Below are 113,371 nucleotides of genomic sequence, written 5' to 3'. Positions count from 1 at the left end.
GTTGTTGAGGATGACGCCGGTGTCCGGGCTGGTGCCGACGATCCATGGCGCGATGATCATCCAGACGCCGAGGGCACACATGGCCCAGCTCAGGCCGTACATCCGAGCCGGAGCGGTGGTGAATCCCAGGGCCAGCAGGCCGATCGCGATACCCATGATCAGGTTGTGGGTGGCGAGCGCCGGCTGGCTCGCCGTGTAGTGGAGGATCCACGGGGATGCCGCGCAGTACAGACCGAGCAGGAACACCGGTCCGTCCACGAGCGCTACATCACGACCGTCGAGCATACGGGCGTAGCGTGCCCGCATTTCGGAGACATCGGGGTGGCTCGCTATGTCGTGTCTGGGAGAGACGTTGGCCATGGCTGTCTCCTTTGACTTGCAGGCCTGACCGCGTCTGCTGCGGCACCGTAAACGCCGCATCCACCCATTCTGCCCTTATTCCGCTCTTATATACAGAGGCGGTACGGGATCGGTGGTATCCATCTCTGCATCGCTTCTGCGTCGGATTCGTGCTCCTGTGGGGCTCAAGCGTTCGCGTACGCATGTTCTTCCGCCTGTGTCTGCTGTTCGAGGCGACTCCTCAACCGGTGCAGCCCGCGCCGCGCGTGACTCTTCACCGTGCCCAGCGGCCAGCCCGTACGGGCGGCGATCTGGGGCTGCGTCAGGTCCTCGTAGAAGGCCAGGCACAGCACCCGCCGCTGGGCCGCCGGAAGCCCGGCCAGCTCGTGCCGGACCAGCACGCGGTCCAGCGCGTCCTCGGGCTGCCCGGTCCGGGCGTCCCCGGTGTCGAGGGCCGACCCGGCGGCGGTGACCAGGTCGCCGCGCCGGGACCGCGCGGTCAGCGCGTCCGCGATCCTGCGCCGGGTGATGCCGACGATCCAGGCGCCGATCGGACCGCGTTCCGGCCGGTATCCGTGCCGCCCGCGCCACACGCCGAGGAACACCTGCTGGGTGACGTCCTCCGCCTCGCCGTCGTCCCCCAGCGAACGCCTGGCCAGCGTGAACACCAGCCCGGACCAGCGCCGGTAGGCGGCGGTCAGACAGGCGTCCTCGCCCGCGACCAGACCGCGGGCGATCTCCTCGTCGGCGAACGACTCCTCGGCCGGGGCCCACGGCGACGTCGTGGCGACGGCGTACGGCGGTGGGTCCGCGGGGGCGGCCCGGCAGGGCGTCATGATCACGGCTCCTCACGTGGGACGCTGTCGCCATCGTGCGAGCGCGTGAGGCAATGCCTCAACTTGCGTCGATTCTGCGTCGTATAGTCGGTGTATGGGTGAGTACGCGCTGGTGAACGAGCCGGAGCGGTCCGGGCCGGGCCCCGCCGCCCCCACCGGCGACGCCGGGCTGACCACCGGTGCCCTGGCCCGCAGGCTCGGCGTCTCGCCCACGACCCTGCGCACCTGGGACCGCCGCTACGGCCTCGGACCCGCAGAGCGCGCCGACGGCCGGCACCGGCGCTGGACGCCCCGGGACGTGGCGAAGCTGGAGACGATGTGCCGGCTCACGTCCGCGGGAGTACCACCCGCCGAGGCGGCCCGCGCGGCGAAGGAGGGCACCGAGCCCGCCGCACGGACACCCGACGGACCGTCCGGGGCGGACAGATCCCCTAGGGGCGCCGGACCGGCCCCGCGTTCGCGGGCGGCGGGCGGCCTGCCGCTCGGTGACGTGCGCCAGGAGTGCCGGGGCCTGGCCCGCGCCGCCGTGCGCCTGGACGCCGCGGCCGTCGACGAGCAGCTCACCCGCGCCGTGGCCGAGTACGGCGTCACCGTCGCCTGGCAGGAGGTGATGGTGCCGACCCTGCACGCCGTGGGACGCAAATGGGCCTCGTCGGGGGACCGTTACGTCGAGGTGGAGCACCTCCTGTCGTGGCACGTCTCCACCGTGCTGCGCCGGCACACCCGGCCGCCGGGGACGACGGCGGACGCCACGGCTCCCGGGCCGGTGATCCTGGCCTGCGTACCCGGCGAGCAGCACACCCTGCCACTGGAGGCGCTCAACGCCGGACTGTGCGAACTCGGGCTGCCCACACGGATGTTCGGCGCCGCCGTGCCCGTCGAGGCACTCACGGCGGCGGTCCGGCGGCTGGGGCCGGCCGCCGTGGTCCTGTGGGCACAGGCGCGCTTGACGGCGAGCCCGCCCCTGGCCCAGCACGTGGCCGCCACGGAGTGGGGCGTGCGGGGCGCGCGGCGGCGGCCCGCCGTCCTGCTGGCCGGACCGGGCTGGTCCGGCCGACCGGCGAGGGGCATGCTGCGCCCGACGGCACTGCGCGACGCGATCGACACCCTGGCCGGGGCACGGAGGGCCGCGCCGCCGCACTGACCGGCCGTGCCGTGGGCGAGCCGGCCGTGCCCCAGGCGCCCGCGCGGCGTCGGCGTGCGCCCGCGCGGCCCCCTCAGTCGCGTTCGCGGGCCCGCCGGAACCGGGCCAGCCCGTCGGACAGGTCGACGATCGGGTCCGGGTAGTCGATCGCGGCGCGGTCCAGGCCCCACAGCTTCCACGGCTCGTGCACCACGGGGCCCTCGACGCCCTCCAGTTCGGGCACCCAGCGCCGGACGTACGCGCCGTCCGGGTCGTACCGCTTGCCCTGGGTGACGGGGTTGAGGACGCGGTTGGGGCGGGAGTCCGTGCCCGTGCCCGCCATCCACTGCCAGTTCAGCTGGTTGTTGGCCACGTCCCCGTCCACCAGCAGATCCAGGAAGTGCCGGGCGCCCACCCGCCAGTCGACGTAGAGCGTCTTGGTCAGGAAACTCGCGGCCAGCAGCCGGCCCCGGTTGTGCATCCAGCCCTCGTACCGGAGCTGGCGCATGGCCGCGTCCACGACCGGATAGCCCGTACGGCCCTCCCGCCATGCCTCGACGTCGTCCCGGGCCGTCCGCTCGGAGCGCCAACGGTCGCGTTTGGTGCGGTAGTCGGCGCCGGCCGCGCTCGGCCGCGCCGACAGCACCTGACGGTGGAAGTCGCGCCAGGCGAGCTGCCGGACGAAGGCATCGGCGCCCGGACCGCCCGCCTGGCGCGCCCGGTGGACGAGCTCGACGGGGGAGAGCGTCCCGAAGTGGAGGTGCGGCGAGAGGCGCGAGGTCGCGTCGCCGGCCAGGTCGTCGTGCCGGTCCTCGTAGTGCGCCACACCGCGGCGCAGCCAGGCGGTCATCCGCTTCCGGCCCACCGTCTCACCGCCGGGGACGAGCCCCTCGGACAGCCCCGAAAGCGCCGTGCGGGTGGGGAGTTCCTCGGACCCCACGCCGTCCGGCACCCGTACCGCGCGGGGTGCGCCGAGCGGCTTGCGCAGCGGCTGCCGCGACCACTGCCGGAAGTAGGGCGTGAACACCGCGAAGTGGTCGGAGGTGGCCGGGGTCACCGCGCCGGGAGCGACCGCCGTGGTCACCGTGTCGTGGACGTGCAGCCGGCGTCCCTCTGCCTCCAGGGACTGCCGCAGCCGTGCCTCCCGGCGGTGCGCGTACGCGCTGACGTCGGCCGCCATGTGCACCTCGTCGGCGTCCGCCTCGGCCGCCACCTTGCCCACCTCGTCCACGACGTCACCGGACCGTACGACCAGTCGCCCGCCGCGCTCGCGCAGTTCCGCGTCCAGGTCGTGCAGGCAGTCGGCGAGGAACGCCAGCCGGTTGGGGGCCGCGAAGCCGGCGTCGTCCACCGCCCGGTCGCGGACGAACAGCGGCACCACCAGCCGCCCCGGCCCGTCCAGGGCGGCCCGCAGCGGCGGGTGGTCGTGCAGGCGCAGGTCGGAGGTGAACAGGACGACCGAGACGTTCATGAGGCGGCTCCGGGTGGGACAGGTGCTGACGGTGAGCTGCTTCCGCCCCGGCGGGCCCGGCGGATGCGGCTGTCAACGACTGCGTGCGCCTTCCTTCCTCGGGGTGAGCGGGCCACGGGCCGCCGCCCGGGCGATGTTGCGGGCCATGCCGCCGAAGACGACGGCGTGGAAGGGGGAGACGCTCCACCAGTAGGCGTGGCCGAGCAGCCCGTGCGGATGGAACAGGGCACGCTGGCGGTACCGGCTGCCGCCGTTCCCGTCCCGTTCGGCGGACATCTCCAGCCAGGCCAGTCCCGGCAGCCGCATCTCGGCGCGCAGCCGCAGCAGATGCCCCGGCTCGATCTCCTCGACCCGCCAGAAGTCCAGCGAGTCGCCCACCCGCAGCCGCTGTGCGTCCCGGCGGCCGCGGCGCAGCCCGACCCCGCCGGTCAGCCGGTCGAGCCGGCCGCGCGCCGCCCAGGCGAGCGGGAAGGAGTACCAGCCGTTGTCGCCGCCGACCCCCTCGATCACCCGCCACAGGTCGCCGGCCGGTGCGTCGACCTTCGCCTCGCGCCGGTCGGTGTAGAGGCTGCCGCCCGCCCAGTCGGGGTCGGTGGGCAGCGGGTCGCTGGGCGCGCCGGGGACCGCGGCGGAGGTCCAGCGGGTGGTGACGCCGGCGTCGCGGACGCGTCGCAGGGCCAGCCGCACCGCCTCGTCGAAGCCGATGGGGTGCCCCGGCGGGTCGGGCACGTACCCGGCGATGTCGTGCTCGCGGCAGACGACCTCGTGGCGCAGCGACTCGGTCAGCGGGCGGGCGAGGGACGCGGGGACGGGCGTGACCAGGCCGACCCAGTGACTGGACAGCCGGGGCGTGAGGACCGGCACGGGGAGGATCACCCGACGGGGGAGCCCCGCCACCGCCGCGTAGCGGAGCATCATGTCCCGGTACGTGAGGATGTCCGGGCCCCCGATGTCGAAGGCCCGGCTGACGTCGGCGGGCATGCGGGCGCTGCCGACGAGCAGGCGCAGCACGTCCCGTACGGCGATGGGCTGGATGCGGGTGCGCACCCAGCTCGGGGTGACCATCACGGGCAGGCGCTCGGTGAGGTAGCGCAGCATCTCGAAGGAGGCCGAGCCCGAGCCGATGATCACGGCCGCGCGCAGGACGGTCGTGGGTACGCCCGAGTCGAGCAGGATGCGGCCGACCTCCGCGCGGGACCGCAGGTGGGGCGAGAGCTCGCGGTCGGGCACCCGCGCCGGGGCGAGACCGCCGAGGTAGACGATGCGGCGCAGGCCGGCGGCCCGGGCCCGGTCCCCGAGGATCCGTGCCGCGCGGCGGTCGGTCTCCTCGAACCGGCGGCCCGTGCCGAGGGCGTGCACCAGGTAGTAGGCGACCTCGACGCCCCGCAGCGCCTCGGCGACCGACACGGCATCGGTGACGTCGCCCTGCACCACCTCCACGTCGCCCGCCCACGGGTGGTCGCGGAGCTTGCCGGGGGAGCGCGCCAGACAGCGCACCCGGTACCCGGCGGCGAGCAGCTCGGGCACGAGCCGGCCCCCGATGTACCCGGTGGCGCCCGTCACCAGACACAGCGGGCCCGCCGCGCCGGTGGGGTCCGGCGCCATGTGCTCCCGCGCCATGGAGTCCCGTGCCCTGTGGTCCGGCTCGGTGGATTCTCGTGCCCTGTGGTCCGGCTGGGTCTGTTCCCGCGCCATGTGGTCCGGCTCCATGTGGTCCCGCTCCATGGGTCTTGGATCCTCCGTGTCGGGGTCCCCCATGGATCACTTCCACCCGGACGCCCCGCGCGGATGCGCACGCCGCCGACGACCGAAATTGAGCTGGACATGTCCGCGTCGATCCGGGGCAGGCGAAGAGGAGGAGGCGGGCCGGGCGGACCGGCCACGCGTCGACGCCGGAGGTGAATCACCGCTATGAGCGCGAGGGTGTTGGAACGGTTTCCGGCGGGGGCTCCGCGCGGATCATGGCCGGCGGAGGAGTACGCGGCCGCCCGGCGGGCGGAGGGGGAGCCCGCGACCGTGGTGATGGACCTGAACTCCGACGCGTTCCTCGTGGTGGTGCCCGCCGAGGAGGAGGCCGCCTAGCCAGGACCTGGCCAGGACTCGCCGCTCTGCCGCGTCGGGGTCAGCGCGGCCAGCTGGGCCCGGCGTACCTCGGCCGTCTGGCCCTGGATCAGCAGGAACATCGCCTCCCGGGCCAGCCGCTGGGCCGGGCTGCGCAGGTCCATGGCGCGCCCACCGCCGGCCACGACCGCCGCGGTGGTCGCCGCGCGCAGCAGGTCGTACGCCCGCGTCTTGAGGCTCAGACGTTCCTCGATGTGCTCGTGCGGGACGGGGTGGTCGGCGAGCGCGTAGGCCCGCCGCCGCACCTCGTCCAGGTCGGCGCGCAGCGCGGCCGCCGGCTCCGCGCCCTGCGGGGCGTTCTCCAGGACGCGCAGCGCCGCGTACGCCACCCCGAACACGGCCGGGGAGGTGTTGGTGCTGCGCGGGATGTCGATCCGGGCGAAGCTCTCGTGCGGGGTGCGCAGCACCACGGACTCCTCGGGCAGCCACAGGCCGTCCAGCTCCAGGGACACGGTCCGGGCGGCGGTGAGCGCGGCGAGCCGCATCGGCGGCGAGGGCCGCAGCCCCGGCCGTTCGCGCGCGTCGGCGAACGCGAACACCACGTCGCCCCGCTCGCAGACACCCGCGAGCAGCATCACGTCGTTCAGGCCCCAGCCGGTGTACCAGGGCACGGTTCCGTCGAAGCGCCAGCCGCCCCGCTCCGCCGTGGCCCGCACCGGCACACGGGGGAACCGACGGACATGGGCATAGGCGATGCCGGCCATCAGCTCGCCGGTCGCCAGCGGACGCAACAGGCGCCCCCGCACGGGGAGTTCGGACTTCGCGAGCAACTTCACCGGCGTGTGGTGCTGGGTCTGCACGAACCAGGTGGAGCAGCACGCCCCCGCCAGGATCTCCGCGATCTCCCGGGCCACTCCCTCGGGAGCACCCGCCCCGCCGTCCTCGCGCGGCGCGCTCACCCCGAGCAGCCCGGCGCGTCTGACGGCCTCGATGTGGCTCACGGGCACGCCCTCCTCGTCGACCTGAGCGGCCCGCGGGGCGAGCAGGTCGTCCGCGAGCCGTCGGGCACGGGAGACGAGCGGGTGTGCTGCGATGGTCATGCGGAGAATTCTTCCCGATCCGGTGCGGCGGGGAGCGTGGACGCGACGACCCGGTACCGCGCGCTCGACCGGGCCTGGAAATATATTTTCGTTCCTGAAAGGTTGGCCTTTACATCTGACTGTTCGTACTCCGAAGCCGTAAGGCTCCAGCATCACCAGCGAGGCATCGTGAACCACTCCACCCCCGAGCAGCCCGCCGACGTCGTGGCCCGGCTGCGCGCCACCTTCCGCACCGGCCGCACCCGGCCCGTCGAGTGGCGGACCGGCCAGCTGCGCCGCCTGCGCGAGATGCTCACGGCGGGCGGCCCCGACCTGGCGGCCGCGCTCCACGCGGACCTCGGCAAGAGCTCCGCCGAGGCGTACCGCACCGAGATCGACTTCACGATCCGGGAGATCGACCACACCCTCGACCACCTCGACCAGTGGCTGCGCCCCGAGTCCGCGCCCGTCCCGGCGCACCTCGGCGACGACGCGACGGCCTGGACGCAGTACGACCCGCTCGGCGTCGTCCTCGTCATCGCCCCGTGGAACTACCCGGCCCAGCTCCTGCTCGCCCCGATGGTCGGCGCGCTCGCCTCGGGCAACGCGGTGGTGGCCAAGCCGAGCGAGCTGGCCCCGGCCACCTCGGCGGCGCTGGCCCGGCTCGTCCCGGCGTACCTCGACATGGAGGCGGTCGCCGTCGTCGAGGGCGGTGTCCCGGAAACCACGGCCCTGCTGGCCGAGCGCTTCGACCACATCTTCTACACCGGCAACGGCACCGTCGGCCGCATCGTCATGCGCGCCGCCGCCGAGCACCTCACCCCCGTCACCCTCGAACTCGGCGGCAAGTCACCGGTGTTCGTCGACCGTGGCACCGACCTGGACGTGGTCGCCGACCGGCTGGCGCGCGGCAAGTTCCTCAATGCCGGCCAGACGTGTGTCGCCCCCGACTACGTGCTGACCGACCCGGAGACCGCCCCCGCCCTCGAACGCGCCCTCGTCCGGGCCGTCGAGGCCCTGTTCGGCACCGACCCTGCGGCGAACGCCGGGTACGGCCGGATCGTCAACGAACGGCACTTCGACCGGCTCAGCGGCCTGCTCGACTCGGGCCGGGTGGCCGTCGGCGGCGGCAGCGACCGGACGAGCAAGTACATCGCGCCCACCGTCCTCGCGGACGTGGACCCCGACGCGCCCGTCATGCGGGAGGAGATTTTCGGCCCCATCCTGCCCCTCGTCACCGTGCCGGACCTCGACGCGGCGATCGGTTTCATCAACGACCGCGACAAGCCCCTGGCCCTGTACGTCTTCTCCGAGTCCGACGACACCCGCCGCCGGATCGCCGCCGAGACCTCCTCCGGCGGCCTCGGCCACGGCCTCCCGCTCGCCCATCTCACGGTTTCCGATTTGCCGTTCGGCGGCGTGGGGGAGAGCGGCATGGGCAGCTACCACGGCCGCTACTCGATCGAGACGTTCAGCCACCGCAAGGCGGTGCTGGAAAAGCCGCTGGGCTGAGGCGCACGGCACGGTCCCGGCAGCAAAAACGTCACAGCGTAACGGAGTTGACCGGTTCCGTTACCCGCCGCCGTCCGGCGCAGTACGCTGCCGGGACCACACGGGGAGAGCACGACGCGGGGGACGCACATGAAGGACGCCTACCAGCTGTATCGGCATGCCGTCGACGACGTATGGAAGAAGTGGTGGGTGTCCTGGCCGCTCTCCCGGCGCGTCGAGCTGGGACAGGTCCTGGAGAACGCCGACGGCGACATCCGCAGCGCCGGCAGCCTCACCGACCACGGCGTCCCCTTCACCGCCCGCCCGGGCACCCCGCACAACGACTACACCTACGACGCGCGGGGCTCCGCGTCCGTGACCTTCAAGGCCGCCGGGGCCGCCGCGGACGGCTTCAGCGCCCTGGCAGCCGCCGACTTCGGCGCACGCGTCGGCTTCGAGAAGGGTGACACCGCCCTCGTCGTCTACCGCGGCCTGACCGAGAGCGGTGTCGAGAACACCCGCGCCCTGGCCGCGGCACTGGTCGGCCGCGGGTGGGACGACTGGGACGACACCCTGCTCGCCGTCACCGACGTGGTCACCGCCGCCTCGGGCGTCGTCCTGACCGCCACGGACGCCGCGAGCGAGGCCGAACTGCGCTTCCAGGCGGGCGCGGGGCCCGGCACGCCCACCCTCGCGGACGTCACGACCGCCGCGGCCGTGGCCTGGCGTCGCCACATCGGTCTGGAGTGGCTCGCGACCGACGTCACCCCCTTCTACCGGGTGGTCCGCCTCCGCAAGAACTGGTTCGGCAAGGTCAAGAAGGACTACGGCCCCCGTCAGCCCGGACGGGGCGCCGCGCAGGTGCCCGTACCACCGGTCCTGCTGGAAGAGGCGCAGGACGATCCCGAGGCCGTGCTGGAACCGGTGGAGCCGGACGAGCAGCCGCTGCCGCCCCACGACGCCACGCACTAGCGGTCCACGGGGGGCACCATGGCACACGACACGGCGAAGACGCCGACGGAAGCGGTCCTGCGGCTCGTCGGCGCGGCGAACGGCACGGACAGGACCACCGTCACCCTCTCGGTGGACGGCCGCGAGGTGGGGGCCGCACCTCTGGGAGTCCTGGAGCGGACCGAGGACCTCCTGACGGTCTTCGACCGCGGCGTGGGTGACATCTACCGGGAACACGCGGGCGACCAGCTGTACGGGGCGTTGCTCGGCACAGGACTGGACGAGCACTGGGCCGATCTGCGCAAGAGCGGCACGGCGCGCCGGCCCCTGCGCGTCCGGCTGGACGTCGAGCCCCTCGAACTGCGCTGCCTGCCCTGGGAGTTGCTGCGGCACCGCGGGCAGTGGCTGTGGCGTCGGCAGGAGCTCCTGTGGAGACGCGGCATCGACGACGACCCCTTCGGCGCCGGGGAGTTACGCGAACTCGGGCCGCTGCGCGTGCTCGTCGTGGTGTGCCAGCCGCCCGACGACGACCGGCTGCTGGCCGAACGGGAGATCGCCGCGATATCCGGGGCCCTGGAGTCCGCCCCGGGCCGCACCTACCTGGAGATCCTCGACGCGCCGCGTGACGCGGGCCAACTGTCCGAGCACATCGACGAGTTGCGCCCCCACATCGTGCATGTCATCGGCCACGGCATGCCCCGCCCGGGATCGGACAGTCCCGTCGTCGTCTTCCCCGGGGACACCCGCGACGGCCCCGACGAATGGCTGCTCGCCGCGGGGGACGTCGCCGATCTGACCGACTGGAAGCCCCCACTGGTGGTGCTCAACGCCTGCCACGCGGGCAAGGCCGACCCCGCCGACCTGATCGGCGGCATGGCCCAGGCCTTCCTGGACGCGGGAACCCGGGCCGTCGTCTCGATGCAGGACGACATCGAGTCCGACGCCGCGGTCGTCTTCGCGGAGAAGTTCTACGCGGAACTGAGCTGTGCCCGCGCCGTGGACGACGCGGTGGCCGCCGCCCGCTCCGAACTCGCCAGACGCCCGGCCAGACGCGGGTCCTGGGCGTTGCCGGTGCTGCTCACCCGGACCGCCCCCGGCCTGGTCCTGCCCGTCGATCACCTCCCGCCACCGGGCGGCTCGATCAAGGGCATCGACCAGTGCAAGCAGTACCAGGAGCTCCGCCGTTTCGTGGGACGCACCGACGAACGCCGGCGCGCCTGGTGGGCGCTGGACGACCCGGCGCTCGCCCCGAGCGGCACGGACCGGCCTGTCCTGGTGATCGGCGGCCACTCGCAGACCAACAGCGAGCACACGGGCAAGACCTGGCTCACCAACTGGTGCCTGGTCACCTGGTTCCTGCGCGGGCACCACATCGTCTCGGTCGACCTCAAGGAACCGCTGACCCACCCCGCCGGCGCAGCCGCCGCCGGACCGCCCACCCGGCACAAGGACTGGCTCTCGGTCCTTCGCCTGATCCGCCAGGAGGCCACCTCCCCGAGCCAGTTGTGCCGGCTGCCCGAGACCGCGTTCGGCACCTTCAACGCCGTACTCAACCGGCTGGCGGCCTCGGCCACCCCGGGCGACGGCGAGCCGGAACCGGCCGAGGACGCCTGGCTGGCCTTCGACGACGAGGTCGGGGATCCCTACGACAAACGCAAGACGCACATCATGGACGCGTTCCTCGACGCGCTCAGGACCGCCGCTGACGGACGGCCCATGGTGATCGCGCTCGACCATGCCGAGACCATCATGCGGGGCGACTTCGTCAACGTCCTGTACAAGGGGCTGGTCTCGCCCGTCGCCTACGGTCACGCCGCCCCGCTGCGGCTCATCGTGGTCGGCCGCGACGCCTGGCTGAACGAGGTGCTCCCGGAGGCCGACTCGCACATGCTGGGACGGGTGAGCGTCGGCGACTTCGAGAGCGACCAGTTCATGCGGCTCGCCCGCGCCTACGCGAGACGCCTCGGCGTTCCCACCGACGAGGGCACCGAGGGCCTGCTCGAAATGTACCGCGAGCAGCTGACCCCGTACTTCGGCGTCAGGACCTTCGAGTTACTCCGTGAACTCCTGCCGAAATGGCGCGAGGCGCGACCACAGGGAGCCGGCCGATGACGGACGTACTGGCGGACCTCACCCGTCGACTCGCCGCCGGCGAGAGCCTGGAGGACATCACCCGCTCGCTGCGCCCGCCGGACTGGACCCCCGTGCTGCGCGCCTGCGCCGTGGCACGCTCCTTCGACGCCGCCCTGTACGAGGACGTCCTGCGGCACACCGCCGCCGGGCCGGGGCGGGACGAGCCGCCCGCCCTGACGGAACTGGTCGGCGCCCGCGCGGTGGAGCCCGTGGTCGGGGTGCCGGGGACGTACACACTGTCGGAGACCGACCGCAGCGCGTACTTCCTCGACTGGATCAGTGACGGCGCCGACGGTGAGGCGGCCCCCGCCGGACTGCTGGCCCTCGACCGCGCGATCGGCGAGCGCCGCCGCGCGGACGGCGACCACGCCGAAGCGGTACGGCACCTCCTGCTGCCCGAACCCGACGAGGCCGTCGCCCTCTTCGAGGAGCGGTTCGCGGCGGCCGACGCCCGCCGCGACTTCGCCGCCTGCCAGGATCTCGTCGACATCCTCGGCGACGCCGACCGGCTGCCGTTCGTTCTCCCCGCGATCGCCGAACTCGGCATGGACCGGGCCGGATATGTGCGGGCCCGCGACCACTGGGCGGCCGACTACGCCCGCTCCGCCCAGTTCCTGCAGCCCGCGAGAGTGGCCGCCGACGCCGACCGGCTGCTCTCCGGGCGGCGCCGGGTCTGGCACGTGCACGCCCCCGGAGGCGCCGGCAAGACCATGCTGCTGCGCTGGCTGGTGGCCCGGTACTGCGTGCCCGCGCCCCGTGACGTCCCGTGCGCCCGCATCGACTTCGACGTCGTGAACCCGCACTCCGTAGGGCGTCATCCCTGGCTCCTGCTGCTGGAGATCGCCGAACAGTTCGGCCGCCGGCTGCCCGGACGGCTCTTCGAGTCCCTCGCCGGCTACGGCGTCTACCGGATCCTGCTGGACCGCCGGCCCTCCGAGACCGCGCGCGAGGTCGCGAGCGCCGTCGACCGCCTCGACAGCGCGGCGGTCGAGAACGAACTCCTCGCGGCCTTCGCCGAGCGTCTCAACCCGGCCCTGGCCGGCCGTCCGGCCGTCCTGGTCGTGGACACGACCGAGGAACTCCTGCTGCACGGCCACCCCGAGACCGAACGGCTCCTGCGGATGCTCGGCTCGCTCCTGCAGCGCTGCCGCGGACTCCGCCTGATCCTGGCCGGCCGCCACGACCTGCGCACCAGCATCCCCGAGGCGCTCAGCGCCTTCCCGAGCAGGGACGTCAAGCACGTCCAGGTGCGGCCGTTCAGCCCCGTACAGGCCCGCCAGTACCTGACCGGCATGCGTGGCATCACGGACCGGTGCCTGGTGCACGTCGCGACGGAGAAGGCACGCGGGCTCCCCTTCGCGCTGGCCCTGCTCGCCGACCTCATCGAGCACGACCCCGACATCACCGCCGAGCAACTCGCCTCCTGCGAGGAGCCGCTGGTGCGCTACCTCATCGAGCGGGTGGTGCAGCGCATCGACGACCCCGGGGTGCGCTGGCTGCTGCGGTACGGCGTGATCCCCAGGCGCCTGCGCAAGGAGGACGTACGCACCGTCATGCGCTCCTGGCTGGCCAAGGGCATCACCGACCGGTCCGAGGTGGACGATCCGCGCCTCGACGCCCACCATCTGCGGGGCAGGGAGGACGTCTTCCCGTTCACCGCCGCCGAGCCGACGGACGACGACCTGGAGCGGACCTGGCAGCGGCTCCTCGCCTACGCGTCCAGGTCCTCCTGGGTCTCCCGGCACGCGGGCGACGACGACACCGTCGTCTTCCACATCAACGTCCTGGCGCCGATGCGGCTGCTGATCTCCGGCCACGAGGTCTTCGAGGAGCTCCACCACGCCTTCGCCGCCCACTTCGACGCCCTGGCCGAATCGGATCCCGAGCAGTGGGGCGCGTACGTCAAGGAGGCCACCTACCACCGGTTCCAGGCGGGTGATCCGAACGCGGAGAGCCGGTGGCGGGAGGCATTCTCGGCGTCGTACGACGGGGACGATCCGGAGCTGATGCGGGAGCTGTGCGAGGAACTGCTCGGCGACGAGTACCTGGAGGGGGGCCGGCCCCGACCGCGGGCCGACGGGCAGCCCCTCATCGCCCGGCGCACGGTGGTCCTGGCCCACCTCGGCGCGGTGATGGCGGTCCTGCGCGGCCGGACGAACCACTCCTCGGGCGTCGCCCCGCTGTTCCTCCTCACCCTGGCCAACTCCTCGGATCCGGCCTGGAGCGAGATCGAGCGCCATCTGTCCCGCGTCGAGCGACTGGCCGCGGAGTCGGACGAGCCGATCGACCTGCGCGGGGCCGACACCCTGCTGCGGGCCCTGGTCCTCGTCGGGCGGCAGCAGCACGAGGAGGCGTCCGAGCTGATCCGCACCCTGTTGGAGAGCGAGCTCCCGGCTCCGATCCAAGAGGGCCTGCAGATGATCCTGGCCACCATCCAGACCCAGCTCAACGACCCCGAGGCCGAGACCACCTTCCGCAACGCGATGTCGCGCGCACGGGCCAGCGGCCGCGTCGCGGACGAGGCCGCGATCTCCCGGCAACTGGCGCACGTCCTGGAGGACCGGGGCCGGGTCGACGCGGCCATCGAGGTGCACCGGGAGGTGGCGGCGGCGGAGACCCTGGCGGGAGCGCACGCGGCGACCAAGAACCGTGCCCTGCTGAGCCTGGCCCGCGTGGAACTGCAGACCTACGCCCCGTACTCGGCCCTGCGCACACTGCGGGACATCGACCTGACCGCGCTGCCGCCCACCGACCAGGTCGAGGCGCTCCAGTACGAGGCGCAGGCCCACCAGTTCCTCTTCCGTTCCAAGCTGGCCCTCGACGCGCTCGACCGGGCGGACCGCGTCGCACTGGCGGACATCGGCGACGCCACCCGGTACCGGTGCCTGGCTTGGACGGCGCTGCAACGCGGGGTGTTCGAGGGCCAGTTGCTGTCGGTGGACGAGGCCGAGCGGTCCTTCGACCGAGCCGCCGCGCTCTGGTCCGACCTCGGCTACCCCGAGGGCCATCCGCAGTCACTGCTGCTGTACGCCCAGTACCTCGTGCAGGAAATGGGCGACCTGCGCAGGGCGGCGCAGACCCTCGAACTCGTGCGGGCCGTGGACACCTCGGGCGAACTCGCCGTGCGAACCGCGCTGTTGTGGCACACACTCGCCGAGCGGGGCTTCGAGGTGCCCGACGACTCGCTGCTCACCGTTCCGCGCGGCTCGCAGAAGGACCTGCTGGAGGGGGGAGTGGCCGCCGTGCTGGCCGATCCCGGCCGGGCCCCCGAACTGGCGGACGCCCTCTCCGCCGTGGAGGCGCCGACGGCACGCGTCGCCGCGCTCCTCGGACTGAGCCTGTGCCGCACCCCGGAGCGGCAGCCACGGCCCGAACTCGACCTGCTGCGACCGCTGTTCGAACCGCTGCTGCACACCGAGAGCCCCGATCTCGACCACTACGTGCGGTTGACCCGCCTGGCGGAGTTCGAGCGGGTGTCGGGGCGCCCCGAGGAGGCCGCCCGACTGGTGGCGCGGGCCTATCCGGCGCTGTGCGAGGCAGCCGGCGACGACCCGCTGCCCCGATGGCGCTGGGCCCGGGCCCAGATCCGCTGCGGCGGGGCGCCGGAGGGCGACCTCAGCCGGTCCCTGCGCCGCGACGTCGAGGCGGCACCGCCCCTGCTGCGCGCCGCCGCGACCTGGCTGACGGCCTCGACGGAACCGGACACGAAGGCCCGACGGACGCTGCTGCACAGCGCCGCCGAGCACCTCAGCGAGGTGCAGCGGCCCTCCTGCTGGGCGCAGTCCGTCCTGCGCGCCACCGGCGAGGAGAACCAGGACCTGTCCGTCCTGCGGGCCGCGCAGCGCATGTCGGAGGTGCTCGGCTACCCGGCGCGGGAGCCGGTCCCGCCCTCCTCGTTCCTGCCGGTCGTGGTCCGGCCCGAGCACGAGCACGTCTACCGCGTGCTCCCCGGGTGGGGGAGTCCCTCCCCCCTCGTGCACGCGGCCCACGCGCTGGCCGAGAACTGGCTGGGAGTCGCGTACGACAACGGGGTGCGGCTCTCGCGGGAGTCAACGGGCGGTCCGCCGGTCCGCTGCGCGCAGGTGCAGGCGGACGAGCCCTGGTCGCACGCGTTCCCCTGGGAACTCCAATTCCGGCACGAGCAGGGGGTGCCCGTGTACCGCACCCTGCCCCGGGCCGCGGAGACCGCCGACGTCCGGGCCGTACAGGCGGCCCTCAACACCCAGTCGGTCACCAAGGTGGTCACCGACGGCGTCTGGGGCTCGCTCTCCCAGGGGGCGCTCTTCGCCGCCGCGGGTGCCCTGCTCGGTCTGGGCCCGCTCGGCGTGGTCGACGCGGCGCTGGCGGCGGCCGTACTGATGCGGAACTACCGGCGCCGCGCCAGGGAACAGAGCGGGCCGAGCGCCGTGGTCGTCGCCTGCGATCCCCCCTCCGACAACCGCACGCTGGCGGCCTCCGCGTACGCCTCCACGCGCTCGGTCGTCGGCGCCTATACGGCGCACGGGGTGCCCGTCCGCGAGTTCCGGTCGCCCGGCAGCCTCCCGCGGCTGAAACAGCCTCCCGCCGTCCTCCACGTGAGCGCTCCGCTGCGCCTGCGCGGCGGCACGACTCCCTGCTTCGACCTGTCGTACGGGGAGCTCAGCCCCCGGGAGCGGCTGAGCCGCACGGTCACGGGAGCCGACCTGGATCCGGACGGACTCATCGCCTGGCTGCGGCAGTTCGACCCCGGCGCCCAGCCGCTGGTCGTCCTCGACCCGCCCCGCCCCGGATCGGCGGCCGACATCCCGCTGCAACTGATGCTGCGCAACCTGTTCGCGGCGTCGCTGTTCTCCTCCGGACACGCCCCCGCCGTGCTCGGAGTGGGACTGCTGGGCGGCGCCAGGAGCGCCCAGACGAGCCTGGTGGCGCGGGCCGTGCGGGCGGACGCGCCGCTGCTGCGGACGTACGAGGAGCTGCGCGGCCTCGCCCGGGCCGCGGACGGCCTCGCCTCCTGGGGCGAGGACCATCTGGAACACCTCTGCGTCTCGCTGTTCGCCAGCCCCGCGGCCCTGCGCGCCTACGAACCCGACCCGGAACCGGAGCCGACGAGCTCATGAGCGATGTCTCGACGACCGGGGGCCTGACCGTCGACCCCGGACATCCCGCACGCCGCGAGGCCGAGGTGCGGCATCTGCTCGCCGGGCTGGAGGCGGAGCTGGCCGACTGGGCCGAGGCCGCGAAGGCCCGGGGCCCGATGGAGAAGCACCGGTCGCAGATCGAGAGCGCGGTACGGGTCGTCTCCGCCGCCCTCGGCCGGCTCGGGGGGATGCCCGCGGCCGAGCGGCGGGACAGGGCTCCCGAACTCGTCCTCGACCTGCACCATCTGTGGGACTTCTTCCGCGGCAAGTGGGCCATGCGGCACATGCCCCGACAGCGGCGGTTCCTCGACGTGGCCGACGAGCTGGCCTGGGCCGTCTACGATCCGGTGCGGCGGGCGGCGGCCCCGCGCCCGGCCCTTCGCGAGCCCCCGCTCACCTTCCTCAACCGCCATCCCGTGCCCTTCGCCGCCGCACGCGGCAGCGACTTCGAGGAGCTGCTGCCGTCGGGGCGCCAGCGCACCATGGCCGGCCGCCGGGCCAGCCGGCACCTGCCGTTCCCCGTGATCGGCATCCCCTGGTCGGCGAGCCACCACCTGCCCTCGCTGCTCGCGGTCGCCCACGAGACCGGCCACCACATCGAGGACGACTTCGGCCTCACCGAACCCCTGCGCACGCGCCTGCGCGAGCACGCGCGGCTTGTGCCGGAGCGCCTGGCCGTGTGGGAGGGCTGGGTCGGCGAGGTGTTCGCGGACGTGTGCGCGACGCTGGCCTGCGGCGTGGCGTACGCATGGGCTCTGATCGACGTGCTCGCCGCCCATCCGGCGGCCGCCGGGGGCAGCGCGGAGTACCCGCCGCTCGCGCTGCGGGTGCTGGTCTGCCGGGCCGCGCTCCCCGACGGCGAGAGCGCCGGCCTGCCGGGCGCCGCGCACGACGCCGAGGCGCGGGCCGTGGTGGACGCCCTGACCGGCACCGGCTTCGAGGAACTGGGCGGCGCGACCCTGCCCGCACTGCTGGGCCTGCGGCGCCCGGCCGAACTGCACGACGCGAGCCGCAACCTGCTCGCCGGGACGGGATCCCGGCGCAACGACGTGCCCGGGGTGCTCGCGGCGGCGACCCTCGCCTTCGTCGCGGACCCGGACGCGTACGACCTGAAGAAGGGGTACGACCCCAAGAACGTCGGGGAGCGGGCCCTTTCCGAGGTGCTGGCCCTCGTACCGAAGGGACCGCGCGCCGCTGCGGCGTCCCCGCCCCAGCGCGCCGAACGCGACGCCCTGGCCGGTCACGACCTCTTCGACCTGTTCGACCGGCTGCGCACCGACGGCTGACCGGGCCGTGCGCCCGGGTGACTACAATCGGCCAGGCGGTCTACTGGACTGTAGACGAAGACGGGGTGAGGATCGTTCCGATGACCGACGCGAAGGACGAACGCCGGCCGGCCGGTGAGCTCGAAGCGAGCGTCATGGCCGCGCTCTGGGCCGCCGGTGCGCCCCAGACGCCCGGCCAGGTGCAGCTCAGCCTCGGTGCGGGCCTGGCGCGCACCACGGTGACCACGATCCTGTCCCGCCTGCACGAGAAGGGGATCGTGGACCGGCAGCGCCAGGGCCGCGGCTACGCCTACGTCCCCGTGCAGGACGCCCAGGGCCTCACCGCCCGCCGGATGCACACCGAGCTCGACCGGGACAGCGACCGGGAGACGGTGCTCGCCCGCTTCGTCGCCCAGCTCAGCCCCGACGACGAGCGCGTCCTGCGTGACCTGCTGGAACCGGGGGAGCGATGACGGCCCTGCTCCTTCTGCCGCTCCTGCTGCCGTGCGCCCTGCCGCCGCTGGCCCGGCGGGCCCTGGACCGGCTGGCGCCCGCCGCCGCGCTCTGGACGATCACCGCCGCGGCCGTGGTCCTCGCGGGCTGCTCGGTGACCGCGCTCGGCGCGTTCGTCCTCACCGGGCTGCTCAAGCTGCCGGTCTTCGCCGCCCTCGGCGAACTCGTCCACCCGCTGCGCACCGCCTCCGACCTCTTCGTCGCCCCGGCCGCCGCCACCTCCGTAGGAGCCCTCGCGGTGGGTGCCTGGACGCTCGTGCGCTCGGTGCTGCGGCAGAGCCGCGCCCTCCGCGTGGCGCGCACGGCGGCCGGGTGCGGTCCCGCCGCGGGCGACCTGTGCGTGGTCGACTCGCCGCACCCGGACGCGTACGCGCTGCCCGGGCGCCCGCACCGCATCGTCGTCACCACCGCGATGCTGCGCACCCTGGACGCCGACGAACGCGAGGTGCTGTTCGCGCACGAGCGGGCGCACAACGCGGGCGGCCACCACTACTTCCTCGCCGCCGCCGAACTCGCGGCCCACTGCCACCCCGCGCTGCGCCCGGTCCGCGAGAGCATCCGGCTCGCGGCCGAACGCGCCGCCGACGAGGTTGCCGCCGACGCCGTCGGCGACCGGCGCCTGGCCGCCCGCGCCATCGCCCGCGCGGCCCTCGCGGGCCAGGCCGCGCCCGCCGTACGGCCGGCGTTCCTCCCCGCCGCCACGACCGGCCCCGTTCCGCTGCGCGTCCGGGCCCTGCTGTCCGACCGGCGCGACTCGCCGCGCGCGGCCGCCTGGATCGCGGCCCTGGTGATCGCCTGCGCCAGCGTCTCGTGCGTCGCCTCGGCGACCGGGATGATCGACTTCCACCACCGCGTCGAGGTCGCGCAGGGCGACGAGCGAGCCTGAGCGGCCCTCCGGCCCCGGCCCCCTCCCACCCCTTCGAGGACGCTCCAAGAGGTGACTGGCGTCCACGAAGTTTTACGTATAACCTCACCCGTCAACCACACTCACCGAAAGGTCCCGATGAGACGCGTCGCCCTGGTCACCCTCGTCGTCGACGACTACGACGAGGCGCTCCGCTTCTACACCGAGGCCCTCGGATTCCGGCTCGTCGAGGACGCCCCCCGCCCCGACGGCTCGCGCTGGGTGGTCGTCGAGCCGGGCCCCGAAGGACAGGGAACCGGTCTGCTGCTCGCCCGGGCCAAGGGCGAGGACCAGCGTGCCCGGATCGGCGACCAGACCGGCGGGCGAGTCGGCTTCTTCCTGCACACCGACGACTTCGCCCGTGACCACGCCCGGATGACCGCCGCCGGCGTGACCTTCCTGGAGGAGCCGCGGCACGAGCCGTACGGCACCGTGGCCGTCTTCCAGGACCTGTACGGCAACCGCTGGGACCTGCTCCAGCCCGCCGGCTGAGCTTCCACCGCCGCTTCGAATCGCCCCGCTCAAGGAAAGACCCGCCATGACTGCTACGCGCGTAGACGCCGACGTGATCCGCCGCCTCCCCAAGGCCGTCCTGCACGACCACCTCGACGGCGGCCTGCGGCCCGCCACCGTCGTCGAGCTCGCCGCCGCGGTTGGCCACACGCTGCCCACCACCGACCCCGACGAGCTGGCCGCCTGGTACTTCGAGGCCGCCAACTCCGGTGACCTGGTCCGCTACATAGCCACCTTCGAGCACACCCTCGCCGTCATGCAGAACCGCGAGGGCCTGCTGCGCGTCGCCGAGGAGTACGTCCTGGATCTCGCCGCCGACGGCGTCGTCTACGCCGAGGTGCGCTACGCCCCCGAGCTGAACACCAAGGGCGGGCTGTCGCTGAGCGAGGTCGTGGAGACCGTCCAGGAGGGCCTCGCCGCCGGTATGGTCAAGGCGGCCGCCGCGGGCACCCCCGTCCGGGTCGGCACCCTGCTCTGCGGCATGCGGATGTTCGACCGGGTCCGCGAGGCCGCCGACCTGGCCGTCGCCTACCGCGACGCCGGTGTCGTCGGCTTCGACATCGCCGGCGCCGAGGACGGCTTCCCGCCCGCCGACCACCTGGCCGCCTTCGAGCACCTGCGCCGCGAGAGCGTGCCGTTCACCATCCACGCCGGCGAGGCCCACGGCCTGCCCAGCATCCACCAGGCCCTCCAGGTGTGCGGCGCCCAGCGCATCGGCCACGGCGTGCGTCTCACCGAGGACATCCCCGACCTCGCGGCCGGCAAGCTCGGCCGCCTGGCCGGCTGGGTGCGCGACCGCCGTGTCGCGCTGGAGATGTGCCCGACGTCCAACCTCCAGACCGGCTGCGCCACCTCGATCGCCGAGCACCCCATCACCGCCCTGAAGGACCTCGGCTTCCGGGTCACCGTCAACACCGACAACCGTCTGGTGTCCGGTACGACCATGACCCGGGAGATGTCCCTGCTGGTCGAGGAGGCGGGCTGGACGGTCGAGGACCTGCGCACGGTCACGGTGAACGCCCTCAAGAGCGCGTTCATCCCGTTCGACGAGCGCAATGCCCTCATCGAGGACGTGGTCCTGCCGGGTTACGCGGCCGCGCTCTGAAGCAGCCCCCGCAGATAGGCGGCCTGTCCGATGTGCTGAAGGTCGTCGGACAGGACGCTGACCAGCCGTACGCCCAGGGTGACCGGGGGGTCCCAGCGCTCGTCCACGACGCGTTCGAGGTCCTTGGCGGGCAGCTCGCGCAGCACCCCGAGGCTCTGCTCGTGCACGGCGTCGTAGTACCCGGTCAGCAGGTCGGCGGACTCGACCCGCACCTTGGCGACCTTCGCGGCGCTGTGGCCGTACCCCGTGTCATGGCGCGGCAGGTCGAGTCCGAAGCGCTTGTCCCAGCCCTGTGACAGCCACACCTGGTCGAGGTCGAAGGCCCCGGCCACGTGGTCGTCCTGGACCCGGGCGAGGTGCCAGACCAGCCAGGCGATGGAGTTGGCGGCGGGGGCCGGACGGGCGTGCAGGTCGTCCGGCCCGAGGCCGTCGAGGGTGGCATGGACTTCTTCTTGGATGCGGCCGTAGCCGTCGATGAGGATGTCCCTTGCATGCATGGGTCCACCATCGCGCATCGCGGGCCGTCATGCGTCCGGAATCCAGCTCCCGTGGAAGCCCAGCGGCACCCGGCCCGGCAGCTGGATCCGGGCCACCGGCTCGCCCGTGAAGTCCTGCGCCGCGAGGATCACCAGGTCCGACGCCCCGCGGTCCGGGTTGTGCACGTACGCGAGGGTGTACCCGTCGTCCTCGGCGGCCCGCCGGTCCGTGGGATCCCTCGGTACGAACACCGCCTCGCCCGCCGCCGCGTCCCTGGGCAGCCGGTGCACCAGGGTGGCGCCGCGCAGCAGGTCGTGCTTGATGAGCGCGTTGGAGAAGGCCCGGTCGGGCGGATCGCCGTCGGCCGTCAGGTACGCGAGCGTCATGTCGGCCGCCGCGGCCGAGTAGCCGTAGCGGTGCCGGCGGGAGACCAACGCCTCGTTCACCCGCGGGAATTCCTGCGGGCGGTCGTCCAGGACGCGCCGGCGTACGCGTCCGTGGCGCAGGTCGACGGTCCACCGTTCCAGCTTCGCCGTGCCCACCGCGCTCGGGCCGTCCGAGCCGAGGCCCGCGACATGGAAGGGGGCCGGGTAGGTCGTCAGGTCGACGACCACGGACGAGCCCTCGTCGTAGGCGTTGAGGGTGTGCGAGTAGAAGACGGGATCGACGGCGAACCAGCGCACCGGGCCGCCGGTGCGCGGCATGACGCCCACGCGCGTGGGGTGTTGCCGGTTCCAGACGTAGGGCACCGGGGTGCCGCGTTCGGCCGCCGCGGCGTCGAAGGTGACCGGGATGTCGAAGATCACCACATGCTTCTCGGTGAGCGCGAAGTCGTGCATCATCGGCGCGTCCGCCACCGGGATGCGCGTCGTGCGGGCGACGCGGCCCGACGGGTCCACGACCAGGTGCCGCACGTGGTCCCAGGCCGGGTGGTAGGAGATCGCGTGCAGTTCGCCGGCGCACACGTCGTACTTGGTGTGGGCGGCGAATGCGCCCTCCAGCGTGCCGTGGAAGTCGTGGGTGCCCACCGTGCCTAGTTCCTCGTCGAGTTCGTACGGCAGCGGCCCGCTCTCCTGGAGCGCGAGGACGCGTCCCCGGTACGGGATCACATGCGTGTTGCACGGGAAGTCGTCCGGCGGGACCGGACCCGGCCAGGGCTCGCCGAGCTTGCCGGCCACCTGCGAGGAGCGCACCCAGCGGTTGCGGTACCACTCCGCCCGGCCGTCGCGCAGCCGGACGCCGTGCACCATGCCCTCGCCGAGCATCCAGTGGTGGGCGCGCGGATCCTCCAGGCCCAGCACGTTGGGGCCGTTGCGCAGGAAGCGGCCGCTCAGCTCGCGGGGGACGCGGCCGACGACCGGGAGGTCGAAGGCCGTGAGTTCCTCGGTGACGGGCGTGAACGCCCCTTCCAGGAACGGATAATGACGGTTCGTCATGGGCCGTTCGAGGGCCACCGCCCGCTGGTCCGCCATGGCCGTCAGCGCGCCCGCCGCCGCGATCCCCGCCGCGCCGCGCAGCACGCTCCGCCGTGTGTGTTCCGCCATCTCGCCTGCTCCAGACCGTGGTTGCCGGGTGGGACGGTCACGAGTCTGCGGCGCCGGGAGGCCGAGGTCAGGAGGGGTGGGCCCCGTCCGGGGGTGTCGCCAGGCCCCCTGTTTCGAGCAGGGTGATCAGCGCGCGGGCCGCCGGGCTGGTGGCCGTCTGGGGCGGCAGCAGGGCGACCGTCTCGTACGCCGCCTCGCCCCCGCCCTTCAGTGGCAGCGCCGTCAGCGAGGGGCGCTTGTGCCGGAAGTGCCGGGGTACGACGGCGATCCCGAGGTTCTCGTCGACCAGGTCCAGGAGGCTGTGCACGTCGTTGACCTCCAGCGCGACCGTGCGGTGGATCCCGGCCGCGGCGAAGGCGGTGTCCGTGGTGCGGCGCGGGCCCCAGTCGGGATGGAAGTCGACGAAGACCTCGCGGCCGAGGTCGTCCGTCGCCACCGCCGCACCGGCCGTGGCGAGCCGGTGGCTGGGATGGCACAGGACGGTCATCGGCTCGCTCGTCAGCGACACCGAGCGCAGTTGGTCCGAGTCCGCCCGGGTCCGGTAGGCGAAGGCCAGGTCCAGCCGTCCCGCCGCGACCTCCTCGGCCAGCGCCCCCGAGCCCGCCTGCCGCAGCCGGATCTCCACGTCCGGGTGCCGCCGCCGGAACGCGGCCAGCAGTCCCGCCACATGCACCCCCGCGATGCACTGCTCGGTGCCCAGCGCCAGCGTCCCGCGCAGTACGCCCTGCACCGCGGCCACCGCCTCGTGCGCCGCCCGGACCTGTGCCAGGATCCGCTCGGCCTCGGCGAGGAGCGCCCGCCCGGCCTCGGTCAGCGTCACCCGGCGGGTGGTGCGCACGAACAGCGGCGCCCGCAGCTCCCGCTCAAGGGCCCGGATCGACGCCGACAAGCCGGACTGGGACACCAGCAGCCGTTCGGCAGCACGGGTGAAGTGCTGGTCCTCGGCGACCGCGACGAAGTGCTGGAGGTGGCGCAATTCCATGATTGAGAAGCCTAGCCGCACAATTCCATCGGATTCTTCTGTTGGACCGCTGTACCCGGCCCGGGGAAGAGTGGAACCGGTAGATCCTGTGTCCACCCCTCTGGAGTCGCGTTGTACACCGCACACCCCGACCGCTACGCCGACATGCCCTACCGGCGCACCGGACGCAGCGGCCTGAAGCTTCCCGCGCTGTCGCTCGGCCTGTGGCACAACTTCGGCCCCGACCGCCCGGTCGAGACCCAGCGCGCGATCCTGCGCCGCGCCTTCGACCTCGGCGTCACCCACTTCGACCTGGCCAACAACTACGGCCCGCCGCCCGGCGCCGCCGAGTCCGCCCTCGGCGAGGCGCTCAGGGCGGACTTCGCGCCGTACCGTGACGAGCTGGTCATCTCCACCAAGGCCGGGTACCTGATGTGGCCCGGCCCGTACGGCGAATGGGGCTCGCGCAAGTACGTGCTGTCCTCGCTCGACCAGAGCCTGAAGCGGATGGGCCTGGACTACGTCGACATCTTCTACTCGCACCGCCCCGACCCGGACACTCCGCTGGAGGAGACGATGGGCGCGCTGCACTCCGCGGTCCAGCAGGGCAAGGCGCTCTACGTCGGCCTCTCCAACTACTCGGCGGAGCAGACCCGCGACGCCGCCCGCATCCTCGGCGAGCTGGGCACCCCGCTGCTCATCCACCAGCCGCGCTACTCGATGCTCGACCGCCGCCCCGAGGGCGAGGGCCTGCTGGAGGCGCTCGACGAGCTCCAGGTCGGCTCCATCGCCTACTCCCCGCTGGAGCAGGGCCTGCTGACCGGCCGCTACCTGGACGGCATCCCGGAGGACTCGCGGGCGGCGAGCGACAGCCCGTTCCTGAACTCCGACGCCGTCACCGAGGACCTCGTCGCCCGGCTGCGTGCCCTCGACGAGATCGCCAAGTCCCGCGGTCAGACGCTGGCGCAGCTGGCCCTGGCCTGGGTGCTGCGCGGCGGCCGGGTCACCTCCGCCCTCGTCGGCGCGAGCAGCCCGCGGCAGATCGAGGACAGCGTCGCGGCCGCCCGCAACCTGGACTTCGACGCCGAGGAGCTGGCGCGGATCGACGCGATCGTCGAGCCGTAGACGGTCGACGCGATCGTCCGGCCGTGGCCGAGGGTCAGGGCCGTGAGGCGCTCGCTCGCTTCCCAGAGGCGGGCGGCCGCCTCCGGGTCGACCGCGTACGGCAGCACGCCGGGCAGGGCCGAGCCGGAGCGCCACTCGGCCTCGCCGCCGGCGGTCACCACCGGGCTGATGTCGCAGTTCTCGCAGGAGACGCCGCCCAGTCCGGCGAGCCGCGGGCTCGTCGCGCACCACACGCCGGTAGCCGCTCCCTGCTGGACGGTCGTGAACTGCCGGGCGGGGTCGCGGCCGGGGCGGCCCTGCTCGTCGAGGGCGCCGGCCGCCCGCAGGGCCTCCTCGGAGAGGTGCTGGGCCAGACCGGTGTCGATGATCATGCCGGGGTGCACGGAGAAGGCCCGCACACCCTCCGCCGCGCCCCGCCGGTCCAGCTCCACCGCGAACAACGCGTTGGCCGTCTCGGACCGGCCGTACGCGAGGAACGGTTCGTAGGGCCGCCGCTCGAAGCGGAGGTCGTCGAAGACGACCAGGGAGAACCGGATGCCCGGCGAGGACACCGGGACGACCCGCGCCCCGTCGGCCGCGTGCGGGAGGCCACCGTGGACCCCGGGACCGGGATGGCCCGGATCGGCGAGGGCGAGGACGTCGTGTGTGTCTCCGGGCACATCGACCTCAGCCGGGACAGCGGCGATCTGCTCCGCCGGGCGCTGCCCGAGCTCGTCCGCGTGCGCGCCGACGCGGCCGAGGCGCCCGTACTGCGCCGGCTGGTCGGGCAGCCGGCGGGCGAGATGACGGCGGGCCGGGCCGGCGCCCCGTTCGCGACCGACCAGCCGGCCCAGCTGATCTTCGTCCAGGTGCTGCGGCTCTGCCTCACGGAGGCCGACGGGCTGCCGCCCGGCTGGCTGCGCGCCCTCGCCGACGAACGGCTCGCCCCGGCCCTGCGCCTGATGCACGGCGACCCCGCCCACCCCTGGACGCTGGAGGAGTTGGCGCGCGCGGCGGCGATGTCCCGCACCACCTTCGCCGTGCGCTTCAAGGAGGCTGCCGGGGAGCCGCCCCTGACCTACCTGCTGAACTGGTGGATGACCCTGGCCGCCCGTGCCCTTCGGCAGGACGCGACCCCCGTCGCCACCCTCGCGTGCTCGGTCGGCTACACCTGCGAGAGCGCCTTCAGCAACGCCTTCAAACGCATGGTGGGGGTCGCGCCGAGGCGTTACCGCGACACCGTCAGGAGCTGAGCCGCTCCTCCACCCGCACGGTGACCGTGTCGCCCTCCGCCTTGCCGATGGCCTTGCGCACGTCCGCCTTCACGGGCAGCTTGTGCGTGCCGTCGCCCAGGGCCATGAAAGAGCTCCGGAAAGGATGCCCGTCGATCGTGCCGCGGATCTTCACGAGTCCGCGGGTGCCGAGGAATTCGACGGACTTCGGCCACACGACATACGTCCGGCCGCCTTTCTCGGGGCTCTTGAGCAGGACGGCGGTGAATTCCGCGGTCGCTTTTCCGGTGATCGGCAGGGCACCCGGTGTCGTGCCGGTGCTGTCCACGGTGAGGGTGGGGCGGAAGGCGAAACCGGGGAACCGTGCCTGTGTCGCCGCGATCACGGCCGCGATCCGCTCGTGGCCGCCGGGGAGACCGCCGACCCCGTCGACACCGCATTTCGGCCAGGGAAAGCGGTGAATATGCCAGGAGACTGGCCGGAAAGTCATGGTGACAGTGATTCAAGAGTGAAGATACTCAAACGCCAGGGGCACTTCACCGCATACGAGCCGCACGGAAAGCGAGGCCGGGTCGGCAAACGGGCAACGCGACGGGGGAGTGATCGTGCACGACGAATTCCTGTGCCATGTCACCGCGTACGGCACGTGCGGCGGACGGCGTATCGGCGTACCGCTCGGCACCTACCGCGCGCCCACCCTGGCGCTGGCGCTGTGGTGGCTGCGGGACCGGGCCCTGTGGATCGCCGAGCGGCTCGATCCGCTCCCCGAGAACCCGCGCTTCCCGCACGGCTCGCTCGTCCCGGTGGCGGACACCGTGACCGACGTGCCCGGAGTACTGCGCGCCTGGTGCTCCGACGCGTTCCAACAGGAGCTCGTGGCCGACGAGTTGGCCGGCGGACGGCTGGTGCGGATCGCCGCCCACGACGACACCACCGAGTACGAGCTTCTCGCCGAGTCCATCGACGCCCTGCGCATGCAGCGCACCATCCCGGCGCTCGTCGTCCCCGTCGCCTGACCCGCGACAGCGGCCGACCGAAGAGCCTGGGCCGGGGCCGCCGCGGCCCACGCCGACCGGGCGCACATGTGAGCGAATCGGTACAATTCTGGCCATGGCGGAGCGTCCGGTCGCCCCGACTGCACCCGAACTCGTGCTGGAGACCGACACGGGCTCCACGGTGATGTCCCCGGGCCGGGACTACCACGTCGGTCGCGACCCGTTGTGCGAGATCGTCCTCGACGATGCCCGGGTCTCCTGGCACCACGCGGTGCTGCGGACCGATGACGGTCACTGGACGCTGGAGGACGAGGACAGCACCAACGGCACCTACGCGGACGGCCGCCGCATCCACGCGCGCGGCGTCGGACCGGGCAGCGTGATCCGCTTCGGCAACCCCGCCGACGGTCCCCGCGCGATCCTGCTCGGCCGTGCCGCGCCCACCGCGGACCGCCCGTCGGCCGTCTCGATGCCTGCCCTGACCAGCACCTTTCGCCAGCCGGCCCATGTGCGGGAGCTGCCCGCCCGCACCCTGCGCCTGGGCCGGGCCCCCGACAACGACCTCGTCGTCGACGACCTGTCCGTCTCCCGCCGGCACGCCGAACTGCGCTCGCACGAGGACGGCACCTACGAGATCGTCGACCTCGGCAGCCACAACGGCACCTTCCTCAACGGCCGCCCCGTCACCCACGCCTCGATCGGCCCCGGCGACATCATCGGCATCGGCCACTCCTCGTTCTGCCTGGTCGGCGACGTGTTGCAGGAGTACGTCGACACCGGTGAGATCTCCCTCGACGTCCAGGACCTCACCGTCGCCGTCGACCGTGGCAGCAAGATCCTCCTCGACGACGTCTCCTTCCCGGTCGGGGAGAAGTGCCTGCTCGCGGTCGTCGGACCGAGCGGGGCGGGCAAGTCCACCCTGCTCAACGCCCTGACCGGGCAGCGCCCCGCCGACCGGGGCACGGTCCTGTACGACGGCCGCGACCTGTACCGCGACTACGCCGAACTGCGCCAGCGCATCGGCCTGGTCCCGCAGGACGACATCCTGCACGCCCAGCTGACCGTGCGCGCCGCCCTGTCCTACGCCGCCGAACTGCGCTTCCCGCAGGACACCGCGCGGGAGGAGCGCCAGGCGCGGGTCGACGAGGTGATCTTGGAGCTGGGCCTGGAACAGCGCGCCGGACAGGCCGTGCACAGCCTGTCGGGCGGCCAGCGCAAGCGGGTCAGCGTGGCCCTGGAACTGCTCACCAAGCCGTCACTGCTCTTCCTCGACGAACCGACCTCCGGACTCGACCCCGGCATGGACCGGTCCGTGATGCAGATGCTGCGCGGCCTCGCGGACGACGGCCGCACGGTCATCGTCGTCACCCACAGCGTCCTCAGCCTCGACGTGTGCGACCGGCTCCTGGTGCTCGCGCCGGGCGGCAAGGTCGCGTACTACGGGCAGCCGGACGACGCCCTCGCCTTCTTCGGCTTCGAACAGTGGCCGGAGGCCTTCGAGGCCTTCGAACGGGACCGCGACCGGGACTGGGCGGGGGAGTACCGGGACTCGCCGTTCCACCGGCACTACGTCGCCGAGGCGACCGCGCAGCCCCACCAGCCCCGCTCGGCCCCGTTGACCGTGGCCCCGCCGCCCCGCCCGCGCAGCTGGGGCGCCCAGCTCGGCACCCTGGTGCGGCGCTACACGGCCGCGCTCGCCGCCGACCGCGTCTTCCTCGTCACCATGATCGCGCTGCCGTTCGTGATGGGCGCCATGGGCCGGGCCCTGGCGGGCGGGAAACTGACCGCGGAGACCGCGCTGAACACCCTGCTCATCCTGTGTGTCGGCGGCGTGTTCACCGGCGCGGCCAACGCCGTGCGCGAACTCGTCAAGGAACGCGTGATCTACCAGCGCGAACGGGCCTTCGGCCTGTCCAGATCGGCGTACCTGATGTCGAAGATCCTCGTGCTGGGCGCGATCACCGTCGTCCAGGCCGTCGTGCTCACCCTGGTCGCACTGCTGGGCGTCAACCTCAACGCACCGGGCGGCGAGGGCGTGGTGATGCCGCCCCTTGCCGAAATCACCCTCGCCACCGCCCTGCTGTCCTTCACGGCGATGATGCTCGGCCTGGTCGTGTCGGCGCTGGTGCGCAAGGAGGACGTGACGATGCCGCTGCTGGTGCTGATCTCCATCGTCCAGGTCGTCTTCTGCGGGGCCCTGCTGCGGCTGCACGGCGTGCCCGGACTGGAGCAGCTGTCCTGGTTGGTGCCCTCGCGGTGGGCGCTCGGCGCCATGGCGGGCACCGTCGGCCTGGCCCGGATCGTGCCCGGCAGACTGACCGCCGACCCGCTGTTCCGGCACCTGACCGAGGTGTGGGTGGTCAACATGTCCATGCTTGTGGTGCTGTCGACGGTCTACGGCATGGCGGTCGCCCGGCTGCTGCGCCTGTACGAGCCCGCCGTGATGCGGAAGTAGGCGGTGCGATGACGAGCCCCGGCTTCCGGCCCACCCACGTCGTCCCCCCGTCCGGGCTGCCCGCCTGGGAGGCCCCGGACCCCGCACGGCCCACCGTGCCCCTGGACGCGCTGCTCCCGGTGGAGCTCCTGGAGCGGCTCGGCGACTGGGGCCGGATCCGGTGCGCCAACGGCTGGTCCGCCTGGGTCGACGGCCGCTACCTGGTCGCCGTACCCCAGGACCCGCCCACCGGGGACGGCCCGCTCGGCGAGGCCGCCGACCCGCGCCCGCTGCTGGCCCAGGCGGAACAGGCCCTGGACGAGTACCGGGCCGCCGTGGAGGAGCTCGTCCAGGGCGCCCTCGACGGCGAGTCGTTCCGCGCCCGTACGCAGGGGCTGCGGATCGGGGTGGTGGTCGACGGGGAGTCGGTGTGGGTGTACGACCCCGGGGAGGGCCGGTGGATGTACGGCGACGGGAGGCGGCTGAACACCTACGCCTCGGACCGGGTGGCGCCCCGCGCCGACGTTCCCGGCCCCGGTCACGCGCCGACCCGTGTGGTGCCCTCCGACGGTGAGCCGTGATGGCGGGCCGGACGAGTCTCTTCTCCGGTCGGCCCTCCGAGCTGATCGGACAGCAGGTCGCGGGCTACCGCATCGAGAGCGCGATCGGGCGCGGCGGCATGGCCGTCGTCTACCGGGCCCACGACCTGCGACTGGACCGTACGGTCGCGCTCAAGCTGCTCGCCCCGGAACTCGCCCGCAACGACACGTTCCGCAAGCGGTTCACCCACGAGTCCCGGGTGGCCGCCGCGATCGACCATCCGCACATCGTGCCGGTCTTCGAGGCGGGCGAGACGGACGGCGTGCTCTACATCGCCATGCGCTTCGTCGCCGGCCGCGATCTGCGCCATCTCCTGGACCGGGAGGGCCCGCTGCCGTTCGACGTCGCGGTCCGGATCGCCGGGCAGGTGGCCTCGGCGCTCGACGCCGCCCACGAGCACGGGCTGGTCCACCGGGACGTCAAGCCCGGCAACATCCTGGTCGCCGAGGGCACCGACAGCGACCACCCCGAGCACGTCTACCTCACCGACTTCGGGCTGACGAAGAAGTCGCTGTCGCTGACCGGCTTCACGACCGTGGGACAGTTCGTCGGCACGCTGGACTACGTGGCCCCGGAGCAGATCTCGGGCCGCCCGGTCGACGGCCGCTGCGACGTCTACGGCCTCGCCTGCGTCGTCCACGAGACCCTCGCCGGCCATCCCCCCTTCCAGCGGGACGACGACATGGCCCTGCTGTGGGCCCACCAGTACGACGAGCCGCCCCCGCTCACCGAGGGCCGCCCCGACCTGCCCCGCGCCGTCGACGGCGTGTTCGCCCGGGCCCTGGCCAAGAGCCCCGAGGCCCGGTACGACTCCTGCCTCGCCTTCGTCGCCGCCCTGCGCGCGGCCGGGCGCAGCGGCACGGTCGCCGACCGGCCGCCGACGACGGAGCCGGACCTCCCGGAGACCGGCACCACGACGCCGACACCGCACCGGCCGACGCCGTCGCCGACACCGCCCCCGCGGTGGGCGGAGCCGGTGTTCCGGAGCCGTCAGCCCTGATCCGGCCCGGGCCGGGCCCCCACCTCGCCACGGCGGTGCACCGGCCGCGCCAGGAGACCGCCCAGGAAGCCGGCGACCAGCCCCCACAGCGCGGCAAGACCGAGCGCCGACCACCACTCGGGCCGCAGGAACAGCTCCCCCGACAGCCCGCCGCCCAGGTCGCTGATGCCGAGCAGCGACAGGCCGTAGTGCGCGGAGACCCGGCCCACCAGGCAGATCATGAGCACGGCCAGCACGAGGGCCACGGCCAGGTGCAGCGCGTGCCGCCACACGGGCACCCGGGCCGGTGAACGCGCCGCCATCAGGAAGGCGGCGCTTGGCACGAGCACCGCGGCCGCCACCAGGAGCCACCACGCCGAGGCGTCGCGCTCGGTGAGCGTGTGCAGGTTCACCGTGGAGACGTCCGGGGTGCGCAGCACCTCGTCCAGGAGGCGCGGCACCGGCAGTCCGAACGGGCCCTCCACCCGGCCGTGCCAGGTGGCGCCCATGCCGACGGTGAGCGCGGGCCAGGCGAGGTTCGGCAACCCCAGCAGGATCAGCGCGAGGGTCCGCGCCAGGTGCCCGTGGGTGACCGCCACCACCAGGGCGATGACGCCGGTCAGGGCGACGGACACGAGCAGCAGCACGACCATGGCGTACGCCGCCGGACGCACCGACTCCTGGAAGCGCAGCAGCCGCCCCGGCAGCGGCGCCCCGCGCGACACCAGCAGGGCCAGCACCAGGACGCCCGCCAACCACAGCAGCCCGAACAGCACCGTCAGCGGCACGTCCGTGGTGAACCCCACCCTCGGTACGGCGTCGAGCAGTTGACCGATCTCGGCGAGCGTGTCGTTGTCGACGTCGACGGCAAAGGTCTGACGAGCCGTCAGGGCCAGGGCGATCAGCACGACCAGCCACAGCACCGCGATCCGGGCGGCCCAGCCGGCCAGTTCCCGGACTCCGGTCACCGCCCGGTGCCGCAGCGGCCGCAGGAAACCCGCGGCGAGGACGAGGGCTCCGGTCAGGGTGACCGACAGCGGGACCACGGTCAGCCCCGCCTCCGTCCGGGCGAGGGCTCCGGCGTTGCCCGAGAGCCGTACGGTGCCGCCGACGGCCGAGGCCACGGTCGCCAGCACGATCCGCGGGAACGCGCTGTCCGGGAGGTCCGTGGCACCCGCCGCCCACAGCCCCAGCGCGGCGACCACGACCATGGCGGCGAGCCCGGCCAGCACCGCGACCCCGGCCTGCGCCCAGTCCTGGTGGGCAACTGCCTGGTCGGCGGCGGTTCGGCGGCTCACCCTGTCACGCTAAGCAGCGGCCGGGCCGGGCGCCCGTCGGGTGGTCCGTCCGCGTCCGCTTGCGGGCAGCGCGCCCCTGGAGCACACAATGGGCTAGTTGTGGCAAAACCGGCATTCGAGTGAATTCGACTGAAAAGCGCCGCCGGTGCCGCCCGTCACGTTCGGGAGATGAGCTCGTGAGCGAACCTCCGTCCTCAGGCCGCCCCACGGGACCGCCCTCCGGCCCCCTGTCGGGCCCCTCCCAGCCGCCCGCAGGACCGCCCCCTCGCCCACCCGCGGGGGGCGGTGGCGGCGGGACGCCGGAACCGCACCTGCCCTGGTGGCGCTCCGCACCGCGGATCGCGGTGCTCACCACCGCCGTCGTGGTCGCCGTGATCGTGGCTGTCGTCCTCACCAACGGGGGCGGCGGCTCGAACAAGGGCGGCGAGGTCTTCCTCCAGGCGGCGAACAAGACCGGGCCCGACCCGTTCACGCCGTCGTCGGCGACGAACAGCTCCGTTCCGCCGCCCTCCAGGGAGCAGGGAACGGCCCCGGGTACGGGCCAGGGCACGGGTACGGCCACGGGCCAGGGCACGCCCACCGGCCCGGGCACGCCCACCGGCCGGGGGACCGCCACCGGCCGGGGCACCTCCACCGCCTCGGGCACCGCCCCCGGCAACGAGTCCGGGCCGGTCACCGCGGTGCGCGGCGTGGACGGCGGGTCGCCCGGCCTGTACAGCGGCGTTCAGAAGTCGTCCCCCTGTGACGTCGAGAAGCAGATCAAGTACTTGGGGGCCGCCCCGTCCCGGAACAAGGCCTTCGCCTCGGTCGCCGGCGTCCAGCCGGGCTCCGTCCCCAGCTACCTCCGCTCCCTCACCCCCGTGCAGCTGCGCGCGGACACCCGCGTCACCAACCACGGCTACCGCGACGGGGGCGCCACCGACTACCAGTCCGTCCTGCAGGCGGGCACCGCCGTCCTGGTCGACAGCCACGGCGTGCCCCGGATGCGCTGCGCCTGCGGCAACCCGATGACCCCGCCGGTCGCGCAGAAGGGCACGCCCCGGCACACGGGCGACACGTGGGCGTCGTACCGGCCCTCGAACGTCGTCTTCATCGCTCCCGCGCGCCAGGTCATCAAGGTCTTCGTGATCTTCGACGTCCGTCATGACCAGTGGTTCCACCGCTACCGCGGCGACCACGGTCGCCGGGACCAGTACTCCAGGCCGCCGTCGCACTGGGTCGACCCGGTGATCCCGCCGCCGCCCTGCAAGCCCGGCCAGACACGGCCGCCCGGCGGCTCCATGCCCCCGTGCGTGCCGGTGACGACCAGCGCGTCCCCGTCGACGCCCACCTCGTCGCCCTCGGGGACCTCGCCCTCGACGACCACGTCGTCCCCGTCGGGTACCTCGACGTCGCCGTCGGGCACGAACACTTCGCCGTCTTCGTCCGGCACGTCCGCGTCTCCGGGCTCCGAGTCGCCGTCGTCGAAGAAGCCGTCGTCGGAGTCGCCGTCGTCGGAGTCGCCGTCCTCCGAATCCCCGTCCTCGGAGTCCCCGTCGTCGGAGTCGCCCTCTTCGGAGTCCCCGTCGTCGGAGTCCCCCTCGGTCGAGTCCCCGTCCTCCGAGTCGCCGTCCTCCGAGGCCCCCACCTCGCAGGAGCCGACCTCGCAGGAGCCGACCACGGAGTCGGCGACGACATCGGGCCCCGAGTCCTCCGTCCCGGAGACCTCGGCGCCCGAGACCCGAACCACCAGCGAGGCCGGCTCCGAAACGGCCACGCAGGAGCAGCCGGCGGAGACGTCCGGCCAGCAGGAGACGTCCGGGCCCCAGGAGACCTCCGGGCCCCAGCAGGAGCAGCAGCAAGAGCAGCAGCAGGAGCAGTAGGAGTCCTAGGCGGGACCTCCCGGCACCCGAGCCGCCCGGCGGACATGTCCGATGTGCGCGGTGGGCGAACAGCGTCCGGGACTGTACGGCCCCTCTCGGGGTACGAGCACTGTTGCAGCAGTGACCGGCCAGGCCGGATTCCGAGAGAGACACGCATGACCGACCACCCGGACGAGGCAGTGATACCGACTGGTTTCGACGTGCCCGTGGAACCCCTGCGACGGGCGGCCCACTACACCGGCGAACCGGGGTGCATCGCCCAGGCACGGACCTTCGCCGAGCTCTTCCTCGACCAGCTCAGGAACGAATGGTGCGCCATCATCGACGACCGGACCGACGGCGACCTGCTCCTGGTCGTCAGCGAGCTGGTCACCAACGCGGACCGGCACAGCAACGGCCCCTACATCCTGGAAATGGAGGGCACCGACACCGAGGTGATGGTGTCCGTCTACGACAGCAGCGCCGCCCTGCCGCGCCGCTTCCCGCGCGACCCCGAGCGCGTCGGCCGGCACGGACTGGAGATCGTGCACGCCCTGGCGGCGCGGGTGACCGCCGAACGCGTACCGGTCGGCAAGCGGGTGTGCGCGCAGGTGAGCATCGCTCACTGAGTCGCGCACACCACCGCCCGCGCATCGACGACAGCCCACCGCCGAACGGCGATCGGCGGCCGGCCGGTCAGGCGCAGCCGAGTTCGCCCAGCATGCCCTGACGGAGCCGGGCGATGATCCGCTTGATCAGACGTGAGACATGCATCTGGGAGCAGCCGAGCCGCTCGCCGATCTCCGCCTGGGTGGCCTCCTCCACGAACCGCAGATGGATGATCTCCCGGTCGCGGTCGCTGAGTTCGGCCATGAGCGGGGCGAGGGACTGGAAGTCCTCGACGAGCCGCAGCCCGTGCTCCTCCACGCCGATGAAGTCCGCGAGGACCGACTCGCCGTCCTCGGGTCCGTCACCGGTGAGCGCGGCGTCCAGCGAGGCCGAGTTGTAGCCGTTGGAGGCGAGTTGGGCCTCGACCACCTCGTTCTCGGTGATGTTCATCAGCGTGGCCAGCTCGGCGACCGTCGGCTCACGGTCCAGCCTGCTGGAGAGCTCCTCGCGCGCCTTGGCCAGCTCCACGCGCAGCTCCTGCAGCCGACGCGGAACGTGCACGGCCCAGGTGGTGTCACGGAAGAACCGCTTGATCTCGCCGACGATGTACGGCAGCGCGAAGGAGGTGAACTCCACCTCGCGCGCCAGCTCGAACCGGTCGATCGCCTTGATCAGACCGATCATCCCGGTCTGGACGATGTCCTCCATGTCGTCGCCGCGGTTGCGGAACCGGCCGGCCGCGAACCGCACCAGCGACATGTTCATCTCGATCAGCGTGTTGCGCGCGTACTGGTACTCGTGCGTGCCCTCCTCCAGCACCGTCAGGCGCCGGAAGAACTCGCGTGACAGCTCTCGTGCGTCACGCGGGGCGATCGCGCTCGGGTCCTCGATGCCCGGCAGTGATCCCTCGCCCGTCCTGTCCTCGGTGCCCGTTTCGACGACCCCTGCTGCCGACCGGATCCCGGCGGTTTCCATTGCCTCTCCCACGTAAGTCACGTTTCGACGTCTGCCTCTTCGGCTTGGTGTGTTCCCGAGCCCTGCCCAGTTCTCGCGAGCGGCGGGTACCCGGAAGACCGCGTCCCATGCGTGCCTGGTGATGCGGGTACCCGGAGTGATCCGGCCCATGCGCCCCGTGGACGGGCGTGGCGCAAAATGGGTGGCGGTGGCGGCGGACCTCCGCCGATGCTCAGCCCTATGACGGACATCACACAGTCGCAACACGCGCAGCCCGACCGGTCCTTCGGATGGTGGGACATGTTCGTCCGCCCCGAGGACGATCCGCGCAGCGACGGCGGGTTCGTGGGGGAACTCGACACGCTCGTCGGCTATCTGCGCGATCAGCGGCTGACCCTGGAGATGAAGTGCGCGGGGCTGGACGCCGAGGCCATGGCCCGCCGTTCGGTGCCGCCGTCCAACCTCTCGCTGCTGGGCCTCGTACGCCACCTCGCCGACGTCGAACGGCACTGGTTCCGGCAGGTCATGGCCGGACAGGACGTACCCCGCCGCTACCGCACCGCCGAGGACCCCAGCGGCGACTTCGACGGCGCCGTGCCCGACCCCGAGGCGGTGGCCGAGGCATGGCGGTCCTGGCGGGCCGAGGTGGCCTTCGCCGAGCGCTTCGTCGACGAGGCGTCCAGCCTGGACGTGACCGGCACGGACGGGGACGAACCGGTGGCCCTGCGCGAGATCCTGGTCCACATGATCGAGGAGTACGCCCGCCACAACGGCCACGCCGACTTCCTGCGGGAGCGGATCGACGGCCGGGTGGGGCAGTGACGGCGGCCCGTCCCGCCGTGGCCGGCCCGTCCTGCGATTCCACCGAGGGCGCAACCGCGCGCCCTTCCCTGTGCACCCGGTGTTCATACGCTGAGGAGATGACCAACCACGTGCCGAACGAAGCCCGCGTGATTCCCCTGCGCCCGGGGACCGCCCGCCCGCAAGCACCCGCCCCCGAGCCCAAGGAGCCCCTGTGGCGCGACCTCGTCGGTGACGTCCTGCGCCGGGAGCGCCAGGCGCAGGAGCGCACGTTGAGGGACGTCGCCGAACAGGCCCGGATCTCCCTGCCGTACCTCTCGGAGATCGAGCGCGGCCGCAAGGAGGCCTCCTCGGAGGTCCTCGCGGCCGCCGCCCACGCCCTCGGTCTGGGCCTCGGCGATCTGCTCTCCCGGGTCCAGGGCGAGTTGGTCCGGCAGGTCGACAAGGGCCGCCGTGCGCCCACTTCGCCCTACCGGGGGCTGTGCCTGGTCGCCTGAGGGCTCAGCGGGCCTGGTTCTCGCGCAGTTGCCGGAAGAAGGCCCGGACGTCGCCGGCCAGCAGGTCCGGCTCCTCCATGGCCGCGAAGTGACCACCCCGGTCGAACTCCGTCCAGCGCACGAGGTTTTCCGTGCGCTCCGCCTTGTGCCGCAAGGGGAGCTGGATCTCGGCCGGGAAGAGGGCGATCGCGGTCGGCGTCGGCGAGGGCACTGCCGGCGCCGCCGCGCGGCCGCTCGCGTGCGCCCGCTCGTAGTAGACGCGGGCGGACGACCCGGCGGTCCCGGTCAGCCAGTACAGCATCACGTTGGTGAGCATCCGGTCCCGGTCGACGGCCTCCTCCGGCAGGTCCACGGAGTCCGTCCACTCCCGGAACTTCTCCACGATCCAGGCGAGCTGGCCGACGGGGGAGTCCGTCAGGCCGTACGCGAGGGTCTGTGGCCGCGTCGACTGCTGGACGGCGTACCCCGTCCCCTCCCGCGACCACTCGGCCCACCGGCGCCACGAGGTGAGCGTGCGCTCCCGTTCGTCGGGGGTCAGTTCGGCCAGTTCCTCGGCCGTGGGCTCGGTGGCCGCCTGCGCGCCCGGCAGCAGGTTGAGGTGGACGCCGATGACCCGGTCGGGGTGCGCGCGGCCCAGTTCGCGGGAGATCGCGGCGCCCCAGTCGCCGCCCTGGGCGCCGAAGCGCTCGTAGCCGAGGCGGCGCATGAGCTCCGCCCACGCGTCGGCGATGCGGCCCGCCTCCCAGCCCGTCTGAGTGGTCGGGCCGGAGAGTCCGAAGCCCGGGATGCTCGGGACCACGACATGGAAGGCGTCGGCCGGGTCGCCGCCGTGTGTCGCCGGGTCGGTGAGCGGTCCGACGACATCGAGGAACTCGACGATCGAGCCCGGCCAGCCATGGGTGATGATCAGCGGGGTGGCGTCCGGCACCGGGGAGCGGACGTGAGCGAAGTGGACGTCGGCCCCGTCGATCGTGGTGATGAACTGCGGCCACTTGTTGAGCCGCGCCTCCGCCGCCCGCCAGTCGTACGTGTGCCGCCAGTACCCCACGAGTTCGCGCAGGTAGTCCGCCGGCACACCGTACGCCCAGGCCGTGCCCGGCAGTTGGTCCGGCCAACGGGTGCGGTCGAGGCGGTCGTGGAGATCGTCGAGGTCGGTCTGCGGGATCGCGATACGGAACGGACGGATGCTCTCGGCGGGCGAAGACGTCATGATCCGGATGCTAGTCCGACGCTCCTTGGACCCGTCCGGATCAATGGGCCGCCCGAGCGATGAGTTCTCGGGCGAGTACCGGTCCACACTGATGACCGAGTTCCACGCCCCAGGAGGTAGCTCATGGCCACCGACGGTTTCACCACGTGCCTCTGGTTCGACGACCAGGCCGAGGAGGCCGCCCACTTCTACGTCTCGATCTTCAAGAACTCCGCCGTCGGCAGGGTCGCCCGCTACCCCGAGGGCGCTCCCCGTCCCGCCGGCACCGTGATGACCGTCGAGTTCACGGCCAACGGCAGCAAGTTCGTCGCGCTCAACGGCGGCCCGGAGTTCAAGTTCAACGAGGCGATCTCCTTCCAGATCTTCTGCGCGAACCAGGAGGAGATCGACTTCTACTGGACCAAGCTCACCGAGAACGGCGGTGAGCCCGGGCCCTGCGGCTGGCTCAAGGACCGGTTCGGCGTGTCCTGGCAGGTCGTCCCGGACCGGCTCGACGGCATGATCAGCGACCCGGACCCGGAGAAGGCGACCCGCGCGACCAAGGCGATGCTCTCGATGGGCAAGCTCGACATCGCCGCCCTGGAGAAGGCGTACGCGGGGGAGTGAGCATCCGCCGGGGCCCGCGCCAGCCGGCCCGCGCCGGCCGGTTCGCGCCCCTACGCGGATTCCGCGAGGATCTCCCGGATCACATGCCGTGAGTTCTCCGCCAGCACCGGATTGGTCTCCCAGTAGTACGGCAGCTGGATGAGGGAGATCGACAGCGCCCAGCCGCGGCCGCGCGCCCACTCGGCGTCGTCGGCGCCCACGGCCCGGCGGAAGGTGTCCCGGGCGGCCGCGGGCAGCAGGTTCCAGGCCACGATCAGATCGACGGCCGGATCGCCCACCCCCACACAGTCGAAGTCGATCACGGCACTGAGCCGGCCGTCCGCGACCAGGACGTTCCCGGGGCCCAGGTCGCCGTGCGCCCAGACGGGCGGGCCGGTGTGCTCCGGGGCGCGCAACGCCTCCGCCCAGCGATCGGTGACCGCCGTGGTGTCCACCCGGCCCGCCAACCGCGCGACGGCCTCGCGGGTGGCCGTGTCCCGGGTCACCAGGGGGACGCCCCGGTGGCCGGGCGGTCCCTCGTGCGCGTCGATCCGGCGCAGCGCTCGGACGAACGCGGCGAGGTCCTCGGCGAGCGGTCCGGGCCGCTCGACGGCTCCGGCGACCGGGTTGCGTCCGTCGAGCCAGCGGTAGACGGACCAGGGCCAGGCGAAGCCCGCGCCGGGTCCGCCCCGCCCCAGCGGCTCGGGCGTGGGCACGGGCAGCAGCGGCGAGAGCCGGGGCAGCCAGCGCTGCTCGTGCGCCACGCTCGCGACGGCCCCCGGATACCTGGGCAGTCGTACGACCATGTCCGCGCCCAGCCGGAACATCGCGTTCTCGGTCCCGGCGGACCTCAGCCGCTTTGCGGGCAACGACCCCCATCGCGGGAACTGCCCGGCGACCAGCCGCCGGACCAACGAGGCATCGATGTCGACCTCGTCCTCACGCATCTTCACCGCACACATCCGGCCCATTCCAGCGCCGGGCGGGCCCGCTGTCGACCGAATTCCGAGGCATGCCGAAGGGGGCGGTGTCCCGCGACACCGCCCCCGGGCGAACCGGCCGGGCTCAGACCCGGTCGGCCGCGATCATCAGGTACTGGAAGCTGCGGTTGCGGTACGCGGACAGGAACGTGTCCTCGATCCCCGTCACCAAGTGGTCCGCCTGCCGACGTAGTTCCCAGTAGGGGATCGCCGCCTCGGTCAGGTCCTGCACATGGACCGGCACCAGACGGTTGCGGGCCATGGCCCGGAAGTAGGCCGACCTCGGATGGATGTCGCAGATGTAGTGGGCGTTGATGAGGGACACCTCGCGCGAGGCCTGTCCGTAGGTGTCGTTGTAGCAGCCGGTGACCACCACGTAGCGTCCGCCGCGGCGCAGCACTCGGGCGTGCTCGGCGAACAGCAGGTCCAGCTCCACGTACATGGAGGACTCGTTGTTCCACGAGGCCGCGTACGCGCCGGACTCGAAGCCGGTGTCGAGCATGTTGCGGTGGTGGTAGCGCACCTTGTCGTCGATGCCCCGCCTGCGCGCCGTCTCGTTGGCGAACTCGGCCTGCTTGGCGGAGATGGTGACACCGTCGGCGTGGCAGCCGTACCGGAGGTTCGCCACCACGCTGCCGCCGCCGCGCCCGCAGCCGGCGTCGAAGACGCGGTCGGCGGGGGCCAGTGGGCCGAGCTGGGAGGCGAGGAGTTCGGCCTGGGCGTGTTCGAGCCGGTGCAGTTCGGCGGTGACCCGCTCCCGGCGCAGGGTCGAGTCCGGTTCGTCGAGCACCGCCCAGTCGGCCTCGCCGATGCCGTAGTGATGGTGGTAGAGGTCGTCGATCTTTCCGAGTTCGAGGTTGACCGGGTTCTCCTCGGCGTTCCAGTAGTCCGCGACGCGGGTCTGGTACGTGGACTGGGTCGGTACCGGTGCGGTCGTGGTCCGGGCGACGGGTGCGGTGGTCAACAGTGACTCCTCGTGATGCGTCTGACGGCGTTTCGAAGATCCCCGGGTCACCAGTAGTCGGGGAGGTGGTAGCGGTGGGTATTGGTGGAGTGCCACTCGTGGTTGCCGGACACCCAGGCGGCGAGCCCTTGGGCATAGCGCTCCACGAGGGGCGAGGTGGCGGACAGGACGGCGGACTCCTCCTCGAAGGCCTCCATGATCCGGTTGTGGATCTGAACGGACCTCAGATAGGCGGCCTTCAGCCCGCACCGCTCGTTGGCGGCCACGACCTGCGGCAGGTTGAGGTGGTCCGGGTCGCTCGCCAGTTCCTTGGTGAAGGAGTAGAGGTCGTTGACGATGGTGGTGGCGTTGCAGGCGAGCGCCGTGATCCGCTGGACCTCCGGGCGGGCGTAGAGCTGTTCGGGCAGTTCGTAGCCGTCCACGGCGTCGACGATCGACAGACAGGGCCGGAAGTTGTTGAACTGCCGCATCACCAGGTACTCCCAGACCCGCGGGGTGTACCGGGTCTCCATCCAGGCGGCCTCGCCCAGGTAGCCCAGGTGCAGCCGGGCCATGTCGTGCACGAACCGGTCGGTCTGGCTGGGGGTCGCGAAGGTGGCGTAGTCGGCGAGAGCGAACTGGTACGAGCGCAGCGGTCCGTCGGCCCGCAGGCCCTCGCGCCACTGTTCCTCCAGCTCCGGGACGCCGTGGAAGGGGTCGAGCGCCGACTGCGCGATGATCAGCGGGCCGCCCAGACCGCGCCGTGATCCGCCCCGGCCCTCGTCCTCCTCGCAGTAGCAGGAGTCGACGATGTTCTCGGCGAGCAGCAGCTTGCCGGCGCCGGTCAGGCGGTCCAGGTCCAGGGCACTCGGATGCTGGAGCACGACGGCCCGGCCGAACTGGAAGCCGGAGAAGTCCCCCTTCCAGGCCTGCGGGAACAGATCGAGGTCACGGGCCCAGGCCTCCAGGCGGCGGTCGATCTCGGCGGCCTTCTCCGGGTCGGCGGGCGCGGCCGGCCGGTGGTGCAGTCCGGGGATCACTCCGGTGCGCCGGGCCGGGCGCATGGTCCGGGCGATGTCCGGCGGTCCGGGCAGCGTGTAGGAGTGGGTGGGTGAGCTCATGGTGTGCTCCAGGCCGTCAGTCCGCGGTCCGGCCGATCTGGACGTTTTCGAGGATCCCCGCCGCGTCCGGGACCAGGATGGCCAGCGAGTAGTAGGCGGTGACGAGGTAGCTGATGATCGCGGCGGAGTCGATGCCCATGAACCGGACGTTCAGGCCGGGTTGGTACTCCTCGGGGATGCCGGTCTGGTGGAGGCCCACGACACCCTGGTCCCCCTCTCCGGTGCGCAGCGCGATGATGCTGCTGGTGTGCTCGTCGGTGATCGGGATCTTGCCGCAGGGGAAGATCGGGACTCCGCGCCAGGCGGGGATCTCGTGCCCGTCGACGTTCGCCGTGCCGGGCACCAGGCCGCGCTTGTTGCACTGCCGGAAGAACGCCGCGATGGCCTTCGGATGGGCGAGGAGCACCTTGGTCTTGCGGCGCATGGAGATCAGCTCGTCCATGTCGTCCGGGGTCGGCGGGCCGGTGAACGTGCTGACGCGCTGTCCGTAGTCGATGTTGTGCAGCAGCCCGAACTCCCGGTTGTTGACCAGCTCCCACTCCTGGCGCTCGCGGATCTCCTCCACGGTCAGCCGGATCTGCTGCTCGGTCTGGTTCATCGGGTTGTTGTAGAGGTCGGCGACCCTGGTGTGCACCCGCAGCACGGTCTGGGTGAGGGACAACTCGTACTCGCGCGGGGCGAGTTCGTAGTCGACGAAGGCGCCGGGCAGGGTCGGCTCGCCGACGTGGCCGGCCTGCAGCGGGACCTCCGCCTCGCCCTTGCGGTTCATCGGCCTGAGCTGCCGCTCCACATAGGAGCGCAGGTGCTCGGCGAGGGAGGGCACCCGGTCCGTGAACTCCTCGACGACCGCCCAGGACAGTGCCAGCACCACGCCCGAGGTCTCGGCCCGGACCGAGGTGAGCCACAGCGGGTCCGACTGGCCGATCGCCTCGTCGCCCATCTGGTCGCCGTCGGTGACGACGCCGATGAGTTCCTCCTCGCCGTACTTGCCGGCGGTATAACGGGTGAACCGGCCGTGGACGACGAGGTAGGACTCCGTGACGGGCTGTCCGGCCTCGAACAGGACCTGTCCCGGCCGGACATGACGGGGCTGGAACCGGGTGGCGATCTCCCGCAGCACCTCCGTGTCGGGGTAGCCGCGCAGCACGGGCAGTTCGGTCAGCGTCTCGGGGATGACCCGGATGTCGTCGGCGCCGTTGTGCTCGAAGTGCACCCGCCCCCGGCCGGTGCTCAGCTGGAGGCGCCGGTTGACGCGGTACGCGCCGCCCTTGACGTCCACCCACGGCAGGGTCTTCAGCAGCCACCGGGAGGTGATGGCCTGCATCTGGGGTTCGGACTTGGTGGTCGTGGCGAGCTGGCGTGCGGCCCTGGTGCTGAGACTGGTGAGCTGCGCCGCGGACGCGGGCTCGGGGGCTGGTTCGTCGACGGCGGAACCGGCGGCGCTGTCCGGTGTGGACACATTCCCTCCCGGGAGGTGAACGGGGTGACCGGATCGGTCGGTGGTGAGCGAGTTGGTCGTGCGCTCGGACCAGCGAAACAGCCGGGAGTGATCTCCCGGTACGGCGTGAAGGGGGCGGTTTCATGATCTGGTGGTGTAAACATCCCGGTTGTCGCGTGCGGCGCGGGCGTGCGTGATCACGCGCCGGTGTTCCGCCCCGGCACCCGGTGCCGCCTCGGGTTTCGCCTCAGGAGAGATCGTTCACCAGCACCGCCGCCCCGTCGAAGCGGCCGGCCTTGAGGTCCCTGAGCGCCTGGGGAGCCTGGGACAGCGGATACGTGTGCGTCGTCGCGCTGACGTCGTGCAGCGCGGCCTTCGCCAGGAACTCGCGCCCGTCGGCCCGGGTGTTGGAAGTGACGCTGCGCAGTTCCTTCTCGTAGAACAGGTCGGTCTCGTAGTGCAGGGTCGGTACGTCGGTCAGATGGATGCCGGCGACCGCCAGGACTCCGCCCCGGTCCAGCGCCCGCAGCGCGACCGGGACCAGGTCGCCGACCGGGGCGAACAGGATCGCGCTGTCCAGGAGCTCCGGGGGCAGGTCGTAGGCGTCGCGGGCCGAGGCGGCACCCAGGTCGAGGGCCAGCCGCCGGGCGTCGGCGCCACGGGTGAGGACGTGCACCGTGGCACCTTCGGCGAGGGCGACCTGCGCGCACAGATGGGCGCTGCCGCCGAACCCGTACAGGCCGAGGCGGCCGCCCGGCGGCAGCGCGGCGCGCTGCAGCGCGCGGTAGCCGATGATCCCGGCGCACAGCAGCGGCGCCGACGCCACGTCGTCCAGGGCGCCCGGCAGCCGGTAGGCGAAGTCGGCCGGGACCGTCGTGTACTCCGCGTAACCGCCGTCCGCGTCCCACCCCGTGTACTCCGACCGCGGGCACAGGTTCTCGGCGCCCCGCAGGCAGTACTCGCACTCGCCGTCGGTGTGCCGCAGCCAGGCCACGCCCACCCGGTCGCCCACCGCGAAGCCCTCGACCGGGGCCCCGGTCCCGGCGACGACGCCCACCACCTCGTGGCCCGGTGTCACCCCGGGCCGGCGCACGGGCAGGTCCCCCTCGGTGACATGCAGGTCGGTCCGGCACACCCCGCAGGCGCGTACATGGACCAGGAGCTCGTCGTCGGCGGGTTCGGGCACCGGCCGCTCGACGAACCGGAGGGGCTCCCCCTCGACCGGTCCGGGGCGGTCCACCGACCACGCCCGCATCGTCGCCGCCGTCATCGGGTCCGTCATGCCGTGCCCCGTCCTGCCGAAGGCCGCCGTCTCCGCTCTCCCAGTGTCGAACAGACCGACTGGTTCGGCGCGCGGGCCGACCGGCGGATGGCTAGCGTGAGTTTCGGACAGTCCGTCTCACCCGAGAGGGCCACGACCATGGCCGTGCAACCTGAAGGAACCCCCTGCTGGGCCGATGCGATGTTCAGCGACGTCGAGGGAGCCAAGAGCTTCTACGGCGACGTCCTCGGATGGACCTTCGGCGAGTCGTCGTCGGAGTACGGCAATTACACCCAGGCCTATGTGGACGGCCATGCGGTGGCGGCCGTCGTCCCGCCCATGCCGGGGCAGGAGGGCCAGTCGCAGTGGTGCCTCTACTTCGCCTCGCCCGATGCCGCCGCCACCGCGACCAGGATCCGTGAGAACGGCGGCGAGATCCTGATGGAGCCGATGCAGGTCGGCGAGTTCGGCACGATGTGCCTGGCCCGTGAGCCCAGCGGAGCCGTGTTCGGGGTGTGGCAGGCGGGTGTCCACGAGGGCTTCGAGGCCAGGGAGGTGCCCGGCGCCTACTGCTGGGCCGAGGTCTTCACCCGTGAGCCCGAGACGGCGGACCCCTTCTTCACCACCGTCTTCCCCTATACCGCGCAGCAGATCGAGGACGACGCGGTGGATTTCCGGATCTTCAATCTCGATGAGAACGCGGTCCTCGGCCGGATGAAGATGACGGAGGAGTTCCCGCCCGAGGTGCCCTCGTACATCAATGTGTACTTCACCGTCGCCGACTGCGACGAGGCGGTCGCCAAGGCCACCAAGCTCGGTGCCGTCCTCCGGTTCGGGCCCATGAGCAGTCCCTTCGGCCGGTTCGCGGCGCTCAGCGATCCACAGGGCGCCAACTTCTCGGTGATCGACGTCACGACCACGGAAGGGGACATGCCCCGGACCACGGACGTCTGACCGGGACCCGGGCGTCCCACCGCGACCTCGGCGACCGGCCGGTCCGCGGCGTCGTGGCATGATCGTGCCCATGCGTGAACGAGTTGTGGCCGCGTGCGACGGGGCTTCGAAGGGAAACCCCGGACCGGCGGGCTGGGCCTGGGTGGTGTCCGACGACTTGGCGACCCCGGCTCGCTGGGAGGCGGGGCCGCTCGGCCGTGCGACCAACAACGTCGCCGAACTGACGGCGCTGGAGCGCCTGTTGGCGGCGACCGACCCCGGCGTGCCGCTGGAGGTCCGGATGGACTCGCAGTACGCGATGAAGGCGGTCACCACCTGGCTGCCGGGCTGGAAGCGCAACGGTTGGAAGACCTCCGCCGGCAAGCCGGTCGCCAATCAGGAGCTGGTGGTGCGCATCGACGAGCTGCTCGACGGCCGCTCCGTCGAGTTCCGCTACGTCGCCGCCCACCAGGTCGACGGCGACCCGCTCAACGACTTCGCCGACCGCGCGGCCAGCCAGGCGGCCTCGGCGCAGGAGTCCGCGGGCAGCGCCCTCGGCTCGCCGGAGCCGCCGCCGTCGTCCGGCGCCGCGTCGTCCGCCGCCCCGCGCCGCAAGGCGCCCCGCAAGCAGGCCGGCGGCTCCTCCGCCCGGACGATCAAGGCGAAGTTCCCCGGCCGCTGCGCGTGCGGCCGCTCCTACGCGGCCGGCGAGTCCATCGCCAAGAACACGCAGGGCTGGGGCCACCCGGAGTGCCGTACCGCCGAGGCCTGATCAGACGTCGAAGGTGTAGAACGACGTGTGGTCCAGCAGGTCCGCCGGACGCACGGTGTTCCACGGCTTCATCGTCTCGTTCAGGTCCACCACGTCCGGCGTCCCGGCGGCCGGCACGTAGCCGGCCCCCGGGTGCCGGCGCTGCCACTCGGCCCACAGCTTGTCGATGTAGGCGTGGTGCATCCAGAACACCGGGTCGTTGGGGGAGACACCGGTGGCCATCTGGCCGCCGACCCACACATGGACCCGGTTGTGCAGATTGACCCCGCGCCAGCCCTCCAGGTGGTTGCGGAAGCCGTCCGAGGCGCTGTTCCAGGGCGCCATGTCGTACGTCGCGATCGACAGCACCGACTCGACCTCGGCGCGGGTGGGCAGCTCGCGCACGGCGGTGCCGAGCGACCGGCGCAGGAACGTACGGCCGTCGACGCGCACATTGATCGGCCAGTTGCCGCTCGACCCGGCGAACGGCCCGTCCGTCACCCGGCCGTCCGAGCTGCGCCCCGTGCCGCCCAGGAAGTCCGGCGCCCAGAGCGAGGCGCGCACGGTGCGGTCGGTGCTCCAGTCCCAGTACGGCAGCGCCACCGACGCGTCCACCGACTGCAGCGCCTGCTCGAAGTCGAGCAGGAATCTGCGGTGCCAGGGCAGGAAGGACGGCGAACGGTGCCCGGTCCGCTCGCTGTTGTCGGTGTCGGACATGATGAAGGCGTTGTGCGTCCTGACGAACTCGTCGTAGCGCCCGTTGCGCTTGAGCTCCAGCAGGGCGGCGACGAACCGCCGCTTCTCGTCGGCGGTCAGGCTGGCCTGGTTCTTGCGTACGGTCATGGTGCGGGTACTCCGGATGTCTCGGCGTGGGCGGTCAGTTGGCGGGGAACGGGAGGAGCGCGGCGCCCTGCAGCTCGTCCACCGCGGCACGGGCGGCGGCGCGCGGGGTGGACACCGGGTCGTAGTGGCTGACGACGCTGATCCAGCTGCCGTCGGCGTTCCGCATCACGTGCAGCTCCACCCCGTCGACGAACACGGAGTACCCGCCGCCGTGCTCGTGGTGGTGACCGCCACCGGTCGTCGGACGCCCCTGTATCCGGCGGCCCTTGTAGACCTCGTCGAAGGCCGAGGGGGAGCCGGGCTGGTGCCCGGTGTGCTCGTCGTGCCCGGTGTGTTCTTCGTGCCCGGCCGAGGTGGCCGGGGCGGCGGAGGCGGAGACGGCGAGGGCCTGGGCTCCGGCCGCGACGGTGAGGGCGGCCGCGGCGGTGAGCGCGCGGCGACGGCTGATTTCGGGCATGCGGGATCTCCTGGACGCTTGTCGGGAGGTGACTCCGCATGCCTATCGGCTCGCGCGAGACCGGGAGAAATCACCCGGAGGCGGTTGGCCATGATCCGGACAAGTGCCAACATGTCATGCAGAGTTGAACAAAGATGATCTTGTTGCGGATGAGGACCTTTGTGCCCGGAATGGGGAATTCCTTGCCGTCGGGAGGTAGTTTCCGGTGATCTTTCGCGGGCGGCGCCCGGGCGAGTGGCGCGGCTCACCGCGTCAAACTGACGCGATCCGAAAGCCCGGCGCCCCGCCCTCGCCCTGTTACTCTGCGGTACCGTTCCACTGCGTTGAGTGACTTCGCCGAGTGACTTCCAGGGGTGTGCGCGTGAAGGTCGTCTGCGTCGGGGGCGGGCCCGCCGGCCTCTACCTCTCGATCCTGCTCAAGCGGCAGGACCCGTCCCACGACATCACCGTCCACGAACGCGACCCGGAGGGCTCGACCTACGGCTGGGGAGTGACGTACTGGCGCACCCTGCTCGACAAGCTCGAAACGCACGACCCCGAGTCGGCGCGCGCAGTCGAGGAGCACTCCGTCCGCTGGAGCGACGGCGTCGCCCACGTACGGGACCTGACGACCCGGCACCACGGCGACCAGGGCTTCGGCATCGGCCGCCACCGGCTCCTCGCCCTGCTCGCCGAGCGCGCCCGCTCGCTCGGTGTACGGCTGGAGTACGGGAGCGAGATCACCGCCGTGCCGGCCGGCACCGACGCCGACCTCGTCGTCGCCGCCGACGGCGTGCACAGCGCGCTGCGCGGCCGGCACGCCGACCACTTCGGCACGGCGATCGACTCCGGCCGCAACCCCTACATCTGGCTCGGCACCACCAAGGTCTTCGACGCCTTCACCTTCGCCTTCGTCGAGACCGGCCACGGTTGGATCTGGTGCTACGGCTACGGCTACAGCGGCGAGCACAGCACCTGCGTCGTCGAGTGCGCCCCCGAGACCTTCGCCGGCCTCGGACTGGACCGCGCCGGCGAGGCCGAGGGGCTCGCGCTCCTGGAGAAGCTCTTCGCCGACGTGCTCGACGGCCACCCCCTGATCGGCCGCTCCCCGGCCGACGGCAGCGCCCAGTGGCTGACCTTCCGCACCCTCACCAACCGCACCTGGTACCGCGACAACCTCGTCCTGCTCGGCGACGCCGCCCACACCACCCACTACTCCATCGGCGCCGGCACCACCCTCGCCCTGGAGGACGCCATCGCCCTGGCCGACGCCCTGCGCGCACCCGGTTCCCTCCCGGCGGCCCTGGCCGGCTACGAGCGCCGACGCAGGTCCGAGCTGCTGTCCGTGCAGAGCGCGGCCCGCCACAGCGCCCAGTGGTACGAGAACCTGCCCCGCTACATCCAGCTGCCCCCGCACCGGATGTTCGCCCTGCTCGGCCAGCGCCACTCGCCGCTGCTGCCGTACGTCCCGCCGCAGCTGTACTACGGCCTCGACAAGGCCTGCGGACAGCTGGAGGCGCTGCGCAGGCTGAAGCGGTGGCTCGGGCCGCGGGCCGCGCGGGCCCTGCATGCACGGTCCTCGGGCGCCCGCGAGCGGAGCGACCTCGGCCGCGGCGCCCGCGAATAACCAGGAAAGACTTGGTGAATGACCATTCACTCGCTAGGGTGAATTCATATTCACCAGCCGATGCCTGCCGCCGACGGAGTGTCGATGGACCAGACCGCGCCGATATCCGTCCAGCCCGAGCGGGGCCGGCCGACCATCGCGGTCCTGGCCTTCGGCGGCATCCTCATGGCCGTCATGCAGACCGTGGTCGTCCCGCTGCTCCCGGACCTGCCGCGGCTGACCGGCTCCTCTCCGGGCGCGGTCTCCTGGATGGTGACGGCCACCCTGCTCGCCGGGGCCGTCCTCACGCCGGTACTCGGCCGGGCCGGCGACATGTACGGCAAACGGCGGGTGCTGATGGCTGCCCTCGCGCTGATGACCGTCGGCTCGGTCATGTGCGCGCTCTCCTCCGACATCGGGGTCCTCATCGCCGCCCGCGCGCTCCAGGGCGCCGCCGCGGCCGTCGTACCGCTGTCCATCAGCATCCTGCGGGACGAACTGCCGCCCGAGCGGCGGGGCTCGGCGGTCGCGCTGATGAGCTCCACCGTCGGCATCGGCGCCGCTCTCGGCCTGCCGCTCGCCGCGCTGGTCGTGCAGTACGCCGACTGGCACACCATGTTCTGGCTGACCAGCGCGCTCGGCGCGGCGGGCGTGACGGCCGTGTGGTGGGCCGTGCGGGAGTCCCCGGTGCGGGAGCCGGGCCGGTTCGACGCCCTCGGCGCGCTGGGCCTGGCCGTCGGACTGACCTGCCTGCTGCTGGGGGTGTCCCAGGGCGGGCAGTGGGGGTGGGCGAGCGGCCGGATCCTCGGCCTCTTCCTCGCGGCGGTCGTCGTCCTCGCCCTGTGGTGGTGGCAACAACTGCGCACCCGGCAACCGCTGGTCGACCTGCGGCTGGCGTGGCACCCCCGGGTGGGGCTCTCCCATGTGGCGGCACTGCTGACCGGGTTCGCCTTCTATGCCAACTCCCTGGTGACGGCCCAGCTCGTGCAGGCGCCGAAGGCCACCGGATACGGGCTCGGGCTGTCGATCGTCGCCACCGGTCTGTGCCTGCTGCCCGGCGGCGTCACCATGCTGCTCTTCTCGCCCCTGTCGGCCCGCATCTCGGCGGCCCGCGGACCACGCGTCACCCTCGCCCTGGGGGCCGCCGTCATCGCCTGCGGCTACGCGGTGCGCATCGCCGACAGCCGCGACCTGTGGATGATCATCCTCGGGGCCACGGTGGTCGCGACCGGCACCACGCTCGCCTACTCGGCGCTGCCCACCCTGATCCTGCGTGCCGTCCCTGCCGGGCAGACCGCCTCCGCAGGCGGCGTCAACGTCCTGATGCGCACCATCGGCCAGGCCACCTCCAGCGCGGCCGTCGCCGCCGTCCTGGTGCACCACACCAGCCCGGTCGGCGGGGCCCCGATGCCCACGCTGCACGGCTATCTGCTGGCCTTCGCGATGGCGGCGGCGGTCGCCCTCGCGGCCTCGGCCGCGGCCCTGTCGATCCCCGGGGACGCGCCCGGCGATGATCCCCGCTCCGCCCCCGGCGGCACCCGGGGCGCGCGCGACCAGGCGATGGAGGGAGCATGAGTGCCGTGAGCACTCCACCCGGCACCGCCCCGCCCGCGCCCGCCCGCCGGGACGCCGAGGCGACCAAGGCGGCCATCCTGAAGGCGGCCCGGTACCTCCTCGCCCGGCACGCGCACGCCGACATCACCCTCAAGGCGGTCGCGGAACGCGCCGGTGTCAGCCCCCCGTTGATCCTGAAGTACTTCGGCAACAAGGACGCCCTGTTCGCCCGCGTCATGTCCTTCGAGAGCGACGCGGCGAGCCTTCTCGACGCCCCCCTGGAGGGCCTCGGCCGGCACATGGTCCGGCACGTCGTGCACAGCCAGCGCGAGCGGGGCGCCGACCCCCTGCTGCGCATCGCCTTCGCGCCCCTGCACGGCGACCAGGGCGAGATCCTGCGCGCCAACTTCCGCGCCCAGGTCACCGAACGGCTCGCCGAGCGCCTCGACGGCCCCGACGCGGGCCTGCGCGCCGAACTCGCCGTCGCCGCGCTCCTCGGCCTGGGCGTGATGTACGGCATCGCCCGCGGCAGCCACCTGCGCGCGACCTCCCCCGACGACATCGCCGACCGCTACGGCCCCGTCGTACAGGAGCAGTTGACGCCCATGCGGTGAGCCGCGCGTGATCCGGGGCGCGCGAGCGGGCAACCGGAGTGGTGCGTTCCGTGTGGGTCCTGGACAGGTGACAGACTGGCGTCATGGACGAACGCGTAATCGGCAGGTCGGGTCAGCGGGCATCGGTCGTCGGCCTCGGCACATGGCAGCTGGGCGCCGACTGGGGCGACGTCGACGACAAGGAGGCCCTCACCGTACTGGAGGCGGCGGCCGAGGCGGGGGTGACCTTCTTCGACACCGCCGACGTGTACGGCGACGGGCGCAGCGAGGAGACCATCGCCGCCTTCCTGAGCGGCAGGCCGGACCTGCACGTGCTGGTCGCCACCAAGATGGGCCGCCGCGTCGAGCAGATCCCGCAGAACTACGTCCTCGACAACTTCCGCGCCTGGAACGACCGCTCGCGCCGCAACCTCGGCGTCGACCGCATCGACCTGGTGCAGCTGCACTGCCCGCCGACCCCGGTCTACTCCTCGGACGAGGTGTTCGACGCCCTCGACACCCTGGTCGAGGAGGAGCGTGTCGCGGCCTACGGTGTCAGCGTGGAGACCTGCGCGGAGGCGCTCACCGCGATCGCCCGGCCGAACGTCGCGAGCGTGCAGATCATCCTCAACCCGTTCCGCATGAAGCCGCTGCGCGAGGTGCTCCCGGCCGCCCGGGAGGCGGGCGTCGGCATCATCGCCCGCGTGCCGCTCGCCTCCGGTCTGCTGACCGGCAAGTACACCAAGGACACGGTCTTCGCGGCGAACGACCACCGCACCTACAACCGGCACGGCGAGGCCTTCGACCAGGGCGAGACGTTCTCCGGCGTCGACTTCGCCACCGGCGTCGAGGCGGCCGCCGAGTTCGCCGCGCTCACCCCCGAGGGCTGGACCCCCGCCCAGACGGCCCTGCGCTGGATCGTCGAGCAGCCCGGTGTGACCACCGTGATCCCGGGCGCCCGCTCGCCGGAGCAGGCCCGGGCCAACGCGGCCGCCGCCAAGCTCCCGCAGCTGCCCGAGGAGACGGTCACGGCGATCCGGGACCTGTACGAGCGCCGGATCAAGGACCAGGTGGAGGGCCGCTGGTAGGACGCCCCGACCGTTTGAAGGATCGGCGCGACGGTTACCCGCTCCCCATGGAGCGGGTGGAAGCGCGGCCGACCGGGCGCGACGAGACCGAGGAGGAGCGAGCCGACCGCATGTGGGGCGAGCTCATCCAGGAGGTCCGCGTCGCGCAGACCGGTGTGCAGATCCTCTTCGGCTTCCTGCTCACCGTGGTCTTCACCCCGAAGTACGCCGACCTGCCCCCTACCGACCAGGTCATCTACATCGTGACCGTGGTCCTTGGCGCCTGCGCGACCGGCGCCCTCATCGGCCCCGTCTCCCTGCACCGCGTGGTCGCGGGCAGGCGCGTGAAGCCGCAGGCGGTACGGCTGGCGTCCCGGATGACCTTCGTCGGGCTGGTCCTGCTGCTCGCCACCATGACCTCCTCTCTGCTGCTCATCCTGCGGGTGGCGACCCACGACGCCTTCGTGCCCTGGCTGGTCGCTGCCGTGGTCGCCTGGTACCTGGTGTGCTGGTACGGGCTGCCGCTGTGGTCACGCCGTCGGCACACGACGCGCTGACTCCAGGGCCGCCAGCTGCCGGTCGTGCACCCGGCTGAGCAGCAGCAGCGACAGGACGGCCCCGATCAGGGCGCAGAACATGTCCCACTGCGTGTCCCAGACGTCGCCCTGGGTGGCGAGGAACGCGTCCGCCGAGTGCCCGCCGGCCTCCGCCGCCGCCCACTCCAGAAGCTCGAAGAAGGCGCTGAAGGCGAGGCAGGCGCACACGGTCAGCGGCGCCAGCCAGCGGCTGCCGCGCAGCGGTGAGGTGCGGCTGAGCAGCTCCCGTACCAGCACGGCCGGGACGAAGCCCTGCATCAGATGGCCGAAGCGGTCGTACGGATTGCGGTCCAGGCCGAACGTGTCGCGCGCCCAGTCGCCCAGCGGTACCTGCGCGTAGGTGTAGTGGCCGCCCAGCGCGAGGACCAGCGCGTGCACGGCGAGCAGCCCGCACAGCAGCCCGGTGAGCGGGAAGCGGCGCCAGGTCAGGACCACCAGCGGCAGCCCGACCAGCACCCACACCGTCTCCAGGAACCAGGTCGTGCGGTCCCGCGCGCCCCAGGCGGACAGGGCCATGCCGGTGACGACCACCCCGGCCGCGAGGACGGGCAGGGTGAGGCGTGGGGCGCGGCGCGGGGAGGTGTGCACTGCGGTCATGGCGGACTCCTTGTCGTGGGAGCCCCATCGTGGCCGAGCGGTCCGGGCGGGACATGAGTACAACTACTCAGCCCGCGGCGAGGATTTCCGCCAGGAGGTCGTCGACCCGGACCTCCTCCCGGCCCGGCGCCACGACCTCCCGGCTCTCGCGCAGGAACGCGGCGACGGCGGGCGCCCACGCGTGCACCACCGCGTGGTGGCGGCCGCCGTCGGGCCGGGCGTCGCCGAGGAACTCCAGGCGCAGCTCCTGCCACATGCCGGTGGACACGGGCCGCAGCCGTACGTCCCCGACGCCGACCGGCCCGCGCAGCCCGTCGGCGAGCAGCTGCCGGTCCAGCCGCCAGCGGGCCAGCACATGTCCGTCGTGGGCGAAGACCGCGGTGACGGCGAACGGGTCGTCGGCGTCGTACATCAGGTGGGCGAGCACGCTGCAGCGGCCCGTGCCGCCCGCCTGGAGCTGCACCACGAGGGTCTTGTGCACGAAGGTGTTCACGCGTGTGCCTCCGAGGACGGTCGACGTAGTGTCCTCTAGTACCCCTCTCGTGCCCGGGATGCTCACTCGTCGCGTTGATTTTCCCGGGCGCCGCGCAGCGCGGTGAGGCAGCTGCCGATGGCCTGCTGGAGTTCTTCGAGGCGCTGGACCATGTCGTCCTCGTAGTAGTCCTGGGCGTCGTCGAAGGTGAGCTCCTCGAACGCCCGGGTCGCCTTCTGCAGGCTGTTGTAGAACTTCGTCCGCCGTTCCGTGACCCGCAGTTCCGGGTCGGCCTCGACGGTCTCGGTGACGAGGGACTTCATCGTGTCGTAGGCCTCGGCGGCCCACTCGCCGCAGTCCTCGCCGTCGTCCAGCTCGTCGATGAGCGACAGGTGCCGCTCGGCCTCCTGGCGCACCTCGACGGGCGCGTCCACGGTCTGCCCGGCGGGCGTCCTGATCTGTCCCGACTCGGCGATCTGACGCACGTAGCCGATCCGGTCCGCCGACCGGCTCTCGCTGGCGACGGCCTTCTTCAGGTCGTCGGTGCGGACGACGTCCCGTGCCAACTCGGCCTGCAGCTCGGGGTCTTCGCGCACCCGGTCCAGCAGGGCCGTACGGGCGGCCCGGGCGGTGGAGGGGTCGGCGAGGATCGCGGCGCGCAGGGCGGTGGGGTTCTCCGCGACTTCGAGGGCCTTGGTGGGCCGGATGCCCTCGGCCTCTGCGGCCTCGGCGATGGCCGTGCCGCGCTCGGAGGTGGCGCTGGAGCGGGAGACGTAGTAGCCCAGCCACACGTCCGCGTCCGGCAGTTCGACCTCCTGGCCCGGTGCCAGCTCCTCGAAGTGGGGGACCAGACCGTCGTCGGCGGCCCGGTCCCAGGCCTTGTAGTAGCGCATGACCCGCTCGGCGGAGCACCCGGCGAGTTCCGCGAACTCCTTCGCCGACACCTTCGCCGTCTCGTCCGCGCCCTGGCCGCCGGGCCGTACGCTGCGCGCCACCATCAGAGCGAAGGTCCAGCCTCCGGTCCGCGCGTAGACCCCGAACTCGCGCGCGTCCCGCGCCACGAGGTCGGACAGGGGTGCCGCAGATGTCTGGGACACTGCGGACGTCTCGGACGGGTCGATCGCTAGGGTCACGGATGACTCTCCTGGGAGCGGGGCGGGTTGGTCTGCGCGGGCGCAGAACGGCAGCCTATATTGCCCCATTGCGTCGCTTTGGCGGACCCCGTCGGCTCAGTTCGCCGGTTCCCGGAAGGTCTGGAGGAAGGTCTTCAGGGCCAGTCGGTCGGCGGTGCCGTCGAAGGACGCGGCCGGGGCCGTGAAGCGCAGGGAGAAGCTGCGGTGCCCGCCGATGAGGAAGCCACGGCCGAAGGTGCGTGTGCCGTTCTTCGCGGACCCCTCCAGCCACTCCATGTCGGCGGCCTTGTGGCCCCGGTAACTGGTCGCCTTGATGGCGCCGATCAGCCGGAAGCCGAGGAGCTTGCGCAGGCCGGGCTGGACCTCGTCCCGCCAGACGGCGACCGGGTCGGGACCCACGCGCGCGCTGTAGGTGACCGCCAGGGTGCGCGGGTCGTCGCCGCCCGGACCGAAGGTCACGCGGAACGCCTGGTTGCCCGCGCGCTTGGTCTCCAGCCGCTGCCAGCCGGCGGGAAGGGCCACCGAGAAGCCCTCCGGGGCGGTGTAGCGCCCAAAGCCGGCGGGCAGCGCGTTCGCCGGGGCCGACTTCGAGGCGGACGGCGTGGCCGAGGGGGAGGCGCTCGGCCGGGCGGAGGGCGAGCCGGTCCCGGGACGCGCGGGCGCGGCGGTGCGGCTCGGCGCGGGCGAGGGACGCGTCGCGTGGCCGTCGGGTCGGGCGTCCCCGGAGGCGGCCGTGGCGGACGGCCGGGGTGCCTCGGCCGCCGTGCCGGTGCTGTCGGCGCCGGGCAGCCCGCGGGTGCCGGCGAGTACGGCGGCCGACACGGTGGCGACGGCCAACGCGGTCCCGGCGAGCATGGTCCGTCTGCTCCGCCCCGGGGGCATGAGGCGGGTGCCGCGCGGCCGGGGCGAGGGGGCGGGCAGCGGGCCCTCCTCGGGGTGTTCGCCGAGGACGCGGGTGAGGGCCTCGCGGACCACCGGCCGGGTCGGCCGCTCCCGGGAGTCCTTGCGCAGCAGCCCCAGCACGGTCTGCGTGAGCGGACCGGCGCGCAGCGGCGGGCGCAGGGGCAGCCGGTCCACGCCCTTGAGGGTGGGCTCGTGCCCGCCCCGGTCACGGAACGGGGGCCGCCCCTCGATCATCGTGTAGAGGATCGCGCCCAGCGCCCACATGTCCGCGGCCGGTCCGATGCGCTCGTCGCGGGCCTGTTCGGGCGAGGCGTACGACGGTGCGGTGACCCGGGGGGCCAGGGTGGCGCCGGCCAGTCCGAAGCCGGTGACCACGACCGGTCCCCGGTCGCTCACGAACAGCTGGCCGGGGCTGAGTTCGCCGTGCGTGAAGCCCTCGCCGTGCGCGGCCTCCAGCACGTCGAGCAGTTCCAGACCGATCCGGGCCGCCCGCGCACAGGTGAACGCCCCTTCCCGGGTGAGGAGTTCGCCGAGCGGTATGGCGTCGATCCATTCGGCGACGGTCCAGAGCGTGCCGATCTCCTCGATCGCGTCGATCACGGTGGCCACCCGGCCGGGGCGGAGCACGCCCATGAGTTCGGAGGTGCGCAGGATACGGGCGGTGGTCAGGTGCGCGGTCTCCTCGGCCGTGCCGTAGGGCAGCGCGATCTGCGTCACCAGGAGCGGCCGCCGCGCGGCGCCCGCGGCGTTGTCGCCGTACGCGGCGTCCCCAGCGGATTCGAGGGATTCGGCGTACCAGCACACGCGGTTCGTCTCCTGGTGGACGACCTCAAGGAGCCGGTACCTTCCGGCGGCCGACTCGTGTCCGGACGCGTGCGCCTTGTCCATGGCCATCCTTCGCTGCTGCCCCTGCTTCTTCTTTCGTAGAGGTACGCGGGGCGCGACGGGGAGTGTTCAAAGGATCCGCAACTCCGGCCCGGTTCTTGCCTTCCATTCACCTGGTCGATGGCGTCCGGGACTTCGGGAAAACGGTCTGCGCCCGCGCTTCGACCTGCGGGTAACCGAGGGTAAACAAACAGGTGCGCGGTCAAGTGTCAGCGCGGACCGAACCGTTCGGTCCATGCCATGAGTTCCTCGCGTGTCGTGTTGCCGCCGCACACCACCAGGCCGATCCGGGCGCCGTCGCCCACCCGCTCCCGTACCCGCCGGGCCGCGGGCAGCAGACAGCCGGCGGCGGGCTCCGCCCACACCTTGGCGTGCTCGGCGAGGTCCAGGCAGCCGCGCACGGCCTCCCGGTCCGGCACCACGAGGACCTCCGTGACCAGGGCGGACACATGCTCGTACGTCAGCGGGGAGACGGACGGGGCGCTGAGCGGGGTGACGACCGAGGAGAGAGCGACCGGTACCGGCCCGCCGGCCGCCAGCGCCTCGGACATGGCCTGCGCGCCCTCCGTCTCCACGCCCCAGACCCGGACGTCCGGGCGGCGGGCGCGCAGCGCGGCCGCCACACCGGAGATCAGGCCCCCGCCGCCGATGCTCACGATCACGTCCGTGAGCTCACCGGCGTCCTCGGCGAACTCCAGCCCCACGGTGCCCTGCGCGGCGATCACGACCGGATCGTCGAAGGGGTGGACCAGGGTCAGTCCCTCGTCCCGCAACCTCTCCACCAGCTCGAACGCGCTGCCCATCCCGTCGGTCAGCCGCACCGACGCCCCGGCCTCCTCGACGATGGCGAGGGAGCGGGCGGGCGCCGTGCGCGGCATGACGACCGTCGCCTTCACATCGAGCGCCGCCGCCATCACCGCGAGGGCGATCCCGTGGTTGCCGCCGCTGGCCGCCACCACGCCCGCCGCCCGCTCGGCCTCGCTCAGCGACAGCAGCTTGAGGGTCGCGCCGCGCGCCTTGAACGAGCCGGTGCGCTGGAGCTGTTCGAGCTTCGTGGTGACCGGCACGCCGAGCAGCTCGGACAGGCCGGGGCTCGGCACGGTCGGGGTGTGCACGACGTGTCCGGCGATCCGCCGCGCCGCGGTTTCGATGACCGAGATGCCGATCAAGGTGGTTCACCCTTTCGGCGCGGGGTGAGGGACCGCGCCGCCTCGCACCCTGACCCGTCAGGAGTGCCGAGGTCAACACGGTGTCACAGGTCGCGGCGCACCAGGAAGTCGAGGAGGCTTCGCAGCTCACCGGCCGCCCCGGGCGCCAGCGGCACACCGGCGAGCGCCGTTCTCGCTGTCGCCGTGTGACGGCGGGCCTCCGCCAGCGCCGCCCTGCGGCCGCCCGCCTCCTCGATGAGCAGGCTCGCCGCCTCGGTCCGCCCGGCCTCCAGGAGCGTGGCGAGGCGCCCGCCCTCGGGTGAGTCGAGCGCGGACAGCACGGGGAACGTCCTCTTCCGCTCGCGCAGGTCGCCGTGGACTGGCTTGCCGGTGACCGCCGGATCGCCCCAGATCCCCAGCACGTCGTCGGTCAGCTGGAAGGCGACGCCCAGGTGCCGTCCGGCCCGGTCGAGCGCGGTGACCGTGGGCTCGGGCGCGCCGCCGAGCGCGGCTCCCAGCGCGGCCGCGCAGCCCAGCAGGGCGCCCGTCTTGTGCTCCGCCATCGTCCGGTACTCCGCCGGCCGCACCCGCTCGGGCCCGGTCCACGGCCGGGTGGCGAACAGCAGGTCGTCCGCCTGCCCGCGCACCAGGTCGGCCAGGGCCGTGGACAGCAGGCGCACGGTGGCCGGTCCGTCCGGGGCGGTCGCGAGGGTCTCCACGGCCAGTGCGAACAGGGCGTCGCCCGCCAGCACCGCCGGGCCGGTGCCGTACGCCTTCCATACGGTGGGGCGGCGGCGCCGGGTCGGGTCGCCGTCCATGATGTCGTCGTGCAGCAGCGAGAAGGTGTGCACCAGCTCCACCGCGACCGCCGCAGGCACTCCGGCACGCCCGGGTGCGCCCGCCGCCTCGGCCCCGAGCACGGCCAGCGCCTGCCGCACGCCCTTGCCGCCGGGCGCCGCCACGGGTGCGCCGCCGACCTCGCACCAGCCGAGGGAGTACCCGGCCATCTCGCCCACCCACGGATGCAGCCGTCCCACGGCCTGAGTCAGCGCGGGCCGGACCAACTCCCGGCAGCGTTCGAGGACCTGGGGCACCGAGGGCGGCGCCTGCACCGCCGAGGAAACCGCCGTCACCGGGCGACCTCCACGCCCGCCACGCCGAACTCCTCCTGCGCCCGGGCCACCATCTCCCGTGCGTGCCGCAGTCCGCTGCTCTCCAACACCCGGGCCAGATCGGCGAGTTCGGCCGCCGTCTCGGCACGGTCGCGGCCCAGTCGGGCCAGCGACTTGGCGAGGCCCAGCCGGGCCAGCGCCTCGCCGCGCGGCTCGCTCATCGTACGGAACTCGTCGAGCGCCAGCTCGTACAGCTCCCGGGCCTGCGCGTAACGGCCCGCCCGGTAGAAGACGTTGCCGCGCATCTTGTGGTTGTAGGCCAGCGCGCTGGTCAGTTTCATCGCTCGGCAGGTCGTCTCCGCCCGTGACAGCAGCTCCAGCGCCCGCTCCGGGTCGCCGTCGCGCACCGAGACGATGTCGGCGAGCCCGCGCAGCGCCCAGGCGTGACCGCGCCGGTCCTCGGCCCGCTCGGCGATCTGTGCCGCCTCCTCGAACATCGCGTACGCCGTGTCGTAGGAGCCGGTGTTGCGGTGCATCTGCGCGATGCCCTCCAGCGCCCACACGGTGTGCCGCGCCTCGCCGCGCCTGCGGGCCTCGGCGAGGAGCTGCTCGTGCAGCCGGCCGACGGCCTCGTAGTCGCCCTGGATGCGGCCGGTCTCCGCGAGGCCCGCCAGCGAGTACCCCCGGACGACGATGTCGCCGCCGCGCTCGCCGAGTTCGGCCGCGAGCCCCAGCAGCCGCCAGGCCAGCGGGAACGCGCCGCGCTGGCGCGCGAGGGTGCCGCCGCTCCACAGCGCCCAGGCCATCGCCGCCTCGTCCCCGGCCTCGCGGGCGGCGCGGTAACTCGCCTTCCACGCCCGGTCGGCGTCCCGCACCTGGCCCAGTCGCCGGTGCGCCTCGGCGACGGCCAGTCCGCAGCGCGCCTCCTCGTCGCGCCGTCCGGTCCGCTCGGCCTCCCGCAGTTGCTCGGTGCCCGCGGCCAGCACGTCGGTCAGCGAGGAGTTGACGGAGAGGGCGGTCAGGGCGCCCTGGTACTCGGGGGCGAATGCCTTGCCGTACATGGCAGCCTTTCTCAACACACCGTGTATACATAGTGCGTATACGCAGGGCGTATGCACTTTGTGTATACATGGCGTGTATAGATCGGTGGAAAAGAGCCCTGGCCACGTGGGCCAGGGCTGCACGTTGTTGTGGATCAAGACGCCGGTACGGCCGGCGGGGTTGCCTGTGAGGCGCAGATCACCGCCCCCGACGCGTCAGTGCTGCTGTGCCTTCTGCGGGGTCACCTCGCTCGGGCGCACCACGACGAACCCCTCGCCCTGGAGCATGAGCTGCACGGCCTCGCCGGAACCGCCGCGCAGCATCGAGCCGATGGACTGCGACCGGTGCAGCGAGGTCTGCAGGCGGGCGGTCCAGCCGACCACGGCGTCCGTGTCGACGTACACCGGCTGCTGCGGCGAGACGGGTATGACCAGCGGGTTGCCCTCGCAGACCAGCCCGAGGCTGCCCTGACCGGTGAACACGCTGTTGAACAGCCCGCCGCCGGCGATGCCCGAGCCCTTGACCGTCTTGATCTCGTACGACAACGAGGCGTCGAAACACAGGACGTTGCGGCCGTTGACGGTGAACTCGTCGCCCGCCTCGACCTCGACGACGAAGCAGTTCTGCGCCTCGTGCGCGAACCACGCCTCGCCCTGGCCACGCACCGCCATCAGCGGCAGCCCCTCACCGGTGACCGCGCGCTTGAGCATGCCGCCCACGCCCTGGCCCTTGCGCTCGAACTTGAGGTTGCCGCGATAGGCGACCATCGCGCCCTGGCGGGCGAGCATCTCGCCGTTGACCGTGTACTTGAGGCACTTGGCGTTCTCGACGGTCAGGCCCGGTTCGACGGACGGCTGCGCCATGTGCTGACTGGAAAAGAGATCACCCTTCATGCGCGCATGGTGTCCCGGACGGCATCGTTCCGCCAAGATCACGGACCGTGGTTCTTGCGGAGCGGCCCTCAGGCGCCGAACAACTGGGTCCAGTACGTGCCCGCCCGGCCGCCGCCGGCGAAGCCGATGCCGATGTGGGTGAAGTCGGCCTTGAGGATGTTGGCACGGTGACCGGGGCTGTTCATCCAGCCCTCCACCACCTCCTGCGCGGAGCGCTGGCCGCAGGCGATGTTCTCGCCGATCGTGCTCCGGGCGGAACCCGCGGCGGCGGCCCGGTCCCACGGCTGCGAACCCTCGGGCGAGGTGTGGGAGTAGAAGTCCCGGGCCACCATGTCCGCGCTGTGCGCCTGCGCCGCGGCCGCCAGCTGCGGATCGAGGGCCAGCGGCGGCAGACCGGCCCCGCGGCGTTCCCGGTTGGTGAGTTCCACCACCTCGGCGCACGTCCGGCCCAGACCGTCCGCGGTGAGCGGCCGGGCCCACAGCGCGGCCCAGTACGTGTCGCCGGTGCGGCCGCCCGTCACGTACGCCAGGCCGGCGTGCGTGAGGGCCGGGTCCTGGAGGGTGCGCCGGGCCTGGTCGGTGCGCAGGCAGTACGCGAGGAAATCGGCGGGGGTGCGCGGGCCGGAGACGAGGTGTTCGCCGACCGTGATGTACGCGAAACCGGTGGCGGTGATCCGCTGGTGGACGAAGGTGCCGTCCCGGCCCTCGGGGTCCAGGCTCCCGGCGGCGGCCATGGCCGAGGCGTGGGCACGCGCGGCGGAGACGAGCCGGGCGTCGAGGACGACCGGCGGGGAACCGGCCGCCGCGCGAGCCGGGTTGACGAGCTTGAGGAAGCCGTCGGGGTCGAGCGCGGGGGAGTGTGCCGTGGGGGAGTGCGCGGCCGGCGGCGAGACGGGCGGCCGCGGGACGGTCGCCGGTGCGGGGGGCGGCGGTGCGGCGGGCCGGGGCGAGGCGTGCGGGGACGCGGCCGCCGGGGGCCGCTCGTCCTCCAGGACATCCACCCCGAAGTCCCGGGCCAGTCCCGCCAGTCCGTCGGCGTACCCCTGGCCGATCGCGCGCAGCTTCCAGGCGGCGCCCCGTCGGTAGAGCTCGGCCAGCAGCAGCACGGTCACCTGGCGCGGCTGCGGCGGCTTGAACCGGGCGACCGTGCGACCCCGCTGATCTTCGACGTGGAGCGTCGCGGCGGGGAGGCGGCCGAGCGCGGTGCCGGGGTCGGCCGGGCTCACGACCAGCGTGACGCGTACGGCACCGGGGCGCAGGCGCGCCGGGTCGACGGTCAGCGTGTCGCCGCGCAGGCGGATGCCGGGGGCGGCCGGCTGGTTGTAGAACACGAAGTCGGCGTCGCCCCCGACCTTGCCGCCCTCGTCGGTGACGAGGGCGGACACGTCGAAGGGACCGGGCACCCGCAGGGTCAGGGCGCCGCCCGGCAGGGGCAGATTGCCCCCGGGAACCAACTCGCTCATCGCGCCGCCCGGGTGGTGAGGGTGCGCACGCACCGGTGGGGGGAAGTCGCCCGTACAACGTCCGGGCGGCGCGCGATGGTTCCCTTGCGCGGGACGGGGTGGGCCTACCCCACGCCCGCCGACGCCATGTCCTGGTCCGGTTCCGTCGTCGCGACCGGCTGCGGGGTCTCCGTGGGCCTGCCGCAGAACGCCGACTCCAGGGTGCCCGCCATCGTGTCGAGCACCTTGCCGTTGTTGGAGGTGTTGGCGAGCGCGGCGATGCTCCGCTTGCCGTCCTTGGTGGTGAAGGCGTACGTGTAGTAGCCCTGGACGGCGCCCGTGTGGCCGTAGACCGAGATCCCGCACGACAGGGTGCGCCGGCGCAGCCCGAGCCCGTAGGCCGTCGTGCTGTTGACCGGGGTCCAGCGCTCCATCTCCGCCAGCCGCGCGGACGAGGTCAGCCTGCCGCCGAGCAGGGCCGAGAAGAAGGTGTTCAGATCGCGCGTGCTGGAGATGATGGCGCCCGCGCTCTGCGCCCAGGACGCCGTCTGCTCGGTGGCGTCGACGAGCGCGGCGCCCGTCGTGTCGGGGGTGAGATAGCCGCGGGTGTAGCGGCCCGGCATCTTCGTGTCGGGGTGGACGTAGAAGGTGTCGTGCAGGTTCAACGGCCTGAAGATGCGGTTCTGGTACTCGGTCCGCACGGCGTGGCCGGTGATCTTCTCGATGAGCAGGCCGGCGACGACGAAGTTGGTGTTGGAGTACGAGTAGGCGGCGCCGGGCGCGTTGGTGCGCGGCTTCTGCAGGGAGAGGGCGACCAGTTGCCGGTAGGTGAAGACCTTCCTGCGCACCGCCTCGAAGCCGGAGACGGAGTGGGCGAACATGTCGTTCGAGTAGTCGTACAGCCCGCTGCGGTGGCTCAGGATGTGCCGGACCGTGATCCGGTCGTCCGGGAGCAGACCCGGCAGATAGCGGTTGACCGGGGCGTCCAGGGTGAGCCGGTGCTCGTCGGCCAGTTGCAGCAGGACGACGGCGGAGAAGGTCTTCGTGACGCTGCCGACGCGGAAGTGGTCGTCGGTGCTGATGGCCCGACGTGTGCTCCGGTCGGCGACGCCCTGGGTCGCCTTGTGGACGCTGCCGCTGTCGTCGATCCGCGCCATCGCGCCGGGCGCGCCCTGCGCCACCGCCGAGCGCAGCACCGCGCGCAGCCCCGTCATGTCGGGGGCCGGCAGACGGGCGGCCGCCGCCCGTGGGTGCGCCTGCCCGCTCGCGGCATGTCCCTGTGCGGTCTGTCCGTTCGCGGCATGCCCGGTCGCGGCCTGCGCCGGGACCGCGACGAGCGACAGCACCACCGCTCCGAGTACCGCGCTCTTGCCCACCGTTGCTGAGACCATCCGGCTCCGGCTCCCCTCCGCACCGACGTCGGTGCGAGATTCGTCACATCTCGGCCAGGGAACCTACTCGCCTGACCTCACATCACCACAGTTGACACACAGTTGGCCATGTCCCGATCACCCTGCGGAACGCATTCGTAAAAGATTGTCATAGAAGGTCGCGAAAGCGATCATTCCGGCTTTACGCGGACATGACTTTTCCGTAAGGGTTTCGGTCGGGGACCCGACCAGTCTCCATGGCGCTCAACAGCGCCGTGCCCAAAGGCGGTTGGCGTTTTCGGCCGTCTTCGAACAAAGGAACCCCTATCAGTGCGTAGACCGCACATACGCAGCGTGGCGGTTGCCGTCGCTGTGACGACGGCCGCAACGGGCCTGGCCGGCACGGCTTTCGCCGGTCCCACCACGGGGGTGGAGCAGTCCGCGACGAGCGCCGCCACGACGACCGCGTCGGTCGTGTCGGCGGCTCGCGCCGCCGCCGTCGCCCACGCGTCGGCGACCGGCATATCCCGAGGCGATGAACTCCACGCCCAGGACGTCATGATCGACCCGGAGGGCGCGCGTCACGTTCGCTTCGTCCGGACCCACAACAACATGCCGGTGCTCGGTGGCGACCTCGTCGTCCACCTCTCCCGGCAGCTGAGCTACACCGGTGTCACCCGCGCGGCGGCGCACGCCGTGAAGCCCTCGGCCACGCAGGCCAAGCTGACGGCGAACCAGGCGGAGGAGAAGGCCGCCGCGGTTGCCAAGGGCGAGGCGGGCACGGCCGAGCTGGTGGTGGACGCCCGGGGCGGCGCTTCGGCCCTCGCCTACCAGGTGACGGTGACCGACAGCGCCGCCGCCGAGGGCGGCTCCCGGACGGTCGTCGTGGACGCCGTCACGGGCAAGGTGCGCAGCAACGTAACGGTCAGCGACGAGTTCCTGTCGCCGAAGCTGCTCGACACCCTGCGCAAGCGGGGCGAGTCGATCGACCCGGCCACCGGCATCGGCTCGCAGGCCGCCGGCCTGACCGGGGCGACCGAGGCGACCGGACCCGGTCTGACCGGCGCCGTCCGCTACCCGAGGACGCTGCCGGGCACCGGCAAGTCCCTGTTCGTCGGCACGGTCGGGCTCACCGTCCAGCAGACGGCTCGCACGAGCTACCTGCTGAAGGACCCCAACCGCTACGGCACCGAGACCCGTGACGCACGAGGCACGGAGACCGAGAACTTCGGCGCGGGCAAGAAGATCACCAGCACGACCAGCACCTTCGGCAACGGCGCGACCTCCAACCGCGCCAGTGCCGCCGTCGATGCCCAGTACGGCATCACGAAGACGCTGGACTTCTACAAGAAGACGTTCAACCGCAAGGGCATCGCGAACAACAGCAAGGCCGCCAAGGCCATGGTCCACTGGGGCAAGAAGGTCGGAAACGCCTTCTGGGACCCGAAGTGCGGCTGCATGCTGTACGGCGACGGTGACGGCGTCATGATCAAGAAGCCGCTCGTCGTCCTCGACGTCACCGGTCACGAGCTGACCCACGGCGTGGTGGACGCGACGGCGAAGCTCGAGCCGACCTTCGAGGACCGGAACGGCCAGTACGGTGAGCCGGGTTCGCTGAACGAGTCGCTGGCCGACATCTTCGGCTCCAACGTCGAGTTCTTCACCAAGAACCCGAAGGACACGCCGGACTACCTGATCGGCGAGAAGGTGGGCCTGCAGCAGAAGTTCCTGCGGCGCCTCGACAAGCCGTCGCTGGACCGGCTCGAGGGCACGATCGACTACTGGTCGCCCGACGTGTTCTTCACCGAGGTGCACGCCGGTTCCGGCGTCTCCTCGCACGCGTACTACCTCCTCGCGGAGGGCAGCGGCCAGAAGACGATCAACGGCGTCAAGTACGACTCGCCGACGTACGACGGCGGGACGGTCAAGGGTATCGGCCGCACCAAGGCCTCGGCGATCTTCTACCGCGCCCTGACCCGCTACATGGTCTCCACGACCGACTTCCACGACGCGCGCGTCGCGACGCTGAAGGCGGCCAAGGACCTCTACGGCGCGACCAGCGTCGAGTACAAGACGGTCGACCGGGCCTGGGCCGCGGTCAACGTCACCGCCGCGAACACGCCGGCCGCCCGTCACTGACGGCAGCCGAATCACGGCAGACCAGGGTGCCCCGCCTCGCGCGGGGCACCCGCATGTCCGCCCCGGGAACAACTGCCGCTCCAGCAACCGCTGTTTCTTTTATTGACAGCGGAAAACAATGGCCCTAGGTTCCCGGCCATGCGCTCGACCTCCCGCACCGAGACGTTCCCCGCGCACACACCGGCCGCCTCGCAGGTCTTCACCACCCTTCTGTCCCACGGCCCCCTCACCCGGCTGGCGGCCGCCCGCCGCGCCGGACTGTCACCGGCCGCCGTGACCAAGGCGGTTCGCCCCCTCATCGAGGCCGGCTATCTGGTGGAGGACGCCGACGACGAACCCCGTGCCGCGCTCGGGCGCCCCGCGAACCCGGTGCGGGTGGACGGCTCACGCGCCCTGTTCGTCGGCGTGAAGGTGACCGGCGACGAGATCATCGGCGTGCTGACCGACCTGTGCTGCCGCATCCGCCTCGCCCGGCGCGTCCCGCTGACCGACCGCGCGCCCCGGGCGGTGCTGGCCTCGGTCGCCGACCTCGTGCACGACCTGCGGGCCGGGGCGGACGACATCGGCGTGCCGGTCCTCGGCCTCGGCGTCGCCGTCTCCGGTGACGTCGACCGCGCCGAAGGCGTCGTGCGCTACTCGCCCTTCCTGGAGTGGCGGGACGTCCCCCTTGCCGAACTCATCGCCATGACCACCGGGTTGCCGGTCACCGTCGACAACGATGTCCGTGCCCTGACGATCGCGGAGCAGTGGTTCGGCGCCGGAGTCGGGCTGTCCGACTTCGCCGTCGTCACCGTCGGCGCGGGCATCGGCTGCGGTCTCGTGGTGCACGGCCGAGTGGTCGCGGGCGCGCACGGCGTGGCGGGCGAGATCGGCCATGTGGCCGTCGACCCGGCCGGCCCGCCCTGCCACTGCGGCAACCGCGGCTGTGTGGAGGCGATCGCCGGGGACGCCGCGATCGTCGCGCGGATGCGCGAGGTGACGGGCCGTCCAGTCGCCGATTCCGCCGCGGCCGTAGCCCTCGCCCACCAGGGACTTCCCGGGGCCCGGGAGGTGTACGCGCGGGCGGGGGAGGCCATCGGCCGCGGCATCGCCACCGTGGCCAACCTGTTCGGACCCGAACGCGTGATCATCTCCGGGGAGGGCCTCGCCGCCTACGACCTGTTCGCCGAACAGATCCGGGACGCCTTCGCCGCGGCCGCCTTCGGCTCCGCCGCGCGCTGCGACGTACAGACCCGCCCGCTTCCCTTCGAGGAGTGGGCACGCGGGGCCGCGGCCGCCGCGATCCAGTCCTTCATCACGTCAACTCCCGCCGAGGGATCGGGCAAGGGCTGAGCCGCCCGACCCGCCCGACCCTGGAACCCCCTGGAGGTACGGCCCATGCGGTCACCCTCGTACGCCGTCCTGCCCGCACGCGGACTGAGAGCCGCGGTCGTCCTGGCCCTCACCGCGGGCCTCGCCACCGCGATCCCGGCCGCACACGCCGATCCGGCCACAGGCACCGCGGCCACGACAGACACCGCCGACGCCACCGGCACGGCCGGCACCGCGCAGGCCGCACCGGCGGCTCCAACGGCCCCGGCCCTCGCGGCCAAGCCGTACATGGGCTGGTCGAGTTGGAGCATGCAGTCCTCGAAGTACCCGGGACTCAACCCGGACGGCGACTTCAGCTACCTCGCCGAGGCGAACGTCCTCAAGCAGACCGACGCCCTCGCCGCCAAGCTCAAGGGCTTCGGCTACGAGTACGTCAACATCGACTCCGGCTGGTGGCGCGACCGGGCGTGGAAGCCGGAGTTCGACGGATACGGGCGGCAGCAGGCCGACCCGGTCCGCTTCCCCAGCGGCATGAAGGCGGTCGCCGACCACATCCACGCCAAGGGCCTCAAGGCCGGCATCTACCTTCCCGTCGGCCTGGAGAAGGAGGCCTACGGCGAGGGGAAGACGCCGGTGTGGAACGCCGACGGCTGCACCACCGCCGACATCGTGTACTCCGACCTGCGCACCACCAACGGCTGGGACAGCGCCTACAAACTCGACTTCGCCAAGCCCTGCACGCAGAAGTACATAGATTCCCAGGCCCAGTTGATAGCCGGCTGGGGCTACGACTTCCTCAAGCTCGACGGCGTCGGCCCCGGCTCCTTCAAGAGCGGAGACAACTACGACAACGTTGCCGACGTGGCCGCCTGGCAGCAGGCCATCGCCGCCACCGGCCGACCCCTGCACCTGGAACTGTCCTGGTCCCTCGACATCGGGCACGCCGGCGACTGGAAGAAGTACTCCCACGGCTGGCGCGTCGACACCGACGTCGAGTGCTACTGCAACACCCTCGCCAGCTGGGAGAACTCCGTCGACGACCGCTTCGACGACACCCCCGGCTGGACCCGGCACGCCGGCCCCGGCGGCTGGAACGACCTCGATTCCCTCGACGTCGGCAACGGCGCCATGGACGGCCTCACCAAGGCCGAGCGGCAGACCTACGCCACCCTCTGGGCCATCGCCAAGTCCCCGCTCTACACCGGCGACGACCTCACCCGGCTCGACGACTACGGCCTCGCCCTGCTGACCAACCGCGAGGTCATCGCCGTCGACCAGGGCGACACGCCGCCCGCCCGACCGGTCACCCCCTCCGACCCGCAACAGGTGTGGGCCGCCAAGAACCCCGACGGCACCTACACGGTCGCCCTGTTCAACCTCGCCGACGCCCCCGCCGCCGTCACCGCCGACTGGTCCGCCCTCGGCTTCACCGGCAAGGCCGCCGTCCGGGACCTGTGGAACCACGAGAACCTCGGCACCCGGCGCGGCGGCATCACCGAGGCCCTCCCCGCGCACGGCTCCCGCCTGTTCACCGTCACCCCGCACGGCGGCACCCTCACCAGCACCGCCTACGAGGCCGAGTCCGCCGCCAACACCCTCGGCGGCCACGCCTCGGTCGCCGGCTGCTCCGCCTGCTCCGGCGAGAAGAAGGTCGGCAACCTCTACCTCGGCGGCACACTCCGCATCAACGACGTCGTCGTCGCCAAGGCCGGCACCTACCTGGTCCAGGTCGCGTACGTCAGCGGTGACGCCCGCTCCGCGGACATCTGGGCGAACTCCGGCGGCGCCGTCCGCCACACGTTCCCCTCCACCGGCGACTGGGGAACCGTAGCGACGGTGAGCGTGCCCGTGACGCTCAGGGCCGGCACCAACTCGATCACCTTCGACAGCTCGGGCCCGGGGTACGCCCCGGACATCGACCGGATCTCCGTCCCCGCCTCGCCGCGCTAGAGCACCCGGAGCCCGCCATGGACATCCACCCCAGCAGACGCGGCTTCCTCACCCTCGCCGCCGCGACCGGCGCCCTCGCCGGACTGCCCGCCTTCACCGCCTCCGCCGCACCGCGGCGACCCGCCGACGCGCCCGCCGCCACCGACCCGCGTCACCTGCTCTGGTGGCGGGCCCCCGCCGACGACCACTCGATGATCGAACAGGGCCTGCCCGTCGGCAACGGCCGCCTCGGTGCCCTCGCGAGCAACGACCCCGGCCGCGAACTCCTCCTCGTCACCGACGCCACGATGTGGACCGGCGGCCTCAACGACACCCTCGACGCCGACGGCCAGTTCCCCTACGGCCGCGAGGACTTCGGGTCCCTCACCCTCCTCGCCCGGCTCACCGTCGACCTCCCCGACCACGACCTGTCCGCCGTCACCGGCTACCGCCGCACCCTCGACCTCGCCCAGGGCGTGGTGACGACGTCGTACGTCCGCTCCGGAGTCACCTACCGCAGACAGCTGTTCGTGAGCCGCCCCGACGACGTGCTGGTCCTGCACCTCACCCAGAACGGCGGCGGCCGCTACACCGGCACCGTCACCCTGGACGGCACGCACGGCGAAGAGCCCTCCGGAGCCGAGTCGTTCGCCGGCGCCTTCCCGGGCGGGCTGCGCTACGGCGCCGCGATCACCGCGTACGGCAGCGGAGGCAGCGTTCGCGTCGACGGCACCCGCATCACCTTCACCGGCTGCAAGGACCTGACGGTGGTGCTGAGCGGCGGAACCAACTACGCGCCCGACGCCGCCACCCACTACCGGGACCCCTCCCTCGACCCCGAGGCCCTGGCCCGCGCCAAGGTCCGCGCCGCCGCCCGCAACTCCGCGGACACCCTGCTGCGCACGCACGTCGCCGACCACCGGGCGCTGTACGACCCGTTCGACATCTCGCTCGGCACCTCGACGGCCCAGCAGCGGGCCCTGGACACCTGGGAGCGGCTCCGCGCCCGCGCCCGGGACGGCGTACCGGACCCCGAACTCGAAGCCGCCTACCTCCAGTTCGGCCGCCACCTGATGATCTCCGGCTCCCGGGGCAGCCTGCCGATGGGCCTCCAGGGACTGTGGCTCGACGGCAACGACCCGGACTGGATGGGCGACTACCACACCGACATCAACCTCCAGATGAACTACTGGATGGCCGACCGGGCGGGCCTGTCCTCCTGCTTCGACGCGCTCACCGACTACTGCGTGGCCCAGCTCCCCTCCTGGACCGACCTCACCCGAAGACTCTTCAACGACTCCCGCAACCGCTACCGCAACTCCAGTGGCAAGAACGCCGGCTGGACGGTCGCCATCTCCACCAACCCGCACGGCGGCGGGGGCTGGTGGTGGCATCCGGCGGGCAACGCCTGGCTGTGCAACACCCTGTTCGAGCACTACGAGTTCACCCGCTCCCGCGGCCACCTGGAGCGGATCTACCCCCTCCTCAAGGGCGCCTGCGAGTTCTGGGAGGCGCGGCTGCTCACCACCACCCTGCCGGGTACCTCGCGCGAGGTCCTGATCGCCGACAGCGACTGGTCGCCCGAGCAGGGCCCGCTCGACGCGAAGGGCATCACCTACGCCCAGGAGCTGGTCCGGGCGCTGTTCGGCAACTACGCCGGCGCCGCCGCCGAACTGGGCCGGGACCGCGGCTACGCCGACACCGTCGCCGGGCTCCGCGACCGCCTGTACCTGCCCGTGGTCAGCCCCACAACGGGCTGGCTGGAGGAGTGGATGTCGCCGGACAACCTCGGCGAGACCACCCACCGGCACCTGTCCCCGCTCGTCGGCCTCTTCCCCGGCGACCGCATCCGCCCCGACGGCTCCACCCCCGCCGACATCGTGGCCGGAGCCGCGGCGCTGCTGACCGCCCGCGGCATGGAGAGCTTCGGGTGGGCCAACGCCTGGCGCAGTCTGTGCTGGGCCCGGCTGAAGAATCCCGACAAGGCCTACCAGTTGGTCGTCAACAACCTGCGCCCGTCCAGCGGCGGCAGCAACGGCACGGCGCCCAACCTGTTCGACATCTACCAGGTCGAGCGGGGCCGGGGCATCTTCCAGATCGACGCCAACTTCGGCACCCCGGCCGCGATGGTCGAGATGCTGGTGTACTCCCGGCCCGGCCACGTGGAGCTGTTGCCCGCCCTGCCCGACGCCTGGTCGGCGGTCGGCTCCCTCACCGGGGCGCCGGTGCGCGGCGGCTTCGTCCTCGACCTGGCCTGGCGCGACGGCAGGCCGACCGAGGCCCGGCTGCGCAGCGTCGGCGGGCGCATCACCGAGGTGGCCTACGGCAGCAGGTCCAGGACGGTCACCCTCGAACCCGGGGAGTCCGTCACGTTGAAGGACCTCGCCCGGTGACCGCCCGCCTCGCGCGCGCCGTCCGCCGCGCGGTCGTCCTGCTGGCCGCGGTCGCCTGCCAGTCCGCCCCCGCGCGGGCGGCCGACGCCCGGCACGACGTCGTCACCTGGGCGGCGAGCGCCGACCGGCTGGGCGAGGGCGTGGCCGACCGCGGCTACCGGCTGGTCGTGCACACCAGCGCGGCCGGCAGCGAGCTGCGCGTCCGCCTCTCCAACGCCTTCGGGGACCGGCCCCTGACCTTCGACAACGTCCACGCCGGCGTCCGGCGCCAGGGCGCCGAGCTCCAGAAGGGGAGCAACCGGCGGCTGACCTTCGGCGGTGCCCGTACGGTCACCGTGCCGGCGGGCGCCACGGTCTGGAGCGACCCGCTGCCCGGCAAGGTGCCCGCCGGGACCGACCTCGCCGTCAGTGTCCACAGTCCCGACGCGGCGGGCCCGGCGACCGGCCACGGCATGGCGATGCAGACCTCGTACGTCACCCAGGGCGACCACACGGGAGAGGAGGGCGGGGGCAATTGGACGGCCACGACCGGCTCCTGGTTCTACCTCGACGCCGTCTCGGTACGGCCCCCGAGCACGGCCACCGGAGCCGTCGTCGCGCTCGGCGACTCCATCACCGACGGCTGGCAGTCCACCACCGACCTGAACCGCCGCTGGCCCGACTACCTGTCCCGGCGGTTCCGGACGGCCCAGACCACGGTCGAGGGCGTGGCCAACGAGGGGATCTCGGGCAACAAGGTCCTGGCGGACGGCGCCGGACAGAGCGCCCTGCACCGGCTGGACCGGGACGTCCTGTCCCAGCCCGGCGTCCGTACCGTCTTCCTCTTCGAGGGCGTCAACGACATCAAGGCGCACACCGGTGTCACCGCGCAGGACATGATCGCCGGGTACCGGGAGATCGTGGACCGGGCCCACGCCGCCGGCAGGTGCGTCGTCGGCGCGACCGTCGGCCCCTTCAAGGGCTGGTCCGAATGGGATCCGGCCGCCGAGGCCGTACGCCAGGAGGTGAACCAATTCATCAGGACGAGCGGGGAGTTCGACGCGGTCGCCGACTTCGACCACGCCCTGCGCAGCCCGTACGACCCCGAGCGGATCCTGCCCTTCCTCGACGGAGGTGACCATCTGCATCCCAACGACAAGGGCATGCGGGCCATGGCGGACACCGTCGACCTCGACCGCCTCGACTGCCGGTCCCAGGCCCTGTCCTAGGCCGTCGGCTCCGGTGTGATCAGACCCTCGCGATAGGCGACCGCGACCGCCTCCGTGCGGCTCGCGGCGCCCAGCTTGGCGAGGATGTTGGAGACGTGCACACTCGCCGTCTTGCCGGTGATGAACAGCTCCTCGCCGATCTGGCGGTTGCTGCGGCCGCGGGCGAGGAGCCGCAGCACGTCCTGCTCACGGGCGGTGAGCGGAGAGGTGCGCTCGCCGCCGGACGGGGTGTCCGCGAGGCGGCCGCGACGTATCAGGGCGTCGACCCGCTCCAGGAGCGGCGCCGCGCCCAGCCGGGCGGCCGTCTCCCGGGCCTCGCGCGCCCGGACGGCCGCCTCGGCCCGCCGGTCGGCCGCCAGCAGGGCCTCGGCCAACCGCACCCGGCAGCGCGCCCGCTCGTACACGTCGCCGTCCTCGAACGCGGCGACCGCCTTCTCCCAGAGCGCCACGTCCGGCCCCGCGACGGCCCACGCCCACTCCGCCTCGGCACGGGCCAGCCAGGCCCGGCCCTCCGGACCCTGCGCGCCGCCGTCCTCACCCCGCTCGGCCGTCCCGCGCGCCCGCTCCACCAGTTCCGTCGCCGTGTCCGTCCAGCGGCGAAGGCCCGCCTCGTCGCCGGCCCGGCGCAGTTCGGCGGCCCGGACGGCGACGGCGGCCAGACACAGCGCGGCCAGCCGGACCGTCACGTCGGGACGCCGCCCCGAGTCGTCGCTGAGGGCCTTGACCGTCGCGCGCATCCGCTCCACCGCCGCCTCCGGGTCCCCGCGCAGGGCGGCCGCGTCGGTGAGCACGATCCCGGCGACGAGCGTGCCCATCCAGTCGAAGGGCCCCTCCAGCAGCGCGCGGGCCCGCTCGACGGCCCGCAGGTCGCCGCGCGCCAGCGCCACGTACAGAGCCGGTCCGAGCGCGTACCCGCCCGCCGTCTCGGCGTCCGCGTCCGCCGTGCGCACGCACTCGTCCCACCGGCCCAGCGTGTACAGCGCCAGTAGCTGGAGATAGCGCATCTCCCGCGGATACGGCGAGGACAGCAGCCCGGCGCGGCGGGCCCGCTCCAGTCCCTCGTCCAGCCACGGCAGACAGTCCTGGAGATCGCCGGACTCGAAGCAGCCCACGGCGAGGTTGAACAGCGCGCGCATCTCCACCGGCGCGTTCCCCGCGCCACGGGCCAGCTCCCGGGCCTGCCGCAGGCGTTCGCGGCCCTCCCGGGAGCCGCGGCCCGCGCCTTCGAGCCCGGTCAGGGAGACCAGCAGATCGGCCTCGGCGTCGGTGACCCGCAACTCCCGTGCCACACCCAGGGCCTGACGGGCCAGGCGCAGCGCCGTCCCGGTCTCGCCGACGTGACGCGCCGCCAGGACATGCGTGGCCGCCGCCCACAGCCACGTCCGTGACGGCGGCTGCTGCGGGATCATCGCCAGGGCCTCGCTGCTGTACGCGTACGCCGCCGTCAGACTGTCGACGGTCAGCAGGTTTCCCGCCAGCGTGTAGCGGATGCGCGCGGCGAGTTCGGAGTCCGCGTCGTGGCCGGCCCCGGCGAGCGCGGCACGCGTCAGGGACACCGCCCGGTGCGGGTCCCCGGCGTGCGCGGCGGCCGCCGAGGCGCGCAGCGTCAGCGTCACCCGGTCGAGCCCCTCGCCGGCCGGCCGGGCGGCCACCGCCACCGACGACCACAGGTCGAGCGCGGTCTCCAGGTGCCGCAGCTCCTCGGCGGGCGCACCCACCCGCTGGGCGTGGTCGGCGGCCTCCAGGGAGGCGGCGAGCGCCTCGGGCAGGTCGTGGCTCTCACGGTAGTGGTGCGCCCGCTCGGCCGCGCTCTCCGCGCTCGGGCCGCGGGCGGCGAGCAGCCGGGCGAACGCGCCGTGCAGCCGGGACCGCTCCCCGGGCAGCAGATCGGCGTACACCGCCTCGCGCGCGAGGGCGTGCCGGAAGGAGTACGTGTCGCCGTCCCCGGGGACGAGCAACTGCCGTCCGACCGCCTCGCGCAGCGCCGACTCCAGCTCGTCCTCGGGCAGTCCGACCGCCTCCCGCAGCAGTTCGTGCCCGACCCGCCGCCCGGCGACGGCGGCGGTGCGCAGCACCTGCTGGGCCGTGTCGGACAGTTGCTCGACCCGGATGAGGAGCACGTCGGCCAGCCCGCTGGGCATCCCGGCGGCGCTCATGTCGGTGGCCGCGACCAGCTCCTCCGCGTAGAAGGCGTTGCCCTCGGCGCGCTGAACGATCCGGCGGACGGTGGTCTCCGGCAGCGGGCGGTCCCGCAGGGCCCGGACCAGCCGGGTCACGTCCTGGTCGGGCAGGGGCCGCAGTTCCAGGCGCTCGACGGCGGGCAGCCGGACCAGTTCGGCCAGCAGGGGCCGCAGGGGGTGGCGGCGGTGCAGGTCGTCCGCGCGGTACGAGGCGAACACGGCCAGGCGCCGGGCGGGGCCGCCGCGGCTGAGCAGGAATCTGAGCAGGTCCCGGGAGGACTGGTCGGCCCAGTGGATGTCCTCCAGGACGACGAGCAGCGGTGCCAGGTCCGCGAGGTCGGCCAGCAGCCCGGCCACGCCCTCGAAGAGCCGCAGTCGGCCGTCGGCGTCCCGGGCGGTGTCCGTCCCGGCGCCCAGCAGCCGATCCACCACCGGATGCGCGGCGAGCGCGGCGGCGAACCGCTCGTCGGCGGCGAGCGCCCCGAGGATCTCGGTGAACGGCAGATACGGCAGGCCGACGTCACCGAGGTCGACGCAGTGCCCGGTGACCACGGTCGTGCCGGACGCGACCGCCCGTTCGACGGCCTCGTCCAGCACCCGGGTCTTGCCGACCCCCGCGTCCCCGGCGACGAGTACGGCCCGCGCCTCGCCGTGTTGGGCACGCTCCAGCACGTCGGCCAGCCGGGAGAGCTCCCCGTCCCGGCCGATCAGCGGTGGCGTGATGAAGGCGGTCTGCGACACGCCCCCATCCTGGCACGAGCCACCGACAACGTGATCGGCGGCCGGGCGGCGTTCAGCGCAGCGTCTCCGCCCAGTTCACCGGCACCCGTCCCGCCGGTCCCGGGGTGGGCTGGTCCGCCGGGTGGCAGTGCGGGGCGGCCAGTTCCGGCCCGGAGTCGAACAACTCGTTGGTCTCGTAGTTCCAGAACCACTGCTCACCCGGTTCGAAGCTGCGGATGAACGGGTGGCCCGTCTCCCGGTAATGCGCGCTGGCGTGCTTGGCGGGGGAGTCGTCGCAGCAGCCGATGTGCCCGCACTGCGCGCAGCGCCGCAGATGGAACCACCAGCCGCCGGCCGCGTCACACTCCGGACAGCCGGTACCACTCGGCGGAACGCTGGGGTCGATGCCGGCCTCGCCGCTCATACTGCCTCCTCGGATGCTTCCGCGGCCAGGGGGAGCAGGACCTGGAAGCGGGTGTCGCCGGGCACCGACTCGACCTTCAGGCTGCCGTGGTGCTTGTTGACGACGATCCGCCAGGAGATGTCCAGGCCCAGCCCGGTGCCCTGGCCCACCGGTTTGGTCGTGAAGAAGGGGTCGAAGATGCGGTCCCGGATCTCCGGCGCGACACCCGGCCCGGTGTCGCGGAACTCGACCAGGACCCGCTCGTGGTCCAGGGCGGTCCGTACCGTCAACGTGCCGTCCCCGTCGGTGCTCCGCATGGCCGCGACCGCGTTGTCGATGAGGTTCGTCCACACCTGGTTGAGCTCCGCCGGGTAGGCCGGGACGGCCGGGAGCGTGCGGTCGTAGTCCTTGACGACGTGGATGCGTTGCCCGATCTTGCCGGACAGCATCAGCAGCGTGCTGTCGAGGAGTTCGTGCACGTCCACCACCCGGTAGGGCGCCCGGTCCAGCTGCGAGTACTGCTTGGCCGCGTCGACCAGGTGCGAGATGCGGGTGGTGGAGTCCTCGATCTCGTTCATCAACAGCTCGGTCTCGACGGTGTAGTTGAGCCAGCCGACGGCCCCCGGCAGGATCTCCTCGTCCACCGCCGCCGCGACCTGTTCCAGCCAGTCGATGTCGAGACCGGCCTGCACGAAGGTCGGCGCGAGCTGCCAGCCGTGGTCCATGCCGTGGTCCTCGAACCAGTCGGTGAGGGCGTCCTCACGGTCCGAGGCCTCCAGCGGACTGAGCGCGGGTGCCTTGGCGACCCGCTCGGCCGTGCGCTCCTGGATCTCCATGAGCTGCGCCAACACCTCGCGCGAGAACGGCCCTTCGGCGATGACGGCCAGCTTGCGCCGCATCTTGGCGACCCGCTCGCGCAGCGTCGAGGTGGCCCGCACGGCCGCCGCGGCGGGGTTGTTGAGCTCATGGGTGAGACCGGCCGACAACGAGCCGAGCGCCAGCAGCCGTTCCCGCTGCCCGATCGCGGCCTGGGTGCTCTTGACGCCGAAGAAGAGCCCCTCCAGCAGGTGGACCGCCATGGGGAACCACTCCTGCATGATGTCCGCGAACGTGTCCGCGGGCAGCACGAAGAAGCGGGTCGGCACGGTGACCCGCATGGAGTTGTTGTAGACCTGCAGCACCCGGTCACCGAGATAGGCCTGCATGGCTCCCGCGTACACCCCGGGCTGGGAGGTCCGGCTGACCTCCACGTCGTCGCCGCCGACCCGGCGCGAGAGCACCACCGTGCCCTCGACCATCACGAAGAAGCAGGTGGCCGGATCACCCTCGGTGTACACCGGCCCGGGCTCGAACAGCTCGACCCGACCCGCCCCGCACAGGCGGCCCTTCTGCTCCGGGCTCAGCTTCTCGAACAGGAACAGCGAGCCGATCTCCTGCGGGCTGCACGGCATCAACCGCCCGCTCATGACTGCTCCAGGTAACGGTGGACGAGCATCACGGCCATGGCTCCCTCTCCGACGGCGGACGCGACACGCTTGGCGGACTCGGCGCGCGCGTCGCCCGCCACGAACACGCCGGGCACGCTGGTCTCCAGGTGGTACGGCGGCCGGTCCAGCTCCCAGCTCGCCGGTGGCCGCCCGTCCGCGGTGAGGTCGGGCCCGGCGAGGATGAACCCGCGCTCGTCGCGCAGCACCGTCTCGCCCAGCCAGTCGGTGAGCGGGGCCGCGCCGATGAACACGAACATCCACTGCGCGTCGACGCGTTCGCTCTCGCCGGACACCGCGTGGCGCAGCGTCAGCTGCTCCAGGTGTTCGCCGCCGTGCGCCGCGTCGACGACCGTGTGGGGCCGCACCGAGATGTTGGGCGCCTCGTTGATCTGCTGGATCAGGTAGTACGACATCGACACCGACAGGTCCGCCCCGCGCACCAGCAGCGTCACGGACTTGGCGGTGCGGGACAGGTACATCGCCGCCTGGCCCGCCGAGTTGGCGCCGCCCACGATGTACACGTCGTGTCCCCGGCAGGCGTTCGCCTCGGTCAGCGCGGAGCCGTAGAACACCCCGCACCCGGTCAGGTCGTGGCAGCCGTCGGCCTCCAGCTGCCGGTACTGCACACCGGTCGCCAGGATCACGCTGTGCGCCGCCACCGCCGACCCGTCCGCGAACCGTACGACCCGTGCCGCGCCGTTCACCTCCAGGCCGACGACCTCGCGCGTGGTGAGGATCTCGGCGCCGAACCGGGTCGCCTGCCGGCGGGCCCGCTCGGCGAGCTGTGCGCCCGAGACACCGTCGGGGAAGCCCAGGTAGTTCTCGATCCGGGAGCTCTGCCCGGCCTGCCCGCCGGTCGCCGAGCGTTCCACCAGGACCGTCCGCAGACCCTCCGAGGCGCCGTACACCGCCGCGCCGAGCCCGGCCGGGCCGCCGCCGATGACGACGAGGTCGTAGAACTCGGCGGTGGGCGTCGTCGCCAGGCCCACCCGCGCGGCCAGTTCGGGCGCCTCCGGCTCGATCAGGGTCGTGCCGTCCGGGGTGATCACCAGCGGCAGCCGCTGGCCGTCCTGCTCGGCGGCGGACAGCAGCCGCTGCCCCTCCGGCTCCTCGACCGAGTACCAGCGGTAGGGCACCTGGTTGCGGGCGAGGAACTCACGCACGTCCGAGGAGCGCGCCGACCAGCGGTGCCCGACCACCTTGGTGCTGGGCACCGGCCGGTAGTCGCTGCACCGCCACGCCTCCAGCAGGTCGTCCACCACCGGATAGAGCTTCTCCTCCGGCGGGTCCCACGGCTTGAGCAGATAGTGGTCGAGATCGATGACGTTGATCGCGTCGATGGCCGCGTTCGTGTCCGCGTACGCGGTCAGCAGCACCCGCCGCGCACCGGGGTACACGTCCAGGGCCTGTTCCAGGAATTCGATGCCGTTCATCTGCGGCATGCGGTAGTCGGCCAGGACCACGGCCACGAGGTCGCCGCGCAGCTTCAGCTCGCGCAGCGCCTCCAGCGCGGACTCGCCGGACTCCGCGCGCACGATCCGGTACGACTCGCCGTAGCGCCGCCTGAGGTCGCGGGCGACGGCGCGGGAGACTCCCGGGTCGTCGTCCACGGTCAAGATGACGGTCCGCGCTGCGTCGGCGGCCTGTGCCATACGTCTCCCACCCCGAGCGGTCGATTCACGGGACGGTGTCGCCGTCGTCACCGCACCGGTTCCCGCCCATCGTATGTTCGATCGCCCGGGTTCGCTCCGGTGAGCCGGGGACGGTGCGCGCAGAGGCAAGATCCCGGCGGACGGTGCACGGGCGGGCACCGTTCCCGGCGCCCGCGCGGCGACGATCTTCCTCGGCCCCCGCGCCACCGGGCACCCCGGCGTGGTGAAGACTGGGCCCGCGGACAGGCGACGACGAGGAGGGCCGCACATGGCACGCCCGATCACGGTGGGGGTCGACGGTACGGAGGAGAGCCTCGCGGCACTGGCGTGGGCGGGGCGGGAGGCCGTCCGCAGAGGGCTGCCGCTGCGTGTGCTGCACGCCTGGCGCTTCCACGCGTACGAGACGGCCCCCGCCGCGGACCGCGACACGCAGCACCAGTGGGTCTCGGACGGGCTGACGGAGGCCGTGCGGACGGTCACCGAGCGCCACCCGGAGCTGGTGGCGGCCCTCGACGTCGTCGAGGGACATGCCGCGCAGACACTGGCCGGCGCGGCGGCCGACGCGGAGATGCTGGTGCTCGGTTCGCGGGGGCACGGGGCCGTCGTCGGATTCCTGCTGGGCTCGGTCGGACAGCATGTGATCGCCGAAGCCACCCGGCCGGTGGTGCTGGTGCGGGCCGGGGACCGGCCGTCCGCGGAGGCCGGCGGGCGCGAGGTGGTCGTGGGCCAGCAGGGCGGCCCCGAGGACAGCGCCGCCGCGCTGCGCTTCGCGTTCGAGACGGCGGCGGCCCGCCGCGCCACGGTCCGGGCCGTACGGGCCTGGACCCTGCCGCCCGCCTTCGCCTACAGCCCCGCCTCGCTGAAGCTCCTCGACGACGCCGGCGGCCTGGAGCCGTTCGAGAAGACGGCCCTCGCCGAGGCGCTGAGGCCGTGGCGGGAGCGCTTCCCCGACGTGCCCGTCGCCGAGCAGGTGGAGATGGGCAGCGCGAGCCAGGTGCTGCTGTCGGTGGCCGGGCGGGCCCAGCTGATGGTCGTGGGCCGCCGCGCGCACCGCACGGCGGTCGGCGCCCGGATCGGCTCGGTCGCGCACGGGATGCTGCACCACGCGGCCTGCCCGGTGGCCGTGGTCCCGCACGACTGACCTACTCGGGCGCGGTCGGCTCCAAGGTCGTCCGCGCCCTGGGCAGGACCTGGGTGATGTAGTCCTCGACCGCCGTGTCGAGCCCTATGTCGTGCTGGGCGCGCTCGGACAGGTACCAGCGGTGTTCGAGCAGCTCGTGGTAGATCTCGGCAGGGTCCATGGAGCCGCGCAGGTCGTGCGGCACGGCGCGCACGGTCGGCCGGAACACGTCCCGGACCCAGCGGTGGGCCAGCACCTCGGGGCGGGCGGCGAAGGGGTCGCCGGGCGCGTAGTCGTCCTGGGTGGCCATCCAGGACTCCAGGTCGTTCAGCAGCCGCCGGGCCTGGTTCTCCTCGGTGTCCAGGCCGGTCAGGCGCAGCAGTTGGCGCTGGTGGTGGCCCGCGTCGACGACCTTCGGCACGAAGGTGACCGTGTCGCCGCCCGAGGAGCGCTCGATCTGCATCTCGGCCACGTCGAACCCGAGTTCGGCCAGCCGTCGTATCCGGCGCTCGATGTAGTGGTACTTGCCCGCCGGATAGACGGAGGTGCGGGTCAGCTCCTGCCACAGCCCCTGGTAGCGGGCGCAGATCTCGGTGCCGAACTCGATCGGGTCGACCGAGGGGTGCAGCGCCCCCGACGCCTCCAGGTCCAGCAGTTCGCCGCTGATGTTCACGCGCGCGAGGTCGAGGTCGTACTCCCGCTGCCCGGGGCTGAGCCGCGGGTGCAGGTCGCCGGTCTCCGCGTCCACCAGGTAGGCGGCGTACGCGCCCGCGTCCCGCCGGAACAGCGTGTTGGACAGCGAGCAGTCGCCCCACGCGAACCCGGCCAGATGTAGCCGCACCAGCAGGACCGCCAGGGCGTCCATCAGGCGGTGCATGGTCGCCGGGCGCATGGTCGTCTCGAACATCGAGCGGTACGGCATCGAGCCGCCCAGATGCCGTGTGACCAGCACGGACTCCAGCGGGGCACCCGCGGCGTCGGTCCGCCCGGTGAGCACGGCCAGCGGGTCCACGGCCGGTATGCCGAGCCGGTCCAGGTCGCGCAGCAGCTCGTACTCGCGCAGCGCGGGCCGCTCCGCGAGTTCCTTGACGGCGATGACCTCGCTGCCGGCGCGGGCGTAGCGCACCACGTGCCGGGAGATGCCGCGGGGGAGCGGCACGAGGTACTTCTGCGGCCACTCCTGAAGGGGCACGTCCCAGGGGAGTTCGAGCAGGAGCGCGGGATGCTCCGGGTTGGTGGCGCTGATCTGCAAGGCCATGGGACGAACCCTAAGGCCGGTTCCCGGGGTTCACAGAGCCCGTTCCCGCGCCTGCTGGGCGGCGGCACGCACCGAACCGCGGTGCACCGGTCCGTGGCCGGGCAGCAGGAGGTCGCCGTCGAGGCGCTCGATCAGTTCCAGGGAGGCCACCGCGCGGGCCCGCTCGTGGTGGAACATGTCGGGCAGCAGCTGCGGTCCCGCCAGCCGGGAGGTGGGATGGCCGCTGACCAGGGCGTCGCCGGAGATGACGAGCCCAGCGTCGGGCAGATGGAAGACGCAGTGGCCGTCGGTGTGGCCGGGCGTGTGCACCGGCACGGGGCGGCCCGGCAGGTCGAGCGCGCCCGCGCCGGGGAACGCCTCGGGAGCGGAGACCGGATGCTGCTGCGTGCCGCCCGAGCGCAGGGCGTGCACCATCCACGGCAGGACTCCCGGGCGCCACGCGTTGCGCAGCACCTCGCCCACGGACACCTGCTGCAGGAAGTCCCGGCGGGCGTGCGGCACTTCGGCCTCGTGCAGGTAGACCGGCGTGTCGTAGGTGCGGCGCAGGTACTCGGCCGAGCCGAGGTGGTCGTTGTGCGCGTGCGTGATCAGCACGGCCGTGACCGCCTCCGGCGAACCGCCCACCGCGGCCAGCGAGTCGAGGACCGCCTGCCGGTCGCCGGGATAGCCCGTGTCCACCAGCGTGAGTTCGTCCCCGTCCTTGAGGATCACCCAGTTGGTGTTGCTGCCGTGCACCAGGTAGGTGCCGTCCGTGACCTGGCGTACGTCTGTCCGCATGACCTTCCCGAGTCCTGAGCCCTGTTCGACGGGGGACAGCCAACCAGATGTCCCCGGTCCCATGGAAGGAGGGGGTTTTGGACACTCACCGTACGCCCTGCGGACGGAACTGCACGCTGATGCGCGGACCCGCGGCGCGCGCGGACTTGGGGACGCAGTGTTCCCAGGTCCGCTGGCAGGAGCCGCCCATCACGATCAGGTCGCCGTGCCCGAGCGGCCGCCGGACCGCGGCGGCGCCCCCGTGCGCCGGCCGCAGCAGCAGATCGCGGGGCGCGCCGACCGAGAGGATCGCGACCATCGTGTCCTCGCGGGCGCCGCGTCCGATCCGGTCGCCGTGCCAGGCGACGCTGTCCCGGCCGTCGCGGTAGTAGCACAGCCCGGCGGTGGTGAACGGTTCGCCCAGCTCGTCGGCGTAGTGGCGGGAGAGCGCGGCGCGGGCCTCGGCGAGCGCGGGGTGCGGCAGCGGGTCGTCCGCGCCGTAGTGGGCGAGCAGCCGCGGTACGTCCACGACGTTGTCGTACATGGTGCGGCGCTCGGCGTGCCACGGCACGTCCGCGGCCAGCCGTTCGAACAGGGCGTCGGCGCCGCTCAGCCAGCCGGGCAGCTCGTCGATCCACGCGCCGGAGCCCAGACCGGTCCGCCGCAGCCCGGCGAGGGAGCCGAGGCGCGGCTCGTCGCTCTGGTCGAACAGAGAGCCCTGGAGGTGGTGCGTGGCCATGTCGCCAGCGTACCCCCTAATCGAAAATGTGTTCCATTCTGCGATCTTGCCCCCCACGGCCTCGCCGAACGCTTTCGATACATCGATGTATCGGATACAGTCGCGCATCGAACGGAGGGCGTGACCATGGAGGAGACGGCCAAGCGTGTCACCAGGCGCCGGGTGAGGACGCGGGCCAGGCTGCTCGAGGCCGCGTTCACCGTGTTCGCCGCCAAGGGCTTCGGCCGGGTCTCGATCGAGGAGGTCTGCGAGGCCGCCGGCTTCAGCAGGGGCGCCTTCTACTCGAACTTCGCCACCCTGGACGAGTTGTTCTTCGCCCTCTACCGGGAGCGCGCCGACCTCATCGCCGAGCAGGTGTCCGACGCCCTCGGCCTCGACGGCCCCGACCTGGACGTGCCGGCCTCCGTGGACCGGGTCACCGAGGTGCTGCTGCTCGACGTCGACTGGCTGCTGGTGAAGACCGACTTCCTGGTGCACGCCGCCCGCGACCCGGCCGTCGCGCAGGCCCTGCTCGACCACCGCGCGCGCCTGCGGCAGGCGATCGCGGACCGGCTCTCCCGGGCCAAGGGACACACCGAACTCCCCGCCGTCCTGGGCGACGTCGACGGTGCCGCCCACGCCGTGGTCGCCGCGTACGACGGCGTCACCACCCAACTGCTGCTCGACCGGGACGTCGACGTCGCTCGCGGCTGGCTCAAACAGCTGCTCACCGCGCTGCTGACCGACGGCGGCGGCACCCCCGGATAACCACCTGCGCAAGTCAACTCCCGTATGGGGAAGGGAAACGGTCGCCATGGACGCGGACGTCATCGTCGTCGGAGCGGGCCTCGCGGGCCTGGTCGCGGCGCACGAACTCACCAGCCGGGGCAGGCGCGTCGCCCTGGTCGACCAGGAGAACGCCGCCAACCTCGGCGGGCAGGCGTTCTGGTCCTTCGGCGGGCTCTTCCTCGTCGACTCGCCCGAGCAGCGCCGCCTGGGCATCAAGGACTCCTTCGACCTGGCCTGGAACGACTGGCAGGGAAGCGCCCGGTTCGACCGGGTCGAGGACGAGGACTCCTGGGCGGTGCGCTGGGCCCGCGCCTACGTCGAGTTCGCGGCCGGGGAGAAGCGGTCCTGGCTGGAGGGCCACGGCATCTCCCTGCTGCCCACGGTCGGTTGGGCCGAACGCGGCGACCTGCGCGCGGACGGGCACGGCAACTCCGTACCGCGCTTCCACATCGCCTGGGGCACCGGCACGGGAGTCGTGGAGCCGTTCGCCGAGTACGCGAAGCAGGCCGCCCGCGACGGGCTGCTCACCTTCCACCACCGCCACCGGGTGGACGAACTGGTCGTCGAGGACGGCGCGGCGCGCGGGGTGCGCGGCACGGTCCTCGCCGCCGACGACTCGCCGCGCGGCGTGGCCTCCAACCGCGACCGGATCGGCGACTTCGAACTCACCGCACAGGCCGTGATCGTGACCAGCGGCGGCATCGGCGCCAACCACGACATCGTCCGCCGCTCCTGGCCCGAGCGGCTCGGCTCGCCCCCCAGGCAGATGGTCACGGGCGTTCCGGCCTATGTCGACGGGCGGATGCTCGACATCAGCGCCGAGGCGGGCGTACGGCTCGTCAACCGGGACCGCATGTGGCACTACACCGAGGGCCTGCAGAACTGGGACCCCATCTGGCCCGGCCACGGCATCCGCATCCTGCCCGGCCCGTCCTCGATCTGGCTCGACGCCCTGGGCCGCCGGCTGCCCGACCCGTGCCTGCCGGGCTACGACACCCTGGGCACCCTGCGGCACCTGCGCACCACCGAGGACATCGCGGACCACGACCACTCGTGGTTCGTCCTCACCCGGAAGATCATCGAGAAGGAGTTCGCGCTCTCCGGCTCCGAGCAGAACCCGGACATCACCGCCAAGGACCGCAAGGCGGTGCTGCGCGACCGGCTGCTCGGCAAGGGTGCCCCCGCGCCGGTGCAGGCCTTCGTGCGCAACGGCGCGGACTTCGTGACCGCGGAGAACCTGGAGCGGCTCGTCGAGAAGATGAACGGCCTCACGGACAAGCCCCTGCTCGACGCGGCCGAGGTGCGCCGCCAGATCGAGGCCCGCGACCTGCAGATGGCCAACCCGTACAGCAAGGACTCCCAGATCCAGGGCATCCGCAACGCCCGCCGCTACATCGGCGACCGCCTCGGCCGGGTCGCCACCCCGCACCGCATCCTCGACCCGGCGGCCGGACCGCTGATCGGCGTCAAGCTGCACGTCCTCACCCGCAAGACCCTCGGCGGCATCCAGACCGACCTGGACTCGCGCGCCCTGGGCGCCGACGGACAGCCCCTCGGCGGGCTGTACGCGGCGGGCGAGGTGGCCGGCTTCGGCGGCGGCGGTGTGCACGGCTACAACGCCCTGGAGGGCACGTTCCTCGGCGGCTGCCTCTTCTCGGGACGCGCGGCGGGGCGGGCGGCGGCGCGGCAGACGGGCTGAGTCAGTCGCCGAGCAGCCCGGCCAGCACCGAGGCGTGGCTCTCCTCGGGGTTCTTGGACGCGGTGAGCAGGGTCACCGTCCGGGTGCGGGCCGACTCCCGCAGACCGTCGAGGAGTTCGGCGGCCTCGGGGTCGGCGAGCTCCGCCTCGTACCGGCCGCGGAACTCCTCGTAGGAGCCCTCGCCCGCGTGGTACCACTTGCGCAGTTCGGTCGACGGGGTGAGGGCCTTGGGCCACTGGTCGACATGCGCCGCGTCCTTGGACACGCCGCGCGGCCACAGCCGGTCGACCAGGACGCGCAGGCCGTCCTCCGGCTCGGGCGGTTCGTAGATCCGGCGCAGGCGGACGGTCATGCTCGGGCCTCCGTCGAGGGGCGGGTGGGGCCCGGGCAGCGTACGCCGTCGGCCCGGTGCCCCGACCGTTTCCGATCGGCGACGCGACGTAACTTGACCTGAACGAGGGGGATTTTGGGCAACATAGCCGCCTAGTCTGTGGATTGGATGATCATCAATGTCGATCATCGGCCACCCCCCAAGGAGCGCACGTGACATCAGACCGACAGCAGGCCGCCGGACGCCGCACCGCCGTCCTCCGCCGCGAGGCGGTCCTCGCCACCGTCCCCGTCGCCGTGGCGGCACTGCTCGGAGCCGCGGGACCGGCCGCGGCCGGGACGAACGGATCCGCCGGCGTGGGCGACCCGTACTACCGGCTCGCCGGCAACGGCGGCTACCACGTCCACCACTACGGTCTGACGCTCCGCTACGACACCACCACCCGGCGCCTCGACGGCACGGCGGTCCTCACCGCCCGCGCCACCCAGCGCCTGACCCGCTTCGACCTCGACCTCAAGGGGCTGAAGGTCACGCGCGTCACCGTCGACGGCGCGGCGGCGGGCGTGCGCCGCGACGGCCAGGAACTCGTCGTCACCCCGCACCGCGCCCTGCACAAGGGCCAGGACTTCCGCGTGCGGGTCGCCTACCACGGCACCCCCAAGCCGGTCACCGACCCCGACGGCTCCTCGGACGGGTGGATCCCCACCGACGACGGGGCGTTCGTGGCCGGCGAGCCGCAGGGCGCGATGAGCTGGTTCCCGGCGAACAACCACCCCAAGGACAAGTCCTCGTACGACTTCACGATCACCGTCCCCAAGGGGCGGACCGCCGTCGCCAACGGTGTCTTCAGGGGACAGCACACCGCGCACGGCCAGACCACCTTCCGCTGGCAGCAGACCCAGCCCATGGCCGCCTACCTGGCCACGGCGACCGTCGGCAAGTTCAAGGTCGAGCAGTACACGACCCGCGACGGCATCCGCGTGTACAACGCCGTCGACCCGCGCGAGGCGAGCGCCGCCGCGCCCGTCCTCAAGAAACTGCCCTCCGTCCTGGAGTGGGAGAGCAAGCTCTTCGGGCCCTACCCGTTCCGTGCCGCCGGATCGATCGTCGACCGGGCCCCGGACGTCGGTTTCGCCCTGGAGACCCAGAGCCGCCCCCTCTACGACTCGGCGCCCGACCTGGCCACCCTCGTCCACGAGAACGCCCACCAGTGGTTCGGCGACTCCGTCTCCCTCACCACCTGGAAGGACATCTGGCTCAACGAGGGCTTCGCCACCTACGCCGAGTGGCTCTACAGCGAGCAGCACGGCGGCCCCAGCGCCCAGAAGACCTTCGACACGCTCTACGCCCGCCCGGCGCACGACGGCCTGTGGGCCTACCCGCCCGGCAACCCGGGCAACGGTGCCAACCTCTTCGGTACCCCGGTCTACGCCCGTGGCGCCATGACCCTGCACGAACTGCGCCGCGCCGTCGGCGACCAGGCGTTCTTCCGCATCCTGCGCGGCTGGGCGACGGCGCACCGCAACGACCACGGCACCACCGCCCAGTTCGTGAAGCTGGCCGAGCGCGAGTCCGGCAAGGACCTCGACGGACTGTTCCGGACTTGGCTGTACACATCGGGGAAGCCGAACCGGGTCTAGACGAACAGGCCCCGGAACCTGACAGGTTCCTCACATGTGTCGGTGAGAGTCGCATCATGATCCGTCGCAGAACCGCCGTCGCGCTCCTGGGCGCGCCCCTGTTGCTCAGTGGCTGTGGCGGCGGTGCCGCGGCGTCGCCGCGCCGGGCGCACGCCGGCCGCCCGGCGCGGACGTCCGCGCCGGCCCCGGAGGTGACCGTCGAGGCCGCCCCCGCGGGGATATCCGGCCTCGGACCCGAGACGTCGGCCGCCATACCCGGCCGCACGCGCCAAGCTGTCGTGGTGAGCGGACGCGGCAGGAACTCCCCGGTGTCCACGGTCGCCCTGCACGAGCGCACCGCCACCGGCTGGCGGGCGGGCCCGAAGTGGCCCGGGCACAACGCGCTGCGCGGCTGGAGCGCCCACCACCGAAGCGGCGACCTGCGCACGCCGCTCGGCGTCTACGGCCTCACCGACGCCGGCGGCCTGCTCCGCGACCCCGGCACCCGGCTGCCGTACGACCGCTCGGCCGGCTTCTCCTCACTCGGCACCGGCTTCGAAGGCGAGCCGCTGTCCGGGGCGTTCGACTATGTGATCGCCATCAACTACAACCGGAGACCGGGCACGTCCCCCTGGACTGGACCCGCCCCCTCGGCGCGCGCCGCGGCGGCGGCATCTGGCTCCACGTCGACCACGGCGGCCCCACCCACGGCTGCGTCGGCATCGCGAGGGCCCCTATGAAAGACCTGCTCCTGGCCCTGGACCCGGACCGGCACCCCGTCGTCGTCATGGGGTACGCCGACTGGCTCGCCCGCTGAGCGGCCTAGGATCCGCCCCGTGTGCGCACATGTGCTGGTCGCCGAGGACGACGAGATGCAGGCCGAACTCATCCGCCGCTCCCTGCTGGCGGAGGGCCACACCGCCACCGTCGTCCACGACGGCCCGGCCGCCCTGGACGCGGCCCGCAGACTGCGGCCCGACCTCGTGGTCCTCGACCTGATGCTGCCCGTGATCGACGGGTTCGGCGTGTGCCGGGTGCTGCGCGGCGGCGCCGAGGACGACGCCGACATCCCCGTGCTGATGCTCACCGCCCGCGCCGAGGAGGACGACGTCCTGCTCGGCCTGGAGCTCGGCGCGGACGACTACATGACCAAGCCGTACAGCCCGCGCGAGCTGATGGCCCGCATCCGCACCGTGCTGCGGCGCAGCGGGCGCGCCGCGACCGTGCGGGAGGAACCCGTGGCGCGCGCCGGCGCGATCACCGTCGATCCCGCACGGCACGAGGTGCGCTGCGCGGGAGTGCCGGTGGAGTGCACCCCCGCCGAGTTCCAGATCCTGCTGGCCATGGCCGGGGAACCGGACCGGGTCTTCACCCGGCCGCAACTGCTGCGCTGCACCCACGGCTTCGACCGGTCCTCCACCGAACGCGCCGTCGACGTCCACATCATGAACCTGCGCCGCAAGATCGAGGCCGACCCGCGCCGTCCCGTCCGGCTGGTCACCGTGTTCGGCGTCGGCTACAAGCTCACCGGCGGCCGTGGATGAAGCGCCGGATACCCCTGCGCAAGCGACTGCTCGTCCGGCTGCTGATCGCCTCGGCGCTGATCGCGGTGTGCTCCGTGGCCGCGACGGCGTGGCTGGCCGTGGCGACCACCACCCGCGCCCTGAAGGAGGAACAGGGCCAGGACCTCGCCGCCGACACGAACATCCTCTCCCGGCTCAGCGGGTACGCCGCGACCCACCCCGACTGGAAGGGCGTCGAGAAGACGGTCCGCGCCCTGGCCGCGAAGACCGGCCGGCGCATCGCCCTGACCACCGCGGACCGCAGCCTCGTCGCCGACTCGGCCCGTGTCCGTACGCCGCTGCCGCCCCGGCCCGCCGCCACCATCGACCCCCTGCACACCGACACGTACACCGAGTCCGGGGCGCAGCTCAGCGGCATCGACCCCCGTGCGGTGGGGCCGTACCGGCTGACGGCGCGGGAGCGTGAACGGCTGGTCGCGGTGGCCGGGAGACAGCGGCAGTGCTTCGACCGCCAGGGCATCCAGGTCACCGTCGACCTCACCCCGAGCGGACGGCCGGTCCTCACCAACCCGGACGGTACGGACGCCTCCGGCTACGTCGCCGAGGAGTGCGGCTACTCGCCCCTGAGCGCTCCCACCGCGACCGAGCGGAAGGCCCTGGACGCACTGACCCGTCAGACCCGCGCCTGCCTGGTCCGGGAAGGCCTGGAACCCGGCGCGCCGCTCTACCTCGCGTTCGACCCCACCGCGAAGCACCCGCTGGGCCGGTTCGCCATCGCCAAGTACGTCAAGGCGAACGACAAAGAGGCACTCGCGACGGCACAGCGCTGCGTCGACAGCGCCCACCGTGCCCAACTCGCGCCCTACGTCGCCCCGGTCGCCGAGCTGTTCCTCGGCATCGGGGACCGGACCGCGCCCCGCTTCGACATGTCCCCGGCCAACAAGGCCAAGGTGGTCGGCGCGGCCGGGCTGGTCCTCGCCGTCACCGTCGCCGTCACGGCCGTGGTCGCGACCCGGCTCGTACGACCGCTGCGCGCCCTGACCGCGGCCGCCCAGCAACCGCCGGAACTCCATGTGCGGGTCCCGGTGACCACACGGGACGAGACCGGCATCCTCGCGGAGGCGTTCAACGACCTGACCGAGCGCCGCGCGCGCCTGGAGGCCCAGCGCAAGGCGATGGTCAGCGACATCGCCCACGAACTGCGCAGCCCGCTCACCAACATCCGCGGCTGGCTGGAGGTGACCCGGGACGGCGTGGTCGACCCGGATCCCGTGCTGCTGGACTCGCTGCACGACGAGGCGCTGGTGCTCCAGCGCGTCATCGACGACCTCCAGGACCTCGCCGCCGCCGACGCGGGCACCCTGCGCCTGCATCGCGAGCCGGTTCGCGCCGACGACCTACTCGACCAGGTCACCGCCGCCCACCGCGTCGCCGCCGACGCGGCCGGTGTGACCCTGCGCACCGAGGCCGGCGACGCCTGCTGGCTGGACGCCGACCCGGTGCGGATGCGGCAGGCGCTCGGCAACCTGGTCTCCAACGCGCTGCGGCACACACCCGCCGACGGCACGGTCACCCTGGCCGCCCGCCCCGACGGCGACCGGGTCGAGTTCACCGTCGCCGACACCGGCACCGGCATCGCGCCCGAGGACCTGCCGCACGTCTTCGAACGGTTCTGGCGCGCGGAGAAGTCCCGCAGCCGCCGCACCGGAGGCAGCGGCCTGGGCCTGCCCATCGTCCGCCACCTGGTCGCCGCCCACGGCGGCAGGGCCGAGGCGGCGAGCGAGCCGGGAGGGGGAGCGGTGTTCACCCTGAAGCTGCCCAGGGCGACGCCCCCACAGGACGGTTGAGGGCGGCACCCGGCCGGTCAGCGGTGTCGTCGCGCCGCCACACGCCGACTCAGGGCACGCCGTTCCGATTCCGTCGTGCCGCCCCAGATACCGATGGACTGCCCCGTCTCCAGAGCCCATTCCAGGCACCGCTCCTTGACCTCGCAGCACGCGCAGACCGCCTTGGCCCGCTCCACCTGGACCATCGACGGGCCGGTGGTGCCGATCGGGAAGAAGAGGTCGGGGTCCGTACGGCGGCACGCTGCCCGCTCGCGCCAGTTGCCCATGGAAGATCACCTGCGATCGATGTCGTCCGCGCCCTTGCACATGTCTAACGCGAGTTCGGGTGACCGTCGACCCGCTCGCCAAACAGCCAGGTATCGGACAATCGGCGGACAGGTGCTCACTGCTCGCGCAGGCCCCAGGGCGAGCCGTAGGCCGACAGCAGGTCCAGGAACGGGCGGGCCGGGAACGCCTCCGGGCCGAGGACGCCCGCGCCCGACCAGGCGCCGGTGGCCAGGAGTTCGAGCGCGACGACCGGGTTCACGGCCGTCTGCCACACCACCGCCTGGCAGCCGTACTCCGCCATCGACCACTGGTTGTCGACCACGTGGTAGAGGTACACCTCGCGCGGCGCGCCGTCCTTGGTGCCGCGCACCCAGGTGCCCGCGCAGGTCTTGCCGCGCATGCGCTCGCCCAGCGTCGCCGGGTCGGGCAGGCAGGCGGCGACCACGTCCCGGGGCGACACCGCGACCGGTCCCGCGGCGCCGGGCACGGTCACCGGCTCGGTGCGGTCGAGACCCAGCAGGTGGAGCGTCTTGAGGGTCTCGATGAACTCTCCTCCCAGGCCGTACTTGAAGGTGACGCGCCGCGCGTCGACCCAGCGCGGCACCAGCAGCACCTCCTCGTGCTCCACGTTCACGCACTCCACCGGGCCGATGCCCTCGGGGAAGTCGAACACCTCAGGCTCGCTGAAGGGCGCGGTGGTGAACCAGCCCCGCCCGGACTCGTAGACCACCGGCGGGTTCAGGCACTCCTCGATGGTGGTCCAGATGTTGAAGGACGGCGCGAAGTCGTGCCCGTCGACGGTGAGGTTCGCGCCGTCGCGGATGCCGATCTCCTCGATCTCGTCGAAGAGCTCGTCGGCCGCGTACCGGGCGAACACGTCGGACAGGCCCGGTTCCACGCCCATGCCGACGAGCGCGAGCGCGCCCGCCTTCTCCCAGTCGGCGGCCACCGCGAACTGCTCGTCGCCGAGCTTCACCCCGCACTCCTCGTACGGGCGCTCGGGATGCGGCCGCGAAAGGGACATCGCCATGTCGAGGTAGCCGGCGCCCGCCGCCCCCGCAGCCCGGAACAGGGGCATGACGAACCGGGGGTCGGTCGCGTTGAGCAGGACGTCGCACCCGTGCCGGTCGAGCAGGGCGGCGACGGTGGCCTGGTCGCCCGCGTCCACGCGCTCGGCGCGGAACCGGGAGCCCTCGGCGCCGAGCGCCGCGACCGCCGCCTCGGCCCGCCCGAGGTCGTAGTCGGCGACCACCATCAGGTCGAAGAACGGACGCCGGGCCGCGATCCGGGTGATGGCGGTGCCCACACCACCGGCTCCCACGAGCAGCACACGCATGGCGAAACTCTCTCTCAGTCGAACTCGAAGTCGGGGAAAAGGCGCGCCTTGGGCCGAGATACAACGCCGTGGCGTCACGTAAGGTCAATGGCGTTGGCATAAGAACGGAGGCGGGACCGTGCCGAAACCGGTGGTGCCCGAGGACAAGCGGCGGCGGCGCCGTCCCACCAAGAGCGGCACGGTGCTGTCCGAGCGGCTGATCGTCCGGACGGCGCTGCGCATGCTGCGCGAACACGGCAGCGCCGGGCTGACCGCGCGCCGCCTGGGCCTGGCCCTGGACTGCGACCCGAGCACCCTGTACCGCTACTTCCGCGGCATGGACGACCTGACCCTGGCCATCGGGGACGCGCTCATCGCGCAGGCGCTGCGCGGCTGGGAGCCGACGGGACAGTGGCGGGCGGACCTGCGGGCGATCGGGCTGCGCATCCACAGCGCCTACATCGCGCATCCGCAGGCCGCGCTGCTGACCGCGAACCGGGTCAGCGGCCGGTCCCACGAACTGGCCGCCGACGAGGCCGTGTTGAACGTACTGCGCACGGCCGGGTTCCCGCTGCCGGACACGGTGCGCGTCTACCACGCCTTCATCGACCAGACGCTGGCCTTCGCCGCGCTCGACGCGGCGTCCCTGGCCCTGCCGAGCGCCTCCCAGCGCGCCGACGACGCCAAGTGGAGCTCGACCTACGCCCGCCTCCCGCACAGCACCCACCCGCGCATCGCCGAGGCGGCCCCGCTCCTGGCCACCCGCATGCTCACCAGCGCCTATCCGACGGCCCTGGACATGCTCCTGGACAGCGCGCACGGCAGCCTCCGGGCGGCCACGGGCGGGTGAACCGAGGGGCGCCGGCCGCGAGCGCGCGTCGGGGCGCCGCCCGCCACGAGCCTGCCGCCGTCACCCCCGCAGCGTCTGCGCCGCAGTCGCCGTCACCGCCTCGGCCACCGCCGCCAGCGCGGGGGAGTCGAGCCGCCACTGCTGCCAGTACAGGGGGACGTCGACCGGGCGGTCGGGCGCGAGGTGGACGAGGCGGCCCGCGCGCAGCAACGGGTCGGCCTGGGCCTGCGGCACCAGGCCCCAGCCGAGGCCCGCGGCGACGGCCTCGGCATAGCCCTCCGAGGTCGGCACGTAGTGCCGCAGCGCGCTCGCGGTCCCGCGGCCCCCCGACAGGGAGCGCACGAAGCCGTCCTGGATGTCGTCCCGCCGGTCGAAGACCACCACGGGCGCCTCGGCGAGCGCCTCCGGCAGCGGCCCGCCCAGCCGTGCCTCGGCGAAGACGGGGTTCGCCACCGGGAGGTAGCGCATCCGGCCCAGCGCGCGCACCGAGCAGCCCGGCACGGGATCCGCCGACGAGGTCACCGCGGCCATCACCAGCCCCTCCCGCAGCAGCGCCGCCGTGTGGTCCTCGTCCTCGCGCCGCAGCTCGAAGCAGAGCCGCGGCTCCTGCGGCACGCGCGTGAGCGCCCCGAGGAACCAGGTCGCCAGCGAGTCCGCGTTCACCGCCACCGACACCCGCGTCGGCTCCCCGGCACCGCTGATGCCCAGTTCGCCGCGCGCGTCGCGCTCCAGCCGGGCCAGCTGCCGGGCGAACCGCACCAGCACCTCGCCGGACTCGGTGGGCCGCACCGGCTTCGTGCGCCGCAGCAGCACCCGGCCCGTGCGCCGCTCCAACGCCTTCACCCGCTGGCTGACCGCCGACGGCGTCAGGTGCAGGGCGGCGGCCGCCGCGTCGAACGTGCCCTCGTCCACCACGGCCAGCAGCGTCCGCACCTGGTCGAGAGGAAGCTCCGACATCATCCGCGGCCTCCCCTCGTCATCGGGAGTCTTCAGGAGCGCTAATGGTACGTAAAAATCTTTAGCTGTACGTACGGTGATCCCTTGCCTAGCGTCAAGGGCATGTCCAACGCCCTGACCGCCGCGGTCGCCGGATTCGGCACCGGCCTCTCCCTGATCGTCGCCATCGGCGCCCAGAACGCCTTCGTCCTGCGCCAGGGCATCCGCCGCGACGCGGTCCTCGCCGTCGTCGGCATCTGCGCCCTGTCGGACGCCCTGCTCATCTGCCTGGGCGTCGGCGGCGTCGGCGCGGTCGTGGTGGCATGGCCGGGGGCGCTGACCGCCGTCGGGCTGATCGGCGGCGCCTTCCTGCTCGGCTACGGCGTCCTTGCCGCCCGCCGGGTCCTGGGGCCCGGTACCGGCCTGCGGACCGAGGGCGAGGCCGCCGGGTCCCGCAGGCGGGCGGTGCTCACCTGCCTGGCGATGACCTGGCTCAATCCGCACGTCTACCTCGACACCGTGTTCCTGCTCGGCTCGCTCGCCGCCGAGCGCGGCGCGCTGCGCTGGACCTTCGGCCTGGGCGCCGCGGTCGCCAGCCTGTGCTGGTTCACCGCGCTCGGCTTCGGCGCCCGGCTGCTCGGCCGCTTCCTCGCCAAGCCGTCCGCCTGGCGCGTCCTGGACGGTCTGGTCGCCGCGACGATGATCGCCCTGGGCGTCACGCTCGTCGCCGGATCCTGAGGCGGTCGGGCCCTGGCGGAAACGGGTTCGGCGGTCGCGGGAGTCGGTGCCATAGTGAAGCCCGATCGAAAGTTGTAGCGACCAACCAGGAAGCCCGTGGACACCAGCGAGAGCACCGGCAGCAGCACCGAAGCGCCGTCCGACGACCCCGCCCCGCCGGCACCCGCCCGACGGGGCTGGCGCCGCTGGGCGATGGACACCCGCCCCCTGCGCCGCCCCGCCTACCGCCGTCTGTGGACCTCCACCATCGTCACCTCGGTCGGCAGCCAGCTCACCGCCGTGGCCGTCCCCAAGCAGATCTACGACATCACGCACTCCTCGGCCTGGGTCGGCTACGCGAGCCTCGCCGGTCTCGTGCCCATGGTGGTGTTCGCCCTGTGGGGCGGGGCCGTCGCGGACACCGTGGACCGCCGCAAGCTGCTGCTGGTCACCAACGGCGGCATAGCCGTCACCTCGCTCCTGTTCTGGGCGCAGGCCGTCGGCGGGCTGGACTCCGTCGCCGTCCTGATGGTGCTGCTCGCGATGCAGCAGGCGTTCTTCGGCCTCAACGCCCCGGCGCGCAACGCCTCCATCGCCCGGCTGGTGCCCGCGGAGGAACTGGCCGCCGCGGGCGCCCTCGGCTCGACGGTCATGCAGACCGGCCTGGTGGCGGGGCCCCTGCTGGCCGGCGCGCTGATCCCGGTCATCGGCCTGCCCGAGCTGTATCTCATCGACGCGCTGGCCCTGTGCGTGACGGTGTGGGCCGTCTTCCGGCTCCCCGCGCTGCCGCCGCTGGGCGAGGCGTCGGCCCGCCGCGCCGGATGGCGGGAGATCGCGGCCGGGTTCCGCTACATCTCGCTGCACAAGGTGCTGCTGCTGTCCTTCCTCGCCGACATCGTCGCCATGGTCCTCGGCATGCCCCGCGCGTTGTTCCCGCAGCTGGCCGCCCAGACCTACGCCCCGTACGGGGAAGGGCTCGCGCTCGGCGTGCTGTTCGCCGGGATACCGGTCGGCGCGGTGATCGGCGGCCTGTTCTCCGGCACGTTCTCGCGGGCGCGGCGGCACGGCTGGATGGTGATCGGCTCCGTGGTCGGCTGGGGCGTGGCCGTCGCCGGGGTGGGCCTGAGCCGCAACCTCTGGATCGCCTTCGCCTTCCTCGCCGCGGCCGGGGTCGCCGACATGGTCTCCATGGTCTTCCGCGGGGCGATCCTACTGTCCGCGGCCACCGACGAGATGCGCGGCCGGATGCAGGGCGTGTTCACGGTCGTCGTCGCGGGCGGCCCGCGGCTGGCCGACGTGCTGCACGGCACGGCGGGCTCCGCGTTCGGGCCGCGCGCCGCCGTCACCGCCGGCGGCCTGCTGGTGGTCGTCGTCATGCTGGGCCTCGCGGCGGCGATGCCGGCCCTGCGCCGCTACCGCGTCTGAGGCCCTACACGGGCCTGCGCCGACCCGTCGTGTACTGGTCCATCAGCTTGCCCCGCGTCATCTCCAGCCGGTTGGCGAGGATCTCGGCGACGGTCCGCACCAGCGACAGCCCGAGCAGCGGATCCTCCACGGACAGGCCCAGCACCGCCGCCGCGTCGAACTCGTAGGCGCGCACGGGGGAGAAGGCCACCGCGCCGAAGTCCCAGGTGTACGGCGGGAAGAGCCAGGACCAGCCGAGCAGATCGCCCGCGCCCAGGCTGGCCACGGTCACCCGCTGATGGGAGGTGACCTGCTGGTCGAGGTTGACCGCGCCGGAACGGATCACCCAGAAGCGGTCGGCCGTGCCGCCCGCCTCGAAGATCCGGGTGTCCTCCGGGAAGGAGACCTCCTGGGCCAGCTCCATCAGACGCTCGCGCTGCACTTGCGGAAGTGCGGTCAGCAGTTTTATCGCTTTGGTCATGGCGCAGGGCTCCTCGCCGGCGGGGGGTTCCGGTGTTTTCCCTACGCCCATTTCAGCCGCTGGCGCCGCCCCGAGCACCTCGGGGGAGGCGAGATCCTCCGGATTTCCTGCGGAGGGCATGAAAAAGCCCTGGCTGGACGGGGGAGACCAGCCAGGGCCGTCAGCGGTGGTGCAGGGAGGACCTGGGCGTCGACTCCATGACCACGTATGGATGAACGCTAAACCATCCGGCGGGATTCCGGGTAATCGAGAGCGGGTCAAGTGACCTGTTTCACTCTGGTTTCACTCCGACGTCCCCCTCGTGCCCACCCGGGACCACGATCTCGTCCAGCACGCGCAGCACCGCCTCGTACGCCGTCGCGCGCACGAGCGCCTCCCGCGCCCCGTCCGGATCGGCCGTCCGCAGGTCCTCCTCGCGCTCCCGCCAGGCCCGCTGCTCCGCCCTCGCGTAGGTCCGGCCCCGCTGGATGCGCCGCAACAACTCGTCTGAGTCCACGACATCGGTCATACCGTCCGCGTACCCCGCAATCGCCGCACCGAAGGGTCCGTTCCGGGGGTTTGGCGGCGGGCGCAGGGGTGAGCCGAAAAGAGAGACCCGCGGTTGCCCCGGGCTCCGCCGGGTCGGTCTCTGTTCTCACTCCCCTCGGGGGTTCTCACTCCCCTCGGGGCGACCGTTCGAGGAGCGAAGGGATGCGTGAGCAACCCAAGACCGAGTCCACCGCCGCACCGCGGGAAGCGCACCGGCGCCTGCCGGGCCGACCGGCGGACGCGCGCAGAGCCGTGCTCAGCGCCGTGGCCGAGGGGTGCCGCGCCCGGGCCGTCCCCTGTGACGCCGACGCCCTGGAGGACGCCCTCCTCGTCGTCTCCGAACTGACCACCAACGCCATGCTGCACGGCGGCGGCCTCACAGGCTTCGACGTCGACGTGGATGCCGACGCCCACGGCGTACGCGTCTCGGTGTGCGACCGCAGCCGCGAACTCCCGGTGGCCGCCCCGTCCGTGGACGACCAGGGCCGCTCGCGGGTGGGCGGCCGGGGCTGGCGGATCGTGTGCCTGCTGGCGCGCGACGTCCAGGTGGCCGGCCTGCCGTGCGGCGGCAAGCGCATCACGGCCGTCGTCCCCCTCGGCTGAATCCGCCTCCGGAATCCGTCTGCCCGGCCGCGTTTGTTCCCCGGACGCAGGGGCAGACGGAATCTCGTGCTTCGGACCGGAGGCGCGCCCAGCGGGAGTAGTACGACTGCTTCGGGCCCTCCAGGCGATCCGGGCGGTCCTCCCGCGGCAATCCCTGTGACCCCGCAGTTCAGGAGCGATTCCGCATGCTCACCGACCTGTCCACGAGCCGAACCGGCACGCCCGACCGCACCACCGACCGGACACCCCCGACCCCTCCCGCCCCCACGCACTCCGGCAGGCGGCCCCACGACGACGCCCCCGACACCGCGGCGCTCTTCGCCCGCCTCGCCGGGCTGGACGACGGCCCCGAGCGCGAGGCGCTGCGCGACGAACTCGTCACCGCGTGGCTGCCCATGGCCCACCGGATCGCCGGCCGGTTCCGCGACCGTGGCGAGTCCGTCGAGGACCTGCGGCAGGTCGCCGCGCTCGGACTGGTCAAGGCCGTCGACCGGTTCGACCCGGAGCGCGGAGCCTTCGAGAGCTACGCGGTGCCCACCATCACCGGCGAGGTCAAGCGGCACTTCCGGGACCGGATGTGGGCGCTCAGGGTGCCCCGCCGGGTGCAGGAGCTGCGCAACCGGGTGCGCCTGGCGCGCCGCGAACTCACCGAGAACCCCGGCACCCCCGAACCCTCCGTCGCCGACCTCGCCGCCCACACCGGGCTCACCGAGGACGAGGTCGGCACGGGCCTGGAGGCCCTGGAGAGCTTCAGCACCCTGTCGCTGGACGCCGAACTGGCCACCGGCGACGACGGGTACAGCCTCGCCGACACGCTCGGGGCCACGGACTCCTCGTACGACGTCGTCGTCGACCGCGAGTCCGCCAGGGAAGGCCTGCGCCGCCTGCCCGAGCGCGAGCGCGCCATCCTCTACATGCGCTTCTTCGAGGACATGACACAAAGTCGCATCGCCGACCGGCTCGGCATCTCCCAGATGCACGTGTCCCGGCTCATCAGCCGCAGCTGCGCGCGGATCCGCGACGAGGCGCTCGGGCGCGACACAGCGGCGGCCTGACCGGCCACCCAGCAGTGATCGAGGAGCGCGACCGACGCTGATGCCACCATCCCGTGATCGAGGAGCGATTCCGATGCTGATGCCCCACCCCGCGACCCTGCGCAAGCTCGTCGACGAGTACGAGTCGCTCCTCGCCGAGGAACTGGCCGCCGAGGAGCCGGCCGCCGGAGCGAGGACGACCGGCCCGCGTGCCCAGGACCTGGCGTACACGCTGTGCGTGTCGACGGGTACCCGTGAAGTGAGACTCGCCCTGGAGGCTGCTCGCAGCCAGCTGGCCGCGAGCACGAGCGTGTGCCTGCCGGTGGCGGAACCCGCGAGGAAGTGACGCCCGTTGGAGTCAGGTGCCGTCGCCCGGACCGGACCGGGCCGCCCCCGTTCCGGACCGGCCGACACGGTGACCGAGTGGTCGGCCCGGGCCGGCCTGGCCGCCCGGGGCACCATCTATGTCCTGGTGGGCCTGCTGGCGCTGCGCGTCGCCCTCGGCGACCGCAGGAAGCAGGCCGACGCGGGCGGCGCCCTCGCCGAGCTCGCCGGCCGGCCCTACGGCGCCGTCCTGCTGTGGGCGCTGGGCATCGGAGTCCTGGGCATGGCGGTGTGGCGGCTGTCGGCGGCGCTCTTCGGCTCCGCGGGTCCCGACGGCCGCGCCGCGCGGACGCGTCTGCTCGCCCTCGGGGCGTGCGTGTTCTACGGGTTCGTCGCCTGGTCCGTGCTGGCGTTCGCGGCCGGGTCGGGCGGCGCCGAACCGTCCGGCGACCAGCGGTCCCGGGACGTCACGGCGCGGGCGCTCGGCGTCCCCGCCGGACAGTGGCTCGTGGGCGCCGTGGCCGTCGGCATCGCCGTGGCCGGGGTGTGGATCGCGGTCCAGGCCGTACGGCGGGAGTACCACGAGGAGCTGGACCTCGGCGCGATGTCACGCGGGACGCTGCGGCTCGTCGACGTCACCGGGGTGGCCGGCGGCGTGGCGCGCGGCGCGGTGTTCGCCGCCGCCGGTGTCTTCGCGGTGCGGGCCGCGGTCGACTACCGGCCCGAGAAGGCCAAGGGACTCGACGACACCCTCCGCTCCTTCGCCGCGACAGCGCTGGGTCCCTGGCTGCTGGCCGTGGTCGCGGTCGGACTGATGCTGTTCGGGCTCTACTCCTTCGCCGTGGCCCGCTGGCCCCGCGTCTGAGCGGCCGCCACGCGCCGGCCCCGGGTCCCGGCGACCGGTTCCGGGTCGTACCACCCCTGCCGTGCGGTCACTCGGTCGGCCGCGCGACCGGGACCCCGAGCGGCCGGGCCAGGCCCACCACCGCCTCGTCCAGGCGTTGCAGATGCCGCAGCACGCGGTCGGTCACCCGGCCGTAGCGGGGTGTGGCGAGGGTGCCGGGTTCCAGCAGGGAGGCGATGCTCGGGCCGGTCGCGACCTCCGCCGTGGGGGACCGGTCGGCGACGTGCCCGGCGATCGCCTCGATGTTGTTCACGATGCGGCGTCCCACCCCGCGCAGCCGCGGATCCGCCGCGATCGAGGGCTTCGCCGGGAGGAGTTCGGCGGTGGCCGCCAGCGAACGCGCGTGGTAGGCGCAGGTCTCCAGCAGCGCCACGACATAGCGGGCCGTGTCCCGGCGGGAGCGCAGCGGGGTGATCGGGTGGGTCAGCGGCTGGGTGGAGGCGCTCAGATCGGCCAGCGCCCGGTCCAGGTCCCGCGCCCGGTCCAGCAGGTCCGCCGGGACCCCGCCGCTCAGCTGGTCGACCGCGGCCCGGGTGACGTCCGCCAGGCGGTCCAGCACCTCGACGAGCAGTTCGTTCGTCCGGCGGTCGGTGTGCACCGGCAGCACCACCGCCGCCGCGAGGACGCCGCAGGCCGCGCCGAGTGCCGTCTCCTCGATCCGCACCACCAGGACCGACATGCTGTAGGTGTTGAGCAGGGTGTAGAGCAGCCCGAGCATCGCCGTCACGAAGAACGACATCAGCGTGTAGGACAGCGGCGCCGTGTAGAACATCGCGAAGATGAACAGCAGCACCAGCGCGAACGCCGTCCACGTGTGCCGGCCGACCAGCCCGGCGAGCACGATGCCGGCCACGACGCCGAACACCGTGCCCAGCAGCCGGCGGTAGCCCTTGACCAGGATCTCCCCGGTGGACGCCGTGTTGATGAAGACGATCCAGCAGGTCAGCACCGCCCAGTACCAGCGCTGCGCGGACAGCAGCTCGCCGCCGACGATCGCGAGCGCCGAGCCCACGGAGACCTGCACGGCCGCCCGTGTGCTCGGCCGGCGCAGCCCGGTGGACCCCTCGTCCTCCCGTTCGTCCTCGCCGCCGCCGATCGCCGCGTCCTCCGCGTCCAGCTCCTCGCGCGAGCGGATCGTGGCCGGGGTGTCCGCGGACTCGTCCTGGGGCCCGTCGAGGGCGACCCGCAGCCCCAGGACCGCCCGCGCCGCCTCGCCGATACCCCGGAAGACGTCCTGCACGACGGTCGACGCGGGCGGCAGGTTCTCCTCCTCGCGGTAGCCGAGCAGCCGGTTGCGCAGCTGCGCGAGCACGGCCCCCGAGTCCTCGCCCACCGGCCGCAGCACGAGCAGGCGCAGCGCCTGAAGGTCACGGCGGATCGTCGCGCTCGCCTCGTCCCGCACCGGCGTCTCGCCCCCCGACGGCAGGGGTGCCCCCGGCAGGTGCAGGGTGAGCGTGTCGGCCCGTTCGGCGCTGCGCGCGGTCAGCAGCAGGAGACCCAGCCGCTCGGCGGCGATCTCGGCGTCCGCGACCCGCCGCTGGACCAGCCGTGCCACGGACTCGTCGGACGTCCCCTCCTCCAGCAGGCCCTGGATCATCAGGGCCGACTCGTGCAGCCGGGCGGTGCGCGTGCGGACGTCCGCCAGGGCCTTGTCCACCTCCTCCGGGCCGGCGTCGAGCAACTCGATCTGCGCCTCGACGAGTTGGGCAAGGCGGGCGCGGAAGGCCCGCCGCATCCGGTCGAGGGTGCCCGCGGCGGTCTGGGGTACGAGGACGAAGCGGGCGAGCGCGGCGCACGGGAAGGCGAGGGCGATCGCGCCGAACAGACCCGGCAGCGTGGGCGCGGTCACGTGGACGAACAGCGACAGGAAGTAGACCTGGAAGCCGATCAGTCCGAGCGCCGTGCCGCGGTCGCCGAACCGGCGGCTGTAGACGGCGCAGAAGATGAGCACGACGAAGAACACGTCCCCGGCCACCACGCGCGCGTTCAGCAGCGCGCTCAGCGACACCGCGGCCAGCGCCACCGGCAGTCCGAGCGCCAGCGTGACGGCCTGCCGGGAGAGCGACTTGTCCCGTACGGCGAAGGTGGCGACCATCGCCGCCATGGCCCCGGCCACCAGCAGGGTCACGCGGGCCCCCGTCAGGGCCAGCGCGGCCAGCGTGAGGGCGATGGCCGTCACGGTGCGCAGGCCCGCGGTCAGCCGCAGCAACCCGGGGTCGTACGCCGCGAGACGGTCCCACAGCTTCGCCCGCACCGACCGTCCCGCTGACCTCACGCCGCCGCGCTCTCTCCCGTGTCACGTCATGATCCCGAAATCCAGCATGGCACGGCGGACCCGGACCACGGCCGCCGGACCGGTTACCGGACCGGGCGGCGGCCGCGAGCCACTGGGGGACCGGGGTCAGGCCGACGGGCCGTCGGGGCCGACGCTCTCGACGTACGCGCGCACCTGCTCCGGCGTCATGTAGGCGTCGGAGTACTCGAAGTCCTTGAGTCGCATCGGCTTGCGCGTCTGGAAGCCGGTGCGCACGAAGTCGTCGCCCGCGACGGCGTTGAGTGTCCAGTTCGTCAGGACCCGGATCTTGGCGACGTTGGTGCGCAGCGCCGACCAGTGGTAACCGCGGGCGACGACCTGGGCGGGCAGCCCGCGCAGTTCGATGCCGAGCGGCTTGGACACGGCGTCCTTGCCACCGAGATCGACGACGAGCCCCAGGTCCTTGTGGACGTAGGGGCGCAGCGGCTTGTTGCGCAGCGTCGCGATGATGTTGTCGGCGACCCGGGGGCCCTGGCGCATGGAGTGCTGGGCGGTGGGCGGGCAGATCGCGTCCTCCTCGCCCTTGGCCACGTCCGGGACGGCGGCCGCGTCGCCCAGCGCGAACACGCCGTCGTGGCCCCGCAGCGTCATCTCCGAGGTCACCGCGAGTCGGCCCCGGACGGTCTCGGCGCCGAGCGTGGCGATCAACGGGCTGGCCACCACGCCGGCCGTCCAGATCAGGGTGTGGGTGGGCACGACGCGGCCGTCGGTGAAGGTGACCTCGTTCGGGCCGGCCTTCTCGATGGACACGCCCAGGGAGATGTCGATGCCGCGCCGGCCCAGGATCTCCTGGGCGCTGCGCCCGAGTTTGTCGCCGAGCTCCGGCATCAGCCTCGGCGCGATGTCGATCAGGTGCCACTTGATCAGGCCCGGGTCCAGGCGCGGATAGCGCTTGACCGCGGCGTGCGTGAGGCGCTGCAGGCAGGCGGCGGTCTCGGTGCCGGCGTACCCGCCGCCGACCACCACGAACTGCAGCCGCGAGGCCCGCTCGGCCGGGTCCTGGCTGGCGTCGGCGAGGTCGAGCTGGGAGATGACGTGGTCGCGGATGTAGGCGGCCTCCGCGAGGGTCTTCATGCCGAAGGCGTGCTCGGTCAGCCCCGGGATGTCGAAGGTGCGGGTGACGCTGCCCGGCGCGAGCACGATGTAGTCGTAGGGCTCGGCCACGGTCTGGTCGGTGATGGTCCGGATGACGCAGACCTTCGACTTCAGGTCCACGCCGATGGCGCCGCCCGGGATGATCCGGGTGCGGTACTTCTTGCTGCGGCGCAGCGAGAGCGCGATCGACTGGGGCGTCAGCACGCCGGAGGCGACCTGGGGCAGCAGGGGCAGATAGAGCTGGTAGGCGAACGGCGTCACCAGGGTGACGTCGGCCTCCGACGGGGCGAGCTTGCGTTCCAGACGGCGAACGCACTCCACTCCCGCGAAGCCCGCGCCAACCACCAGGATCCTGGGTCGTGTCACGTTGTTCATCCCTCTCTGCGGCTCCAGCGGTCCGACTCGACACCGTTCGCGTGCCCCGGATCGCTGCTCGCACCACATCGATCCCAGCGCGCGCCGAGCCGTTCCGCCAGCGGGGCGCGGCAGGCAGACGAACGCGTGGGCTCCAGCATGCCCCTGTCCGTGCCCCGAGTAACCCACTCGTCGCACGGATATGCGGGGGACTCCTGTGCGCGATGGTGTTCCGGGGTTCCCCGCGGGCTCGGGAAAGTGGCCCGTACCCGGGCCGTACGGGCCGTAGAGTGCGCGCCATGGCGGAGACTCGGCCCGGTTCGGCCTTCCAGACGCGCAACATGGACCCGCAGAACGTGGCGCCGCTGGTGGGCGCCCTGGACTCCCAGGACGCCAATCCCGGAGTACGGCGCCTGCGCGCCTGGGCCGAGGAGGCGCTCGCGGTCCACGACGGCGAGCGGGTGCTGGACGTCGGAGCCGGAACCGGCACGCAGACCCGCGCCCTGGCCGACCTGGTCGGCCCGCAGGGCTCCGCGCTCGGCGTCGAACCGAACCCCGGACTGCGCGCCGTCGCCGAGGAACGGGCCGCCGGCGGCCGGGCCCGCTTCACCGACGGCGACGCGCTCGCCCTGCCCCTGCCCGACGACTCCGTGGACGTCGTCTGGTGCGAACGCGTCCTGCAGCACCTGGCCGAACCGGACAGGGCGGTCGCCGAGATGGCCCGGGTGGTGCGCCCCGGCGGCCGGGTGGCCCTGCTCGACACCGACTGGGCGACGACCGTCCTGCACCCGGGCGACCCGGAGATCCTGCGGGCCCTGACCGCGGGCGCCCTCACCGGAGCCGCCAACCCCTACTCCGGGCGCCGCCTCGTCGGCCAGCTGACCGCGGCCGGACTCGTCGTCGACGACCGCGGCTCCCAGGCCCTGCTCCAGGACCACCGATCGGTCGCCTGGCCGCTGGTCCGCATGCTCGGCGAATCGGCGGTGCGCCGCGGACTGCTCGGCGAGGACCAGCGGGACTCCGTCTACGCGGACCTCGCGGAAGCCGCCGAGCGGGGCGCCCTGCACATGTCCGTGACGATGTTCGGGGTGGTCGCCCACCGCCCGCGGTGAGCCGGGCGGCCCCGGGCCCCCTCCTCACCAGGGCAGGAAGGCGTGGATGTCCTTGCCCGTGTCGGTGACGACCACGCTCACCTGGTTGCACAGCGTGTGCATCAGATGCCAGCCGATGCCGCCGCCGCCCGCGTCGGGACGGAACGGCCGCGGCTCGGGCCGGATGATGCTGGTGTCGCGCATCGTGACGTGCACGCCGTCGAAGGTGCGGCGCATCCGCAGCTCGAAGGGGCCCGGAGCGTACTGGACGACGTTCGCCGCCAGCTCGGTGACGACCAGCAGGATGTCGTCCCAGTACTCGGCGGCCCGTGGCGGCGACGCGCGGGCGAGGGAGCACAGGAACTCCTCCGCGGCGAGTCGTGCACCCGTCACGTTGTGCAGTTCGCCCGGGAAGGAGAACGCCTGGTCGTACGTGTCCTCCGAAGGCGGTGTCTCGTCCCAGCGTGGCCCGGTCGCCATCTCGTCTTTCCCGCCCCGTGCGAAGGGACGTTCACGCCGTGTGCACGGGGCTGTCCTCGCGGCTCTTTCGTCCCACCGCTGCGGGTTCCCGCAGGCGAGCGCGGTACGCGTCCCGCGGCCGCCCGGCACCGCACCGTTGCGGGATCTCCTCATCGGAACACGTTGTCCGGGTCCTCCCAGTCGGTCGGCTCGGGGGCGGCGGGCCGGCGCGCGACCCGGGTCCGGGCCTCGTACATCGCGTCGATCTCGGCGGCGTAGTGCCGCACTATGGCGTCCCGGCGCAGCTTCAGCGAGGGGGTCAGCAGTCCGTTGGCCGGATCGAACGGCTCGGGAAGCACCCGGTAGACCCGGATGGACTCGGACCGTGACACCGCGCTGTTGGCCGCGGCGAGAGCCCGCGCGATCTCGTCCCGCAGCGCGTTGTCCTCCCGCGCCTCCCGTCCGGGCGTGTCACCCTGCGCCGCCAGCGTCGCCCGCCAGTGCGCCAGGTACTCCGGGTCCAGCGTGATCAGGGCTCCCACACAGGGACGGCCGTCGCCGACCACCACCGCCTGGTGGACGAGCGGGTGCATCCGCAGCCGCTGCTCCAGCGGGGCCGGCGCCACGCTCGTGCCGCCGCTGGTGACGATGACGTCCTTCTTGCGGCCGGTGATCGTCAGATAGCCCTCGGAGTCCAGCCGTCCGATGTCCCCGGTGGCCAGCAGCCCGCCGCGCAGGAGCGCCGCACGGGTCCCGGCCTCGTCGTTGACGTATCCCTGGAACACGGACGGGCCGCGCACCAGGATCTCCCCGTCGTCCGCCACGTGGATGTCGGTGCCGGGCAGGGGCTTGCCGACGGTTCCGGACTTCTCGCGGCCGAGCGGCTGCATGGTGATCCCGCCGGCGGTCTCGGTCAGCCCGTATCCGTCGTGGACGTAGATGCCGATCCCCTCGTAGAAGAGGGTCAGTTCACGGTTGAGCGACGAGCCGGCGGAGGTGGCCCGCACCACCCGGCCGCCCAGCGCGCCCCGCAGTCTGCGGTACACCGTCCGTTCGTACAGGGCGTGTTGCAGCCGCAGGTCGAACCCGGGTCCGGCCCCCCGGCCCAGCCGCTGCCGTTCGGTGGCCGCCGCGAAGTCCCGCGCGGTCTGAGCCGCCCGCTCGAACAGCGCGCCCCGGCCTGCCTGTTGGGCCGTGCGCAGGAAGACCTTGTAGAGCTTCTCGTAGAGCGAGGGCACGCCGTAGAAGTACGTCGGCCGGAAGGTGCGCAGCGCCGACGACAGTGCCGCCTCGCTCATCTCCGGCTCGTGGCCCATCAGGACGCCGCCGCGCAGGCACAGCACCTGGATCATCAGCCCGTACACGTGCGAGAAGGGCAGGAAGGCCAGCACCGACGGCTGCTGTCCCGGGGGCGCCCCCATGTGGCCCCAGCCCGCGAGAAGCGTGTCGCACGGATACGCCAGGCCGCGGTGGCTGAGGGCGCAGCCCATCGGGCGGCTCGACGTGCCCGAGGTGTAGGTGATGGCCGCCGTCGAGTCCGGCAGCACGATCCGGCGCAGTGACTCCACCGTGGTCAGCGGGACGAACGCGCCGCGGTCCACCAGGTGGTCCAGCGCCCCCGCGTCCAGCTGCCAGACGTGCCGCAGCCGCGGCAGCCCGGTGCACACGGTGCCGATCGTCATGACGCCCTGCTCGTCCTCCACCACCACGGCCACGCAGTCGGCGTCCCTGAGGATCCACTCGACCTGTTCCCGGGCGGACGCCGGATTGATCGGAACGATCTCCGCACCCACCGCCCACAGGGCGAAGGACAGCACCGTCCACTCGTACCGGGTGCGGGACATGACGGCCACGCGCTGGCCCGGCGAGATCCCGGAGGCCACCAACCCCTTGGCCACGTCGACCACTTCGTCGCGCAGCTCCACGGCCGTCACCTCCTCCCACAGGACCGGCGCGCCGTCACGACGGCGCGCCAGCACCGACAGGGTGGGGTTCCGCGCCGCCGTGTCGAAGACGCTGTCGGCGAGGCCGCCGGTCAGGGGCGGCACGGCCGCCGCCGGAGCGAGAGCGAATTCGCGCATGCGCTGCTCCTGGGGTGTACGGAGGGTGACCCCACCGATCAGTACGGTGGTCGGCGGTGCTCGAATGTAGCCCAGGTAAGGCAGTTCGGGGTCACGAACGGGGAAGTCGTCGCCTACTCATGATCAAGACGTGACCGCGGGAGCCGGAGAACCCGGGCGCCGGGCGGATCAGGAGCGAGTGAGCCGTACGCATTCGGCGACCACGTCGCGCAGGCTCCCGGTCCTCTCCAGCAACTCCCGTTGCACCCGGGCGCCGTTGCCGCGCCGCAGCAACGAGCCGACCGCCTCCCGCACCCGCTCGGCGTCCCCGTGGTCGGACAGCGCGTCCCCGGTGTGTTCCAGCAGATCCCGTACGACCGCCTCGGCGGGCGCCGGCCGCAGGGTCACCGGGTCGAGCAGGTCCTCGGACAGTCCGGACCGCGCCGCCCGCCACGCGGCGAGCCGGAGCAGGCTCACGCTGTGCCCGAGGGGCTCGGTGCCGGCCCGCCAGTCACGGGCGGCCGTCTCCACCAGGCCGCGCGTCAGGGCGGCCACCAGCACGGCGGTCTCGGCGTGCAGACAGACGTCCGCGACCCGGATCTCCACGGTCGGGTACCGCTCGGACAGGCGCGCGTCGAAGTAGATCATCGCCTTGTCGAGGATGGCGCCGGTGGCGACCATCTCCGCCACCCGCCGGCGGTACCGCTCCGCCGAGCCGAAGACCTCGGTCGGCCCGGCCGAGGGCCAGCGCTGCCAGACCTGGCTGCGATAGCTGGCGTACCGGGTGTCCCTGCCCTGCCAGAACGGGGAGTTGGCGCTCAGCGCGGTCAGGACCGGCAGCCAGGGCCGGATCCGGTCGAGGACGGCGACCCCCTCGTCGTCCGACCCGACGGACACGTGCACGTGACAGCCGCAGACCAGCTGATCGTGCACGGCCATGCCGTACTGCTCCGCCATCCACGCGTAGCGGGGGTGGAAGCTGATGGACGGGCTGACCGGCAGCGGCGAGGCGGCGAGCGCGGCGACGGCGCAGCCGGTCTCCTCGGCCAGCCGCACGGCCCGCGCACGGCACCGGCCGATCTCCGCGGCCAGCTCGCCGAGGTCCGACCGCGGACTCGTGGCGAACTCCAGCTGCTGGCGATGCAGCTCCTTCTCGAACACGTCCGCGCCCGGACCGTCGCGGTCGTCCCGGTGGTCGTCGTGGTCGCGGTCGTCCCGGTCCGCGCGGGCCAGCACCGCGGCGGACATCGCGCGGGGCTCGCCGGTCTCGGGATCGACCAGGAGGAGTTCCTCCTCCACTCCTACGGTGCGCACGTCCCCCGACTGCCCCGATCGGTCACCCCTCAACCGGGGCCGGAACCAGCCACACCGTGGCGAGGGGCGGCAGCGTGAGCCGGAGACCGTCGGCCTCGGGCACCAGCCGTCCGGGGTTGGTGACGTCGCCGCCGCCGTAGCGGGCCGCGTCGGTGTTGAGCACCTCGCGCCAGGCGCCGACGGTCCCCGGCACGCCGAGGCGGTAGTCGTGGCGGACGGCGGGGGAGAAGTGGGAGACGGCCAGCAGGGGGGTGCCGTCGGCGTCGTAGCGCAGGAAGGCGAAGACGTTGTCGTCCGCCGCGTCGCCGAGGACCCACTGGAAGCCGGCGGGGTCGGTGTCGCGCTGCCACAGGGGCGGGGTGGCGCGGTAGACGGTGTTGAGGTCGCGGACCAGGTCGCGGACGCCGCGATGGTCCGCCGCCGCGACGTAGCCGGGGTCCAGCAGCCACCATTCCGGGCCGTGCGCCTCGGACCATTCGCCGCCCTGGGCGAACTCCTGGCCCATGAAGAGGAGTTGCTTGCCCGGGTGGGCCCACATGAAACCCAGGTAGGCACGGTGGTCGGCGCGCCGCTGCCACCAGTCGCCCGGCATCTTGGAGACCAGGGCCTGCTTGCCGTGGACGACCTCGTCGTGCGAGATGGGGAGCACGTAGTTCTCGCTGTACGCGTACACCATCGAGAAGGTCATCTCGTTGTGGTGGAACTTGCGGTGGACCGGCTCGTGCTGGATGTACTGCAGCGAGTCGTGCATCCAGCCCATGTTCCACTTCAGCCCGAAGCCCAGCCCGCCGCTGTCCGTCGGCCGGGTCACGCCGTCCCAGGCGGTCGACTCCTCGGCGATGGTGAGCACGCCCGGCGCCCGCCGGTAGACGGTCGCGTTCATCTCCTGCAGGAACGCCACCGCGTCCAGGTCCTCGCGTCCGCCGAACACATTGGGCGTCCACTGACCGGAGTCGCGCGAGTAGTCGAGGTAGAGCATCGAGGCGACCGCGTCCACCCGCAGGCCGTCGATGTGGAACTCCTCGCACCAGTACACGGCGTTGGCGACCAGGAAGTTGCGCACCTCGGTGCGCCCGAAGTCGAACTCGTACGTCCCCCAGTCGGGATGCTCGGCCCGCCGCCAGTCTCCCGGCTCGTACAGCGGATCCCCGTCGAAGCGGGCCAGCGCCCAGTCGTCCTTGGGGAAGTGGGCGGGCACCCAGTCCATGATCACGCCGATCCCGGCCCGGTGCAGGGCGTCGACCAGGTACCTGAAGTCGTCGGGTGTGCCCAGCCGGGACGTCGGCGCGTAGTAGGACGTGACCTGGTAGCCCCAGGAGGGCCCGAAGGGGTGCTCGGCGACGGGCATCAGCTCCACGTGCGTGAAGCCGAGGTCGTTGACGTACGCGGGCAGCTCGTCGGCCAGTTGGCGGTACGTCAGGCCCGGACGCCAGGAGGGCAGGTGGACCTCGTACACCGAGAACGGCGCCTCGTGCACCGGTGTGTCCGCGCGGTGCGCCATCCACTCGGCGTCGCCCCACTCGTAGTGCGAGGCCGTGACCACGGAGGCCGTGTCGGGCGGCACCTCCGTGCGGCGGGCCATCGGGTCGGCCTTGAGGAACCGGCCTCCGTACCGGGACGTGATCTCGAACTTGTACCGGCTGCCCTCGCCGATGCCCGGCAGGAACAGCTCCCACACCCCGGACGAGCCCAGCGAACGCATCGGGTACTGCGTCCCGTCCCAGCTGGTGAACTCCCCGGCGACCCGCACCCCTTGGGCGTTCGGCGCCCATACGGTGAACCGGGTGCCGGTCACTCCCTGATGCGTCATCGGTTCGGCGCCCAGCGCCTTCCACAGCTGCTCGTGCCGGCCCTCGCCGATCAGGTGCAGGTCGAGCTCGCCGAGTGCGGGCAGGAAGCGGTACGGGTCGTGGACCTCGTGCGCGCCGTCCTCGTACTCGACCAGCAGGGTGTACGAGGGCACCGTGTCGTACGGCAGGACGGCGGCGAACAGGCCGCCGCCCTCGGAGACCAGCCGGCCGCGCGTCCCGTCGACCAGGACGCTCACCGCGCGGGCGAACGGACGCAGCGCCCGGAAGAGCATGCCGCCCGGCACCGGGTGGGCGCCCAGCAGGGCGTGCGGGTCGTGATGGGCGCCCGCCAGCAGACGGTCGCGGTCGGCGGGGTCCAGGGGGACCGCCGACCGCTGGAGCGGACCCGACGGCTCGGGAAGCGAGGTCTCGCGCAGTGCCATGACGTCGTCAGCCTCCTCGCACGGCGAGCCGTTTGATCGCCGCCATCGGGACAGGGAGCCAGTCCGGACGGTGCCTGGCCTCGTAGAGCACCTCGTACACCGCCCGGTCCGTCTCGTGCGCGCGCAACAAGGCGTGCTTCTTGCGCGGGTCCCATCCTGCCCGGGCCGCGTAGCCCGCGCAGAACGCCTCCCGGCAGCGGCGGGCCCATTCGGGGCGCCAGGGGCGGCGCTGCCGGGCCGCGTAGTCGAAGGAACGCAGCATGCCGGCCACGTCCCGAACCGGGGACTGCGCACTACGCCGTTCGGTGAGCGGACGGGACGGCTCGCCCTCGAAGTCGATGACGAACCACTCGCGGCCGGCCCGCAGCACCTGTCCCAGGTGAAGGTCGCCGTGTATGCGCTGGACGGGCGGTCCGGCGTCGCAGGTGGCGAGCGCGCCGAACGCGGTGCGCAGCCCCGGGACGAACGGCCGCAGCGCGGGCACGCAGTGCACGGCGGCCTCCAGCCGGGCCGTCATCGCCTCGGCCGTGTGGCCGTTCTCGCCGTGCGCTCCGGACGGGAAGGCCGTGGCCAGGGCGAGGTGCACCTCGGCTGTGGACCGCCCCAGTTCGTGCGCCTCGGTGGTGAAGTCGTCGCCGGCGGCGAGCGCGCGCAGCGCCAGCGTCCAGCCGTCGGCGGCGTCCGGCAGGAACGGCTGGAGCACGCCGAGCGTCGCGGGCCAGGGCTCGGTGGTCCGGAACCAGGCCACCGGCGCGGGCACCCGCGCACAGCCCTGCGCGGCCAGCGCCCCCGGCACCTCCAGGTCCGGGTTGACCCCGGGCTGGATACGGCGGAACACCTTGAGGATGTACGCGTCGCCGTACACCAGCGAGGAGTTGGACTGCTCGGCGTCCAGCAGCCGCGGCGCCAGTGCGCCGGGCACCCGCAGGTCCGGGTCCGCCTCGAAGCGCAGCGGGCCCGCCGTGCCGGGGTGCCGCAGTCGTTCCAGGAGCAGTTCGGCCGAGTGCGGGTCGTACAGGGCGTCGTACACCGCGAGACCGGCCAGGGGACCCTCCTGGACGCGGCCTATGAACGCCCGCTCCAGGCGCGGCGCCGGCTGCTCGCGCACGCCGAGCAGCAACTGGTAGCAGTCGCCGGCCGGATCCGTGCCGACGGGGGCGGGGACCTGGGAGTGACCGGCGTGGACCAGCAGGTGCAGACAGCCCGGGAACAGCTCGGTCTGGGACAGTACGGTCAGGTCCGTGACCGGCCGGTCCTTGCCCGCGAACCAGCGTTGCCGGGGCAGCCATTCGCGCAGCAGACCGGCCAGCGAGGCCCGGGGCCGGTCCTCGGGACCGGACGTGACTCTCGGTCCGGGGGAAACGGTCTTCGGCATGGTGACGCGTCCTTTCCTCGGCGCCGCAGCGCTCAGCGTCGTCGGCCGATGCGGGAGGCGACTCGGGAGAGCCGGAACCAGTAGAAGCCGTGGCCCGCGAGGGTCAGCAGGTAGGGCAGTTCACCGATGGCCGGGAAGCGCACCCCGCCGATGAGCTCGACGGGATGCCGTCCGGCGAACGTGCGCAGATCGAGTTCGGTGGGTTGCGCGAAGCGGGAGAAGTTGTGGACGCACAGGACGAGGTCGTCCTCGTACTCCCGCAGGAAGGCCAGGACCGCTCCGTTCGACGACTGCAGTTCGGTGTAGGACCCGAGTCCGAAGGCAGGATTCTGCTTGCGGATCTCGATCATGCGGCGGGTCCAGTGGAGCAGGCTGGACGGGGAGGACATGGAGGCTTCGACGTTGGTGACCTGGTAGCCGTAGACCGGGTCCATGATCGTGGGCAGGTAGAGCCGTCCGGGGTCGCAGGAGGAGAAGCCCGCGTTGCGGTC

Annotated in this window: 96 protein-coding genes and 3 pseudogenes (1 of these 99 cut by a window edge); 49 read left to right on the top strand and 50 right to left on the bottom strand. The window is 72.8% G+C overall.

Annotation, left to right across the window (positions count from 1 at the left end; translation table 11 throughout):
• Positions 1 to 360: the 5' portion of an SPW repeat protein gene (locus ACWGKT_RS23090; protein ID WP_453275163.1), read on the bottom strand. The gene continues 87 nt to the left of window position 1, outside the view; only the first 360 of its 447 coding nucleotides appear in the window; it begins with the start codon at positions 358 to 360; its stop codon lies beyond the left edge, outside the window.
• 164 nt (positions 361 to 524) lie between these two features.
• Positions 525 to 1,175 carry a sigma-70 family RNA polymerase sigma factor gene (locus tag ACWGKT_RS23085; protein ID WP_453275162.1) on the bottom strand — a complete coding sequence of 217 codons (651 nt, stop codon included), beginning with the start codon at positions 1,173 to 1,175 and terminating at the stop codon, positions 525 to 527.
• A gap of 94 nt (positions 1,176 to 1,269) precedes the next feature.
• Between ACWGKT_RS23085 and ACWGKT_RS23080 the strand changes: the two genes are divergently transcribed.
• The gene (locus ACWGKT_RS23080) at positions 1,270 to 2,319 is read left to right on the top strand and encodes a MerR family transcriptional regulator (protein WP_453275161.1); all 1,050 of its coding nucleotides are present in this window, start codon (positions 1,270 to 1,272) and stop codon (positions 2,317 to 2,319) included.
• Positions 2,320 to 2,392: 73 nt separating this feature from the next.
• On the opposite strand, the gene ACWGKT_RS23075 is transcribed toward ACWGKT_RS23080, so the two are convergent.
• Together ACWGKT_RS23075 and ACWGKT_RS23070 are read right to left on the bottom strand one after the other, a co-directional pair.
• Positions 2,393 to 3,769 (bottom strand): cryptochrome/photolyase family protein, encoded by a 1,377-nt coding sequence (locus tag ACWGKT_RS23075; protein ID WP_453275160.1) that lies wholly within the window; start codon positions 3,767 to 3,769, stop codon positions 2,393 to 2,395.
• Positions 3,770 to 3,841: 72 nt separating this feature from the next.
• Positions 3,842 to 5,374 (bottom strand): SDR family oxidoreductase, encoded by a 1,533-nt coding sequence (locus ACWGKT_RS23070; RefSeq protein ID WP_453275184.1) that lies wholly within the window; start codon positions 5,372 to 5,374, stop codon positions 3,842 to 3,844.
• Between the two features lie 306 nt (positions 5,375 to 5,680).
• Between ACWGKT_RS23070 and ACWGKT_RS23065 the strand changes: the two genes are divergently transcribed.
• Positions 5,681 to 5,851 carry a hypothetical protein gene (locus ACWGKT_RS23065; protein ID WP_356149752.1) on the top strand — a complete coding sequence of 57 codons (171 nt, stop codon included), beginning with the start codon at positions 5,681 to 5,683 and terminating at the stop codon, positions 5,849 to 5,851.
• Here ACWGKT_RS23065 and ACWGKT_RS23060 read toward each other — a convergent pair.
• The gene (locus ACWGKT_RS23060; protein WP_453275159.1) at positions 5,848 to 6,930 is read right to left on the bottom strand and encodes an acyl-CoA dehydrogenase family protein; all 1,083 of its coding nucleotides are present in this window, start codon (positions 6,928 to 6,930) and stop codon (positions 5,848 to 5,850) included. The genes ACWGKT_RS23065 and ACWGKT_RS23060 overlap by 4 nt on opposite strands.
• A gap of 168 nt (positions 6,931 to 7,098) precedes the next feature.
• Between ACWGKT_RS23060 and ACWGKT_RS23055 the strand changes: the two genes are divergently transcribed.
• The 9 genes from ACWGKT_RS23055 (at position 7,099) to ACWGKT_RS23015 (ending at position 20,901) form a co-directional block, all read left to right on the top strand.
• Positions 7,099 to 8,421 (top strand): aldehyde dehydrogenase family protein, encoded by a 1,323-nt coding sequence (locus tag ACWGKT_RS23055; protein WP_453275158.1) that lies wholly within the window; start codon positions 7,099 to 7,101, stop codon positions 8,419 to 8,421.
• A gap of 129 nt (positions 8,422 to 8,550) precedes the next feature.
• Positions 8,551 to 9,372, top strand: coding sequence for a hypothetical protein (locus ACWGKT_RS23050; RefSeq protein WP_453275157.1), 822 nt, complete (start codon positions 8,551 to 8,553; stop codon positions 9,370 to 9,372).
• Between the two features lie 18 nt (positions 9,373 to 9,390).
• Positions 9,391 to 11,463: a CHAT domain-containing protein gene (locus ACWGKT_RS23045; protein ID WP_453275156.1), complete on the top strand. Its 2,073-nt coding sequence runs from the start codon at positions 9,391 to 9,393 to the stop codon at positions 11,461 to 11,463.
• Positions 11,460 to 16,580 carry an AAA family ATPase gene (locus ACWGKT_RS23040; protein ID WP_453275155.1) on the top strand — a complete coding sequence of 1,707 codons (5,121 nt, stop codon included), beginning with the start codon at positions 11,460 to 11,462 and terminating at the stop codon, positions 16,578 to 16,580. The genes ACWGKT_RS23045 and ACWGKT_RS23040 overlap by 4 nt, the downstream gene beginning before the upstream one ends.
• Entirely contained in the window at positions 16,577 to 17,887 is a 1,311-nt protein-coding gene (locus ACWGKT_RS23035; RefSeq protein WP_453275154.1) for a hypothetical protein, read from the top strand. Before ACWGKT_RS23040 ends, ACWGKT_RS23035 begins: the two co-directional genes overlap by 4 nt.
• Positions 17,888 to 17,967: 80 nt before the next feature.
• Positions 17,968 to 18,339, top strand: coding sequence for a BlaI/MecI/CopY family transcriptional regulator (locus tag ACWGKT_RS23030; protein WP_356149768.1), 372 nt, complete (start codon positions 17,968 to 17,970; stop codon positions 18,337 to 18,339).
• Positions 18,336 to 19,265, top strand: coding sequence for a M48 family metalloprotease (locus ACWGKT_RS23025; protein ID WP_453275153.1), 930 nt, complete (start codon positions 18,336 to 18,338; stop codon positions 19,263 to 19,265). The genes ACWGKT_RS23030 and ACWGKT_RS23025 overlap by 4 nt, the downstream gene beginning before the upstream one ends.
• 117 nt (positions 19,266 to 19,382) lie before the next feature.
• Complete coding sequence (locus ACWGKT_RS23020; protein ID WP_453275152.1) at positions 19,383 to 19,775, top strand: VOC family protein; 393 nt, start codon at positions 19,383 to 19,385, stop codon at positions 19,773 to 19,775.
• A gap of 46 nt (positions 19,776 to 19,821) precedes the next feature.
• Entirely contained in the window at positions 19,822 to 20,901 is a 1,080-nt protein-coding gene (locus ACWGKT_RS23015; RefSeq protein ID WP_453275151.1) for an adenosine deaminase, read from the top strand.
• Here ACWGKT_RS23015 and ACWGKT_RS23010 read toward each other — a convergent pair.
• The 3 genes from ACWGKT_RS23010 to ACWGKT_RS23000 form a co-directional block, all read right to left on the bottom strand.
• Positions 20,883 to 21,398, bottom strand: a complete 516-nt coding sequence (locus ACWGKT_RS23010) for a mycothiol transferase (protein ID WP_453275150.1) — start codon at positions 21,396 to 21,398, stop codon at positions 20,883 to 20,885. The two genes, ACWGKT_RS23015 and ACWGKT_RS23010, sit on opposite strands and share 19 nt — an antisense overlap.
• Positions 21,399 to 21,425: 27 nt before the next feature.
• The gene (locus ACWGKT_RS23005; protein ID WP_453275149.1) at positions 21,426 to 22,922 is read right to left on the bottom strand and encodes a carotenoid oxygenase family protein; all 1,497 of its coding nucleotides are present in this window, start codon (positions 22,920 to 22,922) and stop codon (positions 21,426 to 21,428) included.
• 67 nt (positions 22,923 to 22,989) lie between these two features.
• Positions 22,990 to 23,904 (bottom strand): LysR family transcriptional regulator, encoded by a 915-nt coding sequence (locus ACWGKT_RS23000; RefSeq protein ID WP_453275148.1) that lies wholly within the window; start codon positions 23,902 to 23,904, stop codon positions 22,990 to 22,992.
• A gap of 111 nt (positions 23,905 to 24,015) precedes the next feature.
• Here ACWGKT_RS23000 and mgrA point away from each other — a divergent pair, with 111 nt between their 5' ends.
• A complete protein-coding gene (gene mgrA, locus ACWGKT_RS22995) occupies positions 24,016 to 25,008 on the top strand; it encodes an L-glyceraldehyde 3-phosphate reductase (RefSeq protein ID WP_453275147.1) in 993 nt (330 codons plus the stop codon).
• A gap of 596 nt (positions 25,009 to 25,604) precedes the next feature.
• Positions 25,605 to 26,240: pseudogene (locus tag ACWGKT_RS22990) on the top strand (AraC family transcriptional regulator); the annotation flags it as partial.
• Here the strand turns inward: ACWGKT_RS22990 and ACWGKT_RS22985 are convergent.
• Positions 26,230 to 26,517: a DUF1905 domain-containing protein gene (locus ACWGKT_RS22985; RefSeq protein WP_453275183.1), complete on the bottom strand. Its 288-nt coding sequence runs from the start codon at positions 26,515 to 26,517 to the stop codon at positions 26,230 to 26,232. The pseudogene ACWGKT_RS22990 and the gene ACWGKT_RS22985 sit on opposite strands and share 11 nt — an antisense overlap.
• Before the next feature lie 307 nt (positions 26,518 to 26,824).
• Between ACWGKT_RS22985 and ACWGKT_RS22980 the strand changes: the two genes are divergently transcribed.
• From ACWGKT_RS22980 to ACWGKT_RS22965, 4 genes are all read left to right on the top strand, one after another.
• Positions 26,825 to 27,235: a hypothetical protein gene (locus tag ACWGKT_RS22980; RefSeq protein ID WP_453275146.1), complete on the top strand. Its 411-nt coding sequence runs from the start codon at positions 26,825 to 26,827 to the stop codon at positions 27,233 to 27,235.
• 94 nt (positions 27,236 to 27,329) lie between these two features.
• Positions 27,330 to 29,669, top strand: a complete 2,340-nt coding sequence (locus tag ACWGKT_RS22975) for an FHA domain-containing protein (protein WP_453275145.1) — start codon at positions 27,330 to 27,332, stop codon at positions 29,667 to 29,669.
• 8 nt (positions 29,670 to 29,677) lie between these two features.
• On the top strand, positions 29,678 to 30,229 hold the full coding sequence (locus ACWGKT_RS22970) for an SH3 domain-containing protein (RefSeq protein WP_356149794.1): 552 nt from the start codon (positions 29,678 to 29,680) through the stop codon (positions 30,227 to 30,229).
• On the top strand, positions 30,229 to 31,248 hold the full coding sequence (locus ACWGKT_RS22965; protein ID WP_453275144.1) for a serine/threonine-protein kinase: 1,020 nt from the start codon (positions 30,229 to 30,231) through the stop codon (positions 31,246 to 31,248). The genes ACWGKT_RS22970 and ACWGKT_RS22965 overlap by 1 nt, the downstream gene beginning before the upstream one ends.
• Here the strand turns inward: ACWGKT_RS22965 and ACWGKT_RS22960 are convergent.
• Complete coding sequence (locus tag ACWGKT_RS22960; RefSeq protein WP_453275143.1) at positions 31,239 to 32,525, bottom strand: streptophobe family protein; 1,287 nt, start codon at positions 32,523 to 32,525, stop codon at positions 31,239 to 31,241. The two genes, ACWGKT_RS22965 and ACWGKT_RS22960, sit on opposite strands and share 10 nt — an antisense overlap.
• 176 nt (positions 32,526 to 32,701) lie before the next feature.
• Between ACWGKT_RS22960 and ACWGKT_RS22955 the strand changes: the two are divergent.
• Together ACWGKT_RS22955 and ACWGKT_RS22950 are read left to right on the top strand one after the other, a co-directional pair.
• A pseudogene (locus ACWGKT_RS22955) lies at positions 32,702 to 34,111 on the top strand (DUF6777 domain-containing protein); the annotation flags it as partial.
• Positions 34,112 to 34,542: 431 nt separating this feature from the next.
• Complete coding sequence (locus ACWGKT_RS22950; protein WP_356149800.1) at positions 34,543 to 34,995, top strand: ATP-binding protein; 453 nt, start codon at positions 34,543 to 34,545, stop codon at positions 34,993 to 34,995.
• 67 nt (positions 34,996 to 35,062) lie between these two features.
• On the opposite strand, the gene ACWGKT_RS22945 is transcribed toward ACWGKT_RS22950, so the two are convergent.
• On the bottom strand, positions 35,063 to 35,950 hold the full coding sequence (locus tag ACWGKT_RS22945) for an RNA polymerase sigma factor SigF (protein ID WP_356149802.1): 888 nt from the start codon (positions 35,948 to 35,950) through the stop codon (positions 35,063 to 35,065).
• A 219-nt stretch (positions 35,951 to 36,169) separates the two neighbouring features.
• On the opposite strand from ACWGKT_RS22945, the gene ACWGKT_RS22940 reads away from it, so the two are divergent.
• Entirely contained in the window at positions 36,170 to 36,751 is a 582-nt protein-coding gene (locus ACWGKT_RS22940) for a DinB family protein (RefSeq protein ID WP_453275142.1), read from the top strand.
• 98 nt (positions 36,752 to 36,849) lie between these two features.
• Positions 36,850 to 37,227: a helix-turn-helix domain-containing protein gene (locus ACWGKT_RS22935; RefSeq protein WP_453275141.1), complete on the top strand. Its 378-nt coding sequence runs from the start codon at positions 36,850 to 36,852 to the stop codon at positions 37,225 to 37,227.
• Between the two features lie 4 nt (positions 37,228 to 37,231).
• Here ACWGKT_RS22935 and ACWGKT_RS22930 read toward each other — a convergent pair whose 3' ends face one another.
• Positions 37,232 to 38,437 carry an epoxide hydrolase family protein gene (locus tag ACWGKT_RS22930; protein WP_453275140.1) on the bottom strand — a complete coding sequence of 402 codons (1,206 nt, stop codon included), beginning with the start codon at positions 38,435 to 38,437 and terminating at the stop codon, positions 37,232 to 37,234.
• 123 nt (positions 38,438 to 38,560) lie between these two features.
• On the opposite strand from ACWGKT_RS22930, the gene ACWGKT_RS22925 reads away from it, so the two are divergent.
• Entirely contained in the window at positions 38,561 to 39,043 is a 483-nt protein-coding gene (locus tag ACWGKT_RS22925; RefSeq protein ID WP_235459773.1) for a VOC family protein, read from the top strand.
• Positions 39,044 to 39,093: 50 nt separating this feature from the next.
• On the opposite strand, the gene ACWGKT_RS22920 is transcribed toward ACWGKT_RS22925, so the two are convergent.
• The 5 genes from ACWGKT_RS22920 to ACWGKT_RS22900 all read right to left on the bottom strand — a co-directional run bounded on the left by ACWGKT_RS22920 (position 39,094) and on the right by ACWGKT_RS22900 (position 44,759).
• The gene (locus tag ACWGKT_RS22920) at positions 39,094 to 39,984 is read right to left on the bottom strand and encodes an aminoglycoside phosphotransferase family protein (protein WP_453275139.1); all 891 of its coding nucleotides are present in this window, start codon (positions 39,982 to 39,984) and stop codon (positions 39,094 to 39,096) included.
• Positions 39,985 to 40,087: 103 nt separating this feature from the next.
• On the bottom strand, positions 40,088 to 40,966 hold the full coding sequence (locus tag ACWGKT_RS22915) for a geranyl diphosphate 2-C-methyltransferase (RefSeq protein WP_356149812.1): 879 nt from the start codon (positions 40,964 to 40,966) through the stop codon (positions 40,088 to 40,090).
• 47 nt (positions 40,967 to 41,013) lie between these two features.
• Positions 41,014 to 42,066, bottom strand: coding sequence for a family 2 encapsulin nanocompartment cargo protein terpene cyclase (locus ACWGKT_RS22910; RefSeq protein ID WP_356149813.1), 1,053 nt, complete (start codon positions 42,064 to 42,066; stop codon positions 41,014 to 41,016).
• 16 nt (positions 42,067 to 42,082) lie between these two features.
• The gene (locus ACWGKT_RS22905) at positions 42,083 to 43,525 is read right to left on the bottom strand and encodes a family 2B encapsulin nanocompartment shell protein (protein WP_453275138.1); all 1,443 of its coding nucleotides are present in this window, start codon (positions 43,523 to 43,525) and stop codon (positions 42,083 to 42,085) included.
• Between the two features lie 226 nt (positions 43,526 to 43,751).
• Positions 43,752 to 44,759: a zinc-binding alcohol dehydrogenase family protein gene (locus ACWGKT_RS22900; RefSeq protein WP_453275182.1), complete on the bottom strand. Its 1,008-nt coding sequence runs from the start codon at positions 44,757 to 44,759 to the stop codon at positions 43,752 to 43,754.
• A gap of 165 nt (positions 44,760 to 44,924) precedes the next feature.
• Between ACWGKT_RS22900 and ACWGKT_RS22895 the strand changes: the two genes are divergently transcribed.
• A complete protein-coding gene (locus ACWGKT_RS22895; protein WP_356149817.1) occupies positions 44,925 to 45,719 on the top strand; it encodes a VOC family protein in 795 nt (264 codons plus the stop codon).
• 58 nt (positions 45,720 to 45,777) lie between these two features.
• Positions 45,778 to 46,470 (top strand): ribonuclease H family protein, encoded by a 693-nt coding sequence (locus ACWGKT_RS22890; RefSeq protein WP_453275137.1) that lies wholly within the window; start codon positions 45,778 to 45,780, stop codon positions 46,468 to 46,470.
• On the opposite strand, the gene melC2 is transcribed toward ACWGKT_RS22890, so the two are convergent.
• Positions 46,471 to 47,292 carry a tyrosinase MelC2 gene (melC2, locus tag ACWGKT_RS22885; RefSeq protein WP_356149821.1) on the bottom strand — a complete coding sequence of 274 codons (822 nt, stop codon included), beginning with the start codon at positions 47,290 to 47,292 and terminating at the stop codon, positions 46,471 to 46,473. It lies immediately after the preceding gene.
• Between the two features lie 34 nt (positions 47,293 to 47,326).
• Complete coding sequence (gene melC1, locus ACWGKT_RS22880; protein ID WP_453275136.1) at positions 47,327 to 47,749, bottom strand: apotyrosinase chaperone MelC1; 423 nt, start codon at positions 47,747 to 47,749, stop codon at positions 47,327 to 47,329.
• A gap of 355 nt (positions 47,750 to 48,104) precedes the next feature.
• Here melC1 and ACWGKT_RS22875 point away from each other — a divergent pair, with 355 nt between their 5' ends.
• From ACWGKT_RS22875 to ACWGKT_RS22855, 5 genes are all read left to right on the top strand, one after another.
• Positions 48,105 to 49,355, top strand: a complete 1,251-nt coding sequence (locus tag ACWGKT_RS22875) for an FAD-dependent monooxygenase (protein WP_453275181.1) — start codon at positions 48,105 to 48,107, stop codon at positions 49,353 to 49,355.
• An 84-nt stretch (positions 49,356 to 49,439) separates the two neighbouring features.
• Positions 49,440 to 50,909: an MDR family MFS transporter gene (locus tag ACWGKT_RS22870; protein WP_453275135.1), complete on the top strand. Its 1,470-nt coding sequence runs from the start codon at positions 49,440 to 49,442 to the stop codon at positions 50,907 to 50,909.
• Positions 50,906 to 51,502, top strand: a complete 597-nt coding sequence (locus tag ACWGKT_RS22865) for a TetR/AcrR family transcriptional regulator (protein WP_453275134.1) — start codon at positions 50,906 to 50,908, stop codon at positions 51,500 to 51,502. The genes ACWGKT_RS22870 and ACWGKT_RS22865 overlap by 4 nt, the downstream gene beginning before the upstream one ends.
• Positions 51,503 to 51,585: 83 nt before the next feature.
• Entirely contained in the window at positions 51,586 to 52,569 is a 984-nt protein-coding gene (locus ACWGKT_RS22860; RefSeq protein ID WP_453275133.1) for an aldo/keto reductase, read from the top strand.
• A gap of 47 nt (positions 52,570 to 52,616) precedes the next feature.
• A complete protein-coding gene (locus tag ACWGKT_RS22855; RefSeq protein ID WP_356149833.1) occupies positions 52,617 to 53,105 on the top strand; it encodes a DUF6328 family protein in 489 nt (162 codons plus the stop codon).
• Here ACWGKT_RS22855 and ACWGKT_RS22850 read toward each other — a convergent pair.
• The 10 genes from ACWGKT_RS22850 to ACWGKT_RS22805 all read right to left on the bottom strand — a co-directional run bounded on the left by ACWGKT_RS22850 (position 53,079) and on the right by ACWGKT_RS22805 (position 64,161).
• The gene (locus tag ACWGKT_RS22850) at positions 53,079 to 53,741 is read right to left on the bottom strand and encodes a DUF2238 domain-containing protein (RefSeq protein WP_356149835.1); all 663 of its coding nucleotides are present in this window, start codon (positions 53,739 to 53,741) and stop codon (positions 53,079 to 53,081) included. The genes ACWGKT_RS22855 and ACWGKT_RS22850 overlap by 27 nt on opposite strands.
• Positions 53,742 to 53,808: 67 nt before the next feature.
• Complete coding sequence (locus ACWGKT_RS22845) at positions 53,809 to 54,234, bottom strand: SsgA family sporulation/cell division regulator (RefSeq protein WP_235459758.1); 426 nt, start codon at positions 54,232 to 54,234, stop codon at positions 53,809 to 53,811.
• Between the two features lie 62 nt (positions 54,235 to 54,296).
• On the bottom strand, positions 54,297 to 55,346 hold the full coding sequence (locus tag ACWGKT_RS22840) for a hypothetical protein (protein ID WP_453275132.1): 1,050 nt from the start codon (positions 55,344 to 55,346) through the stop codon (positions 54,297 to 54,299).
• A 96-nt stretch (positions 55,347 to 55,442) separates the two neighbouring features.
• Complete coding sequence (locus ACWGKT_RS22835) at positions 55,443 to 57,143, bottom strand: serine/threonine protein kinase (RefSeq protein ID WP_453275131.1); 1,701 nt, start codon at positions 57,141 to 57,143, stop codon at positions 55,443 to 55,445.
• Between the two features lie 200 nt (positions 57,144 to 57,343).
• Positions 57,344 to 58,303, bottom strand: a complete 960-nt coding sequence (locus ACWGKT_RS22830; RefSeq protein WP_453275130.1) for a threonine/serine dehydratase — start codon at positions 58,301 to 58,303, stop codon at positions 57,344 to 57,346.
• Positions 58,304 to 58,386: 83 nt separating this feature from the next.
• Complete coding sequence (locus tag ACWGKT_RS22825) at positions 58,387 to 59,415, bottom strand: polyprenyl synthetase family protein (protein ID WP_453275129.1); 1,029 nt, start codon at positions 59,413 to 59,415, stop codon at positions 58,387 to 58,389.
• Entirely contained in the window at positions 59,412 to 60,455 is a 1,044-nt protein-coding gene (locus ACWGKT_RS22820; protein WP_356149845.1) for a tetratricopeptide repeat protein, read from the bottom strand. Before ACWGKT_RS22820 ends, ACWGKT_RS22825 begins: the two co-directional genes overlap by 4 nt.
• 195 nt (positions 60,456 to 60,650) lie before the next feature.
• Positions 60,651 to 61,328, bottom strand: a complete 678-nt coding sequence (locus ACWGKT_RS22815; RefSeq protein WP_356149847.1) for an AIM24 family protein — start codon at positions 61,326 to 61,328, stop codon at positions 60,651 to 60,653.
• 68 nt (positions 61,329 to 61,396) lie between these two features.
• The gene (locus tag ACWGKT_RS22810) at positions 61,397 to 62,791 is read right to left on the bottom strand and encodes a CAP domain-containing protein (RefSeq protein ID WP_453275128.1); all 1,395 of its coding nucleotides are present in this window, start codon (positions 62,789 to 62,791) and stop codon (positions 61,397 to 61,399) included.
• 104 nt (positions 62,792 to 62,895) lie between these two features.
• Positions 62,896 to 64,161 carry a serine hydrolase domain-containing protein gene (locus tag ACWGKT_RS22805; RefSeq protein WP_453275127.1) on the bottom strand — a complete coding sequence of 422 codons (1,266 nt, stop codon included), beginning with the start codon at positions 64,159 to 64,161 and terminating at the stop codon, positions 62,896 to 62,898.
• Between the two features lie 309 nt (positions 64,162 to 64,470).
• Here ACWGKT_RS22805 and ACWGKT_RS22800 point away from each other — a divergent pair, with 309 nt between their 5' ends.
• From ACWGKT_RS22800 to ACWGKT_RS22780, 5 genes are all read left to right on the top strand, one after another.
• Complete coding sequence (locus ACWGKT_RS22800; protein ID WP_453275126.1) at positions 64,471 to 66,279, top strand: M4 family metallopeptidase; 1,809 nt, start codon at positions 64,471 to 64,473, stop codon at positions 66,277 to 66,279.
• Positions 66,280 to 66,417: 138 nt separating this feature from the next.
• Positions 66,418 to 67,611 carry an ROK family protein gene (locus ACWGKT_RS22795; RefSeq protein WP_453275125.1) on the top strand — a complete coding sequence of 398 codons (1,194 nt, stop codon included), beginning with the start codon at positions 66,418 to 66,420 and terminating at the stop codon, positions 67,609 to 67,611.
• Positions 67,612 to 67,656: 45 nt separating this feature from the next.
• Positions 67,657 to 69,540 (top strand): alpha-galactosidase D, encoded by a 1,884-nt coding sequence (locus ACWGKT_RS22790; RefSeq protein ID WP_453275124.1) that lies wholly within the window; start codon positions 67,657 to 67,659, stop codon positions 69,538 to 69,540.
• Between the two features lie 17 nt (positions 69,541 to 69,557).
• Positions 69,558 to 71,912, top strand: coding sequence for a glycosyl hydrolase family 95 catalytic domain-containing protein (locus tag ACWGKT_RS22785; protein ID WP_453275123.1), 2,355 nt, complete (start codon positions 69,558 to 69,560; stop codon positions 71,910 to 71,912).
• Positions 71,909 to 73,120 (top strand): SGNH/GDSL hydrolase family protein, encoded by a 1,212-nt coding sequence (locus ACWGKT_RS22780; RefSeq protein WP_453275122.1) that lies wholly within the window; start codon positions 71,909 to 71,911, stop codon positions 73,118 to 73,120. The genes ACWGKT_RS22785 and ACWGKT_RS22780 overlap by 4 nt, the downstream gene beginning before the upstream one ends.
• Here ACWGKT_RS22780 and ACWGKT_RS22775 read toward each other — a convergent pair.
• From ACWGKT_RS22775 to ACWGKT_RS22760, 4 genes are read right to left on the bottom strand one after another with little or no spacing between them, the layout of a single operon-like run.
• Positions 73,117 to 76,041: a helix-turn-helix transcriptional regulator gene (locus ACWGKT_RS22775; protein ID WP_453275121.1), complete on the bottom strand. Its 2,925-nt coding sequence runs from the start codon at positions 76,039 to 76,041 to the stop codon at positions 73,117 to 73,119. The genes ACWGKT_RS22780 and ACWGKT_RS22775 overlap by 4 nt on opposite strands.
• 52 nt (positions 76,042 to 76,093) lie before the next feature.
• A complete protein-coding gene (locus ACWGKT_RS22770; protein WP_453275120.1) occupies positions 76,094 to 76,444 on the bottom strand; it encodes a UBP-type zinc finger domain-containing protein in 351 nt (116 codons plus the stop codon).
• A complete protein-coding gene (locus tag ACWGKT_RS22765) occupies positions 76,441 to 77,889 on the bottom strand; it encodes an ATP-binding protein (protein ID WP_453275119.1) in 1,449 nt (482 codons plus the stop codon). The genes ACWGKT_RS22770 and ACWGKT_RS22765 overlap by 4 nt, the downstream gene beginning before the upstream one ends.
• A complete protein-coding gene (locus ACWGKT_RS22760; RefSeq protein ID WP_453275118.1) occupies positions 77,886 to 79,562 on the bottom strand; it encodes an FAD-dependent oxidoreductase in 1,677 nt (558 codons plus the stop codon). The genes ACWGKT_RS22765 and ACWGKT_RS22760 overlap by 4 nt, the downstream gene beginning before the upstream one ends.
• Before the next feature lie 268 nt (positions 79,563 to 79,830).
• Between ACWGKT_RS22760 and ACWGKT_RS22755 the strand changes: the two genes are divergently transcribed.
• A complete protein-coding gene (locus ACWGKT_RS22755; RefSeq protein WP_453275117.1) occupies positions 79,831 to 80,703 on the top strand; it encodes a universal stress protein in 873 nt (290 codons plus the stop codon).
• A gap of 1 nt (position 80,704) precedes the next feature.
• Here ACWGKT_RS22755 and ACWGKT_RS22750 read toward each other — a convergent pair whose 3' ends face one another.
• The 3 genes from ACWGKT_RS22750 to ACWGKT_RS22740 all read right to left on the bottom strand — a co-directional run bounded on the left by ACWGKT_RS22750 (position 80,705) and on the right by ACWGKT_RS22740 (position 83,435).
• Positions 80,705 to 81,940 (bottom strand): DUF4032 domain-containing protein, encoded by a 1,236-nt coding sequence (locus tag ACWGKT_RS22750; protein WP_453275116.1) that lies wholly within the window; start codon positions 81,938 to 81,940, stop codon positions 80,705 to 80,707.
• Between the two features lie 30 nt (positions 81,941 to 81,970).
• On the bottom strand, positions 81,971 to 82,717 hold the full coding sequence (locus ACWGKT_RS22745; protein ID WP_453275115.1) for an MBL fold metallo-hydrolase: 747 nt from the start codon (positions 82,715 to 82,717) through the stop codon (positions 81,971 to 81,973).
• Between the two features lie 85 nt (positions 82,718 to 82,802).
• Positions 82,803 to 83,435 carry an alpha-ketoglutarate-dependent dioxygenase AlkB gene (locus ACWGKT_RS22740; protein ID WP_453275114.1) on the bottom strand — a complete coding sequence of 211 codons (633 nt, stop codon included), beginning with the start codon at positions 83,433 to 83,435 and terminating at the stop codon, positions 82,803 to 82,805.
• A gap of 126 nt (positions 83,436 to 83,561) precedes the next feature.
• On the opposite strand from ACWGKT_RS22740, the gene ACWGKT_RS22735 reads away from it, so the two are divergent.
• Together ACWGKT_RS22735 and ACWGKT_RS22730 are read left to right on the top strand one after the other, a co-directional pair.
• The gene (locus ACWGKT_RS22735) at positions 83,562 to 84,182 is read left to right on the top strand and encodes a TetR/AcrR family transcriptional regulator (RefSeq protein WP_453275113.1); all 621 of its coding nucleotides are present in this window, start codon (positions 83,562 to 83,564) and stop codon (positions 84,180 to 84,182) included.
• Between the two features lie 46 nt (positions 84,183 to 84,228).
• The gene (locus ACWGKT_RS22730) at positions 84,229 to 85,902 is read left to right on the top strand and encodes an FAD-binding dehydrogenase (RefSeq protein ID WP_453275112.1); all 1,674 of its coding nucleotides are present in this window, start codon (positions 84,229 to 84,231) and stop codon (positions 85,900 to 85,902) included.
• Position 85,903: 1 nt separating this feature from the next.
• Here ACWGKT_RS22730 and ACWGKT_RS22725 read toward each other — a convergent pair whose 3' ends face one another.
• Positions 85,904 to 86,254 carry a DUF488 domain-containing protein gene (locus ACWGKT_RS22725; RefSeq protein ID WP_453275111.1) on the bottom strand — a complete coding sequence of 117 codons (351 nt, stop codon included), beginning with the start codon at positions 86,252 to 86,254 and terminating at the stop codon, positions 85,904 to 85,906.
• 191 nt (positions 86,255 to 86,445) lie between these two features.
• Here ACWGKT_RS22725 and ACWGKT_RS22720 point away from each other — a divergent pair, with 191 nt between their 5' ends.
• The 4 genes and pseudogenes from ACWGKT_RS22720 (at position 86,446) to ACWGKT_RS22705 (ending at position 91,222) form a co-directional block, all read left to right on the top strand.
• Complete coding sequence (locus tag ACWGKT_RS22720; RefSeq protein WP_453275110.1) at positions 86,446 to 87,873, top strand: M1 family metallopeptidase; 1,428 nt, start codon at positions 86,446 to 86,448, stop codon at positions 87,871 to 87,873.
• Positions 87,874 to 87,929: 56 nt separating this feature from the next.
• Positions 87,930 to 88,669 (top strand): annotated as a pseudogene (locus tag ACWGKT_RS22715) (L,D-transpeptidase family protein).
• Positions 88,670 to 88,688: 19 nt separating this feature from the next.
• Positions 88,689 to 89,396 carry a response regulator transcription factor gene (locus ACWGKT_RS22710; protein WP_356153662.1) on the top strand — a complete coding sequence of 236 codons (708 nt, stop codon included), beginning with the start codon at positions 88,689 to 88,691 and terminating at the stop codon, positions 89,394 to 89,396.
• Positions 89,393 to 91,222, top strand: a complete 1,830-nt coding sequence (locus ACWGKT_RS22705; protein ID WP_453275109.1) for a sensor histidine kinase — start codon at positions 89,393 to 89,395, stop codon at positions 91,220 to 91,222. Before ACWGKT_RS22710 ends, ACWGKT_RS22705 begins: the two co-directional genes overlap by 4 nt.
• 17 nt (positions 91,223 to 91,239) lie before the next feature.
• Here the strand turns inward: ACWGKT_RS22705 and ACWGKT_RS22700 are convergent, their stop codons facing one another.
• Both ACWGKT_RS22700 and ACWGKT_RS22695 read right to left on the bottom strand, forming a co-directional pair.
• On the bottom strand, positions 91,240 to 91,488 hold the full coding sequence (locus ACWGKT_RS22700) for a WhiB family transcriptional regulator (protein ID WP_235458341.1): 249 nt from the start codon (positions 91,486 to 91,488) through the stop codon (positions 91,240 to 91,242).
• A gap of 116 nt (positions 91,489 to 91,604) precedes the next feature.
• On the bottom strand, positions 91,605 to 92,825 hold the full coding sequence (locus tag ACWGKT_RS22695) for a saccharopine dehydrogenase family protein (protein ID WP_453275108.1): 1,221 nt from the start codon (positions 92,823 to 92,825) through the stop codon (positions 91,605 to 91,607).
• Between the two features lie 118 nt (positions 92,826 to 92,943).
• On the opposite strand from ACWGKT_RS22695, the gene ACWGKT_RS22690 reads away from it, so the two are divergent.
• A complete protein-coding gene (locus tag ACWGKT_RS22690) occupies positions 92,944 to 93,654 on the top strand; it encodes a TetR/AcrR family transcriptional regulator (protein ID WP_453275107.1) in 711 nt (236 codons plus the stop codon).
• A gap of 60 nt (positions 93,655 to 93,714) precedes the next feature.
• Here the strand turns inward: ACWGKT_RS22690 and ACWGKT_RS22685 are convergent, their stop codons facing one another.
• On the bottom strand, positions 93,715 to 94,614 hold the full coding sequence (locus tag ACWGKT_RS22685) for a LysR family transcriptional regulator ArgP (protein WP_453275106.1): 900 nt from the start codon (positions 94,612 to 94,614) through the stop codon (positions 93,715 to 93,717).
• A gap of 99 nt (positions 94,615 to 94,713) precedes the next feature.
• On the opposite strand from ACWGKT_RS22685, the gene ACWGKT_RS22680 reads away from it, so the two are divergent.
• Entirely contained in the window at positions 94,714 to 95,328 is a 615-nt protein-coding gene (locus ACWGKT_RS22680; protein WP_453275105.1) for a LysE/ArgO family amino acid transporter, read from the top strand.
• A 96-nt stretch (positions 95,329 to 95,424) separates the two neighbouring features.
• A complete protein-coding gene (locus tag ACWGKT_RS22675; protein WP_453275104.1) occupies positions 95,425 to 96,732 on the top strand; it encodes an MFS transporter in 1,308 nt (435 codons plus the stop codon).
• Positions 96,733 to 96,736: 4 nt separating this feature from the next.
• Here ACWGKT_RS22675 and ACWGKT_RS22670 read toward each other — a convergent pair whose 3' ends face one another.
• Positions 96,737 to 97,192: a Crp/Fnr family transcriptional regulator gene (locus ACWGKT_RS22670; RefSeq protein WP_235458347.1), complete on the bottom strand. Its 456-nt coding sequence runs from the start codon at positions 97,190 to 97,192 to the stop codon at positions 96,737 to 96,739.
• 271 nt (positions 97,193 to 97,463) lie between these two features.
• Positions 97,464 to 97,700, bottom strand: a complete 237-nt coding sequence (locus ACWGKT_RS22665) for a hypothetical protein (protein WP_453275103.1) — start codon at positions 97,698 to 97,700, stop codon at positions 97,464 to 97,466.
• A 182-nt stretch (positions 97,701 to 97,882) separates the two neighbouring features.
• On the opposite strand from ACWGKT_RS22665, the gene ACWGKT_RS22660 reads away from it, so the two are divergent.
• The 4 genes from ACWGKT_RS22660 to ACWGKT_RS22645 all read left to right on the top strand — a co-directional run bounded on the left by ACWGKT_RS22660 (position 97,883) and on the right by ACWGKT_RS22645 (position 100,546).
• Positions 97,883 to 98,323 carry an ATP-binding protein gene (locus ACWGKT_RS22660; protein ID WP_453275102.1) on the top strand — a complete coding sequence of 147 codons (441 nt, stop codon included), beginning with the start codon at positions 97,883 to 97,885 and terminating at the stop codon, positions 98,321 to 98,323.
• A gap of 185 nt (positions 98,324 to 98,508) precedes the next feature.
• Positions 98,509 to 99,378 carry a SigB/SigF/SigG family RNA polymerase sigma factor gene (locus ACWGKT_RS22655; protein ID WP_453275101.1) on the top strand — a complete coding sequence of 290 codons (870 nt, stop codon included), beginning with the start codon at positions 98,509 to 98,511 and terminating at the stop codon, positions 99,376 to 99,378.
• Positions 99,379 to 99,451: 73 nt separating this feature from the next.
• Positions 99,452 to 99,703 (top strand): DUF5133 domain-containing protein, encoded by a 252-nt coding sequence (locus ACWGKT_RS22650; protein WP_453275100.1) that lies wholly within the window; start codon positions 99,452 to 99,454, stop codon positions 99,701 to 99,703.
• Positions 99,704 to 99,709: 6 nt separating this feature from the next.
• Positions 99,710 to 100,546: a DUF1206 domain-containing protein gene (locus ACWGKT_RS22645; RefSeq protein WP_453275099.1), complete on the top strand. Its 837-nt coding sequence runs from the start codon at positions 99,710 to 99,712 to the stop codon at positions 100,544 to 100,546.
• Positions 100,547 to 100,613: 67 nt separating this feature from the next.
• Here the strand turns inward: ACWGKT_RS22645 and ACWGKT_RS22640 are convergent, their stop codons facing one another.
• Together ACWGKT_RS22640 and ACWGKT_RS22635 are read right to left on the bottom strand one after the other, a co-directional pair.
• Positions 100,614 to 102,860 carry an FUSC family protein gene (locus ACWGKT_RS22640; RefSeq protein WP_453275098.1) on the bottom strand — a complete coding sequence of 749 codons (2,247 nt, stop codon included), beginning with the start codon at positions 102,858 to 102,860 and terminating at the stop codon, positions 100,614 to 100,616.
• A 126-nt stretch (positions 102,861 to 102,986) separates the two neighbouring features.
• On the bottom strand, positions 102,987 to 104,369 hold the full coding sequence (locus ACWGKT_RS22635; protein WP_453275097.1) for an NAD(P)/FAD-dependent oxidoreductase: 1,383 nt from the start codon (positions 104,367 to 104,369) through the stop codon (positions 102,987 to 102,989).
• A 278-nt stretch (positions 104,370 to 104,647) separates the two neighbouring features.
• On the opposite strand from ACWGKT_RS22635, the gene ACWGKT_RS22630 reads away from it, so the two are divergent.
• Positions 104,648 to 105,460, top strand: a complete 813-nt coding sequence (locus tag ACWGKT_RS22630) for a methyltransferase domain-containing protein (RefSeq protein ID WP_356153620.1) — start codon at positions 104,648 to 104,650, stop codon at positions 105,458 to 105,460.
• A gap of 24 nt (positions 105,461 to 105,484) precedes the next feature.
• Here the strand turns inward: ACWGKT_RS22630 and ACWGKT_RS22625 are convergent, their stop codons facing one another.
• From ACWGKT_RS22625 to ACWGKT_RS22600, 6 genes are all read right to left on the bottom strand, one after another.
• Positions 105,485 to 105,919: an ATP-binding protein gene (locus ACWGKT_RS22625; RefSeq protein WP_453275096.1), complete on the bottom strand. Its 435-nt coding sequence runs from the start codon at positions 105,917 to 105,919 to the stop codon at positions 105,485 to 105,487.
• A 149-nt stretch (positions 105,920 to 106,068) separates the two neighbouring features.
• Positions 106,069 to 107,979, bottom strand: a complete 1,911-nt coding sequence (locus ACWGKT_RS22620) for an AMP-dependent synthetase/ligase (protein WP_453275095.1) — start codon at positions 107,977 to 107,979, stop codon at positions 106,069 to 106,071.
• Between the two features lie 168 nt (positions 107,980 to 108,147).
• On the bottom strand, positions 108,148 to 109,272 hold the full coding sequence (locus tag ACWGKT_RS22615) for a glutamate--cysteine ligase 2 (RefSeq protein ID WP_453275094.1): 1,125 nt from the start codon (positions 109,270 to 109,272) through the stop codon (positions 108,148 to 108,150).
• 22 nt (positions 109,273 to 109,294) lie between these two features.
• Positions 109,295 to 111,505: a 1,4-alpha-glucan branching enzyme gene (gene glgB, locus ACWGKT_RS22610; RefSeq protein ID WP_453275093.1), complete on the bottom strand. Its 2,211-nt coding sequence runs from the start codon at positions 111,503 to 111,505 to the stop codon at positions 109,295 to 109,297.
• A 7-nt stretch (positions 111,506 to 111,512) separates the two neighbouring features.
• Positions 111,513 to 112,880, bottom strand: coding sequence for a maltokinase N-terminal cap-like domain-containing protein (locus tag ACWGKT_RS22605; RefSeq protein WP_453275092.1), 1,368 nt, complete (start codon positions 112,878 to 112,880; stop codon positions 111,513 to 111,515).
• 32 nt (positions 112,881 to 112,912) lie between these two features.
• On the bottom strand, positions 112,913 to 113,371 hold a 459-nt coding region (locus ACWGKT_RS22600; protein WP_453275091.1), incomplete at its 5' end, for an alpha-glucosidase C-terminal domain-containing protein.

The organism is Streptomyces sp. NPDC054794 (assembly GCF_053611585.1).
The sequence above is the reverse complement of the archived record's forward strand: the minus strand, read 5'-3'. Positions and strand labels throughout refer to the sequence as shown.

Bases quoted from the DNA above. Each gene is read 5' to 3' on its own strand.
- ACWGKT_RS23085 (WP_453275162.1), bottom strand. From the start codon at position 1,175: ATGACGCCCTGCCGGGCCGCCCCCGCGGACCCACCGCCGTACGCCGTC.
- ACWGKT_RS23080 (WP_453275161.1), top strand. From the start codon at position 1,270: ATGGGTGAGTACGCGCTGGTGAACGAGCCGGAGCGGTCCGGGCCGGGC.
- ACWGKT_RS23075 (WP_453275160.1), bottom strand. From the start codon at position 3,769: ATGAACGTCTCGGTCGTCCTGTTCACCTCCGACCTGCGCCTGCACGAC.
- ACWGKT_RS23070 (WP_453275184.1), bottom strand. From the start codon at position 5,374: ATGGCGCCGGACCCCACCGGCGCGGCGGGCCCGCTGTGTCTGGTGACG.
- ACWGKT_RS23065 (WP_356149752.1), top strand. From the start codon at position 5,681: ATGAGCGCGAGGGTGTTGGAACGGTTTCCGGCGGGGGCTCCGCGCGGA.
- ACWGKT_RS23060 (WP_453275159.1), bottom strand. From the start codon at position 6,930: ATGACCATCGCAGCACACCCGCTCGTCTCCCGTGCCCGACGGCTCGCG.
- ACWGKT_RS23050 (WP_453275157.1), top strand. From the start codon at position 8,551: ATGAAGGACGCCTACCAGCTGTATCGGCATGCCGTCGACGACGTATGG.
- ACWGKT_RS23045 (WP_453275156.1), top strand. From the start codon at position 9,391: ATGGCACACGACACGGCGAAGACGCCGACGGAAGCGGTCCTGCGGCTC.
- ACWGKT_RS23040 (WP_453275155.1), top strand. From the start codon at position 11,460: ATGACGGACGTACTGGCGGACCTCACCCGTCGACTCGCCGCCGGCGAG.
- ACWGKT_RS23035 (WP_453275154.1), top strand. From the start codon at position 16,577: ATGAGCGATGTCTCGACGACCGGGGGCCTGACCGTCGACCCCGGACAT.
- ACWGKT_RS23030 (WP_356149768.1), top strand. From the start codon at position 17,968: ATGACCGACGCGAAGGACGAACGCCGGCCGGCCGGTGAGCTCGAAGCG.
- ACWGKT_RS23025 (WP_453275153.1), top strand. From the start codon at position 18,336: ATGACGGCCCTGCTCCTTCTGCCGCTCCTGCTGCCGTGCGCCCTGCCG.
- ACWGKT_RS23020 (WP_453275152.1), top strand. From the start codon at position 19,383: ATGAGACGCGTCGCCCTGGTCACCCTCGTCGTCGACGACTACGACGAG.
- ACWGKT_RS23015 (WP_453275151.1), top strand. From the start codon at position 19,822: ATGACTGCTACGCGCGTAGACGCCGACGTGATCCGCCGCCTCCCCAAG.
- ACWGKT_RS23010 (WP_453275150.1), bottom strand. From the start codon at position 21,398: ATGCATGCAAGGGACATCCTCATCGACGGCTACGGCCGCATCCAAGAA.
- ACWGKT_RS23005 (WP_453275149.1), bottom strand. From the start codon at position 22,922: ATGGCGGAACACACACGGCGGAGCGTGCTGCGCGGCGCGGCGGGGATC.
- ACWGKT_RS23000 (WP_453275148.1), bottom strand. From the start codon at position 23,904: ATGGAATTGCGCCACCTCCAGCACTTCGTCGCGGTCGCCGAGGACCAG.
- ACWGKT_RS22975 (WP_453275145.1), top strand. From the start codon at position 27,330: ATGGCGGAGCGTCCGGTCGCCCCGACTGCACCCGAACTCGTGCTGGAG.
- ACWGKT_RS22970 (WP_356149794.1), top strand. From the start codon at position 29,678: ATGACGAGCCCCGGCTTCCGGCCCACCCACGTCGTCCCCCCGTCCGGG.
- ACWGKT_RS22965 (WP_453275144.1), top strand. From the start codon at position 30,229: ATGGCGGGCCGGACGAGTCTCTTCTCCGGTCGGCCCTCCGAGCTGATC.
- ACWGKT_RS22950 (WP_356149800.1), top strand. From the start codon at position 34,543: ATGACCGACCACCCGGACGAGGCAGTGATACCGACTGGTTTCGACGTG.
- ACWGKT_RS22945 (WP_356149802.1), bottom strand. From the start codon at position 35,950: ATGGAAACCGCCGGGATCCGGTCGGCAGCAGGGGTCGTCGAAACGGGC.
- ACWGKT_RS22940 (WP_453275142.1), top strand. From the start codon at position 36,170: ATGACGGACATCACACAGTCGCAACACGCGCAGCCCGACCGGTCCTTC.
- ACWGKT_RS22935 (WP_453275141.1), top strand. From the start codon at position 36,850: ATGACCAACCACGTGCCGAACGAAGCCCGCGTGATTCCCCTGCGCCCG.
- ACWGKT_RS22930 (WP_453275140.1), bottom strand. From the start codon at position 38,437: ATGACGTCTTCGCCCGCCGAGAGCATCCGTCCGTTCCGTATCGCGATC.
- ACWGKT_RS22925 (WP_235459773.1), top strand. From the start codon at position 38,561: ATGGCCACCGACGGTTTCACCACGTGCCTCTGGTTCGACGACCAGGCC.
- ACWGKT_RS22920 (WP_453275139.1), bottom strand. From the start codon at position 39,984: ATGTGTGCGGTGAAGATGCGTGAGGACGAGGTCGACATCGATGCCTCG.
- ACWGKT_RS22910 (WP_356149813.1), bottom strand. From the start codon at position 42,066: ATGAGCTCACCCACCCACTCCTACACGCTGCCCGGACCGCCGGACATC.
- ACWGKT_RS22900 (WP_453275182.1), bottom strand. From the start codon at position 44,759: ATGCGGGCGTGGTCGGTGGACCGCCCCGGACCGGTCGAGGGGGAGCCC.
- ACWGKT_RS22895 (WP_356149817.1), top strand. From the start codon at position 44,925: ATGGCCGTGCAACCTGAAGGAACCCCCTGCTGGGCCGATGCGATGTTC.
- ACWGKT_RS22890 (WP_453275137.1), top strand. From the start codon at position 45,778: ATGATCGTGCCCATGCGTGAACGAGTTGTGGCCGCGTGCGACGGGGCT.
- melC2 (WP_356149821.1), bottom strand. From the start codon at position 47,292: ATGACCGTACGCAAGAACCAGGCCAGCCTGACCGCCGACGAGAAGCGG.
- melC1 (WP_453275136.1), bottom strand. From the start codon at position 47,749: ATGCCCGAAATCAGCCGTCGCCGCGCGCTCACCGCCGCGGCCGCCCTC.
- ACWGKT_RS22870 (WP_453275135.1), top strand. From the start codon at position 49,440: ATGGACCAGACCGCGCCGATATCCGTCCAGCCCGAGCGGGGCCGGCCG.
- ACWGKT_RS22865 (WP_453275134.1), top strand. From the start codon at position 50,906: ATGAGTGCCGTGAGCACTCCACCCGGCACCGCCCCGCCCGCGCCCGCC.
- ACWGKT_RS22860 (WP_453275133.1), top strand. From the start codon at position 51,586: ATGGACGAACGCGTAATCGGCAGGTCGGGTCAGCGGGCATCGGTCGTC.
- ACWGKT_RS22855 (WP_356149833.1), top strand. From the start codon at position 52,617: ATGGAGCGGGTGGAAGCGCGGCCGACCGGGCGCGACGAGACCGAGGAG.
- ACWGKT_RS22850 (WP_356149835.1), bottom strand. From the start codon at position 53,741: ATGACCGCAGTGCACACCTCCCCGCGCCGCGCCCCACGCCTCACCCTG.
- ACWGKT_RS22835 (WP_453275131.1), bottom strand. From the start codon at position 57,143: ATGGCCATGGACAAGGCGCACGCGTCCGGACACGAGTCGGCCGCCGGA.
- ACWGKT_RS22820 (WP_356149845.1), bottom strand. From the start codon at position 60,455: ATGTACGGCAAGGCATTCGCCCCCGAGTACCAGGGCGCCCTGACCGCC.
- ACWGKT_RS22815 (WP_356149847.1), bottom strand. From the start codon at position 61,328: ATGAAGGGTGATCTCTTTTCCAGTCAGCACATGGCGCAGCCGTCCGTC.
- ACWGKT_RS22810 (WP_453275128.1), bottom strand. From the start codon at position 62,791: ATGAGCGAGTTGGTTCCCGGGGGCAATCTGCCCCTGCCGGGCGGCGCC.
- ACWGKT_RS22805 (WP_453275127.1), bottom strand. From the start codon at position 64,161: ATGGTCTCAGCAACGGTGGGCAAGAGCGCGGTACTCGGAGCGGTGGTG.
- ACWGKT_RS22795 (WP_453275125.1), top strand. From the start codon at position 66,418: ATGCGCTCGACCTCCCGCACCGAGACGTTCCCCGCGCACACACCGGCC.
- ACWGKT_RS22790 (WP_453275124.1), top strand. From the start codon at position 67,657: ATGCGGTCACCCTCGTACGCCGTCCTGCCCGCACGCGGACTGAGAGCC.
- ACWGKT_RS22785 (WP_453275123.1), top strand. From the start codon at position 69,558: ATGGACATCCACCCCAGCAGACGCGGCTTCCTCACCCTCGCCGCCGCG.
- ACWGKT_RS22770 (WP_453275120.1), bottom strand. From the start codon at position 76,444: ATGAGCGGCGAGGCCGGCATCGACCCCAGCGTTCCGCCGAGTGGTACC.
- ACWGKT_RS22765 (WP_453275119.1), bottom strand. From the start codon at position 77,889: ATGAGCGGGCGGTTGATGCCGTGCAGCCCGCAGGAGATCGGCTCGCTG.
- ACWGKT_RS22760 (WP_453275118.1), bottom strand. From the start codon at position 79,562: ATGGCACAGGCCGCCGACGCAGCGCGGACCGTCATCTTGACCGTGGAC.
- ACWGKT_RS22755 (WP_453275117.1), top strand. From the start codon at position 79,831: ATGGCACGCCCGATCACGGTGGGGGTCGACGGTACGGAGGAGAGCCTC.
- ACWGKT_RS22750 (WP_453275116.1), bottom strand. From the start codon at position 81,940: ATGGCCTTGCAGATCAGCGCCACCAACCCGGAGCATCCCGCGCTCCTG.
- ACWGKT_RS22745 (WP_453275115.1), bottom strand. From the start codon at position 82,717: ATGCGGACAGACGTACGCCAGGTCACGGACGGCACCTACCTGGTGCAC.
- ACWGKT_RS22740 (WP_453275114.1), bottom strand. From the start codon at position 83,435: ATGGCCACGCACCACCTCCAGGGCTCTCTGTTCGACCAGAGCGACGAG.
- ACWGKT_RS22735 (WP_453275113.1), top strand. From the start codon at position 83,562: ATGGAGGAGACGGCCAAGCGTGTCACCAGGCGCCGGGTGAGGACGCGG.
- ACWGKT_RS22730 (WP_453275112.1), top strand. From the start codon at position 84,229: ATGGACGCGGACGTCATCGTCGTCGGAGCGGGCCTCGCGGGCCTGGTC.
- ACWGKT_RS22725 (WP_453275111.1), bottom strand. From the start codon at position 86,254: ATGACCGTCCGCCTGCGCCGGATCTACGAACCGCCCGAGCCGGAGGAC.
- ACWGKT_RS22705 (WP_453275109.1), top strand. From the start codon at position 89,393: ATGAAGCGCCGGATACCCCTGCGCAAGCGACTGCTCGTCCGGCTGCTG.
- ACWGKT_RS22700 (WP_235458341.1), bottom strand. From the start codon at position 91,488: ATGGGCAACTGGCGCGAGCGGGCAGCGTGCCGCCGTACGGACCCCGAC.
- ACWGKT_RS22695 (WP_453275108.1), bottom strand. From the start codon at position 92,825: ATGCGTGTGCTGCTCGTGGGAGCCGGTGGTGTGGGCACCGCCATCACC.
- ACWGKT_RS22685 (WP_453275106.1), bottom strand. From the start codon at position 94,614: ATGATGTCGGAGCTTCCTCTCGACCAGGTGCGGACGCTGCTGGCCGTG.
- ACWGKT_RS22680 (WP_453275105.1), top strand. From the start codon at position 94,714: ATGTCCAACGCCCTGACCGCCGCGGTCGCCGGATTCGGCACCGGCCTC.
- ACWGKT_RS22670 (WP_235458347.1), bottom strand. From the start codon at position 97,192: ATGACCAAAGCGATAAAACTGCTGACCGCACTTCCGCAAGTGCAGCGC.
- ACWGKT_RS22665 (WP_453275103.1), bottom strand. From the start codon at position 97,700: ATGACCGATGTCGTGGACTCAGACGAGTTGTTGCGGCGCATCCAGCGG.
- ACWGKT_RS22660 (WP_453275102.1), top strand. From the start codon at position 97,883: ATGCGTGAGCAACCCAAGACCGAGTCCACCGCCGCACCGCGGGAAGCG.
- ACWGKT_RS22655 (WP_453275101.1), top strand. From the start codon at position 98,509: ATGCTCACCGACCTGTCCACGAGCCGAACCGGCACGCCCGACCGCACC.
- ACWGKT_RS22650 (WP_453275100.1), top strand. From the start codon at position 99,452: ATGCTGATGCCCCACCCCGCGACCCTGCGCAAGCTCGTCGACGAGTAC.
- ACWGKT_RS22635 (WP_453275097.1), bottom strand. From the start codon at position 104,369: ATGAACAACGTGACACGACCCAGGATCCTGGTGGTTGGCGCGGGCTTC.
- ACWGKT_RS22630 (WP_356153620.1), top strand. From the start codon at position 104,648: ATGGCGGAGACTCGGCCCGGTTCGGCCTTCCAGACGCGCAACATGGAC.
- ACWGKT_RS22625 (WP_453275096.1), bottom strand. From the start codon at position 105,919: ATGGCGACCGGGCCACGCTGGGACGAGACACCGCCTTCGGAGGACACG.
- ACWGKT_RS22620 (WP_453275095.1), bottom strand. From the start codon at position 107,979: ATGCGCGAATTCGCTCTCGCTCCGGCGGCGGCCGTGCCGCCCCTGACC.
- glgB (WP_453275093.1), bottom strand. From the start codon at position 111,505: ATGGCACTGCGCGAGACCTCGCTTCCCGAGCCGTCGGGTCCGCTCCAG.
- ACWGKT_RS22605 (WP_453275092.1), bottom strand. From the start codon at position 112,880: ATGCCGAAGACCGTTTCCCCCGGACCGAGAGTCACGTCCGGTCCCGAG.